This window comes from Porphyromonas canoris (assembly GCF_000769115.1).
Taxonomy (GTDB): domain Bacteria; phylum Bacteroidota; class Bacteroidia; order Bacteroidales; family Porphyromonadaceae; genus Porphyromonas_A; species Porphyromonas_A canoris.
Genome location: NZ_JQZV01000006.1, coordinates 1 through 115,343, shown reverse-complemented (window position 1 = coordinate 115,343; position 115,343 = coordinate 1). Strand labels below are relative to the sequence as shown.

At 44.7% G+C, this 115,343-nt stretch carries 108 protein-coding genes, 5 tRNA genes and 1 rRNA gene (1 of these 114 running past the window's edge); 27 read left to right on the top strand and 87 right to left on the bottom strand.

Annotation, left to right across the window (positions count from 1 at the left end; genetic code table 11):
• The 3 genes in view from HQ43_RS09430 to HQ43_RS03210 are tightly spaced (each overlapping or abutting the next) and all read right to left on the bottom strand, a layout consistent with a single transcriptional unit that may run on beyond the window.
• Positions 1-1,508, bottom strand: the 5' portion of a protein-coding gene (locus HQ43_RS09430) for an ATP-binding cassette domain-containing protein (RefSeq protein WP_052103044.1). Its footprint begins 499 nt before the window's first position; only the first 1,508 of its 2,007 coding nucleotides appear in the window; it begins with the start codon at positions 1,506-1,508; its stop codon lies beyond the left edge, outside the window.
• Entirely contained in the window at positions 1,505-1,780 is a 276-nt protein-coding gene (locus HQ43_RS03215) for an energy-coupling factor ABC transporter substrate-binding protein (protein ID WP_036789616.1), read from the bottom strand. Before HQ43_RS03215 ends, HQ43_RS09430 begins: the two co-directional genes overlap by 4 nt.
• On the bottom strand, positions 1,767-2,498 hold the full coding sequence (locus HQ43_RS03210; protein WP_036789610.1) for an energy-coupling factor ABC transporter permease: 732 nt from the start codon (positions 2,496-2,498) through the stop codon (positions 1,767-1,769). Before HQ43_RS03210 ends, HQ43_RS03215 begins: the two co-directional genes overlap by 14 nt.
• Before the next feature lie 287 nt (positions 2,499-2,785).
• On the opposite strand from HQ43_RS03210, the gene HQ43_RS09865 reads away from it, so the two are divergent.
• Positions 2,786-2,944: a hypothetical protein gene (locus HQ43_RS09865; RefSeq protein ID WP_161785877.1), complete on the top strand. Its 159-nt coding sequence runs from the start codon at positions 2,786-2,788 to the stop codon at positions 2,942-2,944.
• Between the two features lie 608 nt (positions 2,945-3,552).
• Here the strand turns inward: HQ43_RS09865 and HQ43_RS03205 are convergent.
• From HQ43_RS03205 to HQ43_RS03020, 39 genes are all read right to left on the bottom strand, one after another.
• A complete protein-coding gene (locus HQ43_RS03205; protein ID WP_036789608.1) occupies positions 3,553-7,470 on the bottom strand; it encodes a coiled-coil domain-containing protein in 3,918 nt (1,305 codons plus the stop codon).
• A 713-nt stretch (positions 7,471-8,183) separates the two neighbouring features.
• A complete protein-coding gene (rplQ, locus tag HQ43_RS03200) occupies positions 8,184-8,660 on the bottom strand; it encodes a 50S ribosomal protein L17 (RefSeq protein ID WP_036789603.1) in 477 nt (158 codons plus the stop codon).
• Positions 8,661-8,664: 4 nt separating this feature from the next.
• Positions 8,665-9,660: a DNA-directed RNA polymerase subunit alpha gene (locus HQ43_RS03195; RefSeq protein WP_036789602.1), complete on the bottom strand. Its 996-nt coding sequence runs from the start codon at positions 9,658-9,660 to the stop codon at positions 8,665-8,667.
• A gap of 8 nt (positions 9,661-9,668) precedes the next feature.
• Complete coding sequence (rpsD, locus tag HQ43_RS03190) at positions 9,669-10,268, bottom strand: 30S ribosomal protein S4 (protein WP_036789600.1); 600 nt, start codon at positions 10,266-10,268, stop codon at positions 9,669-9,671.
• Positions 10,269-10,383: 115 nt separating this feature from the next.
• Positions 10,384-10,770, bottom strand: a complete 387-nt coding sequence (gene rpsK / locus HQ43_RS03185; RefSeq protein ID WP_036789598.1) for a 30S ribosomal protein S11 — start codon at positions 10,768-10,770, stop codon at positions 10,384-10,386.
• Between the two features lie 14 nt (positions 10,771-10,784).
• Positions 10,785-11,165, bottom strand: a complete 381-nt coding sequence (gene rpsM, locus HQ43_RS03180; protein ID WP_036789593.1) for a 30S ribosomal protein S13 — start codon at positions 11,163-11,165, stop codon at positions 10,785-10,787.
• Between the two features lie 44 nt (positions 11,166-11,209).
• Positions 11,210-11,326, bottom strand: a complete 117-nt coding sequence (gene rpmJ / locus HQ43_RS09635) for a 50S ribosomal protein L36 (protein ID WP_081964525.1) — start codon at positions 11,324-11,326, stop codon at positions 11,210-11,212.
• Positions 11,327-11,350: 24 nt separating this feature from the next.
• Positions 11,351-11,569, bottom strand: coding sequence for a translation initiation factor IF-1 (infA, locus tag HQ43_RS03175; RefSeq protein WP_036789590.1), 219 nt, complete (start codon positions 11,567-11,569; stop codon positions 11,351-11,353).
• Between the two features lie 15 nt (positions 11,570-11,584).
• Positions 11,585-12,370 carry a type I methionyl aminopeptidase gene (gene map / locus HQ43_RS03170; RefSeq protein WP_036789588.1) on the bottom strand — a complete coding sequence of 262 codons (786 nt, stop codon included), beginning with the start codon at positions 12,368-12,370 and terminating at the stop codon, positions 11,585-11,587.
• Positions 12,371-12,379: 9 nt separating this feature from the next.
• Positions 12,380-13,714 carry a preprotein translocase subunit SecY gene (gene secY, locus HQ43_RS03165; protein ID WP_036789585.1) on the bottom strand — a complete coding sequence of 445 codons (1,335 nt, stop codon included), beginning with the start codon at positions 13,712-13,714 and terminating at the stop codon, positions 12,380-12,382.
• Positions 13,715-13,720: 6 nt separating this feature from the next.
• Positions 13,721-14,170 carry a 50S ribosomal protein L15 gene (gene rplO, locus HQ43_RS03160; protein WP_036789582.1) on the bottom strand — a complete coding sequence of 150 codons (450 nt, stop codon included), beginning with the start codon at positions 14,168-14,170 and terminating at the stop codon, positions 13,721-13,723.
• Positions 14,171-14,182: 12 nt separating this feature from the next.
• A complete protein-coding gene (rpmD, locus tag HQ43_RS03155; RefSeq protein ID WP_036789580.1) occupies positions 14,183-14,362 on the bottom strand; it encodes a 50S ribosomal protein L30 in 180 nt (59 codons plus the stop codon).
• Positions 14,363-14,367: 5 nt separating this feature from the next.
• Positions 14,368-14,874 carry a 30S ribosomal protein S5 gene (gene rpsE / locus HQ43_RS03150; protein WP_036789577.1) on the bottom strand — a complete coding sequence of 169 codons (507 nt, stop codon included), beginning with the start codon at positions 14,872-14,874 and terminating at the stop codon, positions 14,368-14,370.
• Between the two features lie 20 nt (positions 14,875-14,894).
• Positions 14,895-15,239, bottom strand: coding sequence for a 50S ribosomal protein L18 (gene rplR / locus HQ43_RS03145; RefSeq protein WP_036789575.1), 345 nt, complete (start codon positions 15,237-15,239; stop codon positions 14,895-14,897).
• A gap of 26 nt (positions 15,240-15,265) precedes the next feature.
• A complete protein-coding gene (rplF, locus tag HQ43_RS03140; protein ID WP_036789573.1) occupies positions 15,266-15,817 on the bottom strand; it encodes a 50S ribosomal protein L6 in 552 nt (183 codons plus the stop codon).
• Positions 15,818-15,833: 16 nt separating this feature from the next.
• Positions 15,834-16,229 carry a 30S ribosomal protein S8 gene (gene rpsH / locus HQ43_RS03135; protein WP_036789571.1) on the bottom strand — a complete coding sequence of 132 codons (396 nt, stop codon included), beginning with the start codon at positions 16,227-16,229 and terminating at the stop codon, positions 15,834-15,836.
• Between the two features lie 87 nt (positions 16,230-16,316).
• Positions 16,317-16,586: a 30S ribosomal protein S14 gene (gene rpsN, locus HQ43_RS03130; RefSeq protein WP_036789562.1), complete on the bottom strand. Its 270-nt coding sequence runs from the start codon at positions 16,584-16,586 to the stop codon at positions 16,317-16,319.
• Between the two features lie 11 nt (positions 16,587-16,597).
• A complete protein-coding gene (gene rplE / locus HQ43_RS03125; protein ID WP_036789559.1) occupies positions 16,598-17,158 on the bottom strand; it encodes a 50S ribosomal protein L5 in 561 nt (186 codons plus the stop codon).
• Positions 17,158-17,478, bottom strand: coding sequence for a 50S ribosomal protein L24 (gene rplX / locus HQ43_RS03120; protein WP_036789556.1), 321 nt, complete (start codon positions 17,476-17,478; stop codon positions 17,158-17,160). The genes rplE and rplX overlap by 1 nt, the downstream gene beginning before the upstream one ends.
• Before the next feature lie 38 nt (positions 17,479-17,516).
• On the bottom strand, positions 17,517-17,882 hold the full coding sequence (rplN, locus tag HQ43_RS03115; RefSeq protein WP_036789550.1) for a 50S ribosomal protein L14: 366 nt from the start codon (positions 17,880-17,882) through the stop codon (positions 17,517-17,519).
• 2 nt (positions 17,883-17,884) lie between these two features.
• The gene (gene rpsQ, locus HQ43_RS03110; protein WP_036789548.1) at positions 17,885-18,139 is read right to left on the bottom strand and encodes a 30S ribosomal protein S17; all 255 of its coding nucleotides are present in this window, start codon (positions 18,137-18,139) and stop codon (positions 17,885-17,887) included.
• Positions 18,140-18,151: 12 nt separating this feature from the next.
• Positions 18,152-18,349, bottom strand: coding sequence for a 50S ribosomal protein L29 (rpmC, locus tag HQ43_RS03105; RefSeq protein WP_036789544.1), 198 nt, complete (start codon positions 18,347-18,349; stop codon positions 18,152-18,154).
• Positions 18,350-18,355: 6 nt separating this feature from the next.
• Positions 18,356-18,787 carry a 50S ribosomal protein L16 gene (gene rplP, locus HQ43_RS03100; protein WP_036789542.1) on the bottom strand — a complete coding sequence of 144 codons (432 nt, stop codon included), beginning with the start codon at positions 18,785-18,787 and terminating at the stop codon, positions 18,356-18,358.
• Between the two features lie 23 nt (positions 18,788-18,810).
• Complete coding sequence (gene rpsC / locus HQ43_RS03095) at positions 18,811-19,542, bottom strand: 30S ribosomal protein S3 (RefSeq protein WP_036789540.1); 732 nt, start codon at positions 19,540-19,542, stop codon at positions 18,811-18,813.
• 6 nt (positions 19,543-19,548) lie between these two features.
• On the bottom strand, positions 19,549-19,956 hold the full coding sequence (gene rplV / locus HQ43_RS03090; RefSeq protein ID WP_036789539.1) for a 50S ribosomal protein L22: 408 nt from the start codon (positions 19,954-19,956) through the stop codon (positions 19,549-19,551).
• Between the two features lie 48 nt (positions 19,957-20,004).
• The gene (gene rpsS, locus HQ43_RS03085; protein ID WP_036789537.1) at positions 20,005-20,274 is read right to left on the bottom strand and encodes a 30S ribosomal protein S19; all 270 of its coding nucleotides are present in this window, start codon (positions 20,272-20,274) and stop codon (positions 20,005-20,007) included.
• A 23-nt stretch (positions 20,275-20,297) separates the two neighbouring features.
• Positions 20,298-21,122, bottom strand: a complete 825-nt coding sequence (gene rplB, locus HQ43_RS03080; protein WP_036789534.1) for a 50S ribosomal protein L2 — start codon at positions 21,120-21,122, stop codon at positions 20,298-20,300.
• 8 nt (positions 21,123-21,130) lie between these two features.
• Positions 21,131-21,424 (bottom strand): 50S ribosomal protein L23, encoded by a 294-nt coding sequence (gene rplW, locus HQ43_RS03075; RefSeq protein WP_036789532.1) that lies wholly within the window; start codon positions 21,422-21,424, stop codon positions 21,131-21,133.
• Positions 21,425-21,443: 19 nt separating this feature from the next.
• Entirely contained in the window at positions 21,444-22,073 is a 630-nt protein-coding gene (rplD, locus tag HQ43_RS03070; protein WP_036789529.1) for a 50S ribosomal protein L4, read from the bottom strand.
• 2 nt (positions 22,074-22,075) lie between these two features.
• Entirely contained in the window at positions 22,076-22,693 is a 618-nt protein-coding gene (rplC, locus tag HQ43_RS03065) for a 50S ribosomal protein L3 (RefSeq protein WP_052079362.1), read from the bottom strand.
• A 27-nt stretch (positions 22,694-22,720) separates the two neighbouring features.
• Positions 22,721-23,032 (bottom strand): 30S ribosomal protein S10, encoded by a 312-nt coding sequence (gene rpsJ, locus HQ43_RS03060; RefSeq protein ID WP_036789519.1) that lies wholly within the window; start codon positions 23,030-23,032, stop codon positions 22,721-22,723.
• Positions 23,033-23,065: 33 nt separating this feature from the next.
• Positions 23,066-25,189: an elongation factor G gene (fusA, locus tag HQ43_RS03055; protein WP_036789515.1), complete on the bottom strand. Its 2,124-nt coding sequence runs from the start codon at positions 25,187-25,189 to the stop codon at positions 23,066-23,068.
• 159 nt (positions 25,190-25,348) lie between these two features.
• Positions 25,349-25,825 (bottom strand): 30S ribosomal protein S7, encoded by a 477-nt coding sequence (rpsG, locus tag HQ43_RS03050; protein WP_036789512.1) that lies wholly within the window; start codon positions 25,823-25,825, stop codon positions 25,349-25,351.
• A gap of 244 nt (positions 25,826-26,069) precedes the next feature.
• Positions 26,070-26,450 carry a 30S ribosomal protein S12 gene (gene rpsL / locus HQ43_RS03045; protein ID WP_036789510.1) on the bottom strand — a complete coding sequence of 127 codons (381 nt, stop codon included), beginning with the start codon at positions 26,448-26,450 and terminating at the stop codon, positions 26,070-26,072.
• 1,095 nt (positions 26,451-27,545) lie between these two features.
• The gene (locus tag HQ43_RS03040) at positions 27,546-28,721 is read right to left on the bottom strand and encodes an OmpA family protein (RefSeq protein WP_036789508.1); all 1,176 of its coding nucleotides are present in this window, start codon (positions 28,719-28,721) and stop codon (positions 27,546-27,548) included.
• Between the two features lie 60 nt (positions 28,722-28,781).
• Positions 28,782-31,211, bottom strand: coding sequence for a collagen-like domain-containing protein (locus HQ43_RS03035; RefSeq protein ID WP_052089695.1), 2,430 nt, complete (start codon positions 31,209-31,211; stop codon positions 28,782-28,784).
• Positions 31,212-31,513: 302 nt separating this feature from the next.
• On the bottom strand, positions 31,514-33,187 hold the full coding sequence (locus tag HQ43_RS03030) for a fimbrillin family protein (RefSeq protein WP_036789506.1): 1,674 nt from the start codon (positions 33,185-33,187) through the stop codon (positions 31,514-31,516).
• Between the two features lie 48 nt (positions 33,188-33,235).
• The gene (locus tag HQ43_RS09425; RefSeq protein ID WP_081964524.1) at positions 33,236-34,882 is read right to left on the bottom strand and encodes a DNA/RNA non-specific endonuclease; all 1,647 of its coding nucleotides are present in this window, start codon (positions 34,880-34,882) and stop codon (positions 33,236-33,238) included.
• A gap of 221 nt (positions 34,883-35,103) precedes the next feature.
• On the bottom strand, positions 35,104-35,883 hold the full coding sequence (locus HQ43_RS03020) for an SDR family NAD(P)-dependent oxidoreductase (RefSeq protein ID WP_036789498.1): 780 nt from the start codon (positions 35,881-35,883) through the stop codon (positions 35,104-35,106).
• 789 nt (positions 35,884-36,672) lie between these two features.
• Here HQ43_RS03020 and HQ43_RS03010 point away from each other — a divergent pair.
• From HQ43_RS03010 to HQ43_RS02975, 8 genes are all read left to right on the top strand, one after another.
• Positions 36,673-37,218, top strand: coding sequence for a nitroreductase family protein (locus HQ43_RS03010; RefSeq protein ID WP_036789492.1), 546 nt, complete (start codon positions 36,673-36,675; stop codon positions 37,216-37,218).
• 12 nt (positions 37,219-37,230) lie between these two features.
• Positions 37,231-38,034: a Rossmann-like and DUF2520 domain-containing protein gene (locus tag HQ43_RS03005; RefSeq protein WP_036789486.1), complete on the top strand. Its 804-nt coding sequence runs from the start codon at positions 37,231-37,233 to the stop codon at positions 38,032-38,034.
• Positions 38,027-38,548 (top strand): KdsC family phosphatase, encoded by a 522-nt coding sequence (locus HQ43_RS03000; RefSeq protein ID WP_036789483.1) that lies wholly within the window; start codon positions 38,027-38,029, stop codon positions 38,546-38,548. Before HQ43_RS03005 ends, HQ43_RS03000 begins: the two co-directional genes overlap by 8 nt.
• Positions 38,549-38,565: 17 nt before the next feature.
• Positions 38,566-39,150 (top strand): Maf family nucleotide pyrophosphatase, encoded by a 585-nt coding sequence (locus tag HQ43_RS02995; RefSeq protein ID WP_036789482.1) that lies wholly within the window; start codon positions 38,566-38,568, stop codon positions 39,148-39,150.
• Between the two features lie 120 nt (positions 39,151-39,270).
• On the top strand, positions 39,271-40,683 hold the full coding sequence (locus HQ43_RS02990; protein ID WP_036789481.1) for a Gfo/Idh/MocA family protein: 1,413 nt from the start codon (positions 39,271-39,273) through the stop codon (positions 40,681-40,683).
• Between the two features lie 538 nt (positions 40,684-41,221).
• Positions 41,222-42,163 carry a ribose-phosphate pyrophosphokinase gene (locus HQ43_RS02985; RefSeq protein ID WP_036789478.1) on the top strand — a complete coding sequence of 314 codons (942 nt, stop codon included), beginning with the start codon at positions 41,222-41,224 and terminating at the stop codon, positions 42,161-42,163.
• A gap of 9 nt (positions 42,164-42,172) precedes the next feature.
• Complete coding sequence (gene mutY, locus HQ43_RS02980) at positions 42,173-43,240, top strand: A/G-specific adenine glycosylase (RefSeq protein ID WP_036789475.1); 1,068 nt, start codon at positions 42,173-42,175, stop codon at positions 43,238-43,240.
• Between the two features lie 109 nt (positions 43,241-43,349).
• The gene (locus tag HQ43_RS02975) at positions 43,350-44,129 is read left to right on the top strand and encodes a hypothetical protein (RefSeq protein WP_036789472.1); all 780 of its coding nucleotides are present in this window, start codon (positions 43,350-43,352) and stop codon (positions 44,127-44,129) included.
• Between the two features lie 10 nt (positions 44,130-44,139).
• Here HQ43_RS02975 and HQ43_RS02970 read toward each other — a convergent pair whose 3' ends face one another.
• Positions 44,140-45,678, bottom strand: coding sequence for a PepSY-associated TM helix domain-containing protein (locus HQ43_RS02970; protein ID WP_036789469.1), 1,539 nt, complete (start codon positions 45,676-45,678; stop codon positions 44,140-44,142).
• Positions 45,679-45,824: 146 nt separating this feature from the next.
• Between HQ43_RS02970 and HQ43_RS02965 the strand changes: the two genes are divergently transcribed.
• Complete coding sequence (locus HQ43_RS02965; protein ID WP_036789467.1) at positions 45,825-46,160, top strand: cupin domain-containing protein; 336 nt, start codon at positions 45,825-45,827, stop codon at positions 46,158-46,160.
• Positions 46,161-46,163: 3 nt separating this feature from the next.
• Positions 46,164-47,399: a DUF438 domain-containing protein gene (locus tag HQ43_RS02960; RefSeq protein WP_036789465.1), complete on the top strand. Its 1,236-nt coding sequence runs from the start codon at positions 46,164-46,166 to the stop codon at positions 47,397-47,399.
• A 693-nt stretch (positions 47,400-48,092) separates the two neighbouring features.
• Here the strand turns inward: HQ43_RS02960 and pyrB are convergent.
• From pyrB to HQ43_RS02915, 9 genes are all read right to left on the bottom strand, one after another.
• Positions 48,093-49,211 (bottom strand): aspartate carbamoyltransferase, encoded by a 1,119-nt coding sequence (pyrB, locus tag HQ43_RS02955; protein ID WP_316931155.1) that lies wholly within the window; start codon positions 49,209-49,211, stop codon positions 48,093-48,095.
• Positions 49,196-49,837 (bottom strand): orotate phosphoribosyltransferase, encoded by a 642-nt coding sequence (pyrE, locus tag HQ43_RS02950; protein ID WP_036789803.1) that lies wholly within the window; start codon positions 49,835-49,837, stop codon positions 49,196-49,198. Before pyrE ends, pyrB begins: the two co-directional genes overlap by 16 nt.
• A gap of 276 nt (positions 49,838-50,113) precedes the next feature.
• A complete protein-coding gene (gene pyrF, locus HQ43_RS02945) occupies positions 50,114-50,815 on the bottom strand; it encodes an orotidine-5'-phosphate decarboxylase (protein WP_036789445.1) in 702 nt (233 codons plus the stop codon).
• 37 nt (positions 50,816-50,852) lie between these two features.
• Complete coding sequence (locus HQ43_RS02940; protein ID WP_036789441.1) at positions 50,853-51,764, bottom strand: dihydroorotate dehydrogenase; 912 nt, start codon at positions 51,762-51,764, stop codon at positions 50,853-50,855.
• Entirely contained in the window at positions 51,758-52,504 is a 747-nt protein-coding gene (locus HQ43_RS02935; RefSeq protein ID WP_036789438.1) for a dihydroorotate dehydrogenase electron transfer subunit, read from the bottom strand. Before HQ43_RS02935 ends, HQ43_RS02940 begins: the two co-directional genes overlap by 7 nt.
• Before the next feature lie 14 nt (positions 52,505-52,518).
• Positions 52,519-55,701 (bottom strand): carbamoyl-phosphate synthase large subunit, encoded by a 3,183-nt coding sequence (carB, locus tag HQ43_RS02930; RefSeq protein WP_036789436.1) that lies wholly within the window; start codon positions 55,699-55,701, stop codon positions 52,519-52,521.
• Positions 55,702-55,708: 7 nt separating this feature from the next.
• Positions 55,709-56,797, bottom strand: coding sequence for a carbamoyl phosphate synthase small subunit (locus tag HQ43_RS02925; RefSeq protein WP_235305939.1), 1,089 nt, complete (start codon positions 56,795-56,797; stop codon positions 55,709-55,711).
• 20 nt (positions 56,798-56,817) lie between these two features.
• Positions 56,818-58,122 (bottom strand): dihydroorotase, encoded by a 1,305-nt coding sequence (locus HQ43_RS02920; RefSeq protein ID WP_036789433.1) that lies wholly within the window; start codon positions 58,120-58,122, stop codon positions 56,818-56,820.
• A gap of 127 nt (positions 58,123-58,249) precedes the next feature.
• Positions 58,250-58,477 carry a hypothetical protein gene (locus HQ43_RS02915; protein WP_036789430.1) on the bottom strand — a complete coding sequence of 76 codons (228 nt, stop codon included), beginning with the start codon at positions 58,475-58,477 and terminating at the stop codon, positions 58,250-58,252.
• 7 nt (positions 58,478-58,484) lie between these two features.
• On the opposite strand from HQ43_RS02915, the gene HQ43_RS02910 reads away from it, so the two are divergent.
• Positions 58,485-59,156: a DUF5715 family protein gene (locus HQ43_RS02910; protein ID WP_036789428.1), complete on the top strand. Its 672-nt coding sequence runs from the start codon at positions 58,485-58,487 to the stop codon at positions 59,154-59,156.
• A gap of 876 nt (positions 59,157-60,032) precedes the next feature.
• On the opposite strand, the gene HQ43_RS02905 is transcribed toward HQ43_RS02910, so the two are convergent.
• The 17 genes from HQ43_RS02905 to HQ43_RS02825 all read right to left on the bottom strand — a co-directional run bounded on the left by HQ43_RS02905 (position 60,033) and on the right by HQ43_RS02825 (position 78,592).
• On the bottom strand, positions 60,033-60,464 hold the full coding sequence (locus tag HQ43_RS02905; RefSeq protein WP_036789426.1) for a copper resistance protein NlpE: 432 nt from the start codon (positions 60,462-60,464) through the stop codon (positions 60,033-60,035).
• A gap of 277 nt (positions 60,465-60,741) precedes the next feature.
• Positions 60,742-61,896 carry a molecular chaperone DnaJ gene (dnaJ, locus tag HQ43_RS02900; RefSeq protein WP_036789424.1) on the bottom strand — a complete coding sequence of 385 codons (1,155 nt, stop codon included), beginning with the start codon at positions 61,894-61,896 and terminating at the stop codon, positions 60,742-60,744.
• A 27-nt stretch (positions 61,897-61,923) separates the two neighbouring features.
• Positions 61,924-62,469, bottom strand: a complete 546-nt coding sequence (locus tag HQ43_RS02895; RefSeq protein WP_036789422.1) for a nucleotide exchange factor GrpE — start codon at positions 62,467-62,469, stop codon at positions 61,924-61,926.
• A 75-nt stretch (positions 62,470-62,544) separates the two neighbouring features.
• Positions 62,545-63,471, bottom strand: a complete 927-nt coding sequence (locus tag HQ43_RS02890; RefSeq protein ID WP_036789421.1) for a hydrogen peroxide-inducible genes activator — start codon at positions 63,469-63,471, stop codon at positions 62,545-62,547.
• A 46-nt stretch (positions 63,472-63,517) separates the two neighbouring features.
• Positions 63,518-64,312 carry a shikimate dehydrogenase family protein gene (locus tag HQ43_RS02885; protein ID WP_036789420.1) on the bottom strand — a complete coding sequence of 265 codons (795 nt, stop codon included), beginning with the start codon at positions 64,310-64,312 and terminating at the stop codon, positions 63,518-63,520.
• Positions 64,313-64,318: 6 nt separating this feature from the next.
• Positions 64,319-65,056, bottom strand: coding sequence for a bifunctional demethylmenaquinone methyltransferase/2-methoxy-6-polyprenyl-1,4-benzoquinol methylase UbiE (gene ubiE / locus HQ43_RS02880; RefSeq protein ID WP_052103040.1), 738 nt, complete (start codon positions 65,054-65,056; stop codon positions 64,319-64,321).
• A 22-nt stretch (positions 65,057-65,078) separates the two neighbouring features.
• Positions 65,079-66,029, bottom strand: a complete 951-nt coding sequence (locus HQ43_RS02875; RefSeq protein ID WP_036789418.1) for a phosphoribosylaminoimidazolesuccinocarboxamide synthase — start codon at positions 66,027-66,029, stop codon at positions 65,079-65,081.
• 17 nt (positions 66,030-66,046) lie between these two features.
• On the bottom strand, positions 66,047-67,048 hold the full coding sequence (locus HQ43_RS02870; protein ID WP_036789792.1) for a PhoH family protein: 1,002 nt from the start codon (positions 67,046-67,048) through the stop codon (positions 66,047-66,049).
• 30 nt (positions 67,049-67,078) lie between these two features.
• Positions 67,079-67,534 carry a thioredoxin family protein gene (locus HQ43_RS02865; protein ID WP_036789416.1) on the bottom strand — a complete coding sequence of 152 codons (456 nt, stop codon included), beginning with the start codon at positions 67,532-67,534 and terminating at the stop codon, positions 67,079-67,081.
• 861 nt (positions 67,535-68,395) lie between these two features.
• Positions 68,396-69,418: an aspartate-semialdehyde dehydrogenase gene (locus HQ43_RS02860; protein WP_036789413.1), complete on the bottom strand. Its 1,023-nt coding sequence runs from the start codon at positions 69,416-69,418 to the stop codon at positions 68,396-68,398.
• Between the two features lie 57 nt (positions 69,419-69,475).
• On the bottom strand, positions 69,476-70,144 hold the full coding sequence (locus HQ43_RS02855) for a uracil-DNA glycosylase (protein WP_036789409.1): 669 nt from the start codon (positions 70,142-70,144) through the stop codon (positions 69,476-69,478).
• Positions 70,145-70,155: 11 nt separating this feature from the next.
• Positions 70,156-71,139 carry a ribonuclease Z gene (locus HQ43_RS02850; protein ID WP_052103039.1) on the bottom strand — a complete coding sequence of 328 codons (984 nt, stop codon included), beginning with the start codon at positions 71,137-71,139 and terminating at the stop codon, positions 70,156-70,158.
• 192 nt (positions 71,140-71,331) lie between these two features.
• On the bottom strand, positions 71,332-72,075 hold the full coding sequence (rprY, locus tag HQ43_RS02845; RefSeq protein ID WP_369794005.1) for a response regulator transcription factor RprY: 744 nt from the start codon (positions 72,073-72,075) through the stop codon (positions 71,332-71,334).
• 58 nt (positions 72,076-72,133) lie between these two features.
• Positions 72,134-73,651: a sensor histidine kinase gene (locus HQ43_RS02840; protein WP_036789407.1), complete on the bottom strand. Its 1,518-nt coding sequence runs from the start codon at positions 73,649-73,651 to the stop codon at positions 72,134-72,136.
• A 246-nt stretch (positions 73,652-73,897) separates the two neighbouring features.
• A complete protein-coding gene (gene pckA / locus HQ43_RS02835; RefSeq protein ID WP_036789405.1) occupies positions 73,898-75,508 on the bottom strand; it encodes a phosphoenolpyruvate carboxykinase (ATP) in 1,611 nt (536 codons plus the stop codon).
• Positions 75,509-75,702: 194 nt separating this feature from the next.
• Positions 75,703-76,728: a 2-oxoacid:ferredoxin oxidoreductase subunit beta gene (locus tag HQ43_RS02830; RefSeq protein WP_036789401.1), complete on the bottom strand. Its 1,026-nt coding sequence runs from the start codon at positions 76,726-76,728 to the stop codon at positions 75,703-75,705.
• 4 nt (positions 76,729-76,732) lie between these two features.
• Positions 76,733-78,592 (bottom strand): 2-oxoacid:acceptor oxidoreductase subunit alpha, encoded by a 1,860-nt coding sequence (locus HQ43_RS02825; RefSeq protein WP_036789398.1) that lies wholly within the window; start codon positions 78,590-78,592, stop codon positions 76,733-76,735.
• Between the two features lie 1,128 nt (positions 78,593-79,720).
• Between HQ43_RS02825 and HQ43_RS02815 the strand changes: the two genes are divergently transcribed.
• Both HQ43_RS02815 and HQ43_RS02810 read left to right on the top strand, forming a co-directional pair.
• Positions 79,721-81,439, top strand: a complete 1,719-nt coding sequence (locus HQ43_RS02815; protein ID WP_036789393.1) for a DUF349 domain-containing protein — start codon at positions 79,721-79,723, stop codon at positions 81,437-81,439.
• A gap of 12 nt (positions 81,440-81,451) precedes the next feature.
• A complete protein-coding gene (locus tag HQ43_RS02810) occupies positions 81,452-82,606 on the top strand; it encodes a hypothetical protein (RefSeq protein ID WP_036789391.1) in 1,155 nt (384 codons plus the stop codon).
• Here the strand turns inward: HQ43_RS02810 and HQ43_RS02805 are convergent.
• Positions 82,566-83,540 carry a polyprenyl synthetase family protein gene (locus HQ43_RS02805; RefSeq protein WP_052103038.1) on the bottom strand — a complete coding sequence of 325 codons (975 nt, stop codon included), beginning with the start codon at positions 83,538-83,540 and terminating at the stop codon, positions 82,566-82,568. The genes HQ43_RS02810 and HQ43_RS02805 overlap by 41 nt on opposite strands.
• Before the next feature lie 240 nt (positions 83,541-83,780).
• On the opposite strand from HQ43_RS02805, the gene HQ43_RS02800 reads away from it, so the two are divergent.
• The 4 genes from HQ43_RS02800 (at position 83,781) to HQ43_RS02785 (ending at position 84,344) form a co-directional block, all read left to right on the top strand.
• Positions 83,781-83,855 (top strand) — tRNA-Val (locus HQ43_RS02800).
• Positions 83,856-83,947: 92 nt separating this feature from the next.
• A tRNA-Val gene (locus HQ43_RS02795) sits at positions 83,948-84,022 on the top strand.
• Between the two features lie 40 nt (positions 84,023-84,062).
• A tRNA-Val gene (locus HQ43_RS02790) sits at positions 84,063-84,137 on the top strand.
• 134 nt (positions 84,138-84,271) lie between these two features.
• A tRNA-Gly gene (locus tag HQ43_RS02785) sits at positions 84,272-84,344 on the top strand.
• Positions 84,345-84,905: 561 nt separating this feature from the next.
• On the opposite strand, the gene tpx is transcribed toward HQ43_RS02785, so the two are convergent.
• The 5 genes from tpx to mtaB all read right to left on the bottom strand — a co-directional run bounded on the left by tpx (position 84,906) and on the right by mtaB (position 89,640).
• Positions 84,906-85,406, bottom strand: coding sequence for a thiol peroxidase (tpx, locus tag HQ43_RS02780; protein ID WP_036789788.1), 501 nt, complete (start codon positions 85,404-85,406; stop codon positions 84,906-84,908).
• Positions 85,407-85,503: 97 nt separating this feature from the next.
• Positions 85,504-86,334, bottom strand: a complete 831-nt coding sequence (locus HQ43_RS02775) for a hypothetical protein (RefSeq protein ID WP_036789387.1) — start codon at positions 86,332-86,334, stop codon at positions 85,504-85,506.
• A 4-nt stretch (positions 86,335-86,338) separates the two neighbouring features.
• The gene (locus HQ43_RS02770; protein WP_052103054.1) at positions 86,339-87,367 is read right to left on the bottom strand and encodes a glycosyltransferase family 2 protein; all 1,029 of its coding nucleotides are present in this window, start codon (positions 87,365-87,367) and stop codon (positions 86,339-86,341) included.
• Positions 87,351-88,325 carry a lysophospholipid acyltransferase family protein gene (locus HQ43_RS02765; protein WP_081964523.1) on the bottom strand — a complete coding sequence of 325 codons (975 nt, stop codon included), beginning with the start codon at positions 88,323-88,325 and terminating at the stop codon, positions 87,351-87,353. The genes HQ43_RS02770 and HQ43_RS02765 overlap by 17 nt, the downstream gene beginning before the upstream one ends.
• Complete coding sequence (mtaB, locus tag HQ43_RS02760; RefSeq protein ID WP_036789381.1) at positions 88,315-89,640, bottom strand: tRNA (N(6)-L-threonylcarbamoyladenosine(37)-C(2))-methylthiotransferase MtaB; 1,326 nt, start codon at positions 89,638-89,640, stop codon at positions 88,315-88,317. Before mtaB ends, HQ43_RS02765 begins: the two co-directional genes overlap by 11 nt.
• Positions 89,641-90,539: 899 nt before the next feature.
• Between mtaB and HQ43_RS02755 the strand changes: the two genes are divergently transcribed.
• On the top strand, positions 90,540-91,178 hold the full coding sequence (locus HQ43_RS02755; protein WP_036789376.1) for a hypothetical protein: 639 nt from the start codon (positions 90,540-90,542) through the stop codon (positions 91,176-91,178).
• 104 nt (positions 91,179-91,282) lie between these two features.
• Here HQ43_RS02755 and HQ43_RS02750 read toward each other — a convergent pair whose 3' ends face one another.
• The 9 genes from HQ43_RS02750 to HQ43_RS02710 all read right to left on the bottom strand — a co-directional run bounded on the left by HQ43_RS02750 (position 91,283) and on the right by HQ43_RS02710 (position 99,123).
• Positions 91,283-92,326: a ribonucleotide-diphosphate reductase subunit beta gene (locus tag HQ43_RS02750; RefSeq protein WP_036789375.1), complete on the bottom strand. Its 1,044-nt coding sequence runs from the start codon at positions 92,324-92,326 to the stop codon at positions 91,283-91,285.
• A 78-nt stretch (positions 92,327-92,404) separates the two neighbouring features.
• Positions 92,405-94,912 carry a ribonucleoside-diphosphate reductase subunit alpha gene (locus tag HQ43_RS02745; protein WP_036789373.1) on the bottom strand — a complete coding sequence of 836 codons (2,508 nt, stop codon included), beginning with the start codon at positions 94,910-94,912 and terminating at the stop codon, positions 92,405-92,407.
• 271 nt (positions 94,913-95,183) lie between these two features.
• The gene (locus HQ43_RS02740) at positions 95,184-96,212 is read right to left on the bottom strand and encodes a glycosyltransferase family 9 protein (protein WP_052103036.1); all 1,029 of its coding nucleotides are present in this window, start codon (positions 96,210-96,212) and stop codon (positions 95,184-95,186) included.
• Positions 96,213-96,225: 13 nt separating this feature from the next.
• Positions 96,226-96,852, bottom strand: a complete 627-nt coding sequence (locus tag HQ43_RS02735) for a DUF4254 domain-containing protein (RefSeq protein WP_036789370.1) — start codon at positions 96,850-96,852, stop codon at positions 96,226-96,228.
• 124 nt (positions 96,853-96,976) lie between these two features.
• Positions 96,977-97,049 (bottom strand) — tRNA-Pro (locus HQ43_RS02730).
• Between the two features lie 128 nt (positions 97,050-97,177).
• Positions 97,178-97,369: a hypothetical protein gene (locus HQ43_RS02725; protein ID WP_036789368.1), complete on the bottom strand. Its 192-nt coding sequence runs from the start codon at positions 97,367-97,369 to the stop codon at positions 97,178-97,180.
• 26 nt (positions 97,370-97,395) lie between these two features.
• Complete coding sequence (locus tag HQ43_RS02720) at positions 97,396-97,656, bottom strand: hypothetical protein (protein ID WP_036789365.1); 261 nt, start codon at positions 97,654-97,656, stop codon at positions 97,396-97,398.
• A gap of 204 nt (positions 97,657-97,860) precedes the next feature.
• Entirely contained in the window at positions 97,861-98,418 is a 558-nt protein-coding gene (locus HQ43_RS02715) for a hypothetical protein (protein ID WP_152567474.1), read from the bottom strand.
• A gap of 162 nt (positions 98,419-98,580) precedes the next feature.
• A complete protein-coding gene (locus tag HQ43_RS02710; RefSeq protein ID WP_152566992.1) occupies positions 98,581-99,123 on the bottom strand; it encodes a hypothetical protein in 543 nt (180 codons plus the stop codon).
• A gap of 246 nt (positions 99,124-99,369) precedes the next feature.
• Between HQ43_RS02710 and HQ43_RS02705 the strand changes: the two genes are divergently transcribed.
• From HQ43_RS02705 to purE, 8 genes are all read left to right on the top strand, one after another.
• Entirely contained in the window at positions 99,370-100,317 is a 948-nt protein-coding gene (locus HQ43_RS02705; RefSeq protein WP_036789356.1) for a cation diffusion facilitator family transporter, read from the top strand.
• Positions 100,295-100,933, top strand: coding sequence for a ribonuclease HII (locus tag HQ43_RS02700; protein WP_036789353.1), 639 nt, complete (start codon positions 100,295-100,297; stop codon positions 100,931-100,933). The genes HQ43_RS02705 and HQ43_RS02700 overlap by 23 nt, the downstream gene beginning before the upstream one ends.
• A gap of 16 nt (positions 100,934-100,949) precedes the next feature.
• Complete coding sequence (locus HQ43_RS02695; RefSeq protein ID WP_052079347.1) at positions 100,950-101,585, top strand: WbqC family protein; 636 nt, start codon at positions 100,950-100,952, stop codon at positions 101,583-101,585.
• Positions 101,586-102,422: 837 nt separating this feature from the next.
• Positions 102,423-107,162 (top strand): translocation/assembly module TamB domain-containing protein, encoded by a 4,740-nt coding sequence (locus tag HQ43_RS02690; RefSeq protein WP_036789351.1) that lies wholly within the window; start codon positions 102,423-102,425, stop codon positions 107,160-107,162.
• Positions 107,146-109,476: a translocation and assembly module lipoprotein TamL gene (tamL, locus tag HQ43_RS02685; protein ID WP_036789349.1), complete on the top strand. Its 2,331-nt coding sequence runs from the start codon at positions 107,146-107,148 to the stop codon at positions 109,474-109,476. Before HQ43_RS02690 ends, tamL begins: the two co-directional genes overlap by 17 nt.
• Positions 109,477-109,490: 14 nt before the next feature.
• Positions 109,491-110,936 carry an RNA polymerase factor sigma-54 gene (rpoN, locus tag HQ43_RS02680; RefSeq protein ID WP_036789347.1) on the top strand — a complete coding sequence of 482 codons (1,446 nt, stop codon included), beginning with the start codon at positions 109,491-109,493 and terminating at the stop codon, positions 110,934-110,936.
• A gap of 75 nt (positions 110,937-111,011) precedes the next feature.
• Complete coding sequence (gene gcvH, locus HQ43_RS02675) at positions 111,012-111,392, top strand: glycine cleavage system protein GcvH (RefSeq protein ID WP_036789344.1); 381 nt, start codon at positions 111,012-111,014, stop codon at positions 111,390-111,392.
• Entirely contained in the window at positions 111,392-111,898 is a 507-nt protein-coding gene (purE, locus tag HQ43_RS02670) for a 5-(carboxyamino)imidazole ribonucleotide mutase (RefSeq protein WP_036789340.1), read from the top strand. Before gcvH ends, purE begins: the two co-directional genes overlap by 1 nt.
• Positions 111,899-111,982: 84 nt before the next feature.
• Here the strand turns inward: purE and HQ43_RS02665 are convergent, their stop codons facing one another.
• The 3 genes from HQ43_RS02665 to HQ43_RS02655 form a co-directional block, all read right to left on the bottom strand.
• Entirely contained in the window at positions 111,983-114,277 is a 2,295-nt protein-coding gene (locus HQ43_RS02665; RefSeq protein ID WP_036789336.1) for a leucine-rich repeat domain-containing protein, read from the bottom strand.
• 354 nt (positions 114,278-114,631) lie between these two features.
• Complete coding sequence (locus HQ43_RS02660) at positions 114,632-115,042, bottom strand: hypothetical protein (protein ID WP_036789334.1); 411 nt, start codon at positions 115,040-115,042, stop codon at positions 114,632-114,634.
• Between the two features lie 224 nt (positions 115,043-115,266).
• Positions 115,267-115,343 (bottom strand): 16S ribosomal RNA (locus tag HQ43_RS02655); the annotation flags it as partial.

Genomic DNA, 115,343 nt, shown 5'->3' with positions numbered 1-115,343 from the left:
CCTATCACCAGAGCCGAAAGCCTGTCCGGTCTGAGCATCAAGGGAAGATAGCCCCTCTCGCACGGCTCCGGCTCGAACACCGGATGCTTCCACACTTTTCCATGTAGCGCATAAGGCCTTGCCAGATGCGCCTCTTCCGGCAGTGTCGGATGCAGGAAAAGCTCTTCGGGGGAGAGTCTTGCCGCCAGTTCGCCTCTGTTAATCACCCACACTTCATCGCCCCACGCATACGCCAGATCGGCATCGTGAGTGGAGAGAAGTACGCCCTTGCCTTCTGCCACAAGGCTGTCTATCAGAGCCATCACCTTTTGAGTGTAGAGATGATCGAGGTTTGCCGTAGGCTCGTCAAAGATGACAAACGACGGATCAAGCACTAAAACCGAAACGATGGCAACCCATTTCCGCTGTCCGTCACTCAACAAATGAGGCGGTTTTTCTGCCAAAGCGGTAAGCTCGTACTGCTCAAGGATCTCATCCAAAAGAGATTCAAACCGTTTGTCGCCCCGTCTTCCCGCTCCGCTGTTGATGAGTCCGAAAGCGATCTCATCCCTGACCGAAGGGGTAAAAAGCTGGTGATTGGAGTTTTGAAAAACAAAGGCAACCTTCTGCCGGAGCACCTCCTGCCCCCGTTTTCCATGCGGAATCTCCTCTCCATCGAGCAGGATAGCCCCCGAAAGAGGAGGCAAAAGACCGGTAAGTGTCTTGAATAACGTACTCTTCCCTGCACCGTTGCACCCCATTACCACCACTTTTCTGCCTGACTCCACAGAGAGTGAAAGATGCTCCACAACCCTTTTGCCCTTTTCGTAGCCAATGGCAAGATCTTGGAGCCGAAGCGTCATCCCGGACTGCCTGCCACCTTGTTCCGGTTCGGACATCCCGTAAGAGCGAGAGTAAAGCCCGTCCATCATTTTGTCCGACTCGTGCAGAGCCAGCACAACGGTCTGCCCCAAGAGAAGAGCCGCATGCCCGGGGCGTTCGCTCCGAACAGCATATCCGCCTCTCAACTTCTGAGCCGTAAAGATCTGCTGAGCCGTCTCCATAAGGATATGAATATAGCGGTAAACATACTCCATCAGCTCCACAGCCAGGGCAGGCACTTTAAGCCGTCGCATCTCTTGGATCATGGAGTAGAACGGGACGAGATGAAGCAGAGCCAGCAGCACGGAATAGCCGGCAAAGCAACGCGCCAAAAGCAGAAGAAACATATCAATGCCGGAAGAGGTTATCCCCCACCCGTATCTGCTCCATACCACTTCGTCCGCCACGCTTCCGGGAGGAACTCGCTCTATGAGTACCGGCAAGACTCCCAAAAGAATGAACAGAGGGACAAGGATAAGCCCTCTCTTGGATCTGCTCTGCCCTTTTACCGGGACAAAGAGAAGCACGCCGAGAATGGAAACAAACACCGCCAACAGCATCTCTATCCATGGGACAGCTACCACCACGACTATCAGCAGCAGTGCAAGCAGAAGTATCGTTCTATTATGTCGGTCAGGTAAGATCACGAACCTTTTTTCACCAACTTCTTATATGCAATGGCAAAAATAGCGATGCCTATCACGATCTGAACAAAGAACAGCACCGGCTCCATCGTTTCCGAAGGCTCATAACCGAAAGAGAAATCCATAGGCTCGAAGCCCGGTACCAATGTAGAGATCATTTCTCCGGCGGCATCATCCGTTCCCTCTCCGAAGTCGATAAAGTTGCCCACTACAGGTACAAGAAGAAACAGAATGCTCAGGATGACAAGAAGAATGGTGTACTTATGCTTTTTCATGACTAACGGCTTTTGATGTGAAATAGGTGGAAACACCCTGACGTACCAGTATGCGGTACACAAAAAGGGTGATAACGCTCTCGACTATGGCTAATGGAACTTGAGTAACAGCAAAGATACCCAAAAACTTCATCGCCGCACCGAAGACTCCGGTGGCAGACTCCGGCAAAAAGAGAGCCAGCTGAAACGATGTGGTAACATACGTAGACATGGAGCCGATAAAGGTAGCCAGAACAATGCCGACACTATCGGACAAACCGATCTTCTTAACACCCTTGTACACGCCATAGGCTACAAAAGGTCCTACAATACCGAGAGAAAAGACGTTCGCTCCCAATGTGGAGAGACCGCCATGCGCAAGCAAAAGGGTCTGAAACAGCAGAACGATGACACTCACGAGCGGTATGGCTTGCGGTCCTACAAGCACCGTACCGAGAGTGGTACCCGTAAGGTGGCTGCTGCTACCATTGACAGAAGGCAGCTTGAGCGCACTCAGGATGAAGACAAAAGCTCCGGAAAGAGCAAGCGTCAGCTTTGCTTTGGGGTCTTGAGCCACTCGCTTACGAATGTAGATAAAGCTCCAAACCACAAACGGAAGGGATAACACGTACCAAATGGCACACCAGTTCAACGGCATATAGCCCTCCATGATGTGCATAGCGTGTGCAGGCGTGGCAAAGAGCACCGCTAAAAGAAGAGCATAAAAAAGTTTGTTCATCTGTTGTAATGTTGATTTCTGTTTATACTGTTAGTTGCAATGCAGTCTCTTTCAAGCTCAAAAAACCTCACTCTCTTCGGCATCTCCACACCGGGAAAGTGTCATTCCGTCTTAGAAAAAGTCTTAAAACCAAAAAGATAAACGAAGATACGAAAAGTTTACGGATTCTTTCGGCAGGATGATACCCGACAACTCTCACCTCTTCACTTCTTTAAGAGCAGTCCAAAGCTCCGGAGCACTCCCCTTTCTTCGTTACACAATTCGGATAAACCCTATAAATAGTTCTGATGAATGGAGTAAAAAGCTGCTCCGATCCCTTTAATATCTCAAAATCCGGATTTGAAGCGTGGAAATCAAAGCGTAGAGTGTGGCAATCAAGCCATGAAGTGTACAAATCGGCACTTGAAAAGCAAAAACCAAGCCTTGACTTCATCTTCCAAACATGATAAACCGTTCTTTTAATGCCTTTTAGCTGCTCTTTTGAACCCGTTCCGAACAAATCTCATCGCCACAACTCCAAATCTCCACAACAATATCTTCCCCAAAACACCTATCGCATCCCCCAACCGATTCCCGATACTCCGAAAACAGAACGCAACCACCACCATCCCCAAACAGCATCGGCTCATCCCAAAAGAATCTCGTGATGCTCTATAACCACAACAACCCATCATTCCAAAACAGCTTCAGCTCACCCTCCTATCTTTTCTCTTGTTATGGTCTATCTATTTATCTTTCTATCCTTGTATTCACCCTCTATCAGCAATAACACTTTCCTCTTGTATTTTCTAAGCAATATCATGAAGTTTACTTATACCCCTTCAGTTCAAATGACACCCGATAAGATGGGTATCAATGAGTTTTTCAGTGAGGTTTTCCCATAATCCTTCAATTCAGCCCCTTTTTACTATCCCAACAAAATAGTACTCACCCTTCTTATAGCATACTCGCCTCCAAACCTCTATTTCACAAAAAAAAGAGAGGTGCAAGCATCGCTCGCACCTCTCAATATATTCAAGTTAGATTTAGAACCCAACTGTGATCTCAAAGTCTATTAGATACCAGGTCTTGGAACAATCTTGAAGACTGCATAACCCTTAACTCCGGCATAACCGCGTCTGAATGTAGCCCACAAGCCATTAGGAGCTTCTCCTACTACAAGTGTAGCCGGATTACCCTTTATTCCATTGAAACCTTGTTGGATTGCTGTCTTGTTAAGGACAGGAATACGGAACCAGATTTCAGATGTAATACCTGTCAAGTTTCCTTGCCATTCTACAGTCCAAGTATCCTCGTGAGTAGCACTATCATATGCTCCTACGATATCAATGAATCTCGGATGGTGTGTAGAAATAGATGTCATATCTTTCGGAATTGGTTGCCATGTAGCACCCTTATCGTTAGATACTTCCATGTACTTGTAGTCAATATGAGTATCATCTCTCAATGGGAATGTTAGACGCTCTTCAAGACCATACCATTGAGCAAGTTTCTTAGGAGCAAACTTAGCATCTCCATTGATAGTTTCAGAAGGATCAAATCTTGCTACCAAGTGACCAATACCTTGAGAGTTTGTAACTCCTGCATCACCATGGTCAAACAGACCGCGATAAATCTTAGCAGAAGTATCTCTTGTATGGAAGTTAAACTCGAATGTTTGCTTATCTTGCTTATCTGTCAACACAACAGTAGTAAACTTAACACGTAGAGCTCTTTCAAACTTCACAGCGAAGTCCTTAATGTAGTAATAGTTGTTATTAGCAAACTTTTCAGGATTCGGATCTGTATCAGGAGCCTCATGGTTGATGTCTGTAACCATACGCACCTTCAAGAGTTTCTCCATGTCGTCTACACGTTCAAGAGAAGAGTCTTCTGCATCGGTAGTAAGCATATTGTGAGGATAACCTACAGAGTGAGGTCTGTGGTTGCTCATCAAGTAACTGTATAGACGGTCTCCACCTGTAGAGATAGAAATACGCAAGCGTTCCCATCCGTCAGCATCTCTTGCGATCCAAGCAGCTATATTAGAAGGCTGATCTTTCACGTAGATCTGAGTCAAATAGTTCTTATCATCACGCTTAAATACGAAACCAGCGTCAACAAGATCTTGATCATAAACGAACTCGAATCTTGCTCTGTATTGTGGAGCCTCACCTGGTTCTACGCTATTAGAGTCAACAATCTTTTCAGTAGTTATAAGGATGTTAGACTTATCATTTTCAACCAACTTGAATGCTTCAGTAAGGTCTACCTTATAGCCATTTTCAGACAAGAATTCATAACCACCTGCAATAGTGTTTTGGATTCTTGCATATTGAGCTCTGATGATATCTGTATTCGGGATCCAGTTATGAGCATTTTCTGCCTTGCTAACAGAGATTTCACGAAGCGCAACACGGAACTTGAATGTCAAGTAAAGGTCACGACCTTGTTGTACATTACCTGTCTTGTATTGTAGCTTGTAAGTAATGCTATAATCACCGGCCGGAGCCTTATCGTCTACATAAACGATAAACGAGTTAGCATCAAATTCATATCTGATAAGAACATGGTCGAAGGCATCAACTTCATCAACACCCGTAGCATCAACATTTTCAGTATCATTTACATGGTTATAATCTGCTGCCTCGAAAGATTGCTCAATTATTTCAGAGTTATCACCATTGATAATGTAAGCACTCTTGAACTCTGCTGCAGAGTTGATTGTAGGCAACTGCTTCAAGATAGGATTGATGTCACCAGGGTTAGGAAGAGCATTAGAAATACCCCAAGAATTCTTCGCATTCAATGGGTTCATCCAGCGTGCAACCACAGTGTTATCATTAGCATTTTCGAAGTTTACAATTTGACCTCCTACAGGCTTATCAGTACCAAACATCTTGTGATAGTAAGGAATGTTTCTGTAAGAAGTGAATTTATCTGCATCTTCTGGTTCGTCTTGAGTAAAGTCAAATGTCCAATGAGCATCACTCCAACCTGTTGTAGATTCTACGATCTTAACAACCAAATAACCTACAGGCTGACGAACGTCACACTTAGAGTTAACTTGTGTAACCTTAACAATCACCTTCTTATTGTTAGAAGCAGAGATTTGATCAGCTTTAACTTTAAGCTTGCTACCTTCGATAGTTGTATAAACGTGAGTAGTGTTTGTATTACCATCAATGATAACAATATTGTGATTATCATCTTCGTATGCTACTTGCTCAAATTCGTAAACAGGCTTAGCATAAACCGGTTTGTCTGTGTATGGTTCACCAAATGCACCAAACTCATTGTAGAAATGGCGGAATGGATCTCCAGTAACAACCTTTTCATTCTTATAATCACCGCCATCTTGAGGATAGTAGAAAGATGTTACATAGTCATAAAGATCGATCTCTCCTTGGATAGGAGCAGCATTTGCAATAGGAGTACCGGACCACATAAGAACGTTCCAGTTCTTTTCATCGTTTCCAAGAACGGCTTCGTCCTCATTTGCCCAAGTAGTAGCCTCAGCAAGAGTTCTCTTAAGAAGACGAGATGTCAAAACAGGCTTACCCGGTTTACCCAACTCTACAAGACCCTTTTCACCAACAACTTCAGCAAGTTTGATTTGAGTAGGGATAAGTTGAGTATTAACGTGTTCTGTAGACTTCACACGAAGCTTAGCAGGAGTTTGTCCTTCTTTTCTCTTAATATCGTTAGTAAGAGCTGTAACAACGATAGAAAGACCTCTTTTGCCACCCTTTGCTCCATAGTTAACATTAGGAGTAGTAGCGTCTTCGTCCACGGTCATAACAACATGAGGTCCAAAGTTAGCTTCTTCAAGAACATTATCACCATGGAAGAACTCATTGCCCCACCAAGTGTCGTTACCAAACACTTCACAAGCTTCTGCTCCCTTAATATGAACAGGAATGTAGATGATATCACCCTTTTGAGTAACCTCACCATTGATGTGAACATCAACCTTAGAGGAGTGATCTTCTACACCATCGTCAGCAGAACGAGTAGTGATTTGGAAGTTCAAGCTTTCGATAGTAAAGTCTTCACCAAGCTTTGCATTAGATGGGCTAACGCGATACATCAACACGTGATCAGCTGTATAGTCACCTGCAAAATAGTACAACTTCATAGTCTTTTCAGAAGGAAGACCACGAGTTGGGATGAATGTAAGACCTTCAAGTTGCTTAGAAAGTGTAAGGATGTTAGCAGCGTTGAATCCGATCATCTTTTCCAACTCTTTATCCTTATCGTCCAATTCTTTCTTATAACGCTCAACCTTAGCATCCAAATTTTCAATAGCAGTCTTGTTTGCTTCGATCAGACCCTTAAGTTCGTCATACTTCTCTTGCAATTCGGTCTTAAGAGCTTCGATAGCGGCCTTGTTTTCGTTAATCTTAGCAAGGTGATCTTCAAGAGACTTATCGATACCATCAAGTCTGGCATTGATTTCCTTAAGCACTTCAGACTCGCCATTAACAAGCTTCAAGACTCCTTCCAAAGCAGCAATTCTCTTACCAAGTTCATCTTCAACCTTAGCGATCTTTGCATTAAGTCTATCTTCCAAAGCCTTAACTTCGTCTTTTGTAGCAGCCTTAGCAAGCTTAGCTTCGAGATCAGCCAACTTAGCATCTACTTGAGCCTTATAAGCATTGAATGTTTCAAGGGAAACAAGCTTAGCCATAAGCTCTTTCTTTGCATCTTCAAGCTCCTTCTTTGTAGCGGCATTAGCCTCCACTGAAGCAACTTTTTCCTCAAGAGCTTTCACCTTGCCTGCAACAGTAGTCACATCGCCTTTAAGGTCCGTGATCTTCTTTTCAAGCTCAGCTTTCGTAGCCTTAAGATCGTTAGCAGCACCGGCCTTGTAAGCTTCTAGAGCTGCCTCGATTTTCTTAATATCATCATCATAATCCTTACAACTTGTCACAGTGAAAAGCACAGCAACAAGCGCAAGCATAATGAATCTGAAAGAAAAGTTTCTTTTCATAAAACAATAACATTTAGAGTTAGTAAATAAAAATTTGATTCGTATGCTGTATTGGGTTAATACTTCTAGTTTATCAATATCAATTCGATCCTTTTGAGAGATCAGTTATTTCAACACCTGAAGATCTTTCTAAAAGATGCCACACCACGCTTCTAAGACAAAAATCTTATGATAGACAATGAGACATCCACTTTTAACATATTCACCAATGAGAGAAAGAAAAAAAAGAAGAAAATTTTAGGCAAAAAGCAACAAAACCCAAAGATAAGGGAGATAAAAAGACGACAAAAACGAACCATAAATGTGGCCACAGATGGACGCTAATCTCCTTAATATCTCATACTTACGCCAAAGCAGACTTCTTCTCGTCTTACTCTACAAGAGCAAAGGTAGGAAATATTATCATAAATACAAACATTTCCACAGCCAAAACCGCGTATAAAAGAGGAATAGAAGCACCGAGGACGAGAGAAAAAGAGAGAAAATCCCCCCCTTTGGTTCTGTTCTCTGAATAGAGATTTGACTTTACCTCTATTCACTATTCTTAAATGTCTAACCGGGAAAGTGTGTAAGAATTGATCTCCAGATGATTAAGAACGCTTCCCTCTTTACGCTTCTCCTGACAACGAGACAAGAATAACAATAAAAAGGGGGTGTCAGATGAATCTGATACCCCCTTTGAATGTATATCTGAATATAGTTCATTGTAAGAGTTACGCTTCTGCTGCCTCAGATTGAGGTTGAGCTGCAGGAGCAGACTCTGTTGCTTTCTTGCGTGAACGACGTGTACGAGGTTGCTTAGCAGTCTCTTTCTTTTCCTTAAGCATGTTTTCGTTGTAGTCCACAAGCTCTATAATACACATCTGAGCATTATCACCAAGACGGAATCCTGTCTTAAGGATACGAGTGTAACCGCCCGGACGATCCGCAACTTTTTGAGATATATTTTGGAACAACTCTGTTACCGCATATTTATTTTGCAAATAAGAGAAAACAGTACGACGAGAGTGTGTTGTGTCTTCTTTAGAACGATTGATAATCGGTTCTACATACTGTCTTAGTGCTTTTGCCTTGGCAAGAGTGGTCTGAATCCTCTTATGCATAATAAGAGAAGTTGCCATATTTGAAAGCATTGCGTGTCTGTGAGCTGTCTTACGGCCAAGGTGATTGAATTTTTTTCTATGTCTCATCTTCTTATAATTCTTTATCTAATTTGTACTTGGCTACATCCATACCGAACGAGAGTTCCAAACGTTCAAGAAGGTCTTCCAATTCTGTAAGAGACTTCTTACCAAAATTGCGGAACTTTAGAAGGTCTGCCTTAGTGTGCGCAACAAGTTCTCCAAGAGTTTCAACTTCCGCTGCCTTCAAACAGTTGAGAGCACGAACGGAAAGATCGAGTTCAGATAGCGGAGACATGAGCAATTGGCGCATGTGTATTGCATCTTCATCAAACTCAGAGTTGTCATCCGTTATATCACTCTCTAATGCGACATAATCTTCTGCACAAAGAGCGAAATGAGAGATAAGAATCTGCGCTGCACCTTGCAAGGCATCCTTGGGAGAGATAGAACCATCTGTGGTAATCTCTAATGTTAGCTTGTCGTAGTCTGTACGTTGCTCCACACGAGTATTTTCCACTTGGTATTTGACCTGTTTGATGGGTGTAAAGATAGCGTCAATCGCGATCTGTTGAGGGTCATCAAACATTCCCATCATCTCTTCCGCAGGAATCCAAGAGCGTCCTTTTATAATGGTAAGTTGGATGGTAAAGGATACAGATTTATCCAGATTGCAGATAACCTGATCCTTGTTGAGCACTTCAAAACTACTTAGCTTTGCAGAAATATCTGCTGCGGTAAACTGCTCTGTATTTTGAACCTTTATACTAACGGTTTCGCCCTCTTCCCCTTCGACAATACGCTTAAAACGCACTTTTTTCAAATTAAGAATGATGCTGGTAACATCCTCGATCACACCGGGAATGGTAGCAAACTCGTGCTCAACGTTGTCTATCTTGATTGAGTTGATAGCGTAACCCTCCAGAGCCGATAGAAGAATCCTTCTCAAAGCATTACCCACAGTAATACCGTACCCCGGCTCCAGCGGTCTTAGCTCGAACTTCCCGTATGTAGGGGAATCTTCAAGCATGACTACCCTTTCAGGTTTTTGAAATGCCAATAAAGCCATATACTACGTTACTTTGAATAGAGTTCTACAATCAGTTGTTCTTTGATATTTTCAGGGATATCCTCTCTGGAAGGAATGCTAAGAAGCTTACCGGAATAAGAAGCCTTATCCCATTCCAACCATGGATACTTACTTCCGCCGCTTGATGCAAGAGAGTCAACAATCACTTCAAGAGACTTAGATTTTTCTCTAACACCAATCACTTGACCTTGTTTTACGCTATAAGATGGGATATCTACGACCTTTCCATCAACGATAATATGACGGTGGTTAACCAACTGACGTGCAGCAGCACGGGTCTTAGCGATACCAAGACGATACACTATGTTGTCAAGTCGTTGTTCCAGCAATTGAAGAAGAACCTCACCCTTTACACCTTTAGAGCGAGACGCTTTATCGAAAAGATTTCTAAACTGTCTTTCTAAAACACCATAAGTGTATTTTGCTTTCTGTTTTTCGCGCAGCTGAATACCATACTCAGAAGTCTTACGTCTTCTGCTATTGCCGTGTTGTCCCGGAGGATAGTTCTTCTTAGACTTTACGGAGCCAAAGATAGGCTCTCCGAATTTGCGAGCAATTCTCGCCTTAGGGCCTGTATATCTTGCCATAATAAAATTTGATTACATGAAAGCGTACGCATACAGCCGCGATTGTGAGAGATGCTCAATCCATTTATATTTATACGCAGCCTTCATTCTTAATGATTTAAGTAAGTAAAGTGTATTATACTCTTCTTCTCTTAGGAGGACGACATCCATTATGTGGTAGAGGAGTTACGTCTATAATCTCCATAACCTCTATACCTGCACCATGAATAGATCTGATAGCAGACTCACGGCCGTTACCCGGTCCTTTTACATAAACTTTCACTTTACGCAAACCAAGGTCGTATGCAACCTTAGCACAGTCTTGAGCAGCGAGTTGAGCTGCATAAGGAGTATTCTTTTTAGAGCTTCTAAAACCCATCTTACCTGCACTTGACCAAGAGATAACTTGACCTTCTGCATTGGCAAGAGAGATGATGATGTTGTTGAAAGAAGAGTGGATATGCGCTTGCCCAATAGCATCAACGCGAACAACTCTCTTCTTTGCGACTGTCTTTTTTGCCATATTATCTTAACGTATTATTTAGTAGCTTTCTTCTTATTCGCAACTGTTTTCTTCTTTCCTTTGCGAGTTCGGGCATTGTTCTTTGTGCTTTGACCACGCAAAGGGAGATGAAGACGGTGACGTATACCTCTATAGCAACCTATATCCATAAGTCTCTTGATATTAAGAGTCACCTCTGTTCTAAGATCTCCTTCTACCTTATATTCGGCCCCTATAATTTCACGGATCTTAGCTGCCTGATCATCTGTCCAGTCTTTCACCTTGATATCCTTGTTGATACCGGCTTTGTCTAGAATGGAATTAGCACTACTTCTACCTATACCGAAGATATAGGTAAGAGCAATCTCGCCTCTCTTGTTTTGTGGTAGGTCAACACCTACAATTCTTATTGCCATAATATGAGTATATTAATTCCGTTTTAGGAGTGCAAAAGTACGAATTATTTTTGACGTTGTTTCATTTTAGGGTTCTTCTTATTGATAATGTATAAGCGACCCTTACGTCTGACAATCTTACACTCCGGAGTGCGTTTTTTTAGGGATGTTCTTACTTTCATGATGAAATGTATCTTTGTCTTGTTTTATTTGTATCTGAATGATATACGACCTTTTGTAAGATCATACGGAGACATCTCAACCTTCACTCGATCTCCAGGAAGGATTCGAATGTAATGCATACGCATCTTTCCGGAAATGTGAGCTGTAACAACGTGACCGTTGTCCAACTCAACCTTAAACATTGCATTGGAAAGAGCTTCAACGATGACTCCATCTTGTTCTATTGCCGCCTGTTTTGCCATGAACTATAATGATAACTAAAATGTTTGGTAACCTAAGACTTCATATATATAATCAAATGTAGAAAGGACATCTGCCTTACCATCTACAACAGCCACACAATGTTCAAAATGAGCAGAATATTTCCGGTCTCTGGTCCAAACAGACCAACCATCATCCCCGTTTACAATATTCTTAGATCCCATATTGATCATAGGTTCTATACAGATGCATAGTCCTTCTTTCACTTGAAATCCGGTACCTCTTCTTCCATAATTGGGAACTTGAGGTTCTTCGTGCATTTCTCGACCAATACCATGCCCAACAAACTCACGAACAACAGAAAAACCCGCCTTTTCGCAATAGTTTTGTATCGCATAGCCTATGTCTCCAAGCCGACGACCGACTTGTAGCTGCTCGATTCCTAAAGCAAGAGAATCTTTAGTTGTATTCAGAAGTTTCTTTACTTCGGAAGAGACTTCTCCAACAGGAAAAGTAAAAGCACTATCACCCGTAAAACCCATTAGCTTTGTTCCACAATCTACCGATACAATATCTCCCTCTTTAAGTATCACCTTATCGGAAGGAATACCATGTACTATATACTCATTAGGAGACGTACAAATAGATCCGGGAAATCCTGCATATCCTAAAAAAGCAGGAGTAGCCCCATGGTCACAAATGAACTCATTTGCTACAGTGTCAAGTTGCTTAGTTGAAACACCCGGTTTTATATGTTTAGCAACCTCTGCAAGCGTCCGACCAACAAGTTGGTTGGCTGCTCGCAGAAGTTCAATTTCTTCTTTTGTCTTTAGATATACCATAGTCTGAGATCAGTACATGGCACTTGAGCGTCCTTTAATACGTCCACTCTCACTAAATCCGTCATAATGGTGCATGAGCAAATGAGACTCTATCTGTTGAAGAGTGTCAAGAACAACACCGACAAGAATAATTAGAGATGTACCACCAAAGAACTGTGCAAAAGCAGGGTTTATACCCATAGATTCAGACATCGCAAATGTAGGTAGTATTGCTACAACAGCAAGGAAAATAGCTCCGGGAAGAGTGATTTTACTCATCACATCATCCAAAAAGTTCTTTGTTGCCTTGCCTGGTTTTACTCCGGGAATGAAACCATTATTTCTCTTGAGATCTTCTGCCATTTGCGTAGGATTTATCGTAACTGCTGTATAGAAGTACGTAAACAGAATGATCAACAGCGAGAAAACGACTGCGTACAAAACTCCTCTACCATGCATAAAATCAGTAAGCAAAGCGGATGGTTCTGAAGAAGCAAAAGAGTACAAACTCACCGGTAAAAACATAATAGCTTGAGCAAAAATGATCGGCATCACATTTGCAGCATTAACCTTCAAAGGAATGTACTGACGTGCACCACCATATTGCTTATTTCCTACCATTCTCTTGGCATATTGTACCGGAACTCTACGTGTTCCCTGTACCAACAAAATAGCTCCTGCAATAACAAGCAGAAGGAATACAATCTCAAGGATGAAGACATACAGACCTCCTTCGCCTCCAAGTCTTAGAGAAAACTCATTGATGACCGCTTCAGGGAAACGAGCTATGATACCTATTAGAATGATAAAAGAGACACCATTGCCTATACCTTTATCTGTGATCTTCTCTCCAAGCCACAACACAAACATAGAGCCAGCAGTAAGGATTGCCGTTGAAACGACCATAAATCCTAACGTTGAAGGCATAATCACCCCCTCTGCCGCCAATGTATTTCGAGTACCAATAAGGTAAACAGGACCTTGAACAAGAAGAATTAAAATGGTAAGATAACGAGTATATTGATTCATCTTTCTTCTACCACTTTCTCCCTCACGCTGCATCTTTTGGAATGATGGAACCACTATTGCCAGAAGCTGCATTACAATGGATGCAGAAATATATGGCATGATACCTAACGCGAAAATTGATGCATTTGAGAATGCCCCTCCGGAAAACATATCTAATAGCGCCAAAAGGCCCTCTGATGTAGAGTTCTTCAAGGCTAATAGTGCGTTAGGGTCTATACCGGGAAGAACAACAAATGTTCCCAATCGGTATAGAATTACCAAGAAAACAGTGGTAAGGATTCTAGTACGAAGATCCTCAATTTTCCAGATATTTTTGATTGTCTGTACTGCCTTCATTGCATATTAGTTTATCACTGTAGCTGTTCCGCCTTGGGCTTCAATAGCCTCTTTTGCACTTTTAGAGAAAGCATGAGCTTCAACCTTGATAGAGATAGAAAGTTCTCCTCGTCCCAAGACTTTAACTCTGTCATTCTTTCCACACAAACCTCTAGCTACAAGTGTGTCTATATTAAATTCTTTGATATTATTCTCTTGTGAGATCTCGGCAAGAGTATCGAGATTAATTGGAGTATACTCCACTCTGTTGATATTCTTGAAGCCAAATTTAGGAAGGCGACGCTGTATCGGCATCTGTCCCCCTTCAAATCCGATCTTACGAGAGTATCCAGAGCGAGACTGTGCCCCCTTGTGACCTCTGGTAGAAGTACCACCTTTACCAGAACCTGGACCACGACCAACACGCTTACGAGACTTTGTAGATCCTTCTGCAGGACGTAAATTTGATAAATTCATATCTTCAATATTTTATGCCTCAACGATCTCTATGAGGTGTCTCACTTTATGCAAGTTCCCCCTTGTAGCATCATTGTCCGGTAATTCAACCACTCTATTCAACTTATTGAGACCAAGTGAGTCTAGAGCCGCCTTCTGATCTTTCGGACAACGAATACGACTTCTGACTTGTTTAACTTTTACTGTTTTCATCTTTCTCAGCCTTTAAATACTTTTTCTACTGATATACCTCTGGCCTGTGCAACATCCAATGGGCTTCGGAGTTCTGAAAGTGCGGTTATCGTAGCTTTCACCAAGTTATGAGGGTTAGAAGATCCCTTAGATTTCGCCAAGACGTCAGTTACCCCAACACTCTCAAGAACAGCACGCATCGCACCACCGGCCTTTACTCCGGAACCGGTAGAAGCAGGTTTGATAAAAACACGAGCACCACCAAAGCGAGCATATTGTTCGTGAGGGATGGTACCATTATATACAGGAACTTGGATGAGATTTTTCTTTGCGGCTTCAGCTCCCTTAGCTATTGCAGCAGTAACTTCTCCAGCCTTACCAAGTCCCCAACCAACGATACCATCTTCATTTCCAACAACAACAATTGCAGAAAATGTAAATGTACGTCCTCCCTTGGTGACCTTTGTTACTCTGTTTATTGCGACAAGCCTATCTTTAAGCTCCAAGCCATTTGCAGATTTCACTTTATTCATTTCGTTACAGACTTTTACTATTAAAACTTAAGACCAGCTTTACGCGCAGCATCTGCTAGTTCTTTTACTCTACCATGATAAAGGTAGCCATTTCTATCGAACACAACAGTGCTCACACCTGCTTTCATTGCATTTTGAGCAACTATCTCACCCACCTTGGCTGCGATCTCTTTTTTAGGGAGTTTTTCTTCCATCGGGAGAGAGCTTGCAGCTGCAAGAGTTTTGCCAGTTGCATCGTCTATTACCTGAGCATAAATCTGCTTATTACTTCTAAAAACGGTCAAGCGAGGCTTTTCAGCAGTACCAAAAATATTCCTACGCACACGTCTTTTTATTTTTTGTCTTCTTAGAATTTTTGTATTCATAACAATGTTTAGTTTACGTAGAGAGATTATTTACCTGCTGTTTTACCAGACTTTCTTCTGATCACTTCTCCTTCAAACTTAACACCCTTACCCTTGTATGGTTCAGGTTTTCTGAAGCTACGGATCTTTGCACAAACCTGTCCGAGAAGTTGCTTGTCTGCCGATTCAAGAATAATTAGAGGGTTTTTATTTCTCTCCATCTTAGTTTCGACTTTAACCTCAGAAGGAAGTTGAAGATATATCATGTGAGTAAAGCCAAGGGACAACTCTAGAACTTGACCTGTATTTGCGGCTCTATAGCCCACACCAACAAGTTCCAATGTTTTAGTATATCCTTGAGATACTCCAACAACCATATTGTTTATAAGAGATCTGTAAAGACCGTGAAATGCATTGTGTTCTTTTGTCTCTCCTGTCTTATTCACAGTAAGTTGACCGTCATTGATTTCTACCGCAACTCTACTATCCATCTTCTGTGAAAGCTCCCCTTTAGGACCTTTTACCACAATCTGATCGTCATTTACGTTTACGGTTACACCAGCGGGTATTGATATAGGTAATTTTCCAATTCTAGACATAATACTTTCCTCCTAATCAATAAACGTAACACAATACTTCTCCGCCAACTCTAAGTTCGCGTGCTTCCTTGTCTGTCATAACTCCCTTAGAAGTAGAAACGATTGCGATACCAAGACCATTAAGAACACGAGGAAGATCTTTATAACCCACATAACGTCTAAGACCCGGCTTAGATATTCTTTGTAGCTTCTTTATGGCATTAGTTTTAGTAGCCATATTATATTTCAAGGCAACTTTAATAGTACCTCTAGCGCCATCTTGTTCAAACTTATAGTTGAGAATATAGCCTTTTTCAAAAAGGATTTTAGTCATCTCTTGTTTAAGTTTAGACGAAGGGATCTCCACCACTCGGTGATTAGCGCTGATTGCATTACGCAATCTAGTCAGATAATCTGCTATTGGATCTGTCATAAAACTTTTAATTAAATTGATCCGAACAATCGGACAATATTTAACACTTGCTTCAAATACTCAGACGAAAAGAAAGCAGCCAGTTAATTACCAGCTTGCCTTCTTTACTCCGGGGATAAGCCCCTTTGAAGCCATTTCTCTAAATTGAATACGAGAAAGACCGAATAGTCTCATATATCCCTTAGGTCTTCCTGTAATCTTACACCTGTTATGAAGGCGTACTGGTGAAGCGTTTTTAGGAATAGCCTGCAATGCCTCATAATCGCCCTCTGCTTTAAGGCGAGCACGTTTATTAGCATATTTAGCTACCAAGTTTGCCCTTTTCACTTCACGGGCTTTCATTGATTCTTTTGCCATGCTCTTAGTATTTAGTCTTCTTTCTTAGCATTATTGAATGGAAGGCCAAAATGCTTCAACAAAGCGTAACCCTCCTCATCAGTTTGTGCCGATGTTACAAAGGTAATATTCATACCCATTATTTTAGTGATAGAATCCAAATTAATTTCAGGGAAAATAATCTGTTCACTCACACCCAAAGTATAATTACCTCTACCATCAAGCTTACTATTAATACCCTTAAAGTCACGGATACGAGGAAGAGCAACACGCACAAGTCTTTCTAGGAACTCATACATTTTTTCTCTTCTAAGAGTTACCATAACACCAATAGGCATCTTCTTTCTCAACTTAAAGTTTGAGATATCCTTCTTAGAAAGAGTTGCAACTGCTTTCTGTCCTGTAATAGCTGTGAGTTCAGAAATAGCAACATCTATGAGCTTCTTGTCTGCCACAGCCTGACCGATTCCTTGATTGATAACAATCTTCTTAATAGCAGGAACCTGCATTACTGTGGAGTAGCCAAACTCTTTCATAAGAGCAGGAACAATACGCTCCTTATAATCTTTTTGTAGGTTATTTACAGTACTCATTACTTTATCAGCTCTCCAGATTTTTTAGAATAACGAACCAAATTGCCTTTACCATCATCCTTACGACCTATACGAGTAGGTTTTCCCGTAGATGGATCAACCACATTGAGGTTTGAAATATGGATAGGAGCTTCTATCTTAACCAGACCGCCTTGTGGCTGTTTTGCATTAGGCTTAGTAGCTTTAGTAATAACATTTACGCCTTCTACTATAGCTCTCTTTTTTGTGGGATCTACACTGAGTACACGTCCGGTTGCGCCTTTATCTTCACCAGCATTCACATACACAGTATCGCCCTTTTTAATATGTAGCTTACTCATTGTCTTTATGTATATATGTGTATATAATAGTGAAAGAGTTATAGCACTTCGGGTGCCAATGATACCACTTTCATGTTTTTAGTTCTAAGCTCACGAGCTACAGGACCAAAGATACGACTACCACGGATATCGCCGGCTGCATTAAGAAGGACACATGCATTATCATCAAATCTAATGTATGAGCCATCCGGACGTCTGATCTCCTTCTTTGTGCGAACAATAAGAGCTTTCGATACAGCTCCCTTCTTCACATCTGAAGATGGGATCACACTCTTCACTGACACAACAATAACATCTCCTATACCTGCATATCGTCTCTTTGTTCCCCCAAGAACACGAATACAAAGGACCTCCTTTGCGCCGCTATTGTCGGCTACGACTAGTCTTGATTCTTGCTGTATCATGATTATTTCGCTCTTTCAATTATAGAAGTCAATCTCCAACGCTTAGTCTTACTCAAAGGTCTTGTTTCCATGATCCTTACAGTATCGCCTATGTTGCACTCATTTTTCTCATCATGAGCGTGATACTTCTTAGTTTTGTTTACAAACTTACCATAAATGGGGTGTTTCTCTTTCCACTTTACAGCAACAGTTATGGTTTTATCCATCTTATTGCTAGAGACAACGCCCTGTCTTACTTTTCTTAAATTTCTTTCCATAAGGTAGGGACATTAATTAGTTTCTGATATTCTTTCGTGAAGAATAGTTTTAAGTCTTGCCACGAATTTACGCTTAGCTGTAATATCCGATGGCTTGTCTAGTGGAGTAACAGCATGAACAAGAAGCATCTTATTGTAAGCTTCTTCTTCAGCTTGGAGTCTTTCCTTTAGCTCCTCTATGCTCAGCTCTCTTATTTCTTTACTCTTCATTTTCGATTACGCATTAGTTTTGTGTTCATAATCTCTGCGAACAACAAATTTTGTTGTTACAGGCAACTTCTGTGCTGCAAGTCGAAGAGCTTCTTTAGCCACGGCAAATGGAACTCCTTCTACTTCGAACAGCATACGACCGGGAGTAACTGGTGCCACAAAACCTTCCGGAGCACCTTTACCTTTACCCATACGCACTTCGGCTGGCTTCTTAGTAATAGGCTTATCAGGGAAAATACGTACCCAAACTTGACCTTGACGTTGCATATATCTTGTTACAGCAATACGAGCAGCTTCAATCTGTCTACCGGTAATCCACTTGCTTTGAAGCGATTTGATACCAAAAGAACCGAAAGAAAGCTGATTACCTCTCTGAGCCACACCTCTCATGCGACCTTTTTGCTGCCTTCTAAATTTAGTTTTTTTAGGTTGTAACATGATGATAAATCTTTCTTCTTACATTAACGGTTCTGTCTTCTTCCTCGGCGAGCATCTCTACCACCTCTATTATTTTCACGTCTGCCGGATTCCTTAGCAGCTGTAAAATTAGGAGTCAACTCTCTCTTACCGTACACTTCACCTTTACAGATCCAAACCTTTATACCAAGTAGACCTACCTTAGTAAGAGCTTCCGCATGACAATAGTCAATATCCGCTCTCAAAGTATGAAGTGGAGTACGTCCTTCTTTAAACATTTCCGAGCGAGCCATTTCTGCTCCGTTAAGACGTCCGGAGATTTGAATCTTGATACCTTCCGCTCCGGCTCTCATGGTAGAAGCAATAGCTGTCTTTATAGCTCTTCTGTAAGCCATCTTACCCTCCAACTGGCGAGCAATAGTATTTGCTACAATAACAGCATCAAGTTCAGGTCTTCTTATCTCAAAAATATTAAGCTGAACATCTTTATCTGTGATCTTCTTAAGCTCCTCTTTCAACTTATCAACCTCTTGACCTCCCTTTCCGATAATAAAACCGGGGCGAGAAGTACAGATTGTTATTGTGATAAGTTTGAATGTACGCTCTATAACTATACGAGATACACTTGCTTTAGCCAAACGAGCATCGAGGTACTTACGTAGCTTACTGTCTTCATAAATTGTATCGGCAAAATCTTTCTTTTTACCAAACCAGTTAGAATCCCATCCACGTACGATACCCAAACGGTTACTTATTGGATTAATCTTTTGTCCCATCTAAAATTAGTTTTTTACAGATGAATTAAGTGTATCTACATATAGAGTTACATGATTAGATCTCTTACGGATTCTATAACCTCTTCCCTGTGGAGCAGGTCTCAATCTCTTCAGAGTCACAGCCTCATCAACAAATACTCTACTTACAAACAGCTCACCATCGTCGGCACGACGTTCGTTCTTTGCTTCCCAATTGGCAATAGCAGAACGGAGCAGTTTTTCAACTCTTCTTGAGGCTTCCTTGTTTGAAAACTGAAGCACACCCAGAGCTCTGTTTACTTCCATTCCTCTCACCATGTCCACCACATATCTCATCTTACGAGGAGAAGTAGGAACATTGTTAAGCTTTGCGAAGTAGAGTGTTTTATTATTTTCTTTACGTGCGTTTGCCGACACTTGTTTTCTTTTACCCATAATGTGTTCTTAGTTGTTCTATATTACTATTACTTACTTTGGGATCGCTTAACGCTTCTTATTGCCACCATGTCCACGGAACGTACGTGTTGGAGAAAACTCCCCAAGTTTATGCCCTACCATATTTTCTGTGATGAAAACAGGGATAAACTTGTTACCATTATGGACAGCAACTGTATGACCCACAAAGTCCGGAGAAATCATCGTAGCTCTTGACCACGTCTTGATCACAGACTTCTTACCACTTTCATTCATGGCAAGAATCTTCTTCTCCAACTTCACATTGATATATGGTCCTTTTTTTAATGAACGACTCATAGTTTTTCTTTTCTAAAATAAGTTTACTTCTTTCTTCTTTCTATGATGTACTTAGAAGAGTGCTTTTTAGGAGCTCTTGTCTTCAAGCCCTTAGAATAAAGACCTGTACGAGAGCGAGGGTGACCTCCGGAAGCACGTCCTTCACCACCACCCATTGGGTGATCCACCGGGTTCATTACCACACCACGGTTATGCGGTCTTCTACCCAACCAGCGAGAGCGACCGGCCTTACCGGAACGTTCAAGAGCGTGGTCGGAGTTACCGACACCACCAATAGTTGCTTTACAAGCAGAAAGAATTCTACGAGTCTCTCCTGAAGGCATCTTAATCACAGCATAAGTACCTTCTCTGGAGGTAAGTTGAGCAAACGCACCGGCACTTCTCACAAGCTTAGCACCTTGACCGGGTCTAAGTTCGATATTGTGAATTACAGAACCGATAGGAATGTTTTGAAGTGGCAAGGCATTTCCAACTTCGGGAGCTGCCTGGCTACCTGACATCACTGTTTGTCCCACTTGCAAGCCGTCAGGTGCAACGATATAGGTCTTTACACCATCTACATAGTAAAGTAGGGCAATACGAGCTGATCTGTTTGGATCGTACTCGATGCTCTTAACGGTTGCCGGGATACCATCTCTATTTCTCTTGAAATCAATAAGTCTGAAACGCTTTTTGTGACCGCCACCAATATAGCGCATTGTCATCTTACCGGTGTTGTTACGACCACCGGTACGCTTCTTACCCACAACAAGAGATTTCTCTGGCGCACTTGCAGTGATCTTATCGAATGCGCCAATAACTTTGTGTCTCTGCCCAGGGGTAGTGGGCTTCAATTTACGTATTCCCATTTCTTAAATTAGATATTGCTATAGAAGTCTATTGTTTGACCTTCTTCAATGGTAACAACAGCTTTCTTAAATGCACTTTTTCTACCGCGGATTACTCCACCTTTTGTATATCTTACTTGTCTCTTACCATCATAGTTCATGGTATTAACGCTCTTAACGTCCACACCATAAAGTTTCTTGATGGCATTCTTAATCTCAATCTTGTTCGCATCACGAGAAACACGGAAGCCATACCTGTTAGGCATGTTTTCAGTAATTTCTGTTTGCTTCTCAGTGATGATAGGCTTAATTAGAATACTCATTGCTTACGTCGTGTTATTATTATGCGTTCAAAACATTAACCATTTCACCAAGTGCGCTCTCTGTAATGACCATATATTTAGACTCCAAAACCTTGTAAGTGTTCAAGAGTTTAACATTCATAAGGCTCACATTGGGAATATTACGAGCGGACAAATATACAAAATTATCCGCATTATTCAAAACCATCAATGTACGCGCAGCATCCACCTTAAGGGCTTTAAGGATACCCACGAACCGCTTTGTCTTAGGAGATTCAAAAGAGAAATCTTCTACAACAATCACCTCTTGGTTCTTTGCCTTATAGCTCAAAGCAGAAGCTCTTGCAAGGTTTTTCACCTTCTTGTTCAACTTCTGACGGTAGCTTCTCGGTTGAGGGCCAAACACTGTAGCACCACCACGAAGAAGAGGAGAGTTAATATCACCTCTACGCGCTCCACCTGAACCCTTTTGACGGATCAGCTTGCGAGTACTACCGCTGAGCATGCTTCTTTCCTTAGTGGCATGTGTTCCTTGGCGTTGGTTTGCTCTATACTGCTTTACAGCCAAATAGATAGCATGGTCATTAGGTTCAATGCCAAATAGACTCTCCGGAAGAGTTACTGTTCTGCCGGTTTCTACACCGTTGATATCTAAAACTTTTACCTCCATGTTTACTTTTCTATTAATACGATTGAACCATTAGCTCCCGGTATGGAACCCTTCACAAGAAGCAAATTGTTTTCTGGAAGGACCTTAACTACTTCCAAGTTCTGCATAGTTACTCTCTTATTTCCTGTCTGACCAGCCATACGAGTACCTTTGAATACTCTTGCAGGAGTAGAACAAGCACCGATAGAACCCGGAGCACGCAAACGGTTGTGCTGACCGTGAGTACTTTGACCCACACCACCAAAACCATGACGCTTCACGACGCCTTGGAAGCCTTTACCTTTAGACTTGCCTATTACGTCAACAAAGCCTGCATTTTCAAAGAAGTCGACAGTAAGGACATCGCCCAACTTGTACTCTTCTTCATAGTTTTTGAACTCGGCCAAGAATCTCTTGGGTGTAACACCACTTTTCTTGAAGTGACCTTGAAGAGGTTTGGATGTGTGCTTTTCCTTCTTGTCCACAAAGCCAAGTTGGATAGCTTCATAACCATCTGTCTCCACAGTCTTCACCTGGGTTACAACACAAGGACCTACTTCGATAACAGTGCATGGTACATTTCTACCCTCGGCACTGAAAACGGAAATCATTCCGATTTTTTTTCCTAATAATCCTGGCATTTCAGTTGAATATATAAATAATGAACATTAAATATTTGTCTTAATCTCGATCTCAACACCACTTGGCAACTCCAAACGCGCCAAAGCGTCAACAGTTGAAGGAGTAGCATTCAAGATGTCGATCAATCTCTTAAATGTAGAGAGCTGAAACTGCTCACGGCTCTTCTTGTTTACGAAAGTAGAGCGGTTTACAGTGAATATACGCTTGTGTGTTGGCAATGGAATAGGACCACAGATAGTTACACCTGTTGCACTCACTGCTTTTACGATCTTTTCAGCCGACTTATCTACGAGTTGATGATCGTAAGACTTAATTTTGATTCTTATTACCTGACTCATAATATGTATGATTCAAAAATGAACTATTTCTAATTACTTAATAAGGTCTACACGGCCTTGTACTTCTGTAAGCACCTCTTTAGCGATGTTAGCAGAAACCTCAGCATAGTGAGAGAATGTCATTGTAGATGTTGCTCTACCTGAAGTGATAGTACGCAAAGCTGTTACATAGCCGAACATTTCAGCAAGAGGAGCTTTAGCCTTAACGATTCTTGCTCCGGTACGATGGCTTTCCATACCTTCTACCTGACCTCTACGCTTGTTAAGGTCGCCGATCACATCACCCATGCTCTCTTCCGGAGTTACAACCTCTATCTTCATGATTGGTTCAAGAAGTATAGGTCCTGCCTTTTCGGCTGCACTCTTGAACGCCTGAATAGCACAGATTTCGTAAGAAAGCTGGTCAGAGTCCACGGGGTGATAAGAACCATCTATCACGGTTACTTTCAACTTATCAAGCGGATATCCTGCAAGCACACCGTTCTTCATGGCACGTAGGAATCCCTTCTGAATAGATGGAATAAATTCTCTTGGAATGTTACCACCTTTCACTTCGTCAATAAATTGAAGTTCGCCTTCAAACTCAGCATCGGCAGGCTCTACGCGGACAATCATATCCGCGAACTTACCACGACCACCGGTTTGTTTCTTATAAGTCTCACGAAGTTCTACGCTCTTAGAGATAGCTTCCTTATAAGACACTTGAGGCTTACCTTGGTTACACTCTACCTTAAACTCACGTTTAAGACGGTCAATGATGATCTCAAGGTGAAGCTCACCCATACCGGAGATAACGGTCTGACCTGTCTCTTCGTTTGTTTGAACGGTAAATGTCGGGTCTTCTTCTGCAAGCTTAGAAAGACCAACACCGAGCTTATCAAGGTCTTTTTGAGTCTTAGGCTCTACGGCAATACCGATAACAGGATCGGGGAAGTCCATAGACTCCAACACCATCGGATGTCCTTCTGCACAGAGTGTGTCTCCTGTACGAATATCCTTAAATCCTACACCGGCGCCAATGTCTCCACAACCGATAAAGTCTTTTGGATTTTGCTTGTTAGAGTGCATTTGGAACAAGCGAGAGATTCTCTCCTTCTTGTCGCTTCTTGTGTTATAAACATAAGAGCCTGCATCCAACTGTCCGGAATAGACACGGAAGAAGCATAGACGGCCCACATAAGGGTCAGTTGCAATCTTAAATGCCAAAGCGCACAAAGGGGCATCAGGCGATGTCGGTCTTACTACTTCTGTATCAGGATCACCCGGAAGAGTCCCCACGATTTCAGGAGTATCTACCGGACTTGGAAGATAAGCACAAACAGCATTTAGAAGTGTTTGTACTCCCTTATTCTTGAAAGAAGAACCACAAAGCATCGGGTTGATCTGCATTGAGAGTGTTCCCTTACGGATAGCCGCACGAATCTCTTCCTCTGTGATTGCTGATGGATCTTCAAAGTACTTCTCCATGATCGCATCATCAACATCGGCAAGAGTTTCAAGGAGCTTATCTCTCCACTCTTCTGCTTCAGCTTGAAGATCTGCAGGGATATCCTCTATCGAGTAGTCTGCACCCATTGTTTCATCGTGCCACAAGATCGCCTTCATTGTTACAAGATCGACAACGCCTTTGAAAGTCTCTTCGGCTCCGATAGGTATTTGGATAGGACATGGATTGGCACCCAATACATCCTTTAGTTGGCGAACCACTTCAAAGAAGTTGGCTCCGCTACGGTCCATCTTGTTTACATAAGCGATACGAGGCACTTCGTACTTGTCTGCCTGTCTCCAAACTGTTTCGGATTGAGGCTCAACACCACCAACCGCACAGAAAGCAGCCACAGCACCATCAAGAATACGGAGTGAACGCTCCACTTCCACAGTAAAGTCAACGTGTCCCGGAGTGTCGATAAGGTTGATTTTGTACTTATCGCCGTCATAGTTCCAAGATGTAGTTGTTGCTGCAGATGTGATAGTTATCCCTCTTTCCTGCTCTTGTTCCATCCAGTCCATAGTGGCTGCACCATCGTGCACCTCACCAATCTTGTGTGTAAGACCGGTATAGAACAGGATACGTTCAGAGGTTGTTGTTTTACCGGCATCGATGTGAGCCATGATACCGATATTTCTTGTAAGTTCTATTCCTTGTTTTTTTGCCATTGTCTTTTCCTTATCTATCCACAAACTCTACGCAATCTTCGTGCTCTTCATTCCTTTTGTAACCATACCAAAATGAGGCATTAGATATAGAAGTTTTTCTGAATGTTTTCTATTGTTATTACGTGAGCTGTGTCTTTTTCTTTTATATAAGAGTGGAACTTAGAATCTAAAGTGAGCGAATGCACGGTTAGCTTCAGCCATACGGTGCATATCTTCTTTTCTCTTGAATGCACCTCCTTGGTTGTTATAAGCATCTACAATCTCTGCAGAAAGCTTATCCGCCATAGTCTTACCACCTCTTTTTCTTGCGTAGCCGATAAGGTTCTTCATTGAAAGAGACTCTTTTCTTTCGGGACGGATTTCCATAGGCACTTGGAATGTAGCACCACCCACACGGCGGCTCTTCACTTCCACTTGAGGAGTGATATTATCCAAAGCGATCTTCCAGATCTCAAGAGCAGACTTCTCTTCGTTAGGAAGCTTTGTCTTTACGATCTCTAATGCTGAATAGAAAATATCGTAAGACAAGTTTTTCTTTCCATCGTACATAAGATGGTTTACAAACTTACTTACTTTTACGTCACCGAAAACAGGATCTGGCAACACCTGTCTTTTCTTTGGTTTAGCTTTTCTCATTTTGGTCTAAAAATTTTCGTTTTGTCATTGGTTGTTCCTTCTTCTGTCTTCAACACTACCGCCGTAGCATTTACTCAACCTTGGGAGCCTATCCAATATTACTCAAAACATCGTTTAGTAATAATTGTCTCTTCGTCTTTCGAGCGAAGTAGAAAAGGGGAAATTTTGTTTTGCTCTCTCGTGAGAGCTTTTCTGAAGCCTCCTATGTTATATATGTATAGGAGTTCAAGACAAAGGCGATGGATTACTTAGACGCCTTAGGTCTCTTTGCTCCGTACTTAGAACGACGTTGGGTACGACCATTAACGCCGGCAGTATCCAATGTACCGCGAACGATATGGTAACGAACACCCGGAAGGTCTTTTACACGACCACCACGAACAAGTACGATTGAGTGCTCTTGCAAGTTGTGTCCCTCTCCCGGTATGTAAGAGTTCACTTCCTTACCATTTGTCAGACGCACACGTGCCACTTTACGCATTGCCGAGTTTGGCTTCTTAGGTGTTGTGGTGTACACACGCACACAAACGCCACGACGCTGCGGACAAGAGTCAAGAGCAGGAGACTTTCCTTTCTCTTCGATTGTTTTCCTTCCTTTTCTAACTAACTGTTGAATTGTAGGCATTTTAAAACTGTTTTTATTTCTGTGTTATATCGTATTTGATACTTCTTTTATCGTATCTCCGCCATAGGATACACGATTGAACGCACAAAGGTAAGCATAATTATCTGATTATACAATAAATCAAGCAGATAAATTATTTTCACCCCCCTTATTTCAACTCTTTTGAGAAAAGAAGACTTCCGGAAGGAAAATACTTTTCTCTATCCTGAAGAGAAAAAACGATACTCTTTTTGAGGTAATATACCCCTGTTAAAACTGCTCTAAAACCGCCCTTTCAAGAGAGCGATTTTTATATATTCCATACCGCCGATAGAGCCTCTTTTTACCCTCTCTCTATTTTGATCGGTGGGGTCGTTTTCAGAGCGCGACCGAATTGTTAAATCCACCCCATTCTATTAACACAAATTCCGATACTCGTTAAGCAAAAACACTAAACGAGCATATTCTTCCGGCTTAACGTGTTTAATTTTTCAATGAACACGTTTACCGATTTCATTAAACACGTTTACCGGATTCGATTAACGTGTTTAGCCAAAATGATTAAAACACTAACTATCAGCATATTATCTATTTTCACCCTAAAATACCCCTGAAAAGGCAGATTTCTTTATTAGGAAACGTTCACATGATGGAGCGTTAAAATTCACATCTATTAACGCGAAAAAGCCCCATGAAACGGACTGAGAAAAAATTTTTTCCAAATTCGCAATTTTTCAAATCTCACTGAAAACAAACAGATTAAGCGACAACCCGAAGGAGATATATTCAGAAAGCAACTGTTTCCAACAGAAATATTCGATATCTCTCAAACTCCGTTTTTATATAAAAATTCCGGCAAAAACAGTCCTCTTTCAAGGCAGGGAAAACCGAATATCGGATGTCCGAATTTAAGCTTTAATGTTGCCGAGAATCGGGAAAGACAAGACGTAAAAAGAAAGCCCTTTTTACCTCTCCTTCTTTGGCAGCAAACATGAAAGATCTTGACGTTTTGCCACAAAAAAAAAGAGCTATGCCAAACTTACGCTTGGCATAGCTCTTCTATTGCTAAAGAACAGTTCGGAGCAGCGCGCTCCACCCGTTCTTATTATCTTCTTGTTATGGGAGTTTGTTCCAGAAAGCGATGTTAGAAACACGCTCTATGGTTATCTTTCTGTCTCCTTCACGAACATCGTCAGACTCGGATGCAGGTACGGCATTCACTTTCTTGCCTACCCCTCTCCACTTCAGCATGCTTGCAGGTACACCTCTCTCGATAAGAGCATTGACCACAGCTTGTGCGCGCTTGCGAGAAAGCTCAAGATTGTATGCCTGATTGCCTTGAGCATCGGTATAACCGGTGATAAGGAAGTATTGACCGGACTGCTTTTTCAACATCTTAGCAGCATTATCCAATGCTTTTTCAGATTCCGGCGTGAAGTCGTATCTGTCGAAACCGAAGTTGATATTCTCCAAAAGATTACCTACTTGTGGTTCTGCCTCCACAAAGACCTTCTTCTCTACAATCTTCTCCACGATCTTTTCGACCGGTTTTTCTACCTCCACATATTCTATACGTGGCTGCGGACGCTTGTCTTTGCCTCCGAAGCGGAAAAGGACATTGAGAGAAACCTGTGCAAAGCGAGGAAGCTCCTTGCGTATAGGCATGATATACTCTCCTTGAAGCCCAAGACCCACGCTGTTGTTAAGCCAGGCATTGACACCGGCACCAACTGAGATGGGGAAGAATTGGTTCTTGTCCTCCAACTTATCCTTGCCATTCCAAGTGTCTTTAGACGACCAGCCTGCCTGTCCTGTAGGATCCTGACTGAAACGTCCTATGTTTCTCGCTTGAAAATCTTTCCAAAGATAGTTGGCTCCGACTCTTAAATAGGGCTCTACATACTCGGATCCGAATAGCGGACTAAGTCTGAACTGCAAACCGGGACCTCCCATAAACAAGAAGCTGTGCTTGCCCGACTTTCCTGTCTGTTCGGGGTTGTTGTATGTGATACCCATAGTTCCTTGAAGATCGAGATAGAACCACTTGTTCAGCTCTCTGGCTACGTATAGCTTTGCGCCTCCCATAAGATGATCTACTCTGAAGTTGTAGAAGTAGTCGTCTTGTCTGCTTTCAAATCCGGAGATAGAGACTCTGTTCCAGTTGATAAGAGCACCTCCGACACCTACTTCCCACGCTTTCTTCGCAGGCTTAGCCTCTTGGGCTTGCAGCGTAGTACTGCAGAACCCAAGAGCCAAAGCGGCAAGTGTATATATTGTATATCTTATTTTCATTGTCTTGTTGTTTTATCTATTACATCCTGATGGTGATATCCCACACTTGTTCGTTTATGATCAAGGAAGATCTTGCTGAGGAATAACAATAGGAGCATTTACACCATAGAAGTCTTTGAACTCAAACTTCGGATCTTGAATAGTAGTGATGTAGTATGGAAGAGCTCTATAAGGAGAATATCCGGCACCAAGGATTCTCTCATCCTTCTTAACCTGAGTCAACTGTCCATAACGGTCTCCCTCCAGATAGCTCATTACAGACCAAACACCGCCATCACGTGGAGCAAGAAGCTTGTAAAGAGGATTGTTATCCTTAAGAGAGATATCTGTTTCGGTCGTAACATTGTTGTTTCCTTCTCGCTTGAATGATACGATCTTATACTTGAAGTTGTTTCTGTATGAAGGAGTATCTCTTAACAAGCTGCCCGGAAGTTTGTCTGATGTCCAAACTTTTACAGGAGTTGGTTCCAGTTTGTACTTCAAATAGAAGTCCGGCAAACGGTCTATAACATCAAGTTCTCCCCAGATAGTAGTCTGGCCATGTACGACAGCTATCTTCGATCCGGTAAAGACCGGAGTAGGATGGATTTCCGGAACGTGTATAGGCTCAGGAAGAACCGGCTTCTCTCCGTAGAAGTATCTTTCACCGACAATAGTAAAGTAGTTCTTCTGACCGTTCCACTCATACTGTCTTACTTGCAACACTCTCTTATTATAGTCATGAATTGCAGGATTAGGAAGTGGTCCTGTCTTCTCTATATCCATTAGAACGATAGGACGTATAATCATCACAATGTTCTTATCTCTTGCTTGATTGAAGTCTGCATAGTAACCATCCTTAGATACGAGCCATCTTTTCGTCTCATCGTTGAATGTGATGTTTTCGATTGTTGGAAGTTGAGTAGGATCATTTACCCTACCTGTTCCAAACTCAGGTTTCGGCAACTCTGCCGGATATTCACCCCAAACACCATCTACTTCACGCTCGTACTTGTAATGCACTGCAGTAAAGTGTGCAAAAGGATAGCTACCACCTCCAAGATTGACGTGAGTCTGCTGACGCAGGTAAACAAGGTCTGTGGATATTCTGGTCTTTATCTTGTTTGGTACAAGTGTGTTCTTTGCAGACTCCATGGTTTCTCCTCCAATCTTAACACGAGTAGAACCAAGTCTTTCTGCTTCCGGCTTCTTATATGGCAACTTATCTACCGAAACTTTGAATCGGCCATCGGTATCGGTAACAAACTTTTGTCCCGGCATAGCAGGCATATTATCTACCTCTGTTCCCGCAGGAGCAGGCTTTCCTTCCTTGTCATAAACGATGTACCATACACCGCCATCTTCCGGATCTACATACTCTTTCAAAGATGCATTGTAGTATTGAGCTACGACGTTAGCCTTGCCAGTTACAAGACCGCTGGAATCCTTTCCATTCTCTCCGTCTTTACCATCTTTACCGTCTTTACCATCCTTACCATCTTCACCATTTCTACCACGAAGATAATGCCAGAAGTCTGCAAGGCTTGTCTTTTCGCATGGCCATTCATAGCCCGGATTATGAGGGTCCATAACAGGTGCTGCGCTACCTTCGCAACCGGCTTTTACGGTATCAACCCACATTTCGTAAGCACTCTTACCATTTTCGCCATTCTTGCCATCTTGGCCATTTTGACCGTCTTTACCTCGAGCAGAAACTCCGGTATTTACATCTCCAATCCACCAGTTACCGTCAGGACCGATACGTGGAGAGACTCCATCTTGTCCGTTTTGACCATCTTGACCATTCTGACCATCTTTACCTTTGGCAGGAACACCGGTATTTACATCTCCGATCCACCAGTTACCATCAGGACCGATACGTGGAGAAACACCATCTTGACCGTCTTGGCCATCCTTACCATCTTTACCTTTGGCAGGAACACCGGTGTTTACATCTCCAATCCACCAGTTACCATCAGGACCGATATGTGGAGAGACACCATCTTTGCCGTCTTGTCCATCCTTACCATCTTGACCGTCTTTCCCTTTTGCAGCAACTCCGGTATTCTTATCTCCTATCCACCAGTTGCCGTCAGGGCCGATATGCGGTGTTCTTCCCGCTTCTCCTGTTGCGCCTGTAAGGAATCTCCAGAAGTCAACTACACTATTCTTATTAGCATCCCACTTCTTTCCTGGATTGTGCGGATCATCAACAGTTCCGGTTGCTACCGCTTCCTTCCACTGTTCGTATGCACTTTGACCATTCTTTCCGTCTTTTCCATTCTGACCATCTTTACCTTTCAAAAATTTGAAATAGTCGGCTACGCCTACTTGATCTTTAGGCCAGTTTATAGTACCATCTGCTACTTTCTCTTTCCAAAATTCAAAGGCAGACAAACCTGTATCTCCCTTTGGACCTTTAGGCATTACTACATCTACTTGCGTACATGCCCCCACTATGCTGGTGATGAGCACAAGCAATAGCGACAAATAAAAAAATTGCCTTTTCATGAACTAATTAAATCTATTGAATAATATTTATTGTGTGTGTTTTCTTAAATTCGAGCGCAAAGATAATATATTTGGACACAATAATCAAAAATCAAAATGATAAAAAACCAAAAACAAGACCAATAATTACATAAACAAGCACACTAATATCAAAATAAAGGCAGAAAAATCATCAAAAACAGATTCATCATTTCAAATAAATGCACACAAAAGACAATATAGAGCATATTTTGAATAAAAAATAGGGAGAGGCGTTTTTTATACACCTCTCCCTATCATTATATTCTCTTCAGATGGATCTATTACTTCTTCTTGAGAACAATATTATCCACTCTAAAACCATTTTTATTTTCGGCTCCTTTTGAATTGAATTTAATGGAGATCTTTCCTTCTGTCAGTGTCGGAGCGACTATCTCGACACTCTTCTGCTGATACTCGTTCTGCTTAGGATTGGTGAGAGATACCTTTTGAGTTTTACCTCCTACTATCACTTCCAAAACACTTTCTGTATCCCCCGACTTATTTGTAGCGAGATCGAATGTCAATACAAGTGTATTTGCTTCTCCCGGAACAGAGATATTACCGACTTGGAAGAAGGTATCAGGCTCCTTAGGAAACCAGATATGCCCATCCAAATGAGAGGTAGCACGAACATCTGCACCGGAGATCTCATAAAGATACCCCTTATCTCTGTTTTCTGTATCTATACAATTCAATAGTTTATCCAGCGTATCAGCTTTATCCTTTGAGCCTTTAGGCATATTGCCGAACCCTTCTTTGAAAAGAGCTCCTTCGGGAGATGGATCCGGATTGACACCTTTTTGAGTGAGAGTAAACTGCAATGTCTCTTCTCCTGCCTGTACACGGATGATTGCTTTACGCTCTTGACTGTCGGTATTGGGAGATGGAGAAACCACAAACTGTCCGTTTCCGATACCGGAAAGAGGAGATACAGACACCCAGCTTTCCGATGTTGAAGCATTCCAGGCAACACCCTCTCCTGCGGTTACATTCACAGTTATCGGAGAGGTCGAAGCAGCTTCTATCGTAGCTTCGGAAGGAGTTATTGCAAACTCTTTCTTTTCCGGACGCAGCTCGTGAGTACCGCCATCTACATCGCTCCATGGTTCTATTACAGTACCCAATTCGTTTACCTCAATATTTCCTTCCGGTGTGATATTCAGTGTAAAGGTGTATCTCTTACCTCTCTCAAAGTTCATCTTGTTAAAATTGCAGTGATACTTTTTACCTCCGGTATCAGAAAGATACAGCATCATATCCACATCATTTTGAGGGATTAGGATTGAAGAGAACGAGTAGCCGTCTTCAGAAAGTTTTGCCCATACCACCTCTGCTTCTTCATAATCGGAGAATGCTCCATCTTGGAGGTTGAACTGTCCCTTTCTATGGAAGCCGGAGATACCGACAGAAAGAATCTTTACAATTTTCTCTTTAGCCTTCGGAGTGAATACAAACTGTACAAAACTCATTTGATGACGGAAAGAGAGTTTGAACTGAGATGTAGGAGTCATACTGTTTACTCCTTTCAGATTGTTGGCATAAATCAAATCCAAAGCCTTTTGGTCAGACTGATTCGACACATCCAACTTGATCTTCCTCTGATTTACATCAGCTCGATAAGGATGATAAGCCACGAAATCGACATTCGTTCCATCCTCTGGCAGAAGAATCTTATCGCCTTCCGTCTTCGGGATGAAGAGAGCCTCTGCTCCACCTTCGGCAGTAATATATGCCGCATTTTCTTTTGCTTCTCCGGCAGCAGGCAGCATATAAACGCCTATTTGATCTTTCGCTTCAAAAGCCGTCTCTGCTGCACGAGAAGTAGAACCGATGATGGACGATTTGAAAGCCACAGGTTCTTTTCCAAATCCATCCGTCGGCATATCCGGCTTGCTGTTACAAGCAGCAAGGGCAAATACGCCCAGAGCTCCTAATAGTAGTTGTTTAAGTTTCATTTTTAATTCATTTTATGGGATTAAAACTCAATAAATACTCTGTATATATCACCAAAGATGATCTTCTATTTTATTCTTCACTTCATCTTTCAAGAATGGAAAAAAGGTAAATCCGGTCTTTCTTTCCACCTCCTTTACCGTACACTTGTATTTCATATAATTATCACCTGAAATCTCGGAAGTATTTTTCATGATGAATCCTATCGTATGAAATTCTCCATGTCTGTCCATTTTAGCCAGCACCTTGTAGTAGTAGTGCGGAGCAGGACAATCTTTTCCGTCATTATCTTGAGCCATGTGTACCGGTTCGCCATCCTCCATACCGGCTCCGGTAACCACATATAGCGTATCTTTTCCCACTCCATTGGTAACCAGTCCGGCTTGCCATGTTCTGATCTGTCCCTCCAATCTCTGCCAGATCCGCTGGTTCAGATCGCTTGCTTGAGGTGTCATATTGGTTGCATAGAAGGTAGCATCGTTCAGCTTTCGACCTGCTGTCCTGTCTCCGCTTGGGAGTTGATGCCCTCTATCATACTTTATTCCATCCTTGCTTTGATACCCTTTCTTATCAAGACGAGCCTGATACTCTTTCGGGACATCGGGGTCAAAGTCAAAGTTATTCAATCTCTTGAAGTTGCCCAAATAGAATCCGTGGAGAGGATAAGCCACCCAATAGGCAAACTTAAGCTTGGTGTCGAGCAGGAATGTATAGTTTCTTGCACCATTCAGTTCGGTTGAGAAGTGAGTATGGACGAGCGTATTGGGCAAAGAACGCTTTTGGGGCAGCTCCCGATAACCGACCTTGTCGTCCGGGATAAGTCCTCCCGGCTTAAGATTGATACCATAACTGTACTCATATCCCATCTGAAAAGCATGACTATCCACACGGATATTCCAGATATACTCTTTTCCGGAAGGCAGCCTAAACAGCACTCGCATTGCGTTACTCTTTTCCGAAGGCAGTATGAACGCTTCGGCTCTCACCTCCGATCCTGTTCCGTCTATCTTGGCGGTAACAGTCTCTCCGGCTGCCGGCTCTATACTCCACGTGCGAGAGAGGAGGTCGAAACGCCCTTTTGTAGGAAATCCCTGCAGAGTTACCTGCAGTCCTTCAAGGGAAGAGCCGTCGGTAGAGCGCACATTAAAACGCACTTTGGACAACGCATGGCGGAAGACCAGATCCGCTGCACTGCTTTTACTGGTGATACCATTCAGATTATCGGCATATAGAAGATTGATCTGCTCCGGAGCAGACTGATCCGAAACGGAAAGCGAAACACTCTTTTCATCGAGGGGAGTTCTATGCGGATAGTAGGCAAGTATGTCTATCTTCTGCCCTTCCATCAGATGTATCTCGTCCGAACTCGAAGCCGGGCGGAAAATGGCACGGCTGCCGCCTGTCTCATTTATAAACAGATTATTATCTGCTATCAGCTCTCCTTTGTTCCATACAGCTTCCGGACGGCTCATTCTCGTAAAGACTCCGATTTTATCTCCGGATGCCCACTCTCCATCAAGGGCACGTAAACTCTCGTCTGCAAAGTTTGCAGAAAAAGTAAGTCCGATCTGCTCTTTCTTTTGAGGCACTTTAATACCGCTCTCCTGCTTACAAGAAACCGTTCCGAAAGCGACCAAAAAGAGAAGTAGCATGGCTCCACTCAGGGAAGCCCTATGTTCTTCTTTTGTGTACATCATACCTAAAGTATCTTTTTGCCACCATCGCCCTTTTCTTCTATCACAAGCTCTCCATACTTTATATGCTCAAAGATCCACCGACAGGTCGGTGCTTTATCACGAAGGGCGACTATTGTGTAAAACTTTCTGTCTGTTTTCTAATCCTTATTTTCTATTCCGTTTCGTTTCTTCACGCCTTATCTCTTTTCGAGAGACAATAGTAACACTTTTTTCCGTTCTGTTTATGCTTGTATGCGACGTACCATATTCCGTACCCAACTCCTTGGAGCAAATCTTCCCGAAAAGACCAACAGCCGGTTCCATACGCCATGAATGGCAACCACCTGCCCTCTCATCATTGCTTCGTAACCAAATCGCGCCACATCTTGAGGCTCGCTCACCTTTAGATTCCTAAACAGTCCCGAAGCCAAGAGATCGGCTCTCGCCTCAAAGCCCGTCCGTATAGGTCCGGGGCATAGAGCCGTTACGGAAACGCCCGTCCCTTCCAACTCCGTGGCAAGAGCTTCGGAAAAAGAGAGGACAAACGCCTTTGTCGCATAATAAATACTCATGTGAGGACCGGGCTGAAAAGCCGCAATGCTGGCAACATTCAGTATCCGCCCCTTCTTGAGCCATACCATCTCCTGTCCGAAAAGATGACAAAGCTCTACCACGGCAGAGATGTTCAGAGCGATCATCTCCTGTTGTTTTTTCAGATCGGAGGTACAAAACGGAGCAAAATCGCCAAACCCCGCATTGTTTACAAGGATCTCTATCTCGAAGCCTTGCTCTCTAACCAGATCGTAAAGCCTGCGAGGAGACTCGACAAGAGCAAGATCCATGGCAACGATATCGGCAGAGACCCCGAAGGACTGCTCTATGTAGAGCTTCAAAGAAAGCAATCTCTCCTCGTTTCTTGCTACCAAAACGAGGTGATGACCATTGCTCGCCATCAGCATCGCAATCTCCATACCAAGACCTCCGGATGCTCCCGTTATCAATGTTCTTCTCTTATCCGACATAAAACAACAGTTTGTATATACGAATGTAAAGAAAAACGATGATACCTTTCCCGAATTTCCTATTTTTAACCTATGTTTCCATTCCGCACCACAGCTCTGTTTTTATATATTTAGTACCGAAAAAAGCTCTCTTTTTTCCCTCTCTCTATTTTGATCGGAGGGGTCGTTTTCAGAGCACGACCAAACTGTTAAATCGGAGCTGTTTTATTAACACAATTTCCGATACCTATTCATCCAAAACGATAAAGCAGTATATTTTGTCGGCTTAACGTATTAAACGAAACCGGTAAACGTATTTACCGATTTCATTTAATACGTTTACCGGATTCAATTAAAGTATTTAGCCAAAAACATCAAAACTCTCAATATCAATCAATTAAGCATTTTCACCTTAAAATGTACCTAAAAAGGCAGATTTCTTTATTAGGAAATATTCACAGGCGCAGGCATTGAAATTTACACCTATTAACGCGAAAAGCGCCCATGAAACGGACTGAGAAAAAATTTTTTCCAAATTCGCGATTTTCCATATACGCCTGAATGTAAAACACTTAGCACACCCTCTCCATTTTTCATGCTCTCCGACCGGGAGAAAAATCGGAGCAAGAAAAAGAGGAGCCGGCTCTCCGTTTTTATATAAAAGCTCCCCTTAAAAGAGCCTAAAAGAGAGGTTGAGAAGAGAGCATCTCTTCCCTCTTTTACGGAAAATATAACTATCTTCGTGAAGCCTTTACAACAAGGTTTTGTGTCAAGCATCAGACACCTAACAGACAACAAAAGAAGAAAGATATGAGTCACGTACATTTTATATCCTCAAAGCGTAAAAGCATTCGCAAATTTGCACCCGTCCCTGTCCCTCAAGAGGCTGTACAGGAGATATTAGAGGTAGGGCTTCGTGCGCCATCCTCGATGAGTACCAACGCCACACGTTTTATTGTAGTAGAAGATAAGAGCACGCTGGAAGCGTTGTCCAAGAGTAAGAAGATGGGCAGTAAGTTTTTGGCAGAAGCTCCGTTGGCTATCGTTGTGGCTGTGGATCTCAATAAGTCGCGCCGTCCGGAAGCAGAAGCCGCCATCGCTGCCACTATGATGCAGCTCGCCGTTACCGATCTGGAGCTTGGCTCATGCTGGATACACGTGGCAGACTCCACCTCTCCCGACGGAGAAGAGAGCGAAGCCGTCGTGAAGAGAGTACTGAACATCCCTCCGAGCATAGGAGTCCTCTGCATCCTTGCACTCGGTGTCCCTGCCAATGATGAAGATCTCGCATTCCGTGATATAGAGATAGACTGGGGACGTGTATCCATAGACACGTTCAAGGATATAGAAGACTGATTTCACTACACCATGTACACCTTCTGTCTTGTAGGCTCCGGCAATGTTGCGACCCACATAGGGACAGCTCTCTCAAAGGCAAATCTCCGATGTTTGGGCGTGATGAGTGCCACGGCAAAGCACGCAGAAGCATTGGCTCGGAAGCTCGACACCAAAGGAGTAACAAGAGTGGAAGAGCTTCCCCGAACGGCAGACATCTACCTTCTATCCGTTACGGACACCGCTTTAGCCTCTCTTGCCGGGCAGCTTTGCCGGCATATCGCTCCGGATGCTGTGCTTCTGCACACGGCAGGAAGCATTCCTATGCAGACACTTTCTCCCCATCCCCATATCGGTGTGCTCTATCCGTTGCAGACGTTTTCACGTTCCAGAGCGTTGGATATGTCCGATGTTCCTCTGTTCGTAGAGGCTTCCGACGAAAAAGCAAAGGAGACTATACAGACACTTGCCTCTGCTCTTCAGAGCAAGCAGATCAGGGAAACCGGCTCCGGCGAACGGCTCATCCTGCACCTCGCTGCGGTTTTCGCCTGCAACTTTTCCAATAACATGCTGCACTCCGCAGCCCTTCTGCTCAAGAGGTATGGACTGGAAGAGACCCTTCTGAACCCTCTCATACAAGAGACCATGGCTAAAGCGATGGAGATGGGAGCGGATAAGAGCCAGACCGGACCTGCGGTAAGAGGAGACCATAACGTGCTTTCGCGCCACCTTTCACTGCTGGAAGAGGAGGGCTTGCCTTCTCTTACCGAAGTGTATCGGAGCGTTAGCCATAACATCCAACAGTTGTCGCACCACACAAAAGATTCAGATGAGTAGAATATTAGAAGACCTGAGACCATTCAAAGCAGTCATATTCGATGTCGATGGAGTACTTTCCAAGACCACCATCGATATGGATGAGAGTGGCATTCCAAAGCGTACCGTGAATGTTCGAGATGGCTATGCCATCAAGCAAGCCACAGATCAAGGGCTCATTTTAGGTATCATCACAGGAGGCTATTCTCCCTCCCTGCCGTTGCGATACAATGCACTCGGCATGACGCACGTCTATATGAAAGCCTCCAACAAGACAGAGCAGTGGGAAGACTTCTTACAAAAGACCGGGCTACAGCCTCATGAGGTGATCTATGTAGGCGATGATATTCCGGACATACCGGTAATGTCGCGTAGCGGACTCGCCGTTGCACCTGCCGATGCTGCTCCTGAAGTGAAAGCAATAGCGCACTACATCTCTCCGGTGGAAGGAGGCATGGGAGTTGCCAGAGACGTATTGGAACAGTTGATGAAAGCCAAAGGGCTATGGCTAACCGGGGATGCCTTTGGATGGTAAATATAGAATAACAAAATATGCCACGTACTAAGATAATACTTGGAAGCAGCTCCCCAAGAAGAAAAGATCTTCTTCGGAAAATGGGGTATAAGATAGAGGTTCGCACCGCACCCTGTCAAGAGGACTTTTCTCCCGAGATGGACCCAAGAAAAGTCCCTGAATTTTTGGCAGAGAAAAAGGCTCGTGCCATAGGTCCGTTGGTTTCAAAAGACGAGCTGCTCATTACGGCAGACACGATAGTCCTCCTCGATGGAGAGATCATAGGCAAACCGAAAGATAAAGAAGACGCTGTACGCATCCTCTCACTCCTGTCCGGGAAAATGCACGAAGTGATTACCGGCGTGGTGCTATCCTATAAAGGGAGGGTCTGTAAGACAAGTGCCGTAACAAAAGTATATTTTCGCCCCCTCTCCCAAGAGACCATCCGCTACTATGTGGACGCCTACTCCCCTCTGGACAAAGCCGGTGCATACGGCATACAAGAGTGGATAGGGCTCATAGCGGTAGAGAAAGTAGAAGGATCTTTCTACAATGTGATGGGGCTGCCAACCTCTCTACTCCGTCATGAGATAGAGAAATGCCTTTCCGGGGCATCCAAATAAAAAGCAGGCAAAACCTCTAAAAGGCTATTATTCAACATTATTTTGTACCTTTGGGAGGATGTTTTGCCACGAGGCTCAAACATAGAATCGTATATTCCAACACATAAAACTTATAAGAACATGAAGATTAAACAGCTCACAAGCTTAGTGTTGGCAGCTCTTATGGGAGTAGCCATGTTCGCTTGTACGCCTTCGGAGAAATCGACGTCCGAAAAAGACAACATCATTAAAGTCGAAGTCCCGGAAAGACCGGCAGGTCAGGAGCACGTATTGGAGCTTGCCACCGAACCGCTTCCTACCGTAAGAGTCGGATTTATAGGACTTGGTATGAGAGGCCCCGGTGCCGTATATCGCATGATGAACATACCGGGAGTGGAGATCGTGGCACTATGCGACGTAGAGCAGGATCGTGTAGAGAAGGTCAATGCAAAGCTTGTGGAAGCAGGCTTGCCCAAGGCTCAAGAATTTTATGGAGACACTGCGGTATGGCGTAAGCTCTCTGCAATGGAAAATCTGGATCTTATCTACATCGCCACAGACTGGTCTTCACACGCGAAGATGGGTGTTCAGGCGATGAACGATGGCAAGCACGTGGCTATCGAAGTACCTGCTGCGATGACCATGGAAGAGATTTGGGATCTTATCAACACTTCCGAACGCACAAGGAAACACTGTATGCAGCTTGAAAACTGCGTATATGACTTCTTCGAGCTTACTACTCTGAACATGGTTCAACAAGGTCTGCTTGGTGAGGTGATACATGGCGAAGGCGCGTATATCCACTCTCTGAACGACTTTTGGAGCGCATACTGGAACGACTGGAGACTGGACTACAACCGCAAGCACAGAGGCGATGTATATCCTACACACGGTCTCGGCCCGGTTTGTCAGGCGATGAACATTCACCGTGGAGATAAACTCAACTACCTTGTCAGCATGGACACAAAGCCTTTGCAGATTCCGGCTCTTATCAAAGAGAGAACAGGAGAAGAGGTAAAAGACTTCCGCAACGGCGACCATACGATGACAATGATCCGCACCGAAAAGGGTAAGACCATCATGATTCAGCATGACGTTGCTTCTCCAAGACCATATAACCGTCTGTATCAAATCTCCGGGACAAAAGGATTTGCCAATAAATATCCCACTCCGGGCTTTGCTCTTAGCGGAAAGGATCTGGATAAGGAGACTACCCTGAACCACGAAGATCTCGACACACACAACTTTGTTCCGGACGAAGTACGCAAGCAGTTGATGGAAAAATACCGCCACCCGATCGTGGATGTAGAACTTGAAGAGACTGCAAAGCGTGTCGGAGGACACGGTGGTATGGACTTCATCATGGACTATCGCTTGATCTACTGTCTGCAAAAGGGTCTTCCTTTGGATATGGACGTGTACGACCTTGCAGAGTGGTGCTGTCTGATTCCGCTTACAGAGATTTCTCTCGACAACGGTTCTGCTCCGGTAGAGATTCCGGACTTTACTCGCGGTCACTGGAATAAGCTATCCAAGCTGGAGTTTAAGAAGTAAACCTCTAAAATATCTGCGGATTCGACACTCCGTATTCGCAAACAGAAGAGAGGGTTATCCGATATTTTCATCGGGTAGCCCTCTCTTTTTATGGTTGTATCCGCTGCGCAATTATTTTCTTATCCCGCTCAAAACTTTCTCTTATAGTAATAAAAAAAGAGTCTGAACAGATTCAAACAAGAAAATCAAGGTTGGAACAGCAAGATTCAAGACCTGAATTGCAGAAAGTGAGCCTTGATTTTTACCATTCAAGCCTTGAAGTGAGGATTTGATAAGGTTCAAAGAGACTTTTTTACCTGTTCAGAAGAAGTTTTATATGCTCTCAGACCCTTTTTTCATCATGGAATAAGAGAAAAAGAGAAGAGCAAACCGGCAAGAAAGCTACTATCCAAGAGGGGAAACAAAGCTCTTTTGTCCGAACTCCGTTTACCCTGCAAGGCTTTTCTCTTCCCGCCTTGCTCCTATAGAAATTGTTTGTATTTTTGTAACATATTTGGGACACCCCATATATTCTACATATACCTATTAAAATCTGAATATGAGTAAAGAACGAGATTTTCTGATCTTCTCAGGAACAAACTCCCGATACTTGGCAGAAAAAATATGTCAAAGCCTCGGTTGTGAACTTGGAAAGATGCAAGTAGACCGATTCGCAGACGGAGAATTCAGTGTCTATTATGAAGAGTCCATTCGTGGAAAAGATGTCTATTTGGTACAGAGTACGGTACCGACATCGGATAATCTTATGGAGCTTTTGCTGATGATAGATGCGGCAAAGCGTGCAAGTGCCCACTATATCGTGGCTGTCATCCCTTACTTCGGTTGGGCGCGTCAAGACCGTAAGGATAAACCTCGTGTCTCCATCGGTGCCAAGCTGATAGCCGATATGCTTTGTGCTGCCGGAATATGTCGCTTGATCACCATGGACCTTCATGCCGATCAGATTCAAGGATTCTTTAATGTCCCTGTGGATCACCTTTACGCATCGAATGTCTTCTCCAACTACATTCAGGAGACATTGAGCATGGACAATCTCGTTATCGCAACTCCGGATGTGGGTGGTACCAAGCGTGCCAACTCTTATGCCCGCTATCTGGGAGTCCCAATGGTTATCTGCCACAAGAGCAGGCTTAAAGCCAATGAGGTTGCAGAGATGCGCATCATAGGGGAAGTAGAAGGAAAAGATGTTCTGCTTATCGATGACATCGTAGACACAGCAGGAACAATCACCAAGGCAGCCAACCTCATGCTGGAAAATGGAGCGAAGAGCGTCCGTGCGATAGCCAGCCACGCCGTGATGAGCGACCCGGCAACCGAACGTGTTGCAGCGTCTGCCTTGTCGGAAATGATCTTCACAGACTCCATTCCATACCGTAAAGAGTGCCATAATGTACGCATCCTCAGCGTTGCGGATATGTTTGCGGAAGCCATCAAGCGGGTATCCTGCCACGAGTCTATAAGCTCATTGTACAACATCTAAGTGTGTCCGATGTTCCTTAAAGGAGTAGAGAAAAATAGAACAAAAGAGAAGAGCGAAAGGGCAAGCCTCTTTCGCTCTTCTCTTTTACGGTGGTACTCGGAAAACGGTAGAGATCTGCCTTGGAGACAGACCCAAGATCCGTACAAGATATGGATATCCGAGATCATCCTCCAACAGACACAGGTAAAGCAGGGATGGGGTTACTATCTCCGTTTTGTAGAGCGTTATCCGACAGTCCGATCGCTTGCGGAAGCTCCCGAAGAGGAGGTCTTACATCTGTGGGAAGGGTTGGGCTATTACTCTCGTGCGCACAACATGATGGAGGCAGCAAGGCAGATCTGCAACGAGAAAGGGGGCATCTTTCCCTCCACATACCGAGAGCTGCTCACGCTTAAAGGTGTGGGGGCATACACCGCAGCGGCCATTGCATCCATTGCATTCGGTGAAGCTGTCGCCGTAGTGGATGGAAATGTTTATCGGGTGCTTTCCCGCTTCAACGGCATAGATACTCCGATAGACACCACAGCAGGGAAGAAGCTCTTTGCAGATATGGCTCAGGAGTACATGGATGAGGATGAGCCGGCTCTCTACAACCAGGCAATCATGGACTTCGGTGCATTGCAGTGTCGCCCCAAAGGGACTGTCTGCGAAGAGTGCCCTTTAGAGCGTGAGTGTCTGGCTCGCAAAGCAGATCTGGTGGATCTTCTGCCCAGAAAGGAGAAGCGTGTGGCGGTAAAGGAGGAGAGCATCCGGTACCTTCTCTGCTTCTCTCAAGATGGGGAGCTGATAGTGCGGCAGCGAGACAAGAAGAGCATCTGGAAAGCGTTGCATGAGTTCCCAACACTTTCTCCGGAGGATATAGACTCTCCGGGATATGAGCTGTTATGGGAGACGACACACCAGCTGACACACCGTAGACTGAACATACAGATATATGCTTCGGAGCAGAAAAAGGAAGGGCTGACAATGCCTCCGTTCTTTTCCATTCCGCTTGAGTCGCACAACAGAATAGCTTTTCCAAAACCGCTGAGAGAGTTTCTGGACAGACACTTTCCGCTACATCCCTCTTCGGAATAGAGGAGATTTCCCCGATATAAGGTTCGGCATCTAATACATAAAATAGTATCTTTGTGGGGTGTGAGAGTTTTATTCGAGACCTAGCAGTCTCAAAACAACAGAACAACCTATGAAAAAAGCATATTTGATACTCCTTTCCGCTCTTGTGGCACTGATGTTTCAAGGATGTGATTGGCTATTCAGACGCGGACAATTCGAGGAAGGAAAGATACATATCCCCCATTACGTATTAGGCTATCTGGATAATGCAAAAAATCTGGAAGCGACCTACTACTCCTATGAGAACTCCATCAACATCCGATGGGCACATAGCGTGCTGGTTTTGGGCTGGGATTCCAAAGGTGAAGATCTCGCCGGATACAAGGCGTTATGCAATAAAAACAAGGATACAAAGTACGATGCTCTTACCTATACTATCAAAGGAGATGCTTTCCGATCCTTTGGTCGCAGCTACAGATACTACTATAACTCAAATGCCATTACCGGGATAAACGTAACAAGTGATGCGGCATGGGACGATGCTCATCCGGCAGGAGCTTCTCTGAATGATATTATAATCTTCTACTCCAATGCTCTTGATCCGTTTATCCAATCGGGGTATAAGGAAGAGTTTGCCTGGGATGAGAAGAAACAAAAATTCGAGCCGATCAAAAAAGAAGACCCTAATGTGGAAGAGCTTGCAGGCAGGATAGAGTGTTTATTGTCCAAGTTCGACTTCTCCTCTTACCGTCTTCTTGGCTTGGGCGAGATGACGCTATGCCGTCTGAAGATCGCCCAAAAACCGACAAAAGAGCTGAAACACATCATCAAGATAGAGATTCTGTTTGAAGACGGAACGAAGACATTCAAACAGCTCAGTATCAATTTCCCGACAGAGAAACGCTCCTAAAATTCGACCATTACGGCTTCCGGCTCTTTGCTCCTCTCTTTCTATTGCGCTTGTAAGAGTGTCTGTAAACGATGTAGCCTGAGATAAGAATAAAGGTAAAAAGGAGTCCGAACAGAAAGATAAAGAGATCCGAGAAAGGCCCGATCACCGGATTGTATGCACGCCCAACGTGTATCTCCAAAGCAGTGTGCCATAGTGAGAGTCTTCCTTTTTTAAGGATCTCCGGCATCTCTGCAAAGGCTGATCCGTCCGATGTTTGCGCTCCGGTATTATAGCTGAACACAATCTCTTTGCCGGCAGAAAAGTCTCTACTGTATCCGCTGACCTGATTATTAAATACAGGTCTGCCTGCAGGCTTTCTCTTTTTCGGTACCACCTCTCCGGTCTGACGGTCCGTGATAACACCATTGACCCTGTCCCAGGAAAAAAGTCCACTGAAAGATCCCACCGTCCAGCCGTTTGGAGCAGGCTCCATACAGTTTATACCCATCACACTGACAGGAGGAGTGTAAGCGACAGGGCGAGGAACAGCATCCAAAGAAGCAAGAGAGAAAAATCCGGAAGAGGTGTACAACAGCCAGTCGGAAGTGTTGGCATCGTAACGCAAATTGCGCAGTTTGTCCCTCCAAGGGTTAGGATCGTCCAGCACAGAGCCGGGCAGAGGTTTCACGTCAGAGCGGATAATGGCAATCAGAAGCGGAGGACGCAAAAAAGTACCCGTAATGCCCAGAACAAGGAAGAGCACCAAGAAGAGTGCGCCAACCTTATTGTGCCACTTGATAGAGAGCTTGAGAGCATTCATTGCAGGTTTTATCGCCAGCTGTTTCTTGCGTCTGTAACGAACGAGTTTCGGGATGAAGGTGAATGCTATCCCGGTCAAGCACATCACTATAAGCAGTACCCCAAGAAAATCAACCAATAGCTGTCCCGGCAGACCGAATAGCTCGCCACTGTGTAGCAGCCAAAATGTACGGAACAGAGAGGTTTTCGCAACGTATCCTTCCGGCTCTTTGATTTCGTGAGAGTGAAAAGAGAGGTAAGGATAAGCGGCATGATACACCTTGGAACGGGTCAGCACAACCAGCGTATCACCTTTGACCGTGAGGTCGGATATACGTTCATCTATCCCTGCACGTGCTGTGAGATTTTCCCATCGGTTATCTGCGCCAAGTCTGTACAGATCGAATGTGGTGATTGCATACCGCTGCTCATCCGGTGTGGATACTACTCTGTTCACGATTCTATTATCTGCGCCCGTGAGAAGACCGGCATTAAACGCCGCAAAGGAGCGATGTAATGTGTCGGACAACAACATCCCGGCAGTGCCGTAGAGCAGTACGGAGTCTCCACCAAGCCTGATAGTCCCTTTCACTGCTCCGTTGTTCCAGTTGGTATAACCATAACTCGCCGGCAGTGCCGATCTTGGAATATCTATGCGTGAAACCGCTCTCCGGTGATTGAGAACAATGCCGGAAAGAGCAGACAGAATAATAAAGAAGCAAACAAACAGCCCTATCCATTTGTGGTACTTCTTAAAAGCTCTGTTCATATCAGTAGAAATCTGTTTTTAGATGAGTATCTGTTTTCGTGCAAAAGTAGCAAATAAATCTCTCGAAAAGCTGTAACATAAATCACGATAAACAATAAAGAAGTCTACTATATTTGCATAAACAAACACTCAAACCAATTAGAATTATGGAAAAAAGAGCGACATTTCCCTCTGCAACCGTATTTGGTCTTTCTAACGAAATCGAATACTCCGAAGGAGGAATCATAAGCAAGCAGATACTCAAAAACGATGTAGGCAACGTTACACTCTTCTCATTCGACAAAGGACAAGGACTAAGCGAACACACTGCACCCTTTGACGCTTTGGTACAGATCATAGAAGGAGAAGCAGAGATACTTATAGGCGGAAAACCTCATAGCGTGAAAGCCGGTGAGATCATCATCATGCCTGCCAACGTTCCGCATGCTCTGCAAGCGGTGGAAAGCTTTAAGATGGTTTTGACAATGATTAAAGGAAAGTAAACCATGAGCGAATATATCAACAACTCATCCCAAAGAAAAGAGATGCTCAAGCATCTTATCCTCGAACTTCACCGAGGTACAGCACCCGAACAAGTGAAGAAAAGACTCATGGAGATGCTGAAAACCGTTCCCTACAACGAGGTTGTGGAGGTAGAGCAAGAGCTGATAGCCGAAGGTCTCCCTGAGAGTGAGATCTTGAAGTTATGCGATATACACGCCGCAGTACTCGATGGCAGCATAGACACTTCACACGCTAAGAATGTTCCTCCGGGGCATCCGGTAGACACGTTCAAGCAAGAAAACAGAGCGTTGGAAGCTCGGATAGTGAAGATAGAAGAGATACTGGAAAATCTGCCCAAACTCGATCCAAACGATTGGGAAAAGAGTCTCTTGCAGATACATGCACTCTTTAACGAACTCTCCGATGTAAATAAACACTACCTCCGAAAAGAGTACGCCCTCTTCCCTTACCTCGAAAAAGCCGGCATCACAGGGCCTCCAAAAGTAATGTGGGGCAAGCATGACGAAACTCGTGCCTACCTTAAAGCCGCACACGAACTATTGGGTCGCAAACCGATGCCTACCATTCAGGAGTTTTGCGCAGCAGTACCGGACGTTATCGTACCCGCTATTGAGGCAATACAAGGAATGATCATGAAAGAGGAAGAGATCCTGCTCCCGATGTGCATGGACACCCTTTCGGAAAAAGAGTGGTACAGCATCTATATCGAAACACCCCAGTTCGGCTTCTGTCTTTATGACCCTACAACCGAATGGCAACCCACGGAAGAAGTAGCAAACGAACCCACTTACCTTTCCGGTGATGCCATAAGACTGTCATCCGGTAGCTTCGATATGAAAGAGCTCGAAAGCCTCTTCGTTACCCTACCGATAGATATCACCTTTGTGGACAAAGAGGATAAAGTAAAGTTCTTCTCCCATAGTCCGAAGCGTGTCTTTGAGCGTAACCGTTCCATCATAGGCAGGGATGTCCGAATGTGTCATCCTCCTCACAGCGTTCACATAGTAGAACAAATCATCAACGACTTCAAGTCCGGAGCCGAGAACAAAGCCGCTTTCTGGCTCTCCAACTTCATGGGCAGATTTATCTATATAGAGTACACCGCTCTGCGAGGAACAGATGGAGAGTATCTCGGAGTAGTGGAAGTAACGCAAGATATTACCGAACTGCGCAAACTGGAAGGCGATCAACGCCTGCTATCATACTCGGAGAAGTAAATAGGAAATAAGCAATAACACCAAAAGCAAACAGTCCCGGACTTTTAGTATAAAGTTTGGGACTGTTTGTAATAAGGTTCTAAAGCTCCATTTTTATATATTCCATCCCTCCCCTCTACCCTCTTTCTATTTCACTCGGAGAAGGTGTTTTGAGAGCACGACCGAATTGTTAAATTCAACCCATTTTGTTAACACAAATTCCGATACCTGTTCACTCAAAACACTAAACGAGCATATTCTTCCGGCTTAACGTGTTTAATTTTTCAACGAACACGTTTACCGATTTCATTAAACACGTTTACCGGATTCGATTAACGTGTTAAGAATTTTCACTTATAATGCTGAGAATTAGAATATTAAGAATTTTCACCCTCTTTTTGCCGTTTTGGGGCATAAAACCAAGTTAAAGTTTATTTACATATTCCCCTGTTAAAATTCGCATATATTAACGCGAAAAAGCCCCATGAAATGGACTGAGAAAAAATTTTTTCCAAATTCGCGATTTTTCATATCTACCTAATTGTTAGAATCTTATTGCGATCTTCAAATTTTAGGAGGAGGAAAAAAGGGAAGGAAGAGGAGATTTCGGACGAATTTCGGAAAGGTCGTTTTTATATAAAAGTTCCCCAAAAACAGAAGAGCATCCCAAGCCAAAACTTAGGATGCTCTTTTGTATATTTTTCGGCGGGAATGCTACCCGATAAAGTTTTCGCAGTATGCGCAGAGCTTTTCGCCGTTGTGCTCGATGTACTGAGCATAAAGCGGCTCGGAGGCAGTGATGCAGACCGGATTGGAACAGCGGTGATCTCCTCTGTGCGTTCCATGTGCAATGCGTGGCACTTTAGGCTCCAAGGCGATACCTTCGGCGGCTCGGAGGAGTGTAAGGATAAGTGCCATGCGGATGTATTTGCCATTTGCCACTTGTCGGAAGTAGGCACTTCGAGGGTCGTTGTCTATCTCCGGTGATATTTCGTTCACGCGTGGAAGTGGATGCAGGACGATCATCCTTTCAGGGGCAAGCGCCATCTTTTCTTCGTCCAAGATGTAGAGATCCTTAACCCGATCGTATTCGGCGATGTCCGAAAAGCGTTCTTTCTGTACGCGTGTCATGTAGAGAATGTCCAACGTCCCGATAACGGTTTCGATGCTGTCGCTTTCGGTATAGGAGAGACTTGCCTGACGCTCCAGCTCTTTCCGCATATAGTCCGGCAGGCGGAGCGAGTCGGGCGAGATGAGAACGAAGTGTATGTTCTCGAATCCGGACATTGCTTTGATGAGAGAATGCACCGTGCGCCCATACTTGAGGTCTCCGCAAAGACCGATGGTGAGCTTGTCGAGTCTGCCCAGTTCACGATGAATCGTCAGAAGATCCGTTAGTGTCTGTGTGGGATGAGAGTGGCTACCATCTCCGGCGTTAATGACCGGGATGGAGCCGTACTGCGATGCGACCAAAGCGGCACCCTCCTTAAAGTGTCGCATGGCTATGATGTCTGCATAGGTAGATACGACACGAGCCGTGTCGGCAACGGTCTCGCCTTTGGAGGCGGAGGAGTTGCGCGCATCGGAGAAGCCGAGTACATTTCCTCCAAGCTCCATCATCGCAGCCGTGAAGCTGAGTCTGGTGCGTGTGCTCGGCTCGTAGAAGAGCGTTGCCAACTTCTTTCCCCTACACACTTCGGCATAGGCAGCCGGGCGGGCTATCATATCTTCGGCAAGGGCGATGAGGTCTCGCACTTCTTGCGAAGTAAAATCGGTAGGTTCTATACAGTGTCTCATGAGAAAGGAGAGGTTAGGGATTACTGTCTGATCCAAGATTCGTCCGAAGGGTTGTTACGGAAGGCGATCACCTGTTCCTTCTCTTCGGGCGCGATGTACCCTTTCTCCACGGCAACTTCCACGAGAGTGTCCACGTTGGAGAGGGAGACATTTTTGACGCCGGCGGCTTCGAGGCGGTCGATGCCCTTCTTCATCCCATAGGTGAAGATGCTCACGATGCCGAGCACGTCTGCTCCGGCTTGGCGCAATACCTCTACGACGTCCAAAGAGGAGCCGGCTGTGGATATAAGGTCTTCGACGACGACAACTTTTTGCCCCGGTTCAAGGTGTCCTTCGATCTGATTGGTGCGTCCGTGGTCCTTGGCACCGCTGCGGACATAGCCCATGGGCAGATCGAGAATGGTGGCTGTGATGGCTGCATGAGCGATGCCGGCGGTGGATGTTCCCATGAGCACCTCCACGTCCGGATAGTGTTCGCGGATGAGAGTTGCGAGTCCTTCCTCCACCGCTTCCCTAATCTTCGGATAGCTCAAAGTGAGGCGATTGTCGCAGTAGATGGGGCTCTTGATACCGCTTGCCCACGTAAAAGGAGTTTTCGGGCTCAAAAAAACTGCTCTGATAGAGAGGAGTTTTTCCGCTATATCTCTTGATAGATTTTCCATGTCTTCTTTAATATCTGTTTTGAGGTGAATGTATATGTTGTGCCGAGGGTGAAAAAGCGTGCAGTCGGTCTCTCCGAATTTGGAGATTGTCATTGCTGTTTTTTATCATTCGGGCGGATCCGTTTTTTCTTCTTCCGCAAGGAGAAAAATTTCTTTCCGCATAGAAATTTATTTTCGTCCGCAAAGAAATTTCGCCTTTTCCGAAAGGAGACTTTAATTCCTTTACATCAAGCTGAAAATCAAAATGCTGCACACATTTTTAGGATGCGACTTTTTTCATCGCTGCAAGAAGTCTCGACAGACCTTCCGATAAGCCTGCACCGGATCGGGAGCTGCAGTGATGGGACGCCCCACCACGATATAGTCCGACCCGATTTCGCGAGCACGTTCGGGGGTGGTTACGCGTACCTGATCGCCTTTATCCCCATCAGCAAAGCGTACACCGGGCGTGATGGTCAGGAAAGAGGGGTGTGTTGCTTCTTTCACACCCGCCGCTTCGAGCGGAGAGCAGACCACGCCATCGAGTCCGGCACGCTCGGCATTTTTTGCATAGTGAGCTATGACGTCGTTGATATCGCCTTGTATGAGCAGATCTTCATTCATGCGCTCCTGCGAAGTGGACGTAAGCTGCGTTACCGCAATGAGCAGCGGACGAGAGCCATCCGGTCTGGTGAGTCCCTCAACGGCGGCACGCATCATTTCCACCGTACCGGCAGCATGAACGTTAGTCATATCCACATCCAGCTTGGAGAGGACAGCCATCGCTTTCTTTACGGTATTGGGTATGTCGTGGAGCTTGAGATCCAAGAAAATCTTGTGTCCGCGCTTCTTTATCTCTCTTACGATTTCGGGACCTGCAGCGTAGTAAAGCTCCATCCCGATCTTGACATAAGGCTTCTCGTCCCGGAAAAGATCCAGGAAACGGAGCGTAGCCTCTGCGCTCTCGAAGTCGCAAGCTATGATTACATCTTTTGCCATGTTGTTCTGTTCTGACTATAATAGTGTTCTTTTACTCTTATTCTGCCACACCAATAATCTCCCTGAGGGATGAGATGCCCAGCTTCTCCATCTCCGCCGGAAGCGCTTCGATGATCTCCTTAGAGGCATAGGGATTGATGAGATTGGCGGATCCGACCTGCACGGCAGTGGCTCCTGCCATCATCATTTCCAGAACATCCCGTGCCGTCATAACGCCTCCGCATCCCATGATAGGGATCGAGACCGCCTTGTGTGTCTGGTACACCATGCGAAGAGCTATGGGAAATATCGCAGGTCCTGAGAATCCGCCCGTACCATTGGCAAGGATGGGACGACGCTTTTTGAGGTCAAAGCGCATGCCCAAAAGCGTATTGATCAGACAAAGACCGTCTGCACCTTCCGCTTCGCATGCCTTTGCGATGGAGACGATATCCGTAACGTTCGGGCTCAATTTGATATAAACCGGTTTTTTGCTTACGGCTTTCACATGCTTGGTTACGAGTGCGGCTTGATCGGGACAAGTGCCAAAACTCATCCCTCCATGCTTGACGTTAGGGCAGCTGACGTTGATCTCGATGATGCCGACCTGCTCCACTTCGCTCATCAACTCGGTGCAGTAGACATACTCTTCCAATGAAAATCCGCTGATATTAGCCACCAACGGTTTCTTGAAAATCTTTGCCAATCGGGGAAGCTCCTCTTCTATCACCTTGTGAACACCGGGATTTTGCAGCCCCACCGCATTGAGTATTCCCTCCGTGCACTCTGCAATGCGAGGGGTAGGGTTACCGAATCGAGGTTCTTTGGTAGTCCCCTTGAAAGAGATGGAGCCAAGTATGTTGAGATCATAGAAAGGAGCGTACTCCTGACCGAACCCGAATGTTCCGCTTGCAGGGATAATGGGATTATCCAACTCCACTCCGCTAAGATTTACAGATAAGTCTACCATACGATCTCCTCCTTTCTGAATACAGGACCTTCCAAGCAAACTCGCTTGTATCCTTCCGTTGTCTTGTGTGTGCATCCCATACATCCTCCAAAGCCGCAGCCCATTCTCTCTTCAAAAGAGAACTGTCCGGTGAAAGGCAGAGCATGGAGAGCTTTCAGCATGGGCGTCGGTCCGCAGGTGAAAAGATAGTCTATACTCCGACACTCCGGGCTATCCATGATAAGCTCCGTAACCAATCCTTTGAATCCATGGCTGCCATCCACCGTGGCGACATATACCGTTGTTCCGGGAATCTCGGCAAACTTATCGGCATAGAAGATCTCTTTCTCCGTATTAAAACCCAACACCACGATTGGCGCAGCTCCATTATCGGAAAGATCCTTACAAAGCCTGTAAAGAGGAGGTACACCCACTCCCCCCCCCACAAGAAGCGGACGGGAAGCAGATACAGATATATCGAAGCCGTTGCCAAGACCTGTCAGGAGGTCAAGCTCGGCTCCTGCATTCATCTTGGAGAGTGCCTCCGTGCCGGAGCCAAAGACCTTATATATAAGGGTCATTGTGCCGTCATCATAGTCGCAAACAGAAATGGGACGACGTAAGAAATGCCCTTGGACAAGGATATTGACGAACTGACCGGGACGGGAAAGGTATCGGGTATCTCCCTCCAATATCATCTGCCAGACATCCTTGGCTATATTGACATTACTAAGGATAGTATATCTTCCTTTCTTGTACATTATATACGTTTTATTTATTCGGCATCTATGGTCGAAACTTTCAGAGTGATCTCTTCCAGCACATCCAACAATACTTTCACGGTTTCCAGCGCAGTGAAGACGGTAACGTTGTTCTCCACGGCGGCTCTACGTATTTCGTAGCCATCCAGACGAGTATTGTGCTGATTTACATCTATCGAGTTGATCACGTAGCTCACATAGCCTTGTCTTAAAGAGTCTATAATCTCTGTACTACCCTCGCTCAGCTTGTGCAGTGTACGTGTCCGGATTCCGTTGTCTCTCAAATATTTTGCCGTACCGGTAGTAGCTTCTATGTTAAAGCCAAGGTTATAAAAACGTCTTATGAGTGGAAGAGCTTTCTCTTTAGCGGCATCGGCAAGTGTAACAATCACGGTTCCGTAGTTTGCCACATTCATTCCCGTAGCCTGGAGAGCTTTGTACAAGGCACGGGTAAGCGTTTTGTCGTACCCGATAGCCTCGCCGGTGGATTTCATTTCCGGGCTGAGATAAGAGTCCATACCCCTTATTTTAGCAAAGGAGAATGTCGGAGCTTTCACATACCAACGCTTCTTTTCTGCCGGATACTCGGAGCTGTATCCAAGTTCTTTCAGACTCTTGCCCAGCATAACCTGTGTAGCCAAGTGAGCCATCTGGATTCCGGTTGCTTTGGACAAGAACGGCACAGTACGTGAAGAGCGAGGATTAACCTCGATGACGTAAACCTCTTCTTTGTCGTCCACGATAAACTGGATATTGAACAGCCCTCTTATACCGATTCGCAAGCCCAACTGCTTGGAGTATTCAAGGATGGTCTCTTTCACTTTCTGGCTTACCGAGAATGTCGGATAGACACTGATGGAGTCTCCGGAGTGGATACCTGTTCTCTCCACGTGCTCCATGATACCCGGTATAAAGACATCCGTTCCATCACAGATGGCATCTATCTCAAGCTCTTTACCTATAATATATCTGTCCACAAGCACCGGCTGATCGGTGTTAAGCTCTACCGCATTTTGGAGATAGTGGCGCAGTCTCTCCTCATTGGATACTATCTGCATGGCTCTACCACCAAGAACGTAGCTCGGTCTCACGAGTACCGGATAGCCTATGCGTGCTGCTGCTTTCACACCATCCTCTATGTTGGTTACGGCTTCCGCTTCCGGTTGAGGGATTTTCAGCTCTTCCATGATGCGCTCAAAGCATCCACGGTCTTCTGCGTTGCGTATTGCCTCCACATCGGTACCGATAATGGGCACACCAAGTTTATGTAGTGGCTCTGCAAGGTTAATCGCTGTCTGTCCTCCGAGAGACACGATAGTGCCGACAGGTTTTTCCAGATCGTACACATTCATGACATCTTCCACCGTGAGCGGTTCAAAGTATAACTTATCGCTTGTAGTATAGTCCGTAGATACGGTTTCCGGGTTATTGTTGATGATGATAGCCTCATAACCGGCTTCTCTGATAGACCACACGGCATGAACGGTAGAGTAATCAAACTCCACTCCTTGCCCGATACGTATAGGACCTGAACCCAATACGAGAATCTTTTTCTTGTCGCTCGGAGTGGATTCCGACTCGTTCTCATAAGTAGAATAGAAGTAAGGAATATCCCTATCGGTCTGCCCTGCACAGCTATCCATCATCTTATAGACCGGATAGATGCGGTGTTCTTTGCGGAAAAGATACATCTCTTCCTGACTCATGTTCCAGAGCATTCCCACATACTGATCACTAAAGCCCAGCTTCTTCACCTCTTTCAGAACAGCGGCATCCCTGACATTATTACGGACCAAAGCCTCATGTTCCACTATGTTTTTGAACTTCTCAAGGAAAAACAAGTCTATCTTCGTATTGTTGTAGATAAGAGAAAGGTCTACGCCGTTTCGGATAAGTTGAGCTATGGCATAGATACGTTCATCGGTCGGAGTCTTGATGTATTCAAGAAGTTCCGCAGAGGTTTTGTCGTCGAAGCTTTTCTTGTGAACGTGGCATACGCCCTGCTCCAAACTGCGGATAGCCTTAAGGAAAGACTCTTCCATGGTACGTCCGATACTCATCACCTCTCCGGTGGCTTTCATCTGCGTACCGAGTACATTGGAAGCATCGCTGAACTTATCGAATGGGAAGCGAGCCACCTTTGTTACAACATAGTCTATCGTAGGCTCACAGCAAGCCGGCAGATCCTTGATAAGGATTTCATCCAGATGCATTCCCACAGCAACCTTTGCCGTAACACGAGCTATCGGATAGCCTGTTGCCTTGGAAGCCAAAGCCGAAGAGCGAGAAACACGAGGATTGACCTCTATCAAATAGTAGTTGAAAGAGAGTGGATCCAAAGCAAACTGCACGTTACATCCTCCCTCTATCTTCAGTTCACGGATGATACGAAGGGCACTGTCTCGCAACATCTGCACCTCCTTATTGGTCAGTGTCTGGCTTGGTGCTACCACGATAGAGTCTCCCGTGTGTACGCCTACCGGATCTATATTCTCCATGCTACAGATTGCCATTGCGGTGTCGTTGCTGTCTCGCATCACTTCAAACTCGATCTCCTTGTAGCCTTTGATGCTCTTCTCTATAAGAACCTGATGAACGGGAGAGAGGAACAGTGCATTGCGCATAAGCTCTCTAAGCTCATCCTCATCATCCGCAAAACCACCGCCGGTACCTCCGAGTGTGAATGCAGGACGAAGCACCACCGGATATCCGATCTCCGCAGCCACTTCCACTCCCTCTTCTATCGTGTGAGCGATCTTGGACGGAAGCACCGGTTCACCCAGCCCTTTGCACAACTCCTTAAAGAGATCCCTGTCTTCCGCTCTCTCTATACAGGTGAGAGAAGTGCCGAGCATCTCTACCTTACACTCGTCCAATATACCTTTCTTGGCAAGCTGCATGGAAAGATTAAGCCCCGTCTGACCTCCCAAGCTTGGAAGAAGGGCATCGGGTCTCTCGTAACGAATAATCTTTGCGGCATATTCCAGTGTAAGAGGCTCCATATAGACTTTATCTGCCATGTTGGTATCCGTCATGATTGTTGCCGGATTGGAGTTGAGAAGAATCACTTCATACCCCTCTTCTTTCAAGGCGATGCAGGCTTGTGTTCCTGCGTAGTCGAACTCCGCAGCCTGACCTATCACGATAGGACCGGAGCCTATCACCATTATCTTCTTTATGTCTGTTCTCTTTGGCATCTTCTACTTATTTTTTCATCAGATCTATAAAACCGTCAAACACCTCTCTGTAATCTGTTGGACCCGGATTACTTTCCGGGCAGAACTGTGTTGTCATCACCTTATCCTCTTCGCAGATCATCCCCTCAATATCCTTCAGTACCACATTGCGGTGAGTAGCCACAAGCTTTGTGCCCATCAGGCTACCCTCTCTCATGGAATATCCATGATTTTCCGCTGCCATCTTTACCCTGCCTGTTCGTAGATCCTTAACCGGGAAAGATCCTCTATGACCCACACGCATCTTGTAAGATGTTGCACCATAAGCGTGTCCGATGAGCGTATGTCCGAGAGAGATTCCCAGCATCGGCACTTTCCCCTTAAGCTGTTCTATCGTCTCCAGCACACTTGGAAGATCGGCAGGATTACCGGGTCCGCCGGCAAGGACTATACCGTCCGGAGCAAAGGCGAGAATCTCTTCCGCCGTTGTATCGAAAGGCACTATCGTAACATTGCAGCCTCGTCTGTTAAGACTTCTGATGACGTTATACTTAACGCCCAAATCGAGCACGACCACATCGTAGATATGTCCGGGTGTACGGGTCAGCCATCTTTTCTTACAGCTTACACGAGAGACACCGTCTGTCGGAAGCGTCCAAGAGTCCAACTTTGCCTTAGCCTCTTCTACCGGTGTATCAGGTGAGGTGAAGAGCACTTTCTGTGCACCCTCTTGTCTTATTATACGCGTCAGGGCACGGGTATCTACTCCCGCTATTCCGGGGATATTATACTCCTCCATCACTTCACTCAGCGTTTTGGTATATCTGAAGTTGCTGGGAGAGTCGTTGTACTCTCTTACCACAAATCCTCCTGCTACAGGATACTTTGCTTCATAGTCTTCATCCGCCACGCCATAGTTTCCTATAAGTGGGTATGTAAGCACCACCGCCTGATCCACGTAAGCCGGATCGGAGAGGATCTCCTGGTAACCAACCATGGCAGTATCGAAGACCAACTCCCGGATTGCTTCTACTTTGGCTCCAAAGCCGTAACCATAAAACTCCCTGCCGTCGCTGAGGACGATCTTTGCGGTGTATGGCTTTATCGTTGTCGTCATCTTCTGAAAAAATATATCTGTTAAAGTCTTTCTGACATCTTGTTATCTACATAGACATGCTTACCCGAAACTACGGTGAGCATCGTTTTACCCTGTACATCCCATCCGGTAAACGGAGTGGCTCTACCTTTGGAGAGGAATGTTTCGGGGTCCACCTTGTACTTCGCCTCCAGATCCATCACCACAAAGTCTGCGCTGTCTCCCACGGCTGTACCGCCATCTATGCGGAACAGACGGCGAGGATTGTTTGCCATCAAGTCCATAAGATGTTCGAGAGACATCTTTCCGGTAACGACGAAGTATTTGTACATCAGAGGGAATGCCGTTTCCAGTCCGACGATACCCATATTGCTTCCTGCCAGTCCACGGCTCTTTTCCTCTGCCGTATGCGGTGCATGATCCGTGGCAATACACTCCAATGTGCCATCCATAACACCTTTGAAGAGTGCTTCTTGGTCTTCTTTGCTTCTGATAGGCGGATTCATCTTAAATCTTCCATCCTCTTCTATCTCCACATCGGTAAGAAGAAGGTAGTGCGGAGCCGTCTCTCCACTCACACGCAAACCTTTTGCTTTGGCTTGTCGGATAAGCTCCACGCTCTCTTTTGTAGAGACATGGCAGACATGATACTGACAGCCGGTTCGTTCGCTGTACTCTATATCCCTCTTGACCTGAAGCCACTCGCTTTCCGAGCAGATCCCTTTGTGTCCGTGAGCTTTGCAGTACTCTCCATCGTGGATATATCCTCCCTTTATCAGCTCTTCCACTTCGCAGTGAGCCACAATGGGTCTATCCACCACGGCGCATCGGCGCATCGCCTCTTCCATCAAGGCATCTTCCTGCACGCCTCTGCCATCATCGGAAAATCCTGCCACTCTTGACTCTATCCCGGCAAAGTCCACAAGAGTTCCTCCACCCTTCTGTCCTATCGTGATACAACCTATCGGATAGACCTTTACCACAGCCTGCTCCTCTATCATGCGCTCCTGTACTGCCAGTGTCTCGCTGCTGTCCGGAGCAGGATTGAGGTTAGGCATCGGACAGATAGCGGTAAATCCGCCATGAGCCGCAGCTGCCGTTCCGGTGGCATAGGTCTCTTTCTCGGAAAATCCGGGTTCACGCATGTGCACATGCACATCCACCAAGCCGGGCAATAGCGTAAGACCGGAGAGATCTATCACTTGTTCTTCCGGCTCTTTCGGTTCTATCACCGCCTCCACAGCCTCTATCTTTCCGTCTCTCACTGCTACGTCGAAGCGTCCCAGCTCTTTCTTATCCGTGCGGTACACAGTTGCATTCTTGTAGATTGTTCTTGATCTCTTCATCTTGGTTCTTTAATACAAAAAAGGGTAACCGAACAACTCGGCTACCCTAACAGTAAATTGAGGAAATATCGTAAGAGTAAAAAAGGAAAAGGAGCAAGATCCGCCCGTGTTACAGACTTGGGCAAGGCTACACTGCATCCCTGTATGACTCCTTAGTCTCTCCATTGTGTACTATATGATTTGCTCTTACAAAGGTAGTGCAAACTTTTGGGTTGCGCAAGCCTGAAATACTCTTTTCATTATCTTTGTGAAAGAACAAAAAGAGTTGGCTCATGATGATGAAAATAATGGACTCTTCCACCCTGCGGAAAATCCGTTGGTCTCCATACATTTTAAGGTATATCTTCCCGCTCATTCTCCTTATGACAGGCACCATTTATGTCGTGAGAAAGGTTTCGACCAGCTCTATCACGCCCTACTATTATAAGGAGATGGAGAGAGTCTCTCCCGAAGAAGGGCTGAAGCTGATGAGCTACAAGGGACGGTACAACACCGCATTCAACGACCTCAATGAAGAGCAGCTGATCGTGGCACAGCGGTTGGGCATAGAGCCGATGCAGAGCAGAGAGGATCTGGATAGCAGAAGGAGCGATCTGGTAGAGGTGAAAGACACCCAAAACTACAGCCTTGCCACTCTCTCCCACTCCGTACCGTTCCTGGTGCCGAAAGCCAAAAATCTGTTGGACGAAATCGGTGCAAGATTTTCGGAAAAGCTCTATCTCTATGGGCAAAAACCGTATCGCCTTCAGATAACGAGCATCACTCGTACCATTGCGGATGTCAAAAGTCTGGCGAAAAACAATGTCAACTCCACCCCAAACTCTACGCACCTCTACGGGACAACCATAGATATTTCGTGGGCTACGTTTGTAGAGCCTCCCTCCGGCTACACAGCGATCAATGGAGAGAAAGACCTCTCGCCGGAACAACTCAAAGGAGTGCTGGCACAAGTGCTTGATGAACTTCGGCAAGCGGATCGCTGTTTCGTGAAACACGAACGCAAACAACCCTGCTTCCATATCACGGTACGATGACAACCCGATGAGAAAAACGAGGGGATATTCATTTTTATATATTCCATCCCGGTGCTTCTCCCCTGTTTTTGCTCTCTCTATTTTGTTCGCACCCCTCGTTTTCAGAGCGCGACCAAACTGTTAAATTTGCCCTATTTTATTAACACAAATTCCGATACTCGTTAAGCCAAAACGCTAAACGAGCATATTCTTTCGGCTTAACGTGTTTAATTTTTCAATGAACACGTTTACCGATTTCATTAAACACGTTTACCGGATTCGATTAANATATTCTTTCGGCTTAACGTGTTTAATTTTTCAATGAACACGTTTACCGATTTCATTAAACACGTTTACCGGATTCGATTAACGTGTTTAGCCAAAACCATTAAAACACTAACAATCAGCCTACTACGTATTTTTACCCCCAAATGCCCCTGAAAAGGCAAATTTCTCTATTAGGAAACGTTTACAGATAGGAGTGCTAAAATTAACGCCTATTAACGCGAAAAGGCCTCATGAAATGCTCTGAGAAAAAATTTTTTCCAAATTCGAGATTTTCCATATCTTACTGACCACAAACTTCTTACACAATCTTCAAAAATTAGAGACTGATTTTATGACAGAGGTATCACCCTTTCAGAACCTCTTTTTAAGGAAAAATCGACAGAGTGGGTGAGAACTTTTATATAAAAATAGAGGGGAGAAAAAACGTCTGAACCTTATTAAAAGAAAAAGCAAGAAATCTTGGCAAACAAAAAACCTGCAAATCTTCATCTTCTAAGAGCAGAAAATTTGCAGGTTCTTCTCAAAGTACCACTACACCGGGCACATATATCTGAAAAATTAGAAGCTTCTCTTCTCACAAAAGAAGAGACCTGAAAAGAGCTTCCGGAACTACTTTTTGATCAAAACATAGTTTTGTGCCAACTCTCCCTCAGGCTCTACGCCATTGGAATCGCATAATACTGCTCTGTCTTCATAGACATTGAAGTATCTGGTTTCTGTCTCCGGAGAAGAGAGTTCTATAGTACGACGATTTTCCAAAAGGGTAAACTTTCCACTCTCTTGAAAGGTTGAGTTTTCCTCTCCCATATACTCCATAGTAAGGGAAAACTCCTCCCCGGAAAGAATCAAAGACATGCGAATGCCTTCACAGTCCGCACAAGGGATAACGCCTTCAAAGGTTCCTTGCAGCACTTCAGCCATAGCTTCCTCGCTAATAGACCATTCTACGGTAGTTTCTGTGGCAGTCTCGTTGCCACTCTTGTTGTTGCAGCCAACAAGGAAGATCGCACTAAGAACGATCATAAGAGATCTCTTTTTCATCTTGCTTATATGATTTTGTTGTGTGATAATAGGATAACGCAAAGATAGTCATTCTGTTTCGGAGAAAAACAGATGCTCCGAACGGATAGTGTGAATAAAAACAAAAGAGGGTGTCTCACGACACCCTCTTTGTTTCTGTTCTGTTATTTGATAACCTTAAAAAATCTAATACCATGAAAAACACACTGCAAAGTTAAAGCCTTTTTTCTTTCCATCCAACGCTTTATTTGCTTTTTTTTGCTATTTCAATGGCACTATCATGTTAAAGTTTCATAATTTATAATTCGTATTTAACTTTCTGCTCTTTGATATAGGCCTCTCTGTCCGATTGAGTCGGAGAGAAGAACGAAATTGCAGCCATTCTATCAATAACTTCCTTAGCCTTATCATCCATTTGGGTAGGAACATGGATGCTGATATGTACAAGCAGATCGCCCTTGATTCCTGAACGTAAAGATGGTAGGCCTTTGTTTCTAAGGCGCAAAATCTTACCGGGTTGAGTTCCCGGCTCTATCGTTACTTTCACCTTTCCGTCTATTGTCGGCATTTCGACCTTTCCACCTACCACTGCTTCCGGATAAGAGATAAGCAGATTGTAAATAATGTCGTCTCCATTTCGGATAAAGTTATCATCCGGCAGCTCTTTTATGACAACGATAAGATCTCCCGGCTCTCCGCCTCTCGGTGCAGCATTTCCTTTTCCCGAAACGGTAAGTGCCATACCTTGCTGTACACCCGCCGGGATGGAGAACGCGACCACTTCTTCTCCCATTTCGGTACCTTCTCCATGGCAGTGTCTACACTTCTTGTCTATGGTCTCACCGGTTCCTTTACAAGAGGGACACACCTGTTGCGTCTGGATGGTTCCCAGAAAACTCTGCTGTGTATGGAATACCACTCCGCTGCCACCACAAGTAGCACAAGAGTGTACATCAGAAGGGCTTTCGGCTCCCGTACCTCTACATACGGAACAAGTATTGCGTTTCTTTACCTTGATCTTCTTATCGACTCCTTGAGCAATCTCTTTAAGACTCAGAGATACGGTTACACGAATGTCTCCTCCTCGCGAACGACGAGAGGAAGAAGCAGATCCGCCAAAACCGCCAAAGCCTCCGAAATGTCCTCCAAAGATGTTTCCAAACTGAGCAAAGATATCATCCATGCTCATGCCACCTCCATAAAAGTCTCCGAAGCCACCGCCCATTTCAGGACCGTTATGTCCAAAGCGATCGTACTTTGCACGCTTATCAGGATCGCTAAGTACACCATACGCCTCGGCTGCCTCTTTGAACTTCTCTTCGGCTTCCTTGTTGTCCGGGTTTCTATCCGGGTGATACTTAATAGCTGTCTTCCTGTAAGCTTTTTTTATCTGGTCGTCCGTAGCATCTTTTGAGACGCCTAAGACTTCATAATAATCTCTTTTCCCTGCCATAATAAATATCTGCTACTGTACAGAAAGTTACTGTCCCACTATCACTTTAGGGTGTCTTATCACCTTATCGTTCAAGGTGTACCCTTTCTGTACACACTCTATCACTTTACCTTTCTTATCGGCATCTTCCACAGGAAACATGCCCACCGCATCGTAAAGATCGGCATCGAACGGTTCGCCAAGCACTTCCATCTCCGAAACACCCTGTGCTTTCATTGCAGAAATAAACTTGGTACGAATTATATCTATTCCCTCTGCAACAGCATCCATATCTGTTGCCTGACGGAGATTAGCCACAGCAAGATCGAAGTCGTCCGCTACATTTATAAACTGTGTCAAGATACGCTCTCCGGCGGTTCTGATAAGTTCGCTCTTCTCTTTGAGTGTACGTTTGCGGAAGTTGTCATACTCCGCTCTGAGACGAAGGTGAGTATCTTCGAGTTCTGCCAGGCGTTGCTCCAACGTTGGTTGCCCCTCGGCAGCCTCTTCTGCACCCTCTTCTTTCGGCAGATCCGCTTCCGGCATCTCCTTTTCCAACTCTATATCTATCTCCTCTTTCTTTTCTTTTTTCATTGTATCTGTGTCTTTATTTTTGTCTGTTCTCCTACTTTCTTCTATGCAAAAGCATTGCCAAACTGCAAGTAAAACCTATGCCAACATCTGTCCTACCCTTATCTCGTGCATCTCAGAGGGAACAACAGAACGAATAAGCTCGCACAGATGACTCACAATACTCTCTCGGACGTAGCTCTGAGTATGCACCAAAGAGATCGGACGCACGGGTCGAGGAATGGCAAAAGGCCTCAACAGCTCTTTCTGTGCCTTAGACATTGTGGAGACAGCAAGCTCCGGAACAAAGGTTATCCCATATCCGCCCTCGACCAGGTGCATATAGGTTTCTATTCCACCCAGCTCATAGTCTATGCGTCTCTCCTTCACGGCAGGAAGAGAGCAGAACCTGAGCAGCTGATTTCGGAAACAGTGCCCTTCGTCCAAAAGCCATAGGGTCTTAGGATCTACTTTCATGCTCTTGATTTTCTCTTCTGCAAAAAGAGGTTCATTGCGGCTTACATATCCGATAAACTCTTCGTAATAAAGAGGATGAAGAGCAAAGCCGTCTCCTTTGAGGTCTCCTGCAAGGATGGCAAGCTCTATATTTCCGGCACACAACTCCTGCTCACACTTTCCGGTAGTAAGCTCTATGAAGTGGATATTGAGCGAGGGCGCTATCTTCTTCTGCGCTGTGATGATCCTGGGCAAAAGGAATGGGGCAATAGTGGGCAGTACTCCTATTCGGACACTTCCGCTAAGACCCTCTTTTTCTTCGGCAGCCAACTCTTCGACGCTTCTTATCACGCCCAAGACGTCATGCGCTTTTGCTGCTATTTTCTCCCCTACGGCTGTAAGTCTTATGGGTTGATGCGCTCTATCCACGAGAGTTACACCAAGCTCTGCTTCCAGCTTCTGTATCATGGCACTCAAGGTAGGCTGAGTAACATTACATGCCTCGGCTGCCTTTACGAAGTGCTTATGCTTTTTCAAAGCATGCAGATATTCGAGTTGTTGAAGGTTCATTCTGTATAATCTTTATTCTGATCTTCTCTTTTTATCTACAATCGGTCTACTCTTCTTTCCATATTCGCCAAGCCTCTTTGGCTTGCTCTACCAGCATCATATCTCCATTAAAGGTGTGAGCACCATACTCTTGACACAATGCCATAAAGCGAGTAACTTCCGGGCTATAAACCAAATCGATAGCGATGGTTCCTCTTCTGTTTATCTTTTCGTAGGGTAAGGGAGGGGCAGTAGAGATATTTGGGGTCATCCCCAAAGGGGTACACTGAACAATGAGAGGGTAGCTCTCCATGACACCATCTTCATTCAGGGATGAATAGGAAACGCCATTGGTTACGGCATCCGGCGTTCTGCTTACCACATTATAGTCAATACCCTCTTGCTTGAGACAGTAACAAACCGAACGGGCAGCACCTCCGCTTCCGACGACAAGAGCTTTCGAGACATACGGATTTCCGGACTGCCGTAAAGCGTGTTCAAGCAGCTTTGAAAAACCTACGACATCGCTATTGTAGCCATACCATAGAACTTTTCCGGTCAATGCCTCACGCTTCACCTTGACAACATTGACAGCTTGAAGCTCAGCTGCTTCGGGAGATAATGCGTGCAGGTAGGGGATGATGTCGGATTTGTGGGGACTTGTTACATTAAAGCCGGCAAGAGAACCGGACATATCGCGATTTCTCTCTATCTCAGCGAGAAAATCGGTTAGCTCTTTATACGAAAAAAGAGCATAACGAGCCGGGATACCCTCCTTTGAAAAAAGAGTATTAAAAAAGGCAGGACTCTTGGAGTGTTCTATCGGATACCCTAATAGTCCATATAGAACCGGACTACTCATTTTGTTCTATTTATCTCCTACATATAGCACACAGACTCCCGGAGAGAAAGAGTAGAAGCGTGCATTTTGAAAGCCGGCGTCAGACATCAATCGACACATATTCTCTCGCATCGGAACAGTCTTTATACTATCGGGAAGATACTGATAAGCCTGCTTGTCGTGAGCCACCGCCTTTCCGAGCAGTGGTATGAAATACTGCGTGTAGATCTTGTAAAATGGTTTCAATATTCGTCTGGAAGGCTCTGCCAACTCCAATACACAGAGACGTCCTCCGGGGCACAAGATGCGAAAGATTTCGGATAAGCCACGAGAGATGTTCTGAAAGTTTCGGATGCCGAACGCGATGGTAACAGCGTCAAAGCTCTGATCTTGGAAAGGGAGATCAAGAGCATCCCCATGAACAAAAGAGACTTCTTTAAGAGTGTATCCCATCTCCGCTGCTTTGTACTGAGCCACTTCAAGCATTCCTTCAGTGAGATCGAGCCCCACAAGAGAAGCGTCGGGATTGGCTTCTTTCAGTGCAAAAGCCAAATCTCCTGTGCCCGTAGCCAAGTCAAGAATATTATGCGGAGCATTCTCCGAAGCCTTCTGCACACACAGCTTTCGCCATCTCTTATCTAAACCGAGAGACATTATCCCATTGAGTTTATCATACTCTTGGGCAATGTTATTAAACATAGAACGGATAGACTCTGCCTCTTTATGGTAGAGTCTATCCCGTTCTATCTGTTCTTGTTGCGACATTATATCTAAAAGAGGATTGATCTTAAAGACTATCAATAGCCTTACAGATAGCTCCCTCTATGCGTTCTGAAAGTTTTGAAGTATCTCCTTTTACAAACTTCTCGCCTATGATATTCTCATAAAGCTCTATGTAGCGTTCGCTGATGCTTTCTACGTATTCATCGGTAAACTCAGGCATTACATCGCCATCTCTTCCTTGGAAGTTGTGATCTATGAGCCATTGGCGAACGAACTCCTTAGAGAGCTGTCTCTGAGGTTCTCCATTTTGGAATCTCTCCTCGTATCCTTCGCTGTAAAAGTAGCGAGAAGAGTCGGGTGTATGAATCTCATCTATAAGATAGATCTCTCCGTCTTTCTTTCCGAACTCATACTTGGTATCCACCAAGATCAATCCTTTCTCCGCAGCCAGCTCTGTACCTCGTTGGAAAAGGGCATAAGTAATCTCTTCTAAGCGTTGATAATCTCCCGCAGATACCAGACCGGAAGCGATGATCTCTTCTTTGGAGATGTTCTCATCGTGTCCTTCGTCTGCTTTGGTGGTAGGAGTGATAATGGGTTGAGAGAACTTTTCGTTTTCTCTCATACCTTCGGGGAGTGTGATACCGCACAATGTACGTTCCCCTTTCTTGTATGCTCTCCAAGCACTTCCGGTAAGATAGCCACGAATAACCATCTCAACCTTGAACGGCTCGCACTTATGTCCTATGGTAACCATCGGATCGGGTGTGGAGATCTTCCAGTTCTGAACAATATCTGCGGTTTTATCGAGATGATATGCAGCTATTTGGTTCAAGACTTGCCCTTTGTAAGGGATACCTACGGGAAGAACGACATCAAATGCCGAGATACGGTCGGAAACGACCATAACCAGTATATCGTTTTCTATCGTATAGACATCTCTCACCTTGCCTATATACTTTGCGGTTTGTCGAGGCAGGTTAAAGTCGGTTTTTGTTAATGATTTGCTGTTCATAGCTATTGGGGTATGATTTATAAACTTGAAGTTTTTGAGCTTTCACTCTCTTTTTTCTCTTTCTTAGCCTTTTCTTGTTTGTCAAACTTATCGTAAGCGTTTACGATCTTCTTCACCAGAGGGTGTCTCACGATATCTTTGGCATTATAATCTATGTGTCCGACCTCCGTTATCCCTCTAAGGATATAAAGTGCCTGCTTGAGACCGCTCTGAGTACCGGCGGGGAGGTCTATCTGTGTCATGTCTCCGGTGATGATCATCTTTGCGTTGTTTCCCAAGCGAGTCAGGAACATCTTTATCTGATGTGGCGATGTGTTTTGAGCTTCATCGAGAATGATGATGGCATCCGAGAGGGTTCGTCCTCTCATGAAAGCGAGAGGTGCTATTTGGATCACACCCATCTCCATGTACTCTTTGAGCTTCATGGGTGGGATGAGTTCTCCGAGTGCATCGTACAGAGGTTGGAGATAGGGATCCAACTTGTCTTTCATCTCTCCGGGAAGGAATCCGAGCTTCTCTCCTGCTTCAACAGCCGGACGACTGAGGATGATCTTACGGATTGTTTTGTTCTTGAGAGCTTTCACCGCGAGGGCGATAGCCATGAATGTCTTTCCCGTCCCGGCGGGTCCGGTTGCGAAGACGAGGTCATGCTCTTCGACCAGGCGCACCATCTCTTTTTGGTTTTCATTTCGGGGCGATATGGGTTTGCCGTTAAGTCCGAAGATCAACACATCGTTGGATGGTGTAGAGGAGGAGACATTGTTGTCTCCTCCTCTTGTATGTGCGAGTATCACCTCTTCCGATAAGGAGTTGAAAGTCTCTGTGTATCGTTCCAGTGTTCGCAGCAGGGAGATAAAGGCAGACGTTTCTTCTTCCTCTCCCATCACCTTTATGAGGTTGCCTCTGGCTATGATTCTCAGCTTCGGATGTAAATCTTTCAGCAGCTGGATGTTCTTGTTGTTCAGCCCGAAAAAGATTATCGGGTCTGCGTCATTCAGAACAAAGATCCTTTCCAACATCTGCATGGGTGGCTTTACTCTTATCGGATATTACTTTTTAAGAACCTCTTCTATCTGCTTTTTGAACACGTCGTAAGGAAGATTTCCTGTATTCATAAGCGGTTTACCTTTCATTGGGACGACGAGAGTCATCGGTATGGAGCGTACTTTGAATGCTTCGGCGAGTTCTCTGTTGGCATCCACGTCCACTGCATAGATGTATATCTTGCCTTTGTACTCTTTTGCGAGGCGTTCGAGCGTAGGCTTAAGCTGACGGCAGGGTCCGCACCAGTCCGCATAGAAATCTATGATACAAGGGATGTCTCCCTTATAATTCCACTCGGCTCCGTTCTTGTAGTCGTGTATTTTTACTCTGAATGTTTCCGCGTCAATTTTAATGATACCGCCCTCTGCCTTTGAGTCCTTTTGTGCGGACAGTGAGGAAGGGAGCAGAAAAAGTACCACTGCGAGTACAGAAAGTAGTGAAAATAGTCTTGTTCCTTTCATGGTTGTTTTTTTCGTTTTTAACTGATTGGTATAATAATAATTCATCATGTCTGCCGACCGCAAATATAGTGTTTTTCCGCCTTATTTTTTACAGACGGAGCAAAATGATAGCCATCGCCTCAAGATTGATAAGGAGCAATCTGAAAAACAGTAATTACTAAACCGAAGAACAGTAATTACTAAACCAAAGAACGGTAATTACTAAACCGAAGAACGATAATTACTAAACCAAAGAACGGTAATTACCAAACCGAAGAATGGTAATTACCAAACCGAAGAACGGTAATTACTAAACCGAAGAACGGTAATTACTAAACCGAAGAACGGTAATTACTAAACCGAAGAACGGTAATTACTAAACCGAAGAACGGTAATTACCAAACCGAAGAATGGTAATTACTAAACCGAAGAATGGTAATTACTAAACCGAAGAATGGTAATTACTAAACCGAAGAATGGTAATTACTAAACCGAAGAATGGTAATTACTAAACCGANGAAGAATGGTAATTACTAAACCGAAGAATGGTAATTACTAAACCGAAGAATGGTAATTACTAAACCGAAGAATGGTAATTACTAAACCGAAGAACGGTAATTACTAAACCGAAAAACGATAATTACTAAACCGAAAAACGATAATTACTAAACCGAAAAACGATAATTACTAAACCGAAGAATGGTAATTACTAAACCGAAGAATGGTAATTACCGATTTTGAAAACCATAATAATCCCCCGAAATACGGCTCATAACTCCACAAAAAAGAGACCAAGCTCCGGAACCCGGATGCTCGGTCTCTTCTTTCTTCCGTTATACGTGCGGAGCAATCTCCCAAAATAATCGCCTCGCTTTCGGGCTGCTATTTTCCGCTGCAACTCTTCCCGCGAGACAGCAGCAGCTCCGCGATCTGCACGGCATTCAGAGCCGCTCCCTTGAGGATCTGATCACTCACACACCAGAAAGTTATGGCATTCGGAGAGCAGAGATCTTGGCGAATACGACCGACAAAAACCTCATCTCTGCCGGAAAGATCCCTTGGCATCGGATAAGATTTACTTGACGGCTCGTCCAAGACAATCACTCCCGGTGTGCGGAGAAACAGTTCGCGAGCCTGTTCGGGCGTCATCGGATCTTTCATCGTAACCCAAACGGCTTCGGAATGCGCACGGAGTACAGGAACTCTCACACAAGTCGCACTCACGTTCAGATCCGGAGCATGCATGATCTTCCGCGTCTCGTGGAACATCTTCATCTCTTCCTTCGTGTAGCCATTGTCCGTAAAGACATCGACCTGAGGGATAAGGTTATGAATAAGAGGGTAGGCAAACTTCTCGGCACGAGGCTCTCTGCCGTTTGCAACAGCCACGGTCTGCTCCTCCAACTCCTGCATCCCGGTGGCTCCTGCTCCACTTGCAGCCTGATAAGTGGAGACATGTACGCTCTTGATCGGACTCACCTTATGCAGCGCATTGAGAGCGACAACCATCTGAATGGTCGTACAGTTCGGATTGGCAATAACGCCCTTCGGATGCTTGAACGCATCTTCCGGATTCACCTCCGGAACAACCAAAGGGACATCCGGATCCATCCGAAAAGCGCTTGAGTTATCTATCATGATCGCTCCGTGCCTGGTGATCGTCTCGCGGAAACGTTCCGAAGTGCTCCCCCCGGCAGAAGTAAACGCGATGTCGATACCTTTGAAATCGTCATTCTCCTTCAACTCCTTTACCACATACTCCTTACCAGCCACCGTATAGGTCGTACCCGCACTCCGGGAAGATCCGAAAAGAGTCAGAGACGTGAAAGGAAATGCCCTCTGCTCCAAAACCCGAAGAAGCTCCTGCCCAACGGCACCACTCGCTCCTACTACTGCTATGTTCATATCATTATTTCTTTTTTAAGAGTTAATTATTGCTCTGCAAATGACAGAGCGTTCCGATTATTTGATCCACTTGATGGGTTGGATTCCGTGCTGAACAAGGAAAAAATTTGCCTTACTGAAAGGCTCGCTTTTCCAAAAACCATTGTGCGCCGAAAGAGGCGATGGGTGCGCAGATCTTATCACATAATGCTTCGACGTGTCTATAAACTGCTGCTTCATCCCAGCTTTACTGCCCCACAGGATGAATACCAGATGTGCTCGCTCCCGGCTCAAGACCTCGATGACTCTGTCCGTAAATATCTCCCATCCCATTCTGCCATGAGATGCCGCCATCCCCTGCCTTACCGTAAGAATACTGTTAAGTAAGAATACGCCCTCTTCTGCCCAATGGGTGAGATCTCCGCTCATCGGCTCCGGGACTTTAAGATCCGATGCAAGCTCCTTGAATATGTTTTTCAGCGATGGAGGGATAGGACTTCCGGGAGAGGTAGAAAATGCCAATCCGTCCGCCACACCGGGAGTATGGTAAGGATCCTGACCTAAAATGACAACCTTTACTTTATCAAAAGGACAGAGATCGAAAGCCCTGAAAATATTCTTCGCCTCAGGCGCCACCGGCTCCGAGCGATATGCGGCTTTTACTTGAGAAACAATCTGCTCGAAATAAGGGCGGTCAAACTCCTCTTTCAGTCGCTCTTTCCAAGACGGTTCTATCTTTACATCCATGTCGATATATACTATTGTAGTTGGTTTCGCAGCTCTTTTAAGTCCAAAAACATCCCCTCATTGGCTGCGATTGTTCTGGGATGATGTTCGGCAGCTTCACTTCGCAGGCGTTCCATATCAATAGAGCGAGAGTAGCGCGCCGAGTAATGCCCTATCAGCAGATGACCCACCTCTGCTGCTGCGGCTATCTTCCCGGCATCTTCCGTTGTGGAATGAAAAGTCTTGGCAGCACGCTCCTTCAGACTTTTCTCAAAGGTCGCTTCATGATAAAGCAGATCCACTCCCCGTATGTGTGGAACTATCGAAGGAGAGTATGCCGTGTCGGAGATATAAGCGTAGCTATAAGGCTTCCGAGAGGGATGAGTAAGACGAGAGTTGGGAATAACAATGCCATCTTCGGTAATAAAATCTGCTCCCGACTTTATCCGATTGAACCAATAAACGGGAACACCATAAAAATCGGCAGATGACCTATCAAGAGCTTTCAGCAAGCTTTTTTCTCTGAAAAGATATCCCACAGTAGGCATCCTGTGTTTCAGAGGAATGGCTTCTACCGTAATGCTCTTATCCTCAAAAACAACCATGGGAGCGGCTTTATGATCTATCTCATGGACATGAAACCGAAGCTCTTCCTCGGTGCAGAATGTCCGAACAATATAATCCACAAAATCGGCTATCCCTTTCGGTCCGTAAATGTGCATCGGGAATGTCAGCTTTTGCAGCGCCATCGTACTGAGCAGTCCAGGAAGACCAAGACAATGATCTCCGTGCATGTGCGAAATAAAGATACGATGCAAAGAAGAGAACGGCACTCTATACTTTAGGAGCTGTATCTGAGCTCCCTCTCCGCAGTCCAGCAAGAAACATTTGTCTCGCAAACGCACCATCTGCGCACTGGGGAAATGCGACAGAGAAGGCCTGGCAGAGCCACAACCTAAAATATGAACACACATGCCGTCTCCCGTGTAGTGCGATGTAGATTTCTTAGAAGACATTTATAATTATAAAGATAGGATATAGGAATAAAGCATCTTAACCTCCCGAAGATCTGCAGTAAAATCTCTTGTTCTTATTTTTGGAAGAGTAAAAATAGAGAAAATTTCTCTTCCTCTAATCATCTAAAACAACAAAGGGCTGTATCAAGATTCATATTCGTCCCGATACAGCCCTCATGCTTAATCTTAATATTATATCACTTGAATATTTTCTTCAGAAAGAGGAAGATCTGCCATAGGAGTGATCAACTTATACCCCTTACCATGTATATTGATAATCTCAACATTAGGATCATCTTTCAATAGCTTACGAAGCTTTGTGATATAAACGTCCATACTTCTTGCGTTGAAGTAAGTATCTTCATTCCAAATAATGTTCAAAGCATAGTTTCTCTCCAATACATCATTGGCATGGCTGCAGAGAAGTGTCAAGAGTTCTGTCTCCTTTGTAGTAAGTTTTGTGGACTTATTACCGATAGAGAGAATCTGCTTTTGAGTGTCGAATAAGAACTCTCCGATCTTATAGAAAGGAGTCTCTTTGATCTTCTTACCTTTAACACGACGAAGAACCGCTTCTATACGCATTACCAACTCTTCCATGCTGAAAGGCTTGGCAAGATAGTCGTCTGCACCAAGTTTGAATCCCTCCAAAACATCCTCCTTCATATTCTTAGCTGTGAGGAAAATGATAGGGAGATCCGGATTGATATTACGGATATCTTGAGCCAAAGTGAAGCCATCTTTCTTAGGCATCATTACGTCCAATACACAAATATCATACTCTGTTGGGTTTTGAGCTATTTCATTATAGCCGGCCTCTCCATCAGGAAATAGTGTAGCCTTATAGCCTTTTGCTTCAAGATATTCTCTTAGTAGCAAACCTAAGTTCTCGTCATCTTCACAGAAGAAGATTCTAATTCTTTCATCCAAGTTCATAGTATAAATGTTTTAAAGGGTTATGTAATTTTTCTGTTTTTATTTTTGCTGTCTGTATTTACTTGTCCTTTATAAGAGGGAGATAAATAGAAAACTTCGTCCATTGACCCGGCTCGCTTTCCGCTTTGATGCTTCCGTTCATCTGTTGCATAAGATTTGCCACATAAGAGAGCCCCAATCCGTATCCTTTGACGTTATGAACATTTCCGGTAGGAACTCTGAAAAAACGCTCAAAAATCTTCTTCAAATACTCTTTTTTGATACCTATCCCATTATCCAATACATAAATACACAGTTTATCTCCTTCATTAGCCGTACCGATCTTCAACTGCAACGGAGCTTCCTCACGTCTGTACTTTATAGCATTATCCAGCAGGTTCGTAATGATATTTGTCATGTGCGTACGGTTGACAAAAACATCATTCTCCGTAGCATCCAGTTCTATATCAACAGTTCCTCCAATGCCTTCGACTTTTATGCTGTATGTATTGGCAATCTCAAGAATCAGTTCCTGAATATCCAACTCTTCCATTTTCAGAACAGTGGAATTCTTATCCAAAAGCGAGGTATAAAGAACCTGATCCACCAGATTACTCAGTCGTTTCGTCTCTTGATCTATTACTTTGAGCCTGTTCTGTACTTGCTCTCGTGACAGATTCAAGTTATTATCCATGAGAAACTCATTTGCCAGACGGATCGTACTCACCGGGGTCTTCAGCTCATGCGTCATGTTGTTTACAAAATCATTCTTGATGATAGCCAACTTACGCTGTCTGGTAGCCCGAACGGTAGTGTAAATAAACATTCCCAATACGAAAATCGTAAACAGAGCACTCGGCACCCAAAAGTCTATCGTCTCATACAGATAGTCTCCTCGTCCCGGAAAATAAACTCTCAGAAACAGATAACGAGACGGCCTGTCTTTCTTAAAAATGAGCTGCGAGAACGTAGACTCTGCCTCTCCTTTTGGTATTTTACCTGTTGAGAAATAGCTGTGATTGTTCTTATCCACCACATCGTAAACGTAGTAAAGATTCAAGCCATTATTCTCAAGCTCAAATGCAAGGGCGTTTTTAAGTTGAGTTCGCGAAATTCTCTCATAGATAGGAAGTTCGTCATTTTGGGTAATCATATCCAAAACAACCTCATTCATGATCTCCTTTTGATACTGAAACTTCTTTCGCAGCTCTTCCTGCAACTTGGAAGAAGTCGCAACGAACTGATCTTCTTTCTTTGCCCAATGAGACTGGCTGACCTCAGGAAGCTGATCAAGCTGAAACAGCTTAGGATCGATAGCTGTAGTATAAAGGCTCGTGCCGCTGCCGAGCAGATCAGTCGAGGGAGTGGATTCGGTTATGGAAACCTTTCTCCCCAGTAGCTCGCTCTGCAATATGCGTCGAGCTTCATCATATTCCAATTGTCGGCTCACATTGCTGAGAGCTCTCCTGACGGCAGAATTAAACTGCTCTGCACGAGAGTCGTACATGATGGACACATAGTTGATTTGCATTACCAACAAACCTACAAGTGTGAACACCGCCAGAACAACGATAGGCCATATAATGGACTTTCTCATGTTGCAAATTAAGAGAATAAAATCTTGCTTTTAATATAATAATAGTTAAATATTAAGCTTCACTTTGTTAATAATACTTGTTTTGAGGAAGAGTAGAATCTATTTGACTCTTTCATTCTATTCACGGACAGGTACTAAAAGACTTACTAAGGGATCTAAATAAAAAGTTGAGAACCTACCTCTTATCAATTGCTGTCTGATAAGAGATAAGCCCTCAACAATATCTGCATTACTTCTTCCGAAGTATTATTTCAATTTCGGTCCTGCCTCCACAAGAGCCTTACCGACTTCGTTACCTGTAAACTTCACAAAGTTCTTTTGGAAACGCTCTGCCAAATCAACAGCCTTCTTATTCCATTCGGAAAGATCTGCATAAGTATCTCTCGGATCGAGAATCTTAGGATCTACGCCCGGAAGTTCGGTAGGCACCTTAAAGTCGAACATTGGGATGTTCTTGGTTGGAGCCTTATCGATAGATCCTTCAAGGATAGCATCGATGATTCCTCTTGTATCCTTGATAGAGATACGCTTTCCTGTACCATTCCATCCTGTGTTTACGAGGTAGGCTGTGGCACCGGACTGCTCCATTTTCTTCACAAGCTCTTCTGCATACTTTGTTGGGTGAAGAGAGAGGAATGCTGCACCGAAACAAGCAGAGAATGTAGGAGTTGGTTCTGTGATACCACGCTCTGTTCCTGCAAGTTTGGCAGTAAATCCGGACAAGAAGTAGTACTTGGTTTGTTCCGGAGTAAGGATAGAAACCGGAGGCAATACTCCGAATGCGTCTGCCGACAAGAATATCACCTTATTGGCATGTCCTGCTTTCGACTTTGGTCTTACAATGTTTTCGATGTGATAGATCGGGTAAGATACACGTGTATTTTCGGTAACACTCTTATCCTCGAAGTCGATCTTTCCGTTCGCATCCACTGTAACATTTTCCAACAAAGCATCACGGCGGATAGCGTTGTAGATATCCGGCTCGTTCTCCTTGCTTAGGTTGATAACCTTAGCGTAGCAACCGCCTTCAAAGTTGAAGATACCTTCATTATCCCAACCATGCTCATCATCACCGATAAGTCTGCGCTTAGGATCGGTAGAGAGTGTTGTCTTTCCTGTTCCGGACAATCCGAAGAATACGGCAGTCTCCTTACCATCCATGCTGGTATTTGCAGAGCAGTGCATTGAAGCCATGCCATTTAGAGGAAGAAGATAGTTCATGTAAGAGAACATACCTTTTTTCATCTCACCACCATACCATGTATTAAGGATGATTTGAATCTTCTCTGTAAGGTTGAATACCACTGCTGTCTCCGAGTTAAGACCAAGTTCGGCATAGTTGTCCACCTTTGCTTTGGAAGCATTGATGATCACAAAATCCGGTTCACCGAAGTTCTTAAGTTCCTCTTCGGTAGGACGAATAAACATATTGGTAACAAAGTGAGCTTGCCATGCCACTTCCATGATAAAGCGAAGTTTAAGACGGCTGTTCTCATTCGCACCGCAGAAAGCATCGACAACAAAGAGTCTCTTATCCGAAAGCTCCTTTGATGCTATCTTCTTAAGTTCATCCCACGCTTCTTTGGTGATAGGTTTGTTGTCGTTCTTATACTCTTCAGAAGTCCACCAGATAGTATCTCTGGTTGTGTCGTCCATCACGAAGAATTTATCTTTTGGAGAACGTCCTGTATAAACGCCTGTCATCACATTTACTGCGCCAAGCTCTGTCACTTGACCGCGTTCAAAACCTTGAAGATCGGGTTTTGTCTCCTCTTCATAAAGCAGATCATAAGAAGGATTATAGACAATCTCTTTGACATTGGATATGCCATACTTTGATAGATCTAATTTTGCCATAATGTTAGATTATAAATATTTAGATGTTGTGTGTTACTATATACTACAATAATTTCATTTAGTGGATTACGATAATGGAGACCAAAACAGAAAGTACCTCTACTCAAGAAGAATTGTCATCTCTGACTCCTTGAGCAAAGGTACTTAGATTTATTCTACTGACCAATAAATAAGCCTACTTATTTATTGTCAATTTATTCATTGATCCAGCCGGCTATATTGTACATATGGGCTTGAAGCGTGTGTATATCGGTCTTAGCTTGTGCTTCTTTCACCTGACGTTCCACCTCTCTGTCGTAGATCAAATCGGGGACATCACGGATCACACCCAAAGCGATAGGCATATCATCCGACATCATTGCGAGCATACGATGCAAGGTATCATCCTTACAATGTGCGTCGTGAACCAATATATCGTCTTCCGTATAGCCATCTTCACCTATTGTAACGGATTTAAGACGCAAGCCATCCAGTACAAGACCTTTATTCTTATCCGCTCCGTAGATCATCTTTTTACCATGTTCGAGGTAGATGGTACGGTCTGCACGAACCTCTTTTGCCGAATAATCGCGGTGAGTACCATGGTTAAATATCACACAGTTTACAAGCACTTCGGTTACGGAAGTACCCTCATGATTGGCTCCTGCAAGCATGCACTGCTGCATCATCTTCATATCCACGTCCAATGCACGGGCAAAGAAACGTCCGCGAGCACCGAGAGCAAGCTCTGCCGGTATAAACGGATCTTCCACTGTACCCATCGGGGAACTCTTGGAAACGAATCCACGTGCAGATGTAGGAGAGTATTGTCCTTTGGTCAAACCATATATCTTGTTGTTGAACAACACGATATTGATGTTGACATTCCGTCTCACCGCATGGATGAAGTGATTACCACCGATGGCAAGACAGTCTCCGTCTCCTGTTATAAGCCAGACATCGAGTTCGGGATTTGCGGTCTTCACTCCGGTTGCAATGGCTGCACCTCTACCGTGTATAGAGTGAAAGCCGTAAGTGTTCATGTAATAAGGCAGACGAGAAGAACAGCCGATACCGGAAACCACTACGGTATTGTGAGGCGCCACACCTCTTTCCGACATTGTTTTGTGTATGGTTGCAAGCACACCGTGGTCGCCACATCCGGGACACCAACGTACTGCTTGCGCGCTCTTATAATCTTTTGCCTCGTATTTGGTCGTTGCAATATCTTTAGTATCCATTCGTTTAAGCGTTTAAATAGGTTTTTAACTCTTCTACTAATCTCCACACCTTGAATGGCTGTCCTTTCACTCTGTTCAGTGTATGTATATCCAACATCGGGAATTTTCCTCCCAAATATTGAGCGAACTGACCCAAGCTCTGCTCGATGACCACTATTCGCTTATACTTTCTAAGGACTGCCTCTGTATTACGAGGCAGAGGATTGATATACTTAAACTGAGTCATTGCAACCTTATGACCCTCTCTGCGAAGTGTTTCACAAGCTGTATATATGTGTCCGGCTGTACTTCCCCAACCCACTACAAGCAGATCTGCGTTCTCATCACCTTGAACTTTCTGTATAGGAAGCGTATCTGCTATGCGTTCTACTTTCTCTTTACGAGTAAGCACCATACGTTGGTGGTTGTCCGGATTGGTGGATATTGCACTGGTGTTATAGTCTTTTTCCAGACCGCCCACACGGTGAGTATAGCCTTCCATACCCGGAACAGCCCAATATCTTACCTGTGTTTCGGAATCTCTTCTGTAAGGTTTCCAATCTTCCAACGCACCTTTGTAATGAGTAGGAGCGTAAGGAGGCTTGATTTCAGGATATTTGTCCAAGTCCGGAATGCGCCAAGCGGAAGAACCGTTTGCGATATAGCTGTCTGTAAGAAGGATCACCGGAGTAAGATGTTCGAGAGCAATCTTCGCCGCTTCAAATGCAGCATCAAAACAGTCCGAAGGCGATGTGGCAGCTATTACCGGCATAGGGCTTTCGCCATTGCGTCCGTAGAGTGCCTGCAGAAGGTCTGTCTGTTCCGACTTGGTCGGTAGCCCCGTAGAAGGACCGCCTCTCTGTACATCCACGATCACAAGCGGAAGCTCTGTCATAACCGCCAAGCCCATTGCCTCACTCTTTAGAGCAAGACCGGGACCCGATGTGGAAGTTACGGCAAGGTTTCCGGCAAAAGATGCACCTATGGCAGTACAGATACCTGCAATCTCATCTTCAGCCTGAACAGTCTTTACACCAAGATGCTTCAACTTAGCCAACTCGTGCAAGATATCCGTAGCCGGAGTAATAGGATAACTACCAAGGAAGAGCTTCAAACCTGCTTTCTCAGCCGCTGCAACCAATCCGAGAGATGTAGCCTTATTACCATTTATATCCATATAGTGCCCCTTTTCTCCCGTCTTACCTTCTATGCGGTAAGTCATCGCCGATGCGTGAGTGTTGGCACCATAATTATAACCATCTGTAAGAGCCTTTATATTGGCTGCAAGAACCTTCTCTTTTCGCGCAAATCTCTTTGCAAGGAGTTTCTCTGCATGGTCGATCTCTTTTCCGAAAAGCCAGCAAACCAATCCCAAAGCGAACATATTCTTACAGCGCAACTTGTCTTTCGGTTCCATGTCAAACTCATTGAGCCCCTCTTTAGTCATAGAAGAGATGGGCACTTCCATGATCTGCGCTTGCGTCAATTTGAGTTCTTCAAATGGATTTTCCGTGGCATACTCTGCCTTCTTCAAGTCTGCCGGGGTGAAAGAGTCCGAATCGCAAAGGATGATTGCGTTCTTCTTAATTTGGTTAACATTGATTTTTAGTGCAGCCGGGTTCATTGCTACAAGGCAGTCTGCTAAATCTCCGGGGGTATGAACAGCATCCGTTCCAAGGTGAACCTGGAAGCCGGAAACACCGCTGAGAGTACCTTGAGGAGAACGAATCTCTGCCGGAAAGTCCGGAAACGTTGAGATCTGATTGCCGAGTATTGCGGCAAGATCGGAGAAAAGGTTGCCAGTGAGCTGCATTCCGTCTCCGGAGTCTCCGGAGAAGCGCACCACTATATCCTTTACAACCAAAACATCCGGGTTTTTGTCCATAATGTTACGTTTTTAATGTGTTGAATGTTGTGCAAATGTAGTGAGTTTGCACAGTATTTTCAAAATTATTAGCTATTCCTTTCGTAATGCTCCCAAACACCCCTCTTTATCTCTCTTTTCAGAGGGTCATCCTCCAGGCGGTCTTTACGTACAACTTCAACCAAAACACTCTCCACATCGTGGACAATTCGAAGAAGTGATCAGACGACCAAAGGCTGACTACAACAGAAAGATGCTATAATAGTAAAATGTAATCGTTTGTTTCTCTTTCAAAGTGATGCAAAGTTACTATTTAATTCATTGAAAATTCAAATATTATTGAAGAAAAACATTCTCGCAGCAGAAAAGAGGAGAATCTCCCGGAAAGAAATGGGGTTGGTATAAAAAATTAAAGGATGTCTCACGACATCCCCTAACCATCTTTGTTAACCTTAAATCTAATACTATTATGAAAAAACCACGATGCAAAGGTAAGGACTTTATTTTTAATATGCAAATCTTTTCGGGAGAAAAGAGCATAAAAGTAACAATTTTATTTTGACGAGCAAGCAGAAACGTAGATATTTCGCCACTTTCAAGAGAAATCATATAGTTTGTTTCAAAACAATAAAAAATCACAACCACTACATTTGATAGTGATCACACCACAAAAACAGGAGCTTAAAACAGTGTCTGAACAGGTTGAGAAGATGGTTTTATCCCGTTAAAAACCTGCTCTAAAGCCTTTCGGATCTGCACATCAAAGCCTGAAATCCAAAAATCAGGGTTTGACTTGCAGAAATCAAAACATGAGTTGCAGAAGTCAAGACACGATTTTCACATCTGAAAAGGTTCACGAACAGATCTCAATACGTTTACCATACCTTATATATGTACTAAAGCTCTTTAGCACACCCGACTCTCATCGGAAAAATGAGAACAGATGCCGTAAGCAACAACAATAAGAGACACAAACAACAAGAGGAAAAACCGACAGAAACAGACAGAAAAACGGCAACACCCTTGAAAACAGACAGCTCCGACGAGCAGAGCCTGCATCAAAACAGCGTTAAAGTGTTGCGGTCTCCATTTTTTTCATTTATTTTGCAAGTAAGAACCATATCACTCTTTATAATTAAACGGTAACACATGGAAGAAAAGAAAGAAGATATGCTCCCTCAGGATAATGAGGTAGCAAGCATAGGCATAGAAGAGATAGCCAACCGAATGGAGGAGCTATTGAATGCTAACGAAGTACCTTCCCGTGAAGATGCAGACAGACTATCCGCTTACTACTACCGCCTAACCCCATCTGCCGATGGACAGGAGGGTTCGGAAAACGAAGCAGCGGTGCTCCGGTATATGCAGATCCTGACAAGGTATAAAGAGGTTCGTGCGGTTCAGCAAGAGCGCATTCGTGAAGAGATTCGTAAGCATACGGAAGAGAAAGGCAAGCTCCTCGACCGGATGCAGGAGTTGCTCTCCTCAACGGAAGATATGTCTGTCATCAAGCAGCAGTTCAACAGCATCAGAGAGCAGTGGGATGCACTGGGAGAGGTAGACCCGACAGTGAAGTCCGAGTATCTTTCTCGCTATTCCAAGCTGATGGAGGAGTTTTATGAGCTTAAGAATCTTACCAACGAGTTTCGCGACTTAGACTTCCAAAAGAACAAAGAGATCAAAGAACAGCTCATCGCAGCAGCGGTAAAGCTAAGCGAGAGCGATGATCCTATATCTGCCTTTAATGCTCTCCAGCTTCTTCACGACAGGTGGAAAGAAACCGGCCCGGTAGCTCCGGATCTCAGAGAACCCATGTGGAAAGAGTTCAAGGATGCCACTGTGATCGTGAACAAAAACCACTCTTCCTTCTTTGAAAAAAGGAGAGAAAACGAGAAGAAAAACCTTGAGAAGAAGACGGCTTTGTGCGAAAAGGCTGAAGCCATCCTTAATCCTCTCCCCTCTACGGGCGAACAGTGGAAAGCCGCAGCTGCTCTCATCGAAGCACTGAGAGAAGAGTGGAGAACCATAGGCCCGGTTCCGAAAAAAAACAATACAGAGATATATAAGAGATTCAGAGAGGCTACGAACAGCTTCTTTGCACAACGACGGACATCCGCAAAGATGTTCAGAGAAAAGATCGACAAGCATCTGGAAAAGTATGCTCAACTTCTCGAAAAAGCGGAAGCCCTTAAAGATAGCACCGATTGGGTACCTACGAGCCAAAAACTGATGGATCTGCAAAAAGAGTGGAAAGAGCTTGGAGGTCTCGGTGTAAAGAGTGCGGAGGCAAACAAGCTGTGGCACGCCTTCCAGGCAGCCTGCAATCACTTCTTCGACAGAAAGCAGGCAGACCTGAAAGATCGTAATACAAAAAGAGAAGCCAACCTGAAACAGAAGAGAGAGATAGCTTCCAAGATGGAGAGCCTGTCTGCTTCCGAACTCTCTCCGGAAGAGTTGGCAGAACGCATTGCCGAGTTGCAGGAAGAGTGGTCTAAGGTGGGGCTTGTTCCGGCGAAGCATAAAGATGAGATCAATGATGCTTTCTACTCTGCGCTCAGAGCGGCTCAGGCAAAAGCCCACAAGGGAGAGCCGGGCAAAGGTCGCCACTCGGGTCCTCGTTACAGCACTCCGATAGAGGAGATGGACAACGACACTATCAACGGCGAAATAAGAAGCCTCAACACACTGCTTGAGAAGATGGAGCATGAGTTGAAGCAATACGAAAACAACCTCAGCTTCTTCAGCGCATCGGGAAGCGGCAAAGATGCCCTACTGGCTCCCGTTATAAAGAAGATGGACAACCTGAAAAGAGAGATAGAGAGACTTACAGAACGCAGAAAAGCTCTCCAAAAGGCTCTTAAAGGATAAGGCATAAACAAGATGTGTAGTACTCTCTTTGTATTCAATCCGGGGTATGAAGAGAGTCTTCTACCGCACTTGCGAGGAGGCTATACCCCTCCTAAGCAGGTTCAAAAGATGAGAGAAGACCTTGCATTGCTCCCGTTCTACTTGGGAGCAAAAAGTGGGGATTCTCTCTTTTCTTTTTGTCTCGAAAGATGGAAGAATGCACAAATGCCGATATGCGGAACGCCTGTTTCGGAGCTGTTGCCCCGAAAAGAGAAGCAGTACAACCTTCTCCCATGGGGTTGGAGTCCGGATCTGCATGACATTCCTTATAATATAGGAAGTATTCCATCAATGGATGAGATGCGCCTTTGGGGCAGCAGAAAAAGCAGCTATATACTGCTTGATGCTCTGCTGGATAGCTATCCGGAGAGATTTCGACTTCCGAGGGAAGCATTCAAAACCATCTCCACGCAGGATGAATTGGAGCAAGAGCTCCGGACCAATACGCCGAAAGTGATAAAGAGTCCTTACTCCTCTTCGGGCAGAGGGGTCTTTTTCTTGGAAAAAGGGATAAACCGAGAGGATTATCTCTACTCTTCTCTCACAGGGCTTCTAAAAAAACAAGGGGAGCTATACGTAGAACCTTTTCTCGAAAAGGAAAAAGATATGGCTTTCGAGTATTACAGCTCCAATAAGAGTGAGGAAAAGTTTCTGTTTCTTGGACGTTCGGAGTTTATCACAGAAAGAGGTAGATATATCGGGAACAGGGTCAGCCCGGAGTTGAAGTCCGACAACGCCGAAGATCTGGCAGAGATCATCCGGCAAGCTCTCCCCTCTGTTCCGGCTCTTGATACCTATGAAGGATTTTTGGGAGTGGATGCCATGAGATACAGTATGAGTAATAATGAGATCAGACTCCACCCTTGTGTAGAGCTGAATATTCGTCCTACGATGGGACATATTGCTCTGTTTCTCTCCGATTACTGCACATCCGGCACGTACAAGATAGTCTACTTTCCCAAAGAGGGAGAAGCATTGGAGTACGTATCTGCCATACAGAAGTCGGCAATCATAGAGGGAGGAAAAATAATAAGGGGAACAACACCGTTGCTCCCCGTTGATGATAAGACCCAATTCCTTGCCCTGCTTAGCGTTTCCGACTCCCAACAAAGTGGCAAAGGGCTATAAGATCTCTTTTTGCCTCCCCTTCAGGGACGAATCGCTCCAATATCGCCACTGCCTCGGCAATATATCTGTCCACCTGTTGCTGGGCATACTCTATTCCGCCATTCTCTCTTGCAAAAGAGATAAGAGTGGTAATCTGTTCGTCCGAAAGCTTCTCTTCTTTGAGGATCTCCCTGTATTTCTCTGCATCGGACGCTTTCTCCAATGCGTATATAAGAGGAAGGGTTACTTTATGTTCACGAAGATCATTTCCGACAGGCTTACCCAAATCTTTGTTTGAAGAGGCTTCCTGATAATCGAAAATATCATCTTTTATTTGGAAAGCATAGCCCAACAGAATACCTGCATGGAATATCCTATCTATCACTTCCTCGTCCGTAACATCGGATAGCAACACTCCGATCTTCATCGCAGAAGCTATGAGATAAGCGGTCTTCTTCTTTATGATGTTCAGATACTGTTCTTCGGTAGGCGCATCGGTGTGTGCCAAATCGAGCTGATAAAGCTCTCCTTCGGAAAGTTCACGCCCCAAAGCCATCAAAACGTCCAGCACAGCCATGCTATTGCTCTTGACCGCAAGATAGAGACTCGTAGATAAAAGATAGTCTCCAACCAGAACTGCCGCCTTGTTGTCCATGATAGAGTGCAACGCCGGAATACCTCTACGTCTGGGAGTGTTATCCACAACATCATCGTGGATAAGCGTTGCCGTATGAAGCAGTTCGATATACACGGCAGCATCCAGTATCGGATCGGAGATCGGCCGGAAGCACTTGGCGGTGAGCAATAAAATAGCCGGACGAACCTGCTTACCCATAGAGGCATACAGATGCTCCAATGCGGAGGAAAGTGTAGTAGATCCACTATCCAACGCCTGCATATATCTGGTTGTAAAGAGAGCGAGCTCACGCTCTACGGAAGAGATTATTTCTTTCAAAGCTTTATTGATGTGATATGGACAGAGCGTCTCTCTGCCCTTGTTTTAGCTTTCAAATATAATAAAACTAATGCGTAACGTGGCTATGGTAAGAGAAAAAGAAGGTGTACTCTTGCCGTATCGAAAAAAAAGTATATCTTTGCACAGAATTTACACGGCATAGCGATGCCACACAGCAGACCCGTTTAAGGATCTACTCTGAAATTCTTCACAAATTGCTATAATGTAGTAATAAGATTGGGGCTCTTAGCTCAGCTGGTTTAGAGCACCTGCCTTACAAGCAGGGGGTCAATGGTTCGAATCCGTTAGGGCCCACTTTTATTCCTCACGTTCTTCATGTTTGGCATTCTCTCTTTACTTCGGTGAAGATGATGCTCTCTTTGAATACGGAAACCGAAATATATTTCGGGCTCTTAGCTCAGCTGGTTTAGAGCACCTGCCTTACAAGCAGGGGGTCAATGGTTCGAATCCATTAGGGCCCACAACCAACACTTCCGGATAAAAAGATAAGGAGACGTGATCGGGCTCTTAGCTCAGCTGGTTTAGAGCACCTGCCTTACAAGCAGGGGGTCAATGGTTCGAATCCGTTAGGGCCCACAGGTTAATTGAAAGACAAGAAAGTTATCAGGAATAATGATTCTTGTTTTTTTATGAAACCTTTTGGTTGATAAAAAGTTTTTCTTAACTTTGCAACGTCGAAAAGAGAGGGTCTCTTTTCAAGACAAAAAATTGCGGAAGTAGCTCAGTTGGTAGAGCATAACCTTGCCAAGGTTAGGGTCGCGGGTTCGAGTCCCGTCTTCCGCTCAAGAAAAAAGAAGAATAACGCCTTGAAGTTTCAGGGCGTTGTTTTTTTGTGCAAAAAAGGCAAAAGAATATTTAAGCTTCTTTTTCAAATCTCTTTTTCAATTGCTATCTTTGTAGTTGACTTCTCATAGAACATCACTCTTTCTTGTTTTTCTTCTCACAAGCAAGTGTTTGTATAAGGAAGAAAAACGCTCTGAAAGGAAGATATAATATACACATACAATCCTCGTAACAGAGGGACAGTATTTCGCTCTAATGCTCAGGACGTGAGTTCGCGGCATTGGAATCTCCGGGAGAGGGCTTCTAAAGGTCTCTCCTCTGGAGATTACTTTCGTTTTTTATACAAGTTGTTAGTAGGATGCCACGGATCGAGAGATTTGTGGCATCCCTTTTATATATTCACTCTTTCCATTTATTTTTAATCCAATACCATTATTCAACAGAAAATAAAGGATATAACAAGCCGGTATATATCCATATCAAGCAGCCCTACACAATGTGCAGGGCTGCTTGATATGGATTCTCCTCTCTGTTACCGGAGAAAAAATAGGTCTGTTCGGATTATTTCAAAGCTGCTATTGCTTTAGCATAGTCCGGTTCTTGTGCTATTTCAGGAACAAGTTCTGTGTAAATCACTTTTCCCTCTTCGTTCAAGACGATCACCGCTCTTGCTGTAAGAGCAGCCAATGGGCCTTCAACCATAAGAAGGTTGTATGCTGCGTCAAACTCTTTTGCACGGAAAAGAGATGCAGGCACTACATTTTCCAAACCTTCCGCACCGCAAAATCTTGCCATGGCAAAAGGAAGATCCTTAGAAAGACAAAGCACCACTGTATTTTCAAGATTGCTTGCCTCCTTGTTGAATGTTCTTACACTCTGAGCGCAAACACCTGTATCTATACTTGGGAAAATATTGAGAACTACTTTCTTGCCCTTATAATCTGAAAGTTTCACAGTAGAAAGATCCACTTTCACTGCTTCAAAGTCCGGAGCCATTGCTCCTACGGCTACCATTTCGCCTTGAAGACGGATTGGGTTACCTTTTAATGTTACTTGACTCATACGTTTTTGTGTTGTTTTTGGTAGTTGTGATACGGCCATCGGAACGATAGCCATTACAAATGTACAAAATAGTAGCGATACGACCAATCCGTGTTTTCTAAATGCTTGCATGACGTTGTTGGGTTCTTGTATAATGTTTTTCCATATCTTCCATCTCTTTTTTGAGCAGGATGAGTCTGCCACAACCTTTTATGGCATCCATAGCAGCAGAGGAGAGTGTAAAAGATGGAGCTTTACCTTTGGGAGATAAAAGTTGTACTTTAATCTTACCCGGCATGGTCTCCATAGAGCCTAAGAGGGCTGCCAGTTCAAGTACATTGCTCTCCGGATAAGTAATCCGCTCGTAAGTGATACCGCCATCCGTAAAACAGTAATTGACTCCGCCGTCATACTCTATCTCATCCGAACGGAACTCAAGCCCGCTCTTCTCATCCACCACAAGGAATCCGGTATGACCATATCCCTTACCGGGAGCGGCACATCCGGAGATCAGCTGAATCTTCATATCCTTTTCCTTGATGTACACATCCAGGAATGGAGCCGAGGGAGAAGTGATGCCATCAAAGCCTTTGAAGCGCAAGAGCGTCTCATCGGCAAACTCTTTGTTTTCTATTCTCGTGAACAGCTCCTTCTCCATCGCGCTTATCTCTTGCAGTTTGATAGGTCTGAGGCTGTCTATATAAGCCATATCTCGTGTACAGATACGGTCTATTGCTTCTTTTCGGATAGGCTCCATGGCTTTTCGGGCAGCAATCTCTTTTGGGAATGTACGGTGCAGACTATCCGCCAAAATCGTAGCATCCTCAAGAAGACCCGCATCCAAAGCCTGTTGTGCAGCCTCTACCAACGAGTTTGCTTGCCTGCTACTCTCCGAGGTACAGCCTGTAAAGAGCAGCAGTAAAAGTGTCAATAGGGAAATCTTCTTCATAATATCATACTTTTAGATCCGAATATTTCTGTTTTCGGGCAATGTGATATGCCCATAATATAGAGGATGGATGAAGCTTCCGATACGCTATCATCTTCTCCTCCGAAGTGAGTTGCAAGCTCGTTTTTAAGGGTTTCATCTTCAAGAATGCGACCCATGCTTTCAGTACGGCAACGGCATCTCTCGGCTTTCCGGAAAGAGCAAACACAACCGCAGCAAGAGCATCAAGCAACAGTCTTATAGCGAAAACGACAATCCTCTTTCCGGTTGGAAGGTTTTTCTTGAGCATGAGCAGATTGTTCCGAAAGTTAAGAAAAGTCTTGAACGGATTCTCTGCCGAAAGAGATGCTCCACCTACATGATAAACCACCGATTGAGGTTCGCAGCAGAGTTTATACCCTTTTCCAAGCCACCTCCAACAGAGATCTATCTCCTCCTGATGCGCAAAAAAACGATCATCGAAACCGCCCAAACTCAAAAAAGCATCCCTTCTAACCAGCATTGCTGCCCCCGTTGTCCAAAACACCTCTTCCCGGGTATCGTACTGCCCTAAGTCTTTCTCTATGGTGTCAAATATCCTGCCACGGCAGAACGGATAGCCGAACAAGTCCAAATGTCCTCCCGCTGCACCGGCATACTCAAAGGCAGATCTCTCACGATAAGAGCGTATTTTAGGTTGGACGGAAACAATATCCGAATCTTGCCGGATACGATTCCAAAGAGGCTCCAACCAGCCCGGAGTAACCTCTATATCGCTATTAAGAAGCAGTATATAGGGATAGTCGATTTCCGCTATCGCTCTATTGTATCCTTCTGCAAATCCCCAATTTTTCTTGAGATCGAGTGTCAGCACAGATGGGAAATCCTCTTTCACGATCCGGAGAGAAGAGTCTTGCGAACCATTGTCTGCCACCACAATATCCGCCAAATCCGGATTGGTGTTTTCAATCAACGAGGGTAGAAACTCTCGCAACATCTGTACACCATTCCAGTTGAGTATCACTACCGCTATCGGCTTACTGCTTTTCTCCATCTCCCACATGGTTTATCTCATCCGTAAATACTGTTACCGCATCTTCTCCCAAAAGGGATGCAACCGACTCCGGAGTATGCTTCCACCGCTTATGAGACCAGAGCCAGATCTCCGGCTGATGCTCTATGCGACGCTGCACACCGAGCATATAACGGCGTGTAGCCTCGCCCCATGGAAGATCTTGAGGTGCTTTGGCTATGAGCGAAAAGGTTGCTTCGTAAACGCCTCTCTTCTTACGACGAACATCCAAAAATATCATCGGAATATTGAGCTTGCGGGCAAGCCTTTCCGCACCCGTAAACATCGCAGTGGTCTGTCCCAAGAAAGTAGAAAAAAGATGAGCATTGGGCAGAGAGGGGGTCTGGTCTGCAAGGAAGACCACACTGCTTCGATGTTCGCGATTTCGGTTCAAAGAGATAATAGAGACAGGCGCTCTGTTTTTGTCCAGACAGCGAGTACCCAGATGCTCTCTATTTTTAAGCATCACTTCCTCTACCGCTCCTTTCATCGGCTTATACAGCTCGTATATATCTATATCTCTGAAAAAGACGGATGATCCACTGAACCACTCCCAGTTGCCGGTATGCCCCATCAAAACAAATGTAAGGTGATGCCCCTCGGCATAGATGGCTTCCACCACTTCGGGATTGGTGATGCGCGCATATTTTTGCATCTCTTTCTCCGTAAAACGAGAGAACATCATGGTTTCCAAAGCCAGGTCCACAAGATAGCGGTAGTAGTTTCGCACAATCCGCTTTTGCTCCTTGAGACTCTTCTCCGGGAATGATCTCCGGATATTGGAAAAGACTACGCCATATCTGTAACGCACCACTCTGTAAAGGAACAAAGAGAGAAAATCGGAGATTGCATAAAGTATGGCTCTTGGAACCAAGGCAACCAACCGAAAGAGCCACCACAGACACCGTCCTCCGAAAGATATTTTCTTATCAGCACACATAACCTTCTGCGAGTTCTTCGCTTTCCACCTGTTCCCCCACTTTTACTTTAATGATTTCTCCCTCGGAGCTTGCCACCTGCTCTCTTGGGATACGCAAGCGGATATAGTTTTCGGTATATCCGTACAGATAGTTCTCATCATCACCGGCTTCCAACAGCAGTCTGCGCACAGAGCCGGCTTGTTCCATGTAGAAGCGTGCCTGCTTCATATCCGAAAGATCAAGGAGTGTCTTGCTCCGTTTGTGTTTCTCTTTCGCATCCACCACCGGCTTTATGCTCAGAGCCATGGTGCCGGGACGCTCGGAGTAACTGAACACATGAAGACGGGATATGGGAAGACTCTCGATGAAAGAGCGGCATGCCTCGAACGCTTCTGCCGTTTCTCCTCTTGAGCCGACAATGACATCCACTCCGATGTAAGCATCCGGCATCAGTCGCTTGATCTCCTCCACCTTATGTCTGAAAAGGGAGGTATTGTATCTTCTTCGCATCAGCTTGAGCACCTCATCGCTTCCACTCTGCAACGGAATATGGAAATGAGGAGCAAAACGTTTGGATCGAGCCACGAAAGCGATCACCTCATCCGTGATGAGGTTAGGCTCTATGGACGATATTCGGAAGCGGTCTAGCCCCTCCACTTCATCCAATGCCTTGATGAGATCTATAAAGCTCTCTTGGGTGCTACGCCCGAAGTCTCCCACGTTTACACCCGTAAGGACAATCTCCTTACCTCCGTCTCGCGCCACACTTTCGGCTTGAGCCACGATGCTCTGTATGGATCCGTTTCGGCTCTTGCCTCTGGCTTTCGGGATGGTGCAATAGGAACACTTGTAGTCGCATCCGTCCTGCACTTTCAAGAAGTGACGGGTGCGCCCCTCCGAAGAGAGAGATGGAGCAAACTCCACGATGTTCTCCGTAGCCGAGGTTATCACCTTTGCGGTATCTCCTGCACGGTCTATCTGCGCAAGGTAAGAGACCAAATCTATCTTCTGATCCGTACCCAACACCATATCCACACCCTCCAACTCTCCGACCTCTTCGGGCTTCAGCTGGGCATAGCAACCCGTTACTATAATCCGTGCATTAGGGTAGTCTCTATGTATTTTTCGGATAGCGTGTCGGCTCTTTTTATCTGCCAACTGGGTAACAGAACAGGTATTTATCACACAGATATCGGGCACTTCTCCCTCACGGGCTTTACGTATCCCCACCTCTAAAAGGCTTCTCCCGATCGCCGATGTCTCAGCAAAATTGAGCTTACACCCAAGCGTAAAGAAAGCAGCCGTTTTGTATTCAAATATACTATTGTCTATCATTTTGGTGTTAAAATAGTTCGCGAATATGATTTCGCTTTCAAGGGGCAAAGATAACGATTTTCACACGCATACCGACACAGCAAAGAGCCACTGACTTTAGGAGCATCTTCCTCTTTTTTCTCCTTTGAAACCGATTTTTCCATACCCTCATTTTTATATATTCCATCCCGAAAAATGCTCACTTTTTTCGGTCTCTCTATTTTGATCGGAGGGGGTGTTTTCAGAGCATGACCGAACTGTTAAATTCGGGCTGTTTTATTAACACGATTTTTGATGCAGGTTTACTCAAAACGCTAAAGCAGTATATTTTGTNTGACCGAACTGTTAAATTCGGGCTGTTTTATTAACACGATTTTTGATGCAGGTTTACTCAAAACGCTAAAGCAGTATATTTTGTCGGCTTAAAGTATTAAGCGAAATCAATAAACGTATTTACCGATTTCATTTAATACGTTTACCGGATTCAATTAAAGTATTTAGAATTTTCACACATAGTACTGTTTATCAAAAGATTAGCATAAAACAGCCCTTTTGGAGAAGGAAAACAGGGGATTTCTTCATTAACAATAATTCAGACGAAACAGGTTGAAATTCTATATTTATTAACTCGAAAACAGCCCCTGAAAGCGTGCAAGAGGAGAGTTGTTCGCAAATTTACGATTTTACATATAATACTGACCATAAGACAATTACACTCTTATCTATTCTATTCTCTCCAAAAATTTCACAACCCTAAGGGCTTCCGATCCTCCTCCGAGAGGAGAGCATTTTTATATAAAAGCTCTTGCCAGAAAGAGGACTCCCAACCCCGTTCGCCCATCTTAATTTTATTATTTATCTTTGTCCCGATCCGAAAACAGGATTTATACCCAAAAGAGACAAAACAAACAGTTAATGATATGAACATACGCACGTTTTTCCGCTCCGTCTCAGCCATTCTATTGTTAGGAGCATCGTACTCTCTCTCTGCTCAGAGCATCAATGTTCCAACGCAAACATTCCAAGTGGGATTTGGTACAGGCAGTAAGGGACTCGAATTGTCCTACGAGTACCGACCGGCATTCGTGGCAAACAGAGTATTGGGATTCAGAACATTCCTCGGCTATGGACTTTTTGCCGTTCCGAAAAAGGCATATCAGTTCTCGACCTATCACATCAACTTCTCAAAACTTGGCAAAGGACATCTTCCCATACAGCATCAAGAGGTGTCTTTGGGAGGCGAGGTCAACTTTCTGCTTGGTAGCTATAACCACGCAGGAGAAATGGGTATAGGTACGGCTCTCGACTGGTTCTCAAAAAAGGTCAACTATTTCCAAGATTGGGATGCAATCAAGGCCGAAGAGATCTTGACAGGAGAAGCAAACCCTTCTTCATTTGCTTCACACTCTTACATCAGAGTGGGTTATCGCTATACGCATGACTATGGCTTTACATTGGGAGTAGGAGGAAACTTCTTGCTTTTACAAGGACTCGGCACAAAGTTCTTCGCTTCCGAGTGGGGATTCACACCCTATATCAGTATCGGATATACGATGTAAAAGCCTGATACTATACGATAAAATAGAAAAGCCGCACCGGAGGATTTCTCGGTGCGGCTTTTTCGTTTTGTGAGTTTTAGGTTCTGTTTCGACAGGAAGATTTATTAAAGGTCATCTTCAATAGCGCCACTCTTGGAGTAAGCACTCGGTTTAGCCTCAAAGAAGTCGGTCTTGATAAGATTGGCATTGCTGTACTGAGATACCCAGTTCATACTTGCCGGCTCTTCTTCGTACCCTTCAAAAAGAACACCGAAGCCCAAGTTCTCGCTTCTCAAGTTGGCAAGATACTTGATGTAGTCGCTTACCATCTGAGAGGTCAGACCTTCGATATTCTCTCCTATAACGTACTCTCCCCATGCTATTTCCTGAAGCGCTCCCTCTTTGATCATCCCGCGGAAGAGTTCGATAGCTTCCGGAGTGAAAAGCTCCGGCTCTTCTTTCTTGAGTTCAAGGATCATGGAGCGGAACAGCCAAAGGTGTGTGTTCTCATCTCTATTGATGTATCTGATCTCTTGAACGGATCCCGGCATCTTGCCATTGCGTCCCAAGTTGTAGAAGAACATGAATCCGGAATAGAAGTAAACCCCTTCAAGGATATAGTTTGCCACCATAGTCTTTAGTAGCTGTTGCGGACTCTGATTCTCTTGAAACTCGTTGTATATATCGCCTATAAACTTATTGCGGCGGAGCAGATGCTCATCATCTTTCCACTGATACAGGATAGCCGAACGCTCTTCGGGTGAGCAGATAGAGTCCAGCATGTAGCTGTAGCTTTGAGAGTGAACGGCTTCTTGAAAGGCTTGGATGGTCAGACAGAGATTGATTTCGTTGGCAGTGATATACTCTGCAACGTTGGGCAGATTGGCTGTCTGAATACTGTCGAGAAAAATAAGGAAAGAAAGAATCTTGTCATAAGCCATCTTCTCCTCAGGTGAAAGCTCTCGATAGTCTTTCACATCCTGGCTAAGATTGATCTCTTCCGGTATCCAAAAGTTGTTCATGGCCTGTCTATACCAGTTCGCAACCCAAGGATACTTCATGTTATTGAAGTCATTTAGATTAGTGGTATTGCCATTTATCATCCTGCGTTTCGTTACTTCTACGTCACCATGCTCGTTGAATAGAGCCTTCTTTTTTAGTTCGGACATACTGTTATAAGTTAATATTGATGTTGATAATAATTTAGTCGAATATCTATATCCGTCCCGATCTTAAAAGGGAGAAGATTATGCTGAGCAGCTTTCACACTCCTCTACTTCCAAAGAGCGACTGCGGATATAGTACAAGGTCTTCACGCCGGACTCCCATGCACGTAAATAAAGATCCAAAATACGACGGAAGCTATAATCATGAGTAATGAAAAGATTGACGGACTGGGACTGGTCCAGATGACGCTGACGGACAGCTGCTGCATCCACTACCCACTCTTGATCTATTTGGTGAGCTGTTTTGTAGAGCCAGAAAGTGGAGTCCGAAAGCTGTGGAGCCACACGAGGGACAATGTTACCCTTCTTCTCTTCGAGGAAGTAGCGGTTCATGACAGGGTCTATACCAGCCGTAGTACCGGCAATAATAGAGGTAGAACTTGTGGGAGCTATGGCAAGAAGATAGGAGTTGCGCATTCCTCTGCGTGCAACATCGGATGCAAGGCGTTTCCAATCCGGAGAATCGTATTTGCGAAGCTGGAAATACTCTCCTGTCTGCCAGTCGCTGCCGGGGAAGCGAAGATATGAGCCTTTCTCCTCGGCAAGCAGTGATGATGCTTCTATCGCGTAATAGTTGATCTGCTCATAGAGCTTGTCCATGAAGCTGAGGTGCTCTGCACTCTCCCACTTGATGCCTTTCTGTGCCAACAGATGGTGATAACCGCTCGTACCCAAGCCTATAGGACGCATCTTCAAGTTGGTGATCTCGGCATAAGGAACCGGATAGAAGTTGAGGTCTATGACATTGTCCAACGCACGCACTATGGTATGAATCACTTCTTGGAGCTCTTGCTTATTTTCTGTGTCGATGTTGCCAAGAACAAGGGAAGCCAGATTACACACTACGAAATCCCCGGCTTCTGTTTCGGTTGTAATGATTTCGCGACCGTTTTCTGTCCGAACAGATACTTTAACCTCCTTTATCTCGCTCTGATTTTGAGCAATCTCCGTACAGAGGTTAGAGCAGTAGATGATACCTTGATGCTTGTTCGGGTTGAGACGGTTCACGGTATCGCGATTGAAGATAAACGGTGTTCCGGTCTCCACAGCACTCTTGATGATAAGACGTACCATGTCTTTCACCTTAATAGGTCTCTTGCTTATACGAGATTCATTGAGACAATCTTTGTATCTGCGCTCCCACTCTTCGCCGTGATAGTCTTCCAATGAGTAGCCTTTGATTGCCTGTATTTCGTGAGGACACATCATGTACCAGTTGTCCTCGATATTTTCTTTCACCATACGCCAGAAAAGATCCGGGATACACACTCCGGGGAAGACGTCATGCGCTTTCATTCTGTCGTCTCCGTTATTAGTACGGATCTGTAAAAACTCCGGCATATCTCTGTGCCATATATCGAGATATATCGCAACGGATCCTTGTCTCATGCCAAGCTGATCGACAGCCACGGCAGTATCGTTACACAGCTTGATCCACTTCAACACTCCTCCGGCTACACCCTTGAAACCACGTATGTCGGAACCGATGGCTCGCACTTTTCCCATGTATATACCCATGCCGCCACCGAATTTGGAGACCTGAGCAAAGTTGTTTATCGTGCGATAGATACCGGTAAGGCTGTCAGGCATGACATCTTCAAAACAGCTGCTAAGCTGATTGAGGGGCTTTCTTGCATTGCTCATCGTAGGCGTTGCCATGGTTACCTTCAGCCTGCTTATGATGTCATATATCTTTTTAGCCCACATTACTTTGTTCTCTTTCTCCGGCAAAGCCAAGTGCATAGAGATTCCCATGAACATCTCTTGCGGACGCTCCAACAAGCTATGGCTGTTGTCCGTAATGAGATAACGCTTGGAGATGAGGTGCAAACTGCTATATGTGAGCAGGTGATTGCGTGAGGGGTCTATATATCTGCCTAACTCCTCGACCTCGTTCTTGGTATAGCCTTCGAGGATATATCTTCCGTACAGATTCTGATCCGTCAAATAAGCGATCTTACCATAGAAAGAGTCGATATAGAGCTTATTCTCCTCCTCTATGATAGAGCGTTCGATCTGAAGCAGAAGGAGACGAGAAGCGATAAACTCCCAGTTTGGTGCTTCCGGAGTAATAAGCTCCACCGCTGCCTTAGTGAGGATCTCCAATGTATTTGCCTGCTCTTTGTAGAAAGCTTGATACTTCGCATAAAGAAAGTCCAAAGAGTATGCCTTCATCTGGAACGTTGCCTGAATATCTTTTAACAGACTGATGACACCATTATCCGAGATAGTCTTGCTGAACTTATTGATTATTTCACGGAACTCACTGCGCTTCTCGCGGTAAAGAATGTACTTTTTCGCCACCTGATAGTAGCCGGCTTGCATCAAAGCCTTTTCGACCATATCCTGTATGGTTTCAACATCCACCTCTCGGCGGTCTTGCAGTGCAGCCTCGATGTCTTTACAAATGACCTCAATCTCCTTTTCAGGCATGGTCTCCCCGCAAGCGACAAAAGCACGACGAATAGCGTTCGAGATCTTACCCAGCGTAAAATCTTCCTCTGTTCGGTCCCGTTTTAATATTTTCATTTTTCGTTATGGTGTTATCAGAATATCATTGTTTTATTTATCATTTAGTCAGCTACAAAGATAAACAAAAGTTGCAGATATAGAACCCCATTCCATGCCTTTTTATAGCCAGACAGATAAAATCATAAAAAGCTAATAAACAAATAGTTAAACGATACAATACAAATAAAAAGAGGGCATAAAAACCCTCTTAAAACGGCAACAAAAGCCCTTAAACTAATGAGTTAAGAGCTTTTTCTTTATCCCGCAAATTTTACATATTAGTTCAGAGCTAAGAAGTAAGCTCTACAACTTTCTTATAGATCTCTTCCGAAGATATTTCGAGACAGGCATAGTCTCCTCTTCGACACGGCTTCTGACCATAAGCGGAACATGGACGACATACCAGATCGACCCCTAAAGCATCCTCCTCTCTCTGCCTATACCCTAAAAAACCGGCAGCTACATGGGTTGCTCCCCAAAGGGAAAGAACCGGAGTTTGAGCCAAAGAGGCGAGATGCATATTGGCAGAATCCATGCTTATCATAAGATCCAGAGAAGATATTTCCTCCATCTCCTCCGTGAGCTTTTTGGCTTTTGTCAGTCTGACATTCTCAAACTCCGAGGCAAGCAGAGCATTTTGCTCCGTCTCTTTTCCCGGAGCACCATAGAGCACCACCTCGTATACACCCTCTTTTGACAGCAGTCCGAGCAATCCCTTTATGGTCTCAACAGGCATCATTTTTCCTTTATGCTGAGCGTATGGAGCAAGACCGATTCTGTATCTCTCCTTTTTTTCGACCTTAGGGAATGGTGCTGTTTCGGTTGTTAAATCCAATCCGGCAGCCTGCTTCAAGAGATCAAAGTACCTGTATACCATAGGATGGATATAGAGTTCCCGGGGTACTTTAGTCTCTTTTTCGGGACGAGAGAAAAGATGTTTACGTTCTGCTCGCGGTTTTTCCAGACTCACCACTTTGTGTCCCAATATACGAAGTATCCACCTCAGCAGTTTGGTTCGCAAAACATCGTGTAAATCCACGACAGTAGCATCAGGAAAATGTTGATGCAACCTTTTAGCAAGCCTCAACAAACCCAAGAAAGATCCATCCCGATCCGGTTTGAAAGGGTAGCTATCTATATTCTCCTTCGGATCAAAACCCGTCATGGAAGCCATAAAAGGGCGAGTAACCAAAGTAAAAGAGGCATCCGGCAAATATTCTGCAAGACGCCTCATTTGAGAAAGTACCATAGCAACATCGCCCAACGCAGAGAAACGAAGAACGATGTAATGCTTTTTATGTTGTGCCGAAACAGGCATACTTTTCTATCCGTTACTTAGCACCGGCTTTGCCTAAAAGGAGCGGATTCATAGCCGGATCGTTATACATTTTCATCTGTTTATAGACTTTCATGTACTTTCGTCCTTTTGCAATATCTTCCAACAGCTCATCCACAGCAGTTGCAAGGTCTTTCTCTTGTTCGAAAAGCACTTGCAACTTCTGTTCACACGCTTTTTTATGTTCCTCCGAAGCATCTGTGCGCTTGGTTTGTTCGCGCATATGGTAGATCTTAAGCTGAAGGATAGACATTCTATCCAATGCCCAGGCAGGACTTTCGGTATTGATCTTCGCATCCTTTTCCGGACATACATCTTTATACAGATCCAAGAAGTAGCTGTCTATAAGCTCTACAAGATCTGTGCGTTCCTGATTGGAGCGGTCTATTCTACGCTTCATTGCCAACGCCTCAACCGGATCTATATCAGGATTTCTTATAATATCCTCCATGTCCCATTGTGCATTATCTATCCAGTTTTTGGTGTAGAGATAAAACTCGATTGATCTCACTTCATACGGATTTACAATAGGAGCATCTATATCATTAGAAACACGGTAATCTGCTATCGCACGCAGAAAAACCTCTATTGCCTTCGCAGAAAAAGATGATTTAGTAAGCATAATGTTCTTATTTTCTTGTTTTCAACTTTCACAAAGGTAACAATTAAAAACAGCAAACGCCCAAGAACAGAAAAAGAAACAGAAGAGATCCCTTGCCTAAGAGATCTCTCCTGTTTTCTTAGAGTCGGGATAAGAAGACTCGAACTTCCGACCTCCACGTCCCGAACGTGGCGCGCTACCAACTGTGCTACATCCCGATGGGGAGAAATACGCTCCCTCCCATTTCATGGAACAAAGTTAGAGCATTTATTGTAAACCGACAAACACTCCGCCTTATATTTTCTCTTTCTTGCAGAAAAAGTAGAAGTTATGGCACAGATCCGACTTATTCTTCTTCAAAACAGATTGCAAACAGCACTCTGTCTGCAAAGCTCTCTTTTGGAACGAGAGAGATATTGAAACCAAGGTATTCTCTCTCCAAATCTCCCGGACGAGCGGAAAAGACTCTTATATCACTTACCTCCCAATAGTCCGAATGCTCTTTGAAACACTCAGCATACCCTTGCAGAATAGACATTGCCTCTAATTGAGTCTTGCTGATCCTTAACTTCTACGACTTCCTATGGCAACAACAGAAATAAAAGGCACACCTACATCCAAACGGCTACCTAAAACTTCCTTTCTCCTCAACACCTTGCATCTATTCGCTCCGGCAATAACTATCAAAGCATTTTTTCCAATCCCTTCTCTTTCATTTTCAAGAAGAAATCGCACAAGAAGAAGATCTCTAAAACCAGACTCCATATCAGTTACCTCTATCTTCAAACCGAGCTTCTTATTGTCATCAAACTCCTTATACCTCATGCCCTACGGCTTATGTACATATTCCAAAGCTACTCTCAATAGCAAGCAGAGTAGAGGTTCTGCTTCTTTTACTATTTGCTAATACTCCTCTCTTTACATATTCTCCCCCCTCGGTATCTTGAAAGAGATAAAAAAATAGCCCGGCAGCTTCCTCAGAAACTATCGGGCTATTCTTTTATCTTCTTAAACTCCTTTCGGTCCTGCTTAGAATCTCTTACCCAAAGCTATCGCCGGGATAAAATATCCGACATCCGCATCAGAAAGAGAGCGTCCCCCTGCCATATAGATCTGGAAGCTCCATCCTTTGCTGTTTACATACTTATAGCCTAAGCCGAGACCCATACCGCCACCAAAAACATACTGATATTCTTTACCATTGGAGTAGCGTCTTACAAGTTCTTGCTTCATGTGTCCCAAAGCGCTGTTCAGCTCCACGAACATTCCGGAAGCGTAGCGCTTTTCGGGGGTAGAACGCCCAAAGAAATACCATCTGAAATAAGGTCCCACAAAAGATGTGGACATACCGGAGTCTACCCAAACAGTAGGATTATACAAAGCCCTTATTCCGAATCCCATTTCCTCGTCCAACATACGCTCGTAAGTAAAGTGAGGAATCCGGGCAAAGGCAAGAGAAGAGAAGTCCACAGAGATCTCATTCTTTCTGTAACCAGAAGTCTCGGATTTCATGGCTTGTTCCTGTGCAAAAATATTTGCCACAGGGCTCAAGCAGACTATAACGAGAAAAAATATCAGCTTTTTCATCTTATACATATATAGGTTCAACCTCTATTGATTTAGGTATGCGGAAACCAAAACGGAAGCACTTTCCGGAGAAGCTCTGCACGACCAGTCTCTGCAAATATAGTGCAAATATTGTTCTGGTTCACCTTCTTTCCGAAACCGGGAAAGGAAAAGAGCTTAAACCTAAAACCTAAACCCCATAGATGCTTGCAAAGCAGAGGCAGTAAATACGCTTGCAAGGATCATAGACGAACTTGATCCGAAATTAGGAAACATGGCATTTAGTGTAGGACGTATATAGAACTTCTTATACCTCAACTCATATCCCCCTCCAACATTAAAGTAATAAAAGTCGACCAGCAAACTATTCCCTGCTCTTGTTGTGTTTTTTTCCGGAGATTCCGCATGCAGGTCTTTCATTATCCAGAAATTCATTCCGGCATTCAGAAAAAAGCTTCCACTGAAGCCATTGGAATTCCCTTTATAACCGGAAAAATAGTAACGGTATTGTGGAGAAATTTGTCCGGCAAGCGATGGGAACATAAAAATTCCGGCACCGGACACCCCTGCCACATGGTGTTCCTCCAATACGGTGTACAGACCTGCATTCAAAGAGAATAATCCGACCCCTATTTCACCTTTTATTTTAACCTGTGCATTACTTTTGCCACAACAGCAAAACAGCAATATCAGAGCAGAAAATAGTACTAAAAAACGCTTTTTCATATCCTTATTATTCATTTTCAAAACTCTTTCTCGCTTATCCGAAAGAAAAAAGGTGTCCCTATGGGGATGTGCGCACTTGATAATTCTATCTATCCAAACAGCACTCCTCTTTAAGTGTCAAGGACAAAGGTAAGTATTATTCTTCCATAAAACATCTCCCATGGATATTCTTCTCGGATGAAGAAATAGAACAAGCTATGGCAAGGTTTTGAAAATTCTTACCTTTGTAACTGCAAGAAAGTGGCTATGAACGCAGTAGAAAGAAAAAAAGAGATATATAAGGTAACGCTCATAGGAGCCATAGGCAACGTGATACTTCCTGTGGTGAAAGGGGTTATAGGTGTACTGAGCAATTCGGGAGCCTTGATTGCGGATGCCGTTCACTCGGCTACCGATCTGCTTACAGACGCTGTGGTTCTTTTCTGTGCCCGTATAGCCGCCAAGCCATCGGACGATGACCATGCTTACGGACATGGCAAGTACGAAGTGATAGCCTCGGCTCTCATCTCTCTCTCTCTGCTTGTGGTCGGAGCTTTTATCTTGGCAAAGAGTGTGGAAGAGCTCTATCGCTACTTCCTCGAAGGGGTCATGATAGAAAAGCCGGGCGCAATAGCCATCTGGGCTGCCTTGCTCTCCGTTGTGGCTAAAGAGATCCTTTTCAGATACACCATCCGGGTGGCTCACAGGGTGAACAGCTCTGCCGTTGCCGCCAATGCGTGGCATCACAGAAGCGATGCACTCTCTTCCGTTGGAGTGTTGGTGGGTCTGTCTGCCGCCTATTTCCTTGGAGAGGGAGCACGATTCATGGAACCCGTCTCTGCCATCTTCGTTGCGGTACTCATCATAAAGGTCGGAATGGAGATCGGTATGAACTCTCTCCGAGAGCTGTCCGAGAAGGCTCTCCCCTCCGAGACCGAACAAAAGATTCGGAAAATGGTAGAAAGCGTCGAGGGAGTATCCAATCCGCACAACCTGCGCACGCGCAGAGTGGGGCAGAGAATTGCCATCGAGGTGGACATCATGGTTGACGGACAGATGACAGTAGAGCGAGCGCATCACCTTACCGAACTTATCGAAGCCATTTTACGGAAAGAGTATGGAGAAGAGACCCATATCATCATTCACGTAGAGCCGAACGAGGCAACGCTGAACAACAAATATGAGAGAGAATATGAGAGCAGACAAAACCTCTGACCTGCTTCCGTGGCTTGAAAAAGGCAGGATAGAAGCCGGTTGCGATGAGGCAGGGCGCGGAGCTCTTGCCGGACCGGTGGTGGCTGCAAGCGTGATCTGGCTTCCGGACAATCTGCATCTCCTCGACCTCCTACCCTCTTTGAACGACTCCAAAAAGCTCACCGGCAAGCGGAGAGAAACGCTGTTCGACCAAATCTGCTCCTGTTCCGATGCCTTCTCCATCGTGGAGATAGACCCGGCAACCATAGACCGCATAAACATCTATCAGGCTTCCTGCCTTGCCATGAGCCGGGCAGCGGAAAATCTGAAGCTCTCCCCCGATCATCTTTTGATAGACGGCAACCGATTTGCTTCCTCTACCTCTATCCCCTATACCTGTCTGGTAAAAGGGGATGCCCGCTTTGCCTCCATCGCTTCTGCCTCTATCCTGGCAAAAGTACATCGGGACAGAGTGATGCAGAAGAACCATGAGCTGTATCCGGAGTATGGTTTCGACAAACATGTAGGCTATCCCACCCCATCTCACAAAGCGATAATCCGAAAGATCGGTCTCTCTCCCATACACAGAAAGAGCTATAAACCTTGTATGCAGATGCTCCCCTTTCTGACGGACTGATATAAAAACAGATTCAATGATATTCCTTCCCACTTCTACCATACCCTCTATTCTCTACATCTCTTCCCTGCTTATGGGCGAAAGTGTAGCCGTATTTATAGATGAACCATACAGCAAACAGAGTTACAGAAACAGATTCGACATCTACGGAGCTACCGGTAGAATGAGTATCTCTGTACCGGTAGAGAAATACCCCAATCCTGCTCCTCCAACTGCCCTTATAGCCATCAGTGAGCATGGAGACTGGAGAAGAGTGGCGGAGCAAAGCCTTCGTTCCGCTTACAGCTCCTCTCCATACTATGAGTTTTATGAGGAAGAGATCCTGCGGCTGCTCTATAACCCCACTCCTCTGCTGGTGGACTACAATGAGGCTTGGCTCAACTGGATCTGTCGGGAATGGCATATCACCGCTCCGATACATGTACCGGAAGATGAGATTGTATCCAACGGCATGCACCTCCAGATACTCTGTGACCGGCAGATTACCAAGCATCCGCCTATCGTCTTTCCGCACTACTATCAGACTTTTGCGGATCATCACGGCTTCTTGCCCAATCTCTCCTCTTTGGATCTCTTGTGCAACTTGGGACCGGAAGGCATTCTTATTCTCAAAGAGACCGCTCAAAAGTGGAGAAAGCACCTTCGGCTCTAAGCTGACGAACGCCTTTTTCTCCCTTTTATCATTCCGAGCAGCAGGATCCGGCCGTTAAGACACCGGGGTCTGCCTGCTCATTTTTTCAGCATACGAAATCTCCCTTTTGCCTACCCTGTTTTCGCCCCCTCCGGCATCGCTGTTTTTATATATTCCACCCCTCTCATTCCGATATTCTTTCGGCTTAACGTGTTTAATTTTTCAATGAACACGTTTACCGATTTCATTAAACACGTTTACCGGATTCGATTAACGTGTTTAGCCAAAACAACTAAAACACTAATAATCAAACAACTACATATTTTTATCCTAAAAAGCACCTAAAAAGGCAGATTTCTTTATTAGGAAACATTCACAGGTGTGGGTGTTAAAATTTACAGCTATTAACTCGAAAAGAGCCCATCAAACGGACTGAGAAAAATTTTTATCCGAATTTGAGATTTCTTCATATCTGAATGATTATCAAAATATTATCCCAAAACAAACAAGAGGAATGAGCTGAAATCATTCCGGATAAAGTTCTACAATGAAGATTTTCTTCAATCCGTTTTTATATAAAAACTCCCACCCCGAAAGCAGACTTTTATACCCCAAGAGAGTAGAAAGTCGGCACGATCAAAAAGCGGATACAACGCTTCTGGAAAACTCAAAATCAAAATCCGCCATACAGCTTCATGCTCCAATCCAAAGCATTTAGCACCCTATTTCTCTGTCTATCAACGCCTCATGAGCATATTTCGATAGAGACAAAAAGCGAGAAGATATGAGGGAAAATCCCGCTGCTGCTCCGATTTTTTTGCTATCTTTGTTTGGATTAAGAGCTTACGACAAACTTTTATGTCAGAACAGAGACAGCAACCAATATCCTCTCCCGACAATAACGAAGAAGCAGACCGCAAAGACCCATCTTTGCAGGAAGAGCCGCAGATCTCTCCCAAAAAGAAGAAAAGACGGCTATGGCTTCGCCTGCTACTGTGGATTGTGGGCATCTTAATCGCTTTGCCATTCCTGCTGTCCGCTCTTTTCTACATCCCCGGAGTGCAGCAGTTTGCCGCACGAGTGGCATCCGAACAGCTCTCTCCCCTATTGGGAGTGGATCTCAGTATAGGAAAGTTCCGAATCAAATTCCCTGCAAAAGTCCATCTATCGGATGTCTTCGCAGTAGATCCGGAGCAGAAAGATACGCTTGCCTCGCTCAAACGGATAGATGTAGAGATCCCCATCCCTCTGCTTCTGAGTGGAGATATTCCGATCTCTATTTTGGAGCTGGACTCTCTGCGCATTCATATGCCGATAGTGGATAGCGTACTCCGAATAGACGGATACGTGCATCAGCTTAGAGGGAGCGGACTGAAGATAAGGCTTAAAGATCAACGCATACACCTTAGAGACTTGGATCTGAATGGTGCAGACCTTTACCTCTCACTGGGAGAGATGAAAGAGAATCAGCCCAAAGACTCCGTCCCAAACAACTGGATGATTACGGCTAAAGACATAGGCATACAAGATGTTCGTTACAGCATGAGTATGGGTAGCGATACCGTTTTCTTCTCCACTTGTGTAGATAGAGCTGTCATACGAGGAATAGCTGCGGATGTAGGAAAGATGTCTTATTTTGTGCAGTATGCCCGCATAAAAGGCGGAGTGGATGTCCTTCAGCCGGTAGAAGATGTGGAGTTCCTGGCTCTTCCGTGGGAGATAGACGTGAGAGGGTACGATATCTATTACGATACGTTGAACGTCAAAGGCAATATCGCAAAAGGGCACTTCAAGTGTGCCGATCTTTGGGAAATGAAAGATCTGAAAGCGACACTTGATATAGACGAGAGACAAGCCAACGTAAAAGACCTTGAGATACGGCTAAAAAAGAGCTTCATAACGGCAAATGCTTCCGTTCCGATGCACAAATGGATGCCGGACTCCGTCGGGGAGGTTGCTCTTAATCTTTTCGGCGAAATCTATCCGGAAGATGCGGCATTCCTGCTTCCTAAAAGCTTTTCTTTGCCTGAAAATCCGATAACAATAGAAGTAGATGCGACAGGAGAGATCGAGGAAAGAGTGAAGTTCAACGGTAAGGTGGAAGCCAAAGAGGTGGTATCTCTGCTGATGAACGGCTCTGCACAGCTCCCTCTGAACGAGAAGCGTCGAAGTGGCAACGTCCGATTGGAAGCGCAAACGAAGTCCGGTCTCATGGAGTATCTGGACAAGATGGGGCTGACAAGCGACAGATGGACCATACCAAGCGATATATTCCTGTTTGCCGATGCCTCTTACCGCAACAATCTTATAGATCTCACAACCCGACTCGAAACGCCAAGAGGCTCTCTCGAAGCAGCCGGGAAGTATGGCTTGAAGTCGGAACGCTTTGAGCTTGAAACCCAAACGAACAGACTGTCGGTACAGCAATTTTTACCGAAAGACACCATTGGCGACTTACAGGCACACATCAAAATAGAGGGGCGAGGCAAAGATCCGTTCTCCCCGAAAACATTTGCACGCCTGGAGATGTCTCTCGACACTCTCACCTATAACCACAAGAGTCTGGGCAATATCGTAATGGTCTCTCAGCTCGAACAGCAGCAGCTCTTTGCGGCACTGAACTCGGAAGCGGAGGGCGTTACGCTGATGGGACAGCTGGATGCCCGGTTGGCGAAAGAGGATATAGATGCCTCTCTCCGCCTTGAGGTGGATACCATAGTGCCGTCCCTGATAGGTCTCGGATCCGGACCGGTATTGGGCTCTACCTTCAAGCTCCTCGCCGCCGTCCGTACAGATACAAAGCAGAAGTATGATATAGAGGGAAAAATCGTGGACTGCGTCATAGAGACGGATAGAAAGATCATAAGACCGACCAACTTGGATCTTGTTGCTCGAAGCAGTGCTGAAAGTCTGATGGCGAAAGTCAATTCGGGCGACCTCGTGCTATCGTTCAACTCCAAGAACGGACTGAATGACTTTCTGAATCGCATAAAGAGTGTGAGCAAGGAGATCTCTCTGTTTACGACAGATACCACGAACAACTACTCCATAAGTCACTGGATAGAGCACTATCCGGATGCGAATATCTCTTTCTCCATGGGGCGTAACAATCCTATACGTTCCTATCTGGACGAACACAGATATGGTTGGAAGAGTACCACGCTTGATATTCGCACCTCTCCCGACAGCGGACTTTCCGGAGAGTTTTATCTGAATGGCTTCCAAAAGGACACATTCAGAATAGACGAAATGGACTTAACCATATTCCAAGATACCACTATGTTTTATGCCGTAGGGGCTGTTCACAAACAGAAGTTCAGGAATCAGGATCCTTTTGAAGCGTTTGTGAACCTTACGACCAATATGAAACATGCCGAGCTTTTCGCCAATCTGAAAGATAAAGAATCGAAGGACCTGCTCCTGCTGGGCGTGCGTGCAAAGTGGAACAGAGAGGATATTACTTTCGCGCTAACACCGGATCCTCCCGTGCTGGTGTACAATAAGTTCCTGAACGATGGAAAAAGCTACGTGAAGATACCGCTGAAGCCGGACAAGAATATAGAGGCGCACGTCCTGCTCAAAGCATCAGATGATCCGGAGAGTAAGATTCTTCTCGACACGAAATACGTGAGAGACGAATATGTTATGAACGCTTTGGTACAGAAGTTTGACCTTAAACGGATTCAGAATTTAGGAGTCGTTCCGAACATGGATGGTATCTTGAATGCAGACTTACGCTGGATCAAAGGATCGGATGGAGACAAATACATTGCCCAAGCATCATTGGATAAGTTCCACTTCCAAAAGAATAAAGTGGGAGATATAGCGGTTATGGGAGTATATGAGCCGGTAAGCGGAGGTTCTTATGCCGCAATGGATGTACAGCTGGATGGCGTCAATGCCGCAACGGGAGAGGCATTCATCTCTAAAAACAAGGGGATAGATCCGGTTTGGAGATTGGTTGTGAATAAGTTCCCAATGTCTAAAGCGAATCCGTTCTTGCCGGACGACCTGGTCTCTCTTGCCGGAAATGTGGATGCAGAACTCTCGAATGCTTCAGGAAATGGAGACATCAAACAGATGAAACCGACCAAGATGCAGGGTTATCTTTCCATCAAGGATGGCAGCGTGTACTCTGCTGCTCTGAACAACAGATACGGCATAGACTCGAAGCCGATCCGGATAGACAACGATAAGATTCGCTTGGACAGGTTCACTATTCAGACTCTCAACAATACTTCACTCATGTTGAATGGTTCTGTCGAACTGACCGGAGACAACGAGCTAAAACTGAACCTGCGAGGAAATGATGTACTGCTCGTAGACTCCAAGCGCACCCAACAGACTCTTTTATATGGTCGCCTCGGCGTGAGTACGGATATAAGTCTCTCCGGTCCTGCTTCTACAATGAAGGTGAGAGGTGCTCTCTCAATCAATGGAAACACGAACCTCACCTATATTCTAAAGGACTCCAAACTCTCGAAAAGAAATCGCTTTGATGGTCTTATAGAGTTTACGGAATTTAGAGACACTCTCTTTACGGCAAAGAAAACAGATGTGGATACACTCTCACTGGGAGGATTGGATGTAACGCTCGCTCTTCACGTAGATCCGGCAGTATCTTTGGGTGCGGAGATTACCGCAGATGGCAGTAATGCCGTGCAGGTACAAGGGGGAGGAGATCTCAACTTCAGATACCCACCATACGGGCAGATGTCTCTAAGCGGTACATACAACTTCAACGATGGATTTATTGCCATAAACCAAGCACCTATCATCTCGAAGAAGTTCAAGGTGGATAGAGGAAACTATATCTCTTGGAGTGGCGATGTGATGAATCCGTTTATCAACTTTAAGGCTACGGAACGGATCTCTTCGACAGTGGCTCTGCCGGGTGAACCGAAAAGGAAGGTCAACTTTGATGTCAGCGTCATGGCAAAGAACAGAGTGAATGATCTTGCCCTTCTTTTCACTCTGGATGCTCCGGAAGATCTTACTCTGAGAAACAACATAGCCGCCATGACGGACGAAGAAAAGTCTCGCCAGGCTCTGATGCTCCTGTCTCTCGGTACTTACTTAGGCTCTACGCAGGCAGGTGCTTCCGGTTTTGATGTGAACAGTACGCTGATGTCTCTTGTAACAAAAGAGTTCAATGCTTTGGTGGGAGATCTTATCAATGCGGATATAAACTTAGGAATAGAGCAAGATGCCGAAGGAAAAAGAGGAACAAACTACTCCTACTCGATTGCAAAGAAGTTTTACAACGATCGTATAACGCTTCAGATCGGTGGACAGGTAGAAACAGCCAATCCGAACAAGAGTGCCAACCAAAGTTTTATAGACAACATATCGTTGGATTATAGGTTGGATCAGGCAGGTACTCACTATCTTCGTCTTTTCCACAAAAAAGACTATGAAAACATATTGGACGGTGAAGTCATCGAGACCGGAGCCGGCTATGTTTTGAGAAGAAGGCTTTACAGACTGAAAGATCTCTTCAACTTCAAGACCAAGCCAATACTCTTGAAGACACAGGAAGAGCCTGTAACGCCCGCACCTAAAGCAATAGAAGAATCGAAAGATGAGAAGAAACAATAGACATCATAGCCTTAACGCCTTTCTGTCCATCGCTGTAATCTTTTTGGTTGCAGCCTGCTCTGCGAGCAAATATGTCCCGGAGGGAGAGATTTTCTACCTTGGGATGGAGAAAATAAAGGTGGAAGATAAAGATAAGACATACCCAAGACACTCTTCCCGAGCAATGGAAGAAGTAGAAAATGCTCTTAAAAAAGCACCTAACGGAAGCCTTTTCGGACACACGAAGCTAAGGTTGCCGTTTACCTATGGTTTCTATTTCAATGAAAAGATAGGTAACGAAAGTAACACTTTCACACGTTGGTTGGAGAAGACTCTATCCTCCAAACCTATCTTTGTTTCTAATGTCAATCCGTCCGGACGTTCCACCATCGCTCAGCAAATCCTACAAGAGTATGGCTATTTTCATTCATCCGTAAGTCATAATCTTATCTACAATAAAGATTCTCTGCAGGCTCTTGTCCAGTATTACGTTTCACAAGGAGCTCCTCACGTGATAGATAGTGTAGAGTACGATATTGACATTGTTACTCCGGACAGTTTGGATCTATTTTCTGCCCCGATCTCTTTGATTAAGAAAAAGCGTCCTTTCAGCATTTCAACTCTTGAAGCAGAACGAGACAGAATAGCCGGACTGTTGCAAAATCAGGGCTACTACTATTTCAGACCGGACAATATCATCTATCAGGCAGATACAACCTTGCGAGAAAAAGGTGTTCATCTGAAGGTCAATCTCTCTAATAAAGCAGATCCGAGAGCGTATCAGCCCTGGTATATAGGGAATATCAGTTATAATGTGTACGATAGTGAGCGATCTCCTCTAACGGACAGCTTGATGCTGGACGGCGTACTTTTCCGCTTCAATAAGAAGATCCCCGTAAGAGCAGGAGTGCTTAGAAGTAAGATCCGATTCATAAAAGATAAGCTGTACAATGCTTCTTATCAGAATCGCACGGTACAATCTTTGGCTACACTGAACACGTTCTCTTTCTCCGATGTAAACTACACACCTTCGGACTCTATACCGAACAAGCTCAACGTTACAATATCTTCCCAAGTGGATCTTCCCTATTATGCAGAGCTTGAAACGGTATTCAAAAGTAAAAGTAACAATCAGTTAGGTCCGGGACTATCCTTGACTCTCAACAAAAAGAATCTCTTTAGAGGAGGTGAACTTCTCTCTATGCAGGTGGGCACCAACTACGAATGGGAGACCAGAAAAAGCAATCTGCCCGGCAGTTCGTGGGATATCAACAGCTACGGCATATCCGTTAACTCCTCCCTCACATTCCCTCGCATCATGCTGCCGTTCCTGCCTAAGAGATTTCAAAAGATACCTGCAACGACCTCTTTTTCCATCACCGGAGGATTTCTGAACCGCTCATCTTTTTACAGACTGGGGCAGTTTTCCGGTCGCATTGCCTACAATATCGAACCGCAGAGAGGTGTACGCCATACCATTATCCCTATCAGAGTAACCTACAATTCTCTGTTGCGCACAACGGCTAAATTCGATTCGATCATCTCTGCCAACCCGGTTCTTGCACTATCTTTCCAAGACCAGTTTATCCCGGTTATAGGATACACTTTCGGATATGAGCAGATAGACGGAGACTCTCCTCATACATTCTCCATAGAGGCATCCGTTTCGGAGGCAGGAAATATCCTCAGCACCATCTATGCGCTGCGAGGAGAACCTTTCACCAAACAGAAGACATTTATCAACAATCCGTTTGCGCAGTTTGTCAAAGGCTCTTTGGAGATGCGATATGCATACAGCTGGAACAGCAGAGAAAAGCTTGCAACCAGACTCTTTGCCGGGGCTATATACAGCTACGGAAATATGTTGGTGGCACCTTATACAGAACAGTTTTACTCCGGTGGTGCCAATAGTATCAGGGCTTTTAATGTCCGCACGATAGGTCCGGGCTCATATCGTCCCACCGAATACAGCATCTACAACTTCATGGATCGTACCGGAGACATCCGTCTTGAAGGAAATATCGAATATCGGAGAAAGCTCTTCGGAAGTCTTGAGCTTGCAACATTCATAGATGCCGGTAATATCTGGCTGATGCGAGAAGATCAAAGCCGACCGGGAGGAGTGCTCACCGGAAAGTCTTTCTTCAAAGACCTCGCTTTGGGAACAGGTTTAGGCATAAGATACGACCTCTCTTATCTGGTCATCAGATTCGATACCGGAGTGGCTCTCCATGCTCCTTATTCTACCGGGATCAATGGATACTTCAACACTTTCGGGAAGAAGATCTGGAAAGATGCTTTCTCGTTCCACCTCGCCATCGGCTATCCATTCTAAATATCTTACTCTACATGAACGACCAGAAGCTCAAACAGCGACAGACCGCCCGACTCACCTCTCGGCAGATACAGCTCATGCAGATGATCGGACTCTCCAATGTCGAGGTTGAAGATCGGATACAGAGCGAATTGGAAATCAATCCGGCATTGGAAGAAGGAGTGGAAGAGGATGACGATACAAGAAAAGAGAGCGACAACGAAGAGCTCGAACCGATCTCTCAAGATGAAATCATACTCGGCGACTACGCTTCCATAGATGATGTCCCCGAATATAAGCTCCGGCAGGTAGAGCAACATCGCACGCCGCGAGAAGAGATCCCTTTCACGGAAGGAAGCTCTCTGCAAGACCATCTGCTCTCTCAGCTCTCCCTGACATCACTCTCCGGCGAAGAGGTGGAAGTGGCTCGCTACATTGTCGGAAGCCTTGATAACGATGGTTATCTGCGGCGAGATCTTCTGTCCATACAAGACGATCTTGCCATACGGATGGGTATAAACACAGATTTGGAGACCATAGAACATGTTCTAAGCGTTATACAAACGCTCGATCCTCCCGGTATTGGAGCAGAAGATCTCCGTCACTGTCTGCTGTTACAGCTGGAAAGAAGAGAAGAAACAACCGCCGTAGCAATAGCCAAAAAGATTCTTGAACAGATGTTTGTGCCGTTTTCCAACAGACATTACGACAAGATCATCTCTCGTCTGCATCTTACGGATGAAGAGCTGAGAGAAGCCATTCGAGTGATCACACACCTCAATCCCAAACCCGGACTCGACTTTAATACCCGTCTTGAAGAGACATTCTTTACCGTTGTACCCGACTTTATCGTGGAAGAACACGATGATGAGTTTACGGTATCCCTCAATAATGACGGGATTGCACCGGTGCGTGTCAATACAACATTCACTCAACAGATGAGCGAATACAGCGGAGACATCAGACGCATTCCGCAGCAGAAAAAAGAGGTTGCCCGGTTTGTGAAACAGAAGATAGACGATGCACGTTGGTTCGTAGAAGCTCTCCGCCAGCGTCAGAAGACACTTCTTTTTACAATGCAGGCGATAGTGGAGATGCAGAAAGAGTATTTCATCATGGGAGATGTAGCCTATCTCAAGCCGCTCATCCTTCAAGATGTTGCCGATGCAACAGGTCTTGACGTCTCCACGATCTCCAGAGTAACAAGCACGAAATATGTTCAGACCCCTTTCGGAACCTTTCCGCTAAAACACTTCTTCTCGGAAGGAACAATGACCGATGCCGGAGAAGAGATTTCGACCAGACATGTAAAGGAACTTTTGGCAGAGCTGATAGAGCAGGAAGACAAGAGCTCTCCACTCTCCGATGAAGCTATGGTGGCGCAGCTGAAAGAGAAAGGACTGAATGTTGCTCGCCGTACCGTAGCCAAGTATAGAGAACAATTAGGAATACCGGTGGCAAGACTTCGTAAAGAGATATAATTTTGTATCTTTGAAGAGCTGAACAAAGCAGAACAAATATTCACTATAACAATAAAAACCAATATCATTAGAATTATGAACTTTCCAGAAAATCTAAAGTACACAAAAGATCACGAGTGGATCCGCTTAGAGGGTGATGTAGCCTTCATTGGTATAACAGACTTCGCTCAAAGCGAGCTTGGAGAAATCGTCTTTGTAGATGTAACCACCGTGGGAGACGAGCTTGAAGCAGAAGAGACATTCGGTTCTATCGAAGCGGTAAAGACTGTATCCGATCTTTTCTTGCCTGTTGCAGGAGAAGTGCTCGAAGCTAACGAAACTCTCGAAGATACTCCTGAGTTGGTCAACTCGGATCCATACGGAGAAGGCTGGATAGTAAAAGTAAAAGTTGCTAACCCTGCCGATGTAGATGCTCTCCTTTCAGCAGCAGACTATAAGGCTCTAATCGGTAAATGATGACCCCTCGTGTAAGCATAATCATGGGTAGCACTTCAGACCTGCCCATGATGAAGAAAGCAGCCGATCTCTTGGAAGAGATGCAGGTGCCCTTTGAGATACAAGCGCTAAGCGCACACCGCACACCGCAAGAGGTAGAAAAGTTTGCTACCGAATGCGAAGATAGAGGTGTACAAGTCATCATTGCAGCAGCAGGGATGGCAGCTCACCTTTGTGGCGTGATCGCTTCCATGACTCCTCTTCCCGTAATCGGTGTTCCTATCAGCGCATCTCTTCAAGGGCTCGATGCCCTTCTTGCCATTGTACAGATGCCTCCCGGCATTCCCGTTGCAACGGTTGGAATAGATGCTTCTCTCAATGCCGCTCTTTTGGCAGTGCAGATCTTGTCTGTGGGAGATCCGGAGTTGCGCGCTCGCTTCAAGGCTTACAAGAGGAATCTCAAGAATAAGATAGTGGAAGCCAACAAGCAGCTATCGGAGCTGAAGTATCTGCATAAAACCAACTGATACCCGGCTCGACAAACAAGAGTTTGTTATTGAACAATAAAAGGGAGAAGATCCGCATCGGATTTTCTCCCTTTATCTTTATACTTATTTGAGCTCTTTTCTTCGGGTCGGTGTAGAAGAACCGGCGACATAAGGTTGAAACTTCCAGTTTTTTGCAGTGGCTATGCTCACATCAGAGGTAGCATAACCATCATTATCTACAGCTTCGATAATGCCCATCTCCTTTCCCTCCCTATTGGGTAGAGCTTCATATACGGCATTCAATGCCGAAGCATCCATTTTGTTTTCCTGCATTGTAAGATAGCTCAACTGGGAAGAAGGGTCTCTACTCAGTTTTAGAGACTTCAATTTATTATTCTGGCAAGGCAAATCGGCGATATTAGGACAAGAGCTGACATCCAGTGTCTCCAGTTCATTACTCTGACACCAGAAACGGGACAACGCTTTACAGTCTCGCACATCCAAGACTGAAAGTTTATTTTCATCGCAATAAAGCTCCTGCAGAGCAACACATTTCTCTACTTTCAAAGAGGTCAGGAGGTTATTATGACATTCAAGAAGTCTCAGACTCTCATGGTTACTTGCATCCAATTCCGTCAGACTGTTATCTCCGCAATAGAGTTCTTTCAAAGAGAGACATACGGAAAGGTCCAGAGAAGAGAGCATATTCTTGTTGCACCACAGGGTATTCAATGCTTTGCAATCCTTGATATTCAAAAAAGATATGCTGTTTTCAAAGCAGTAAAGCTTCCTTAAAGCGGTGCAGCCTTCCAGATCCAAAGAAGAGAGTTTGTTGCCATCGCACCTTATCCTTTCAAGTGAACTATACCCTTTTACATCCAAAGAGGAGAGTTTATTTCCATGGCAAGAGAGGTTTTGAAGTCTTTTATTTTCAACTATATTCAGCTCCTCAAGCTCATTTTTCGAGCATCCCAGCACGCGCAGATCCTTGCATTCGCTCACATCCAGAGCCTTAATCCCGTTATTGGAGCACCACAGAACGTTCAATTCCTTACACATACTGATGTCCAAAGAGGAGATTGCATTGTCTTCACAATCCAGATACTTTAATCTCTTACAGAGGCTTAAATCCAAAGTGCTAAGATTATTTTCGTAAAAAGATAGCATCTCCAGACTCTCTCTTCCGTTCACGACCAACTCCTGAAGCTTGTTTCCGGAACACTCCAAAGCTGTAACAGGACCATAAATGGTGATTTTTGAAGAAGAAAAACGATACTCTTTATACTCATCGTTATTAAAGTCGTTGTTAAAATCAGCCCAAACAATATCATTTTCTCCTTCGTCCAAAAGCCCGTTACCATTCAGGTCTATCCATATCTTGGATCTGTTCTCTTCTTTCGCAGCCAAAAGCAGACGAATGGTCTGCCCCGTCTCTTTGGCGGTTACCATTGTAATAAATGGAGTATCGGTCGGGATTACATCTCGTCCTTTCATTTGTAGAGAGCGTCCTGTCCATTCTGCTAGCACTCTGTACGCCTTACCCGGTTCCATCCCGATGGCTTTTGCCGGTTTTGAATTTTCCGAATAGATGTCTTCTTCACTGTCTGCGGACTTAACCCGGAGAAGCATGACCGGCAAACTTTTCTCAAGAGGATAAAACCACGAAGCAAACAGCCCCTCTTCTCCGGGCGCGATATTTGTGACCTTTTTCGGGGTGATAATACTTTTACCCCCATCGGACTCTATAACTTTATCTTCAAAAAGATCGTAATGATAATATCTGTCGCCCATCGGCATATATCTCCATTCAGCTCCTCCAACTCCGGAAAGATGGCAGGAAGAGATATTCAACTCCTTATCGGATCCGTTACGAAGGCGGACGTACTCTATCGTGCCAAAAACGGAAAACTCCGCCCGCACCTCTTGTTTACCATCAGAGAGACTGACAACAGACATAACCGGGACAGACACATCCTCCAACTTCATCCCCACAATGGGTGTTATATCCATCATTATCCGTCCATCCTTCACGCTTATGCCCTCTCCCGGAAAAGATGAAAAAGCATAAAGCGTATAAGGCTTTCCTGCATCAATGGTGTTGGGAAGCTTCACTTCAAAAGTTGCACTCTTATTGTCAGAAGAAATATTCTCCAAAGGAGTTTTGATGAGCTCACTTAGAACATCTTCCTGCTTGAATAAAAGGGTCAACTCCTCCCCTCTCCTCCAACGAAGCAAGAGTTTATTGCCCTCGGTATTCTCTCCCGCTTCCGCTCTTAAAGCCGGTTCTTCGGGCATCTCGACCAAAACCTTGATGATTCTCTCCTCGTTTCCCTTTATTTCTTGAAGATCTCCTTTCCGGCAACCGCTAAGGGCAAGCAGAGCTATTAACAAGGAGATAGAGAAATGTAGTCTTTTCATAAACAAAGTGTTTTTATTGTAGTCAGATCGTTATCCGGACTCTCTTATTCTATTTTTCACAATCCGGACAGCTTTTTGCAAAGGTATAAATATTCGATAAAAGGATATAAATATTTCTTTATAAAGATTCAAATCTTTGTCTGAACGAATATAATATATAAGATCAAGCCTTGATTTCGGCAAGTCGTGCTTTGACTCCTGCAAATCAAGTGCTGATTTTCACAAAACAGCCCCCGGTTCGTAAAACATAATACGATTAAAGCCTTTTTACAACCCGATAAAACGAAGAAGTAAAAAGGCTTAAAAGATTTATTTTACACCAAACGACGAAAAAGAAAAGGAGCTACGACAATACTACAACTGCGACCTTATCTTTGCAGCTTTCTCTTCCCTCTCGAAAGAATAGGTTTGACTCTGTTTCGTGATCAGTTCGTACAAGAAAAGAGCTTTGCCTAAATAGAGCTTGGAAGCGTGTGGCTCCTCTCGGCTTCCGATTTCGGCTAAAATATCCGCCAGACTCTCCTGATTGTGAAAATCCAACCCCTCAAAGCCCTTTAAGTATTCGATGCTCTCCGATTCGTCTAAAAGCAAAAACTCATCCACATCGAAGTTCATCTCTTTCTTCAACATATCTTTCGACATCACCACTTCCGTCCCAATCGTGGTAGCCGTCCGATCTTTGCCCCCAAACAGATAGCCCCATATCGCTCTCATAATAACGCCGATCTTCTCAATCTCTCTCTTGATAAAATCCCTCTCTTCCATACCCTATAGCATTTAAGGTTTACTACTCTCTTAAAGTTATAAAGAATGGAAAGAAGAGACAAATCTAAGGCTATAAACAAGAAAAGAGCCTTTCTGCACTCGGCAAAAAGGCTCCCTTTATATCAGCATATTGGACAAAACAAGATGTACGCAGAACTTCTGTAACCTCTATCTTATATCCTGCATAAATAATACGCAGAACTTCTCGTAATACTTCGCTCCAGAAAGGAGGTGTTCCAGCCGCACCTTCCGGTACGGCTACCTTGTTACGACTTAGCCCCAGTTACCGGTATTACCCTAG

Coding starts and splice junctions, on each gene's coding strand:
- HQ43_RS03215 (WP_036789616.1), bottom strand. CDS start 1,780: ATGAAAAAGCATAAGTACACCATTCTTCTTGTCATCCTGAGCATTCTG.
- HQ43_RS03210 (WP_036789610.1), bottom strand. CDS start 2,498: ATGAACAAACTTTTTTATGCTCTTCTTTTAGCGGTGCTCTTTGCCACG.
- HQ43_RS09865 (WP_161785877.1), top strand. CDS start 2,786: ATGAATGGAGTAAAAAGCTGCTCCGATCCCTTTAATATCTCAAAATCC.
- HQ43_RS03205 (WP_036789608.1), bottom strand. CDS start 7,470: ATGAAAAGAAACTTTTCTTTCAGATTCATTATGCTTGCGCTTGTTGCT.
- rplQ (WP_036789603.1), bottom strand. CDS start 8,660: ATGAGACATAGAAAAAAATTCAATCACCTTGGCCGTAAGACAGCTCAC.
- HQ43_RS03195 (WP_036789602.1), bottom strand. CDS start 9,660: ATGGCTTTATTGGCATTTCAAAAACCTGAAAGGGTAGTCATGCTTGAA.
- rpsD (WP_036789600.1), bottom strand. CDS start 10,268: ATGGCAAGATATACAGGCCCTAAGGCGAGAATTGCTCGCAAATTCGGA.
- rpsK (WP_036789598.1), bottom strand. CDS start 10,770: ATGGCAAAAAAGACAGTCGCAAAGAAGAGAGTTGTTCGCGTTGATGCT.
- rpsM (WP_036789593.1), bottom strand. CDS start 11,165: ATGGCAATAAGAATTGTAGGTGTTGACCTACCACAAAACAAGAGAGGC.
- rpmJ (WP_081964525.1), bottom strand. CDS start 11,326: ATGAAAGTAAGAACATCCCTAAAAAAACGCACTCCGGAGTGTAAGATT.
- infA (WP_036789590.1), bottom strand. CDS start 11,569: ATGGCAAAACAGGCGGCAATAGAACAAGATGGAGTCATCGTTGAAGCT.
- map (WP_036789588.1), bottom strand. CDS start 12,370: ATGGTATATCTAAAGACAAAAGAAGAAATTGAACTTCTGCGAGCAGCC.
- secY (WP_036789585.1), bottom strand. CDS start 13,714: ATGAAGGCAGTACAGACAATCAAAAATATCTGGAAAATTGAGGATCTT.
- rplO (WP_036789582.1), bottom strand. CDS start 14,170: ATGAATTTATCAAATTTACGTCCTGCAGAAGGATCTACAAAGTCTCGT.
- rpmD (WP_036789580.1), bottom strand. CDS start 14,362: ATGAAAACAGTAAAAGTTAAACAAGTCAGAAGTCGTATTCGTTGTCCG.
- rpsE (WP_036789577.1), bottom strand. CDS start 14,874: ATGAATAAAGTGAAATCTGCAAATGGCTTGGAGCTTAAAGATAGGCTT.
- rplR (WP_036789575.1), bottom strand. CDS start 15,239: ATGAATACAAAAATTCTAAGAAGACAAAAAATAAAAAGACGTGTGCGT.
- rplF (WP_036789573.1), bottom strand. CDS start 15,817: ATGTCTAGAATTGGAAAATTACCTATATCAATACCCGCTGGTGTAACC.
- rpsH (WP_036789571.1), bottom strand. CDS start 16,229: ATGACAGATCCAATAGCAGATTATCTGACTAGATTGCGTAATGCAATC.
- rpsN (WP_036789562.1), bottom strand. CDS start 16,586: ATGGCAAAAGAATCAATGAAAGCCCGTGAAGTGAAAAGGGCAAACTTG.
- rplE (WP_036789559.1), bottom strand. CDS start 17,158: ATGAGTACTGTAAATAACCTACAAAAAGATTATAAGGAGCGTATTGTT.
- rplX (WP_036789556.1), bottom strand. CDS start 17,478: ATGAGTAAGCTACATATTAAAAAGGGCGATACTGTGTATGTGAATGCT.
- rplN (WP_036789550.1), bottom strand. CDS start 17,882: ATGATACAGCAAGAATCAAGACTAGTCGTAGCCGACAATAGCGGCGCA.
- rpsQ (WP_036789548.1), bottom strand. CDS start 18,139: ATGGAAAGAAATTTAAGAAAAGTAAGACAGGGCGTTGTCTCTAGCAAT.
- rpmC (WP_036789544.1), bottom strand. CDS start 18,349: ATGAAGAGTAAAGAAATAAGAGAGCTGAGCATAGAGGAGCTAAAGGAA.
- rplP (WP_036789542.1), bottom strand. CDS start 18,787: ATGTTACAACCTAAAAAAACTAAATTTAGAAGGCAGCAAAAAGGTCGC.
- rpsC (WP_036789540.1), bottom strand. CDS start 19,542: ATGGGACAAAAGATTAATCCAATAAGTAACCGTTTGGGTATCGTACGT.
- rplV (WP_036789539.1), bottom strand. CDS start 19,956: ATGGGTAAAAGAAAACAAGTGTCGGCAAACGCACGTAAAGAAAATAAT.
- rpsS (WP_036789537.1), bottom strand. CDS start 20,274: ATGAGTCGTTCATTAAAAAAAGGACCATATATCAATGTGAAGTTGGAG.
- rplB (WP_036789534.1), bottom strand. CDS start 21,122: ATGGGAATACGTAAATTGAAGCCCACTACCCCTGGGCAGAGACACAAA.
- rplW (WP_036789532.1), bottom strand. CDS start 21,424: ATGAGTATTCTAATTAAGCCTATCATCACTGAGAAGCAAACAGAAATT.
- rplD (WP_036789529.1), bottom strand. CDS start 22,073: ATGGAGGTAAAAGTTTTAGATATCAACGGTGTAGAAACCGGCAGAACA.
- rplC (WP_052079362.1), bottom strand. CDS start 22,693: ATGCCAGGATTATTAGGAAAAAAAATCGGAATGATTTCCGTTTTCAGT.
- rpsJ (WP_036789519.1), bottom strand. CDS start 23,032: ATGAGTCAGGTAATAAGAATCAAAATTAAGTCTTACGATCATCAACTC.
- fusA (WP_036789515.1), bottom strand. CDS start 25,189: ATGGCAAAAAAACAAGGAATAGAACTTACAAGAAATATCGGTATCATG.
- rpsG (WP_036789512.1), bottom strand. CDS start 25,825: ATGAGAAAAGCTAAACCAAAGAAAAGACAGGTGTTGCCAGATCCTGTT.
- rpsL (WP_036789510.1), bottom strand. CDS start 26,450: ATGCCTACAATTCAACAGTTAGTTAGAAAAGGAAGGAAAACAATCGAA.
- HQ43_RS03040 (WP_036789508.1), bottom strand. CDS start 28,721: ATGAAAATAAGATATACAATATATACACTTGCCGCTTTGGCTCTTGGG.
- HQ43_RS03035 (WP_052089695.1), bottom strand. CDS start 31,211: ATGAAAAGGCAATTTTTTTATTTGTCGCTATTGCTTGTGCTCATCACC.
- HQ43_RS03030 (WP_036789506.1), bottom strand. CDS start 33,187: ATGAAACTTAAACAACTACTATTAGGAGCTCTGGGCGTATTTGCCCTT.
- HQ43_RS09425 (WP_081964524.1), bottom strand. CDS start 34,882: ATGATGTACACAAAAGAAGAACATAGGGCTTCCCTGAGTGGAGCCATG.
- HQ43_RS03020 (WP_036789498.1), bottom strand. CDS start 35,883: ATGTCGGATAAGAGAAGAACATTGATAACGGGAGCATCCGGAGGTCTT.
- HQ43_RS03010 (WP_036789492.1), top strand. CDS start 36,673: ATGAGTCACGTACATTTTATATCCTCAAAGCGTAAAAGCATTCGCAAA.
- HQ43_RS03005 (WP_036789486.1), top strand. CDS start 37,231: ATGTACACCTTCTGTCTTGTAGGCTCCGGCAATGTTGCGACCCACATA.
- HQ43_RS03000 (WP_036789483.1), top strand. CDS start 38,027: ATGAGTAGAATATTAGAAGACCTGAGACCATTCAAAGCAGTCATATTC.
- HQ43_RS02995 (WP_036789482.1), top strand. CDS start 38,566: ATGCCACGTACTAAGATAATACTTGGAAGCAGCTCCCCAAGAAGAAAA.
- HQ43_RS02990 (WP_036789481.1), top strand. CDS start 39,271: ATGAAGATTAAACAGCTCACAAGCTTAGTGTTGGCAGCTCTTATGGGA.
- HQ43_RS02985 (WP_036789478.1), top strand. CDS start 41,222: ATGAGTAAAGAACGAGATTTTCTGATCTTCTCAGGAACAAACTCCCGA.
- mutY (WP_036789475.1), top strand. CDS start 42,173: ATGTTCCTTAAAGGAGTAGAGAAAAATAGAACAAAAGAGAAGAGCGAA.
- HQ43_RS02975 (WP_036789472.1), top strand. CDS start 43,350: ATGAAAAAAGCATATTTGATACTCCTTTCCGCTCTTGTGGCACTGATG.
- HQ43_RS02970 (WP_036789469.1), bottom strand. CDS start 45,678: ATGAACAGAGCTTTTAAGAAGTACCACAAATGGATAGGGCTGTTTGTT.
- HQ43_RS02965 (WP_036789467.1), top strand. CDS start 45,825: ATGGAAAAAAGAGCGACATTTCCCTCTGCAACCGTATTTGGTCTTTCT.
- HQ43_RS02960 (WP_036789465.1), top strand. CDS start 46,164: ATGAGCGAATATATCAACAACTCATCCCAAAGAAAAGAGATGCTCAAG.
- pyrE (WP_036789803.1), bottom strand. CDS start 49,837: ATGGAAAATCTATCAAGAGATATAGCGGAAAAACTCCTCTCTATCAGA.
- pyrF (WP_036789445.1), bottom strand. CDS start 50,815: ATGGCAAAAGATGTAATCATAGCTTGCGACTTCGAGAGCGCAGAGGCT.
- HQ43_RS02940 (WP_036789441.1), bottom strand. CDS start 51,764: ATGGTAGACTTATCTGTAAATCTTAGCGGAGTGGAGTTGGATAATCCC.
- HQ43_RS02935 (WP_036789438.1), bottom strand. CDS start 52,504: ATGTACAAGAAAGGAAGATATACTATCCTTAGTAATGTCAATATAGCC.
- carB (WP_036789436.1), bottom strand. CDS start 55,701: ATGCCAAAGAGAACAGACATAAAGAAGATAATGGTGATAGGCTCCGGT.
- HQ43_RS02925 (WP_235305939.1), bottom strand. CDS start 56,797: ATGACGACAACGATAAAGCCATACACCGCAAAGATCGTCCTCAGCGAC.
- HQ43_RS02920 (WP_036789433.1), bottom strand. CDS start 58,122: ATGAAGAGATCAAGAACAATCTACAAGAATGCAACTGTGTACCGCACG.
- HQ43_RS02915 (WP_036789430.1), bottom strand. CDS start 58,477: ATGAGCGGGAAGATATACCTTAAAATGTATGGAGACCAACGGATTTTC.
- HQ43_RS02910 (WP_036789428.1), top strand. CDS start 58,485: ATGACAGGCACCATTTATGTCGTGAGAAAGGTTTCGACCAGCTCTATC.
- HQ43_RS02905 (WP_036789426.1), bottom strand. CDS start 60,464: ATGAAAAAGAGATCTCTTATGATCGTTCTTAGTGCGATCTTCCTTGTT.
- dnaJ (WP_036789424.1), bottom strand. CDS start 61,896: ATGGCAGGGAAAAGAGATTATTATGAAGTCTTAGGCGTCTCAAAAGAT.
- HQ43_RS02895 (WP_036789422.1), bottom strand. CDS start 62,469: ATGAAAAAAGAAAAGAAAGAGGAGATAGATATAGAGTTGGAAAAGGAG.
- HQ43_RS02890 (WP_036789421.1), bottom strand. CDS start 63,471: ATGAACCTTCAACAACTCGAATATCTGCATGCTTTGAAAAAGCATAAG.
- HQ43_RS02885 (WP_036789420.1), bottom strand. CDS start 64,312: ATGAGTAGTCCGGTTCTATATGGACTATTAGGGTATCCGATAGAACAC.
- ubiE (WP_052103040.1), bottom strand. CDS start 65,056: ATGTCGCAACAAGAACAGATAGAACGGGATAGACTCTACCATAAAGAG.
- HQ43_RS02875 (WP_036789418.1), bottom strand. CDS start 66,029: ATGAACAGCAAATCATTAACAAAAACCGACTTTAACCTGCCTCGACAA.
- HQ43_RS02870 (WP_036789792.1), bottom strand. CDS start 67,048: ATGTTGGAAAGGATCTTTGTTCTGAATGACGCAGACCCGATAATCTTT.
- HQ43_RS02865 (WP_036789416.1), bottom strand. CDS start 67,534: ATGAAAGGAACAAGACTATTTTCACTACTTTCTGTACTCGCAGTGGTA.
- HQ43_RS02860 (WP_036789413.1), bottom strand. CDS start 69,418: ATGAACATAGCAGTAGTAGGAGCGAGTGGTGCCGTTGGGCAGGAGCTT.
- HQ43_RS02855 (WP_036789409.1), bottom strand. CDS start 70,144: ATGGATGTAAAGATAGAACCGTCTTGGAAAGAGCGACTGAAAGAGGAG.
- HQ43_RS02850 (WP_052103039.1), bottom strand. CDS start 71,139: ATGTCTTCTAAGAAATCTACATCGCACTACACGGGAGACGGCATGTGT.
- rprY (WP_369794005.1), bottom strand. CDS start 72,075: ATGAACTTGGATGAAAGAATTAGAATCTTCTTCTGTGAAGATGACGAG.
- HQ43_RS02840 (WP_036789407.1), bottom strand. CDS start 73,651: ATGAGAAAGTCCATTATATGGCCTATCGTTGTTCTGGCGGTGTTCACA.
- pckA (WP_036789405.1), bottom strand. CDS start 75,508: ATGGCAAAATTAGATCTATCAAAGTATGGCATATCCAATGTCAAAGAG.
- HQ43_RS02830 (WP_036789401.1), bottom strand. CDS start 76,728: ATGGATACTAAAGATATTGCAACGACCAAATACGAGGCAAAAGATTAT.
- HQ43_RS02825 (WP_036789398.1), bottom strand. CDS start 78,592: ATGGACAAAAACCCGGATGTTTTGGTTGTAAAGGATATAGTGGTGCGC.
- HQ43_RS02815 (WP_036789393.1), top strand. CDS start 79,721: ATGGAAGAAAAGAAAGAAGATATGCTCCCTCAGGATAATGAGGTAGCA.
- HQ43_RS02810 (WP_036789391.1), top strand. CDS start 81,452: ATGTGTAGTACTCTCTTTGTATTCAATCCGGGGTATGAAGAGAGTCTT.
- tpx (WP_036789788.1), bottom strand. CDS start 85,406: ATGAGTCAAGTAACATTAAAAGGTAACCCAATCCGTCTTCAAGGCGAA.
- HQ43_RS02775 (WP_036789387.1), bottom strand. CDS start 86,334: ATGAAGAAGATTTCCCTATTGACACTTTTACTGCTGCTCTTTACAGGC.
- HQ43_RS02770 (WP_052103054.1), bottom strand. CDS start 87,367: ATGGAGAAAAGCAGTAAGCCGATAGCGGTAGTGATACTCAACTGGAAT.
- HQ43_RS02765 (WP_081964523.1), bottom strand. CDS start 88,325: ATGTGTGCTGATAAGAAAATATCTTTCGGAGGACGGTGTCTGTGGTGG.
- mtaB (WP_036789381.1), bottom strand. CDS start 89,640: ATGATAGACAATAGTATATTTGAATACAAAACGGCTGCTTTCTTTACG.
- HQ43_RS02755 (WP_036789376.1), top strand. CDS start 90,540: ATGAACATACGCACGTTTTTCCGCTCCGTCTCAGCCATTCTATTGTTA.
- HQ43_RS02750 (WP_036789375.1), bottom strand. CDS start 92,326: ATGTCCGAACTAAAAAAGAAGGCTCTATTCAACGAGCATGGTGACGTA.
- HQ43_RS02745 (WP_036789373.1), bottom strand. CDS start 94,912: ATGAAAATATTAAAACGGGACCGAACAGAGGAAGATTTTACGCTGGGT.
- HQ43_RS02740 (WP_052103036.1), bottom strand. CDS start 96,212: ATGCCTGTTTCGGCACAACATAAAAAGCATTACATCGTTCTTCGTTTC.
- HQ43_RS02735 (WP_036789370.1), bottom strand. CDS start 96,852: ATGCTTACTAAATCATCTTTTTCTGCGAAGGCAATAGAGGTTTTTCTG.
- HQ43_RS02725 (WP_036789368.1), bottom strand. CDS start 97,369: ATGTCTATTCTGCAAGGGTATGCTGAGTGTTTCAAAGAGCATTCGGAC.
- HQ43_RS02720 (WP_036789365.1), bottom strand. CDS start 97,656: ATGAGGTATAAGGAGTTTGATGACAATAAGAAGCTCGGTTTGAAGATA.
- HQ43_RS02715 (WP_152567474.1), bottom strand. CDS start 98,418: ATGAAAAAGCTGATATTTTTTCTCGTTATAGTCTGCTTGAGCCCTGTG.
- HQ43_RS02710 (WP_152566992.1), bottom strand. CDS start 99,123: ATGAAAAAGCGTTTTTTAGTACTATTTTCTGCTCTGATATTGCTGTTT.
- HQ43_RS02705 (WP_036789356.1), top strand. CDS start 99,370: ATGAACGCAGTAGAAAGAAAAAAAGAGATATATAAGGTAACGCTCATA.
- HQ43_RS02700 (WP_036789353.1), top strand. CDS start 100,295: ATGAGAGCAGACAAAACCTCTGACCTGCTTCCGTGGCTTGAAAAAGGC.
- HQ43_RS02695 (WP_052079347.1), top strand. CDS start 100,950: ATGATATTCCTTCCCACTTCTACCATACCCTCTATTCTCTACATCTCT.
- HQ43_RS02690 (WP_036789351.1), top strand. CDS start 102,423: ATGTCAGAACAGAGACAGCAACCAATATCCTCTCCCGACAATAACGAA.
- tamL (WP_036789349.1), top strand. CDS start 107,146: ATGAGAAGAAACAATAGACATCATAGCCTTAACGCCTTTCTGTCCATC.
- rpoN (WP_036789347.1), top strand. CDS start 109,491: ATGAACGACCAGAAGCTCAAACAGCGACAGACCGCCCGACTCACCTCT.
- gcvH (WP_036789344.1), top strand. CDS start 111,012: ATGAACTTTCCAGAAAATCTAAAGTACACAAAAGATCACGAGTGGATC.
- purE (WP_036789340.1), top strand. CDS start 111,392: ATGACCCCTCGTGTAAGCATAATCATGGGTAGCACTTCAGACCTGCCC.
- HQ43_RS02665 (WP_036789336.1), bottom strand. CDS start 114,277: ATGAAAAGACTACATTTCTCTATCTCCTTGTTAATAGCTCTGCTTGCC.
- HQ43_RS02660 (WP_036789334.1), bottom strand. CDS start 115,042: ATGGAAGAGAGGGATTTTATCAAGAGAGAGATTGAGAAGATCGGCGTT.